A 113,964-nucleotide genomic window follows, 5' to 3' on the forward strand; every position below is an offset into this window, starting at 1 on the left:
GGGCCCGAACTCGGTCGCCCGCACGCCGCTCGTCAGCGCGCTGCCCGCCGCGCCGACCGGCGGTGTCGTCCAGGCGGGGTTCTATCCGAGGCTGACCGACGACGGCGCGCGCCACCCTGTGACCCGCGATCTGGAAGGCGCCGGCAGCGAGCCGCCGCAATGGGGCCGTTGGTTCCGCAATGTCGGCGTCACCGACATCGAGGGTACCACGGTGATGCAGGCCGGCGGCGACGCGCCGCTTCTGGTGCTCAACACTTACGAGGAAGGCCGCGTCGGGCTGATGCTGTCGGACCATGGCTGGCTGTGGGCGCGCGGCTTCGAGGGTGGCGGCCCCCATGTCGGCCTTTACCGGCGCCTCGCCCACTGGCTGATGAAGGAACCCGAACTGGAAGAGGAGGCGCTGACGGCGACCTCCGAGGGCGACCGCCTCTCCATCCGCCGCCAGACCATGGCCGAGACCGCCGGGCCGGTGACCGTGACCACGCCATCGGGCGATGTGCTGACGCTCGATCTGGTCGAGCGCGCACCGGGCCTGTTTGAAGCGGAACTGCAGACCGACGAGATCGGCCTTTTCAACCTGGAAGATGGCGACCTGACTGCGCTGGCCCATGTCGGCCGCACCGATGCGCCCGAGTTCCGCGACATGATCTCGACCGTCGAACCGCTGGCCGAAGCCGTGCGCGAATCGGGCGGAACTGTCCGGCGCCTTGGCAACGATATCGACGTGCCGTCCATCCTGCCCGTGCGCTCGACCGCCGATGCCAGCGGCCGCGACTTCATGGGGTTCAGGACCTCGGCGGAAACCGAACTGCGCGGCGTCGGCCGTCAGGCGCTGTTCGGCGGGTTTCTCGGGCTCGGGCTGATGATCCTCGTCATCGCCTCGATGTGGTACCGCGAAGGCCGGTAGGTTCTAGTTCGCCCTACTCGGCCGCCACCGGCAACGCGTCGCGGCCGGCAAAGGCGCGGATTTCGGCAATCACGCGGTCCTGATCGGCTTCGCTCAGATAAGGGTGCATCGGCAGGCACAGGATCGTCGCGGGCTTGGCCTCGGTGACCGGCAGCCCGCCCGGCGCAACCGGAAAACGGTCATAGGCGGCCTGCTGATGCAGCGGCTTGACGTAATAGACGACCGAGGGGATCTGCTTGTCGGCCAGATGCGCCTTAAGCGCATCGCGCTCGCTGCTCTCGATGGCATATTGCGCCCAGGCCGAGCGCATGCCGTCGGGATTGCGCGCGGTCTTCACCACATCCTTCAGCCCATCATGATAGCGCTGCGCCACGCGCTGGCGCGCTTCCATCTCGTCTTCGAGAATGTCCAGTTTGAGGTTCAGGATCGCCGCCTGGATCGTGTCCAGCCGCGAGGTCAGGCCGATCCGCACATTGTCGTACTGGTTTTCGCCCTTGCCGTGGAAGGCGACCGACCGCATCACCTCGGCCAGATCGTCATCGTCGGTCATCACCGCGCCGCCATCGCCGTAACAGCCCAGCGGCTTGGCCGGATAAAAGCTGGTGGTCGCCACATCGCCGAAGGCGCCGCAGAACGCGCCATCCTTCTTGGCGCCCGCCGCCTGGGCGGCATCGGAAATCACCTTGAGCCCGTGCGCCCGCGCAACCGGCATGATCGCGTCATAATCGGCCACCATGCCGAACAAATCGACCGGAATGACCGCGCGCGGCGTCAGCCGGCCTTCGGCCTCGATCATCGCGATCGCGCTTTCCAGCGACCGAACATCCATCAGGTAGGTTTCCGGATCGATGTCGACGAAGACAGGCTCGGCGCCCAGAAGCGCTACCACTTCGGCGGTCGACGCGAAGGTGAAGGAGGGCACGAACACCGCGTCGCCGGGACCCACACCCCACGCCATCAGCGGGATCTGCAGCGCGTCCGTGCCACTGGCGCAGCCGATCACATGCTTGACGCCCAGATAGTCGGCGAACCGTTTTTCGAACTCGGCGACCTGCGGCCCAAGAATGTAGGCGCCGCCATGCACCGCCGTGCTGACGGCCTCGTCCAGCGCCGAGCCCAAACGTGTGCGCTGCGCTGCCAAATCGATAAACTGCATCCGAACCCCATGCCCCCGGGACAATTGTTGTTGTGAACGCGCCCCGTTCAGCCCTAGCCTGACCTATCGCCACCGCCCATTGAAATAAAGTATACGTCCGGTCACACATGCGCCCGGCCTGTAACCGGCGGTGATCGCTTGGTTTTCCGGGCTCACGGCGCCGTCGAGAGGATGCGGACCACGTCGAGCCCCTGCATGCCTGACGAGAGCGGCGTCGCGCCGGTGCGCACGCAATCGAGGAAATGGACCAACTCGTCGGTCAGCGCCATGCCGGGCTCGACGGCGACAGGCTGCGCCTCGCCCTTGTCCTGCTGCCAGCGCCCATCGTCGCCGCGCCGCACCGTGTGGGGCACCAGATGCAGCTTGTCGGGCCAGTCGGCCAGATCGTCCCAGACCAGCGTACCGGTTTCCCCCGTCGCCGCAAAGCGCCGCTCGCCATAGGCGGAATGGCGCGAAACGAAGATGTGCGCCGTCGGTCCGCCGGCGAAATCGAGGTGCACATGGGCCATGTCCGTCTGACCGCCGGTGACCGACACGGGCCGCACATCGACCGACCGCGGCGCCCCCTCGGCCAGGCTGAGCACCAGCGACAGGTCGTGCGGCGCGAGATCCCACAGCGCGTCGAACCGGTCATAGAATTTGCCGAAGCCGAGCCGGTGGCTCTGAATGTGCCGGACCTTGCCGATCCGGCCGGCTTCGATTGCCCCGACCAGCGCACGGAACGCGTTGTGATAGCGCAGGACATGACCGACCATCAGCACCCGGCCGCAATCGCGCGCGGCGGCGACCATCTTCTCGGCATCGGCGACGGTCAGCGCGATCGGCTTTTCGACCAGCACATGCTTGCCCGCCTCCAGCGCCGCACAGGCAAGCGCGGCATTTTCTTCGGCCGGCAGCGCCAGAACCAGCGCTTTCACCGCCCTGTCGGCGACGAGCGCCTCGACCGGAGCCGCATGCGCGCCGTGCTCTTGGGCAAGCGCTGCCGCGCGCTCCGGATGCCGGTCGGCGACGGCGGCGAGCGCGCCCAGCCCGGCCAGCGTTCGCACATGGTTTCGGCCCCATTGGCCGCAGCCGATGACGGCGACGGATTGTTGGTCTGACACGAGTGGCGGAACTCCTGATCGCGAAACTGGCGCGGTGGTAGCGGCGCCGGTGCGCCGGCGCAAGCCGCATGATCTGCGAACCTGCGCGCAAGACGTCGGGCGGGGCCGGCGCCTCCGGTCGCCGATTGCGCCCCGTGACCGCCTTTGCGGCAAGCGATTGTGCGCCCCCCGAACGGCACCGGAAACCGGCACAAAAACCCAGGGCCTGCTCGCTTGACAGCGCAAAGGCCCGGCCCTTATATCCGCCACGCTTCAGATGGGCACAAGCGCCCCTTTGGCGGAGTAGCTCAGTCGGTTAGAGCAGTGGAATCATAATCCATGTGTCGGGGGTTCGAGTCCCTCCTCCGCTACCATCAATCCACACATCCGTTTGACACCGTCTGGATAGGCGCGTTCGCCAAGGATCGTGTGGCGCGCCCGCAGCTTCTGGAAATTTTGCCCTTGGCATTTGGACACCAACTCGAGGCGCCCGCTCCACACGCTGCATGGATAGCCCCACCTATTGACCGTCCTCGAACCGCTCGATGCGCTCAAACCGCGTCGTGAAGCCGGGGTCTCGGAGCGAGCCCGACAATGTCAGGCTCTGTTCTTCGAAACAGTCCGGCCCATCAGGGGTCCGGAACAGGGTCGCGTCGAACCTCACGCGATCGCCACGGGACAGCTGCGCAAGCCGATCGAACATGGGATTGGTTGGCTCGATGAGCGTCGCGTCGAACGTATCGGAGAACGCGTTGTTCCAGGTCTTCAAGACCGCATCGCCACCAATCGCGACGCCCAGCACACCCTTGCCCTCGCCGTTCGTCGTCAGCGTCCGGATCGTCCCGGTCCAGCCCCGAACCGCGGAGCCGGAAACCACCGCGCACATGGCCGCCTTTCGATCCCGGCGCGCAGCGCCCCTTTGGAGGTCGTTCTCGGCTTCACGTGCGGTCGCGGCGGCAGCCGTGACAGCCTCGACGAACCTGCGTTGATCGTCAGGCACCGAATAGAAGGCATCACGTTCAGCCGCCTGGGCCACTTCGATCTCGGCCTGGCGTGCGGCTTCTGCTTCCTGTTGGGCACGCGCGGCCGCTGCCGCCTCGGCCGCCTCGGCGGCCTCCTGATCCCGGCGTGCCTGGTCGGCGGCTTCGCTTTCGGCCCGACGCGCCGCCTCGGCCTGACGCTCGGCCAGAACGGCGGCCCATTGAGCCGGATCGTCAATGCCGGCATCTCGTGCCGCTCTGTAGCTTGCCGCATCTGCAAAACCGGCCTCCAGGGCCAGCTGACTGTCCTGGTTGCCGATCAAAAACCCGAACGCGCCGAACGACACGATCATTGCAAGAAGGGCGAGCAGAAACCGGGATCGGAACGCCTTCTTGCGCTCTTTCCTGACAAACAGCCAACGCAGCAAAAACCAAACCGTCGCAAGCAATGCGACCAGCACAATCAACGCCAAAGCAATATCCATGGTCGTCCCATCCCAAATCAGCCAAGTACATCAGACAGCAGCGCCCATCGAACGTCAATTGGTCCGACCAGGTCAGCTTCTACGTCCGATGTCACATCTGCGGCGTGCCGGCCGGAAGCAGCTGAATGCCGCAATTGACGCTGCCGCGGGACGTGCAACGAAGCTTGTGCGCCAGATCGCGGTGCATGCATCCGTGATTGCGGCCAAAACGGGTTATCATGGGCTCCAGATCGATCTCGGCGGAGTGATAGCAGGACGGATCGCGATAGACGGTCACGGTTTCGACCAGCACCGGTGTTTGCTTCTGCGCATTCCTGATCGCCTGAACGGATGCCTGCCGCCAATGCGCGCTGCAGGTTTTCGAGCAGCTCTTCATGACGTTTCAGGATGGCGGGATGCGGTGATACGACCTGCAAGGCGCGTCGGACCTTCTCCGGTTCTGCAAGAACCGCCTCGCGTTCATGAAAGAGATCCGTCGAGCGGAAACCGATCGCGTACGGATCGCCAATACCGTTGGCGAGGCGATCGATCAGCCGGTCGATCTCGCGCTTGAGCTGATCGGAAGGGCGTTCAAACCGCATTCGATTGGCACCGGCCTCGGCCGGCGGTGGCGGTGCATGGCGGAGATTGGCCGACGCGCAATTGCTCGCCGCCCCGGCAAGACATCATCGCCGCAAGGCGGCGCATTTCAGCCGATGTCTGGAAATCGCGAAACGGATGGGGCCCGCTCAGGTCCCATTGCCGCGACATGCGCTCGGCAACGGTGTCTTCCGACACAGTCGGCCGGTGATTGCTCCGCATTTTCGGGTGCCCGGAATGCGGCGATGGAGACATTGCCCGCGCCGTGGCGAATTGACATCCGTCAAGGAAGGCAGCGCGCCCTTGCTTTACCTTGCCATCATGTCACCCAGCCACCACGGCACCGAGCCTGTTTTTGACGTTACCGGGGTCACCAAGGTCTACACGTCGGGCGAGGTCGAGGTGCGTGCACTCGCCGGCATCGATCTCCAGCTCTTTGCGGGTGAGATCGCCGTCCTTCTGGGACCGTCCGGCAGCGGCAAGTCGACACTGCTGAACATAATCGGCGGTCTGGACCGCGCCACCTCGGGATCGGTTCTGTTCAACGGCCGCGACCTGACCGACTTCAGCGATCGCCAACTGACCCGCTTTCGCCGAGATCACATCGGCTTCGTGTTCCAGTTCTACAATCTCATCCCGAGCCTGACGGCCTGGGAGAACGTCTCTCTGGTCACCGAGGTCGCGCGTGATCCGATGACGCCCGACGAAGCGCTGGCCATGGTGAACTTGACAGATCGAATGTCGCATTTTCCCGCGCAGCTGTCGGGAGGAGAGCAGCAGCGCGTGGCAATAGCGCGCGCGATTGCCAAACGCCCCGAAGTGCTCCTTTGCGACGAGCCGACCGGCGCGCTGGATTCAAAGACCGGCGTGATCGTCCTCGAAGCGCTCACCCGGATCAACACCGAATTCGGCACGACCACCGCGATCATCACCCACAATGCCGGGATCCAGCAGATCGCCCACCGCGTCTTCCAGTTCCTCGACGGACGCATTGCATCAATGCATGTCAACGAAGCACGGATTGCGGCGACGGAGGTCGAATGGTGAAATGCTGAGCGCACTCGACCGCAAACTCGTCCGCGACCTGACGCGCCTCTGGGCGCAGGTGCTTGCGGTCGGGCTCGTCATTGCCTGCGGCGTCATGACGATTGTGCTGTTCGTCGGTGCGACCCGGTCACTCGATGAGACCCGGTCCGCCTTCTACGAACGCTACCGGTTCGCGAGCGTTTTCGCGTCGGCCAATCGCGCACCGGAGCGGCTCAAGCGTGATCTGGCCGCCATAGAAGGGGTAGCGGCCGTTGAAACGCGGATCGTCAAGGATCTGATTCTCGATATTGACGGCATGATAGAGCCGGCCGCCGGCATCGCCGTGTCGCTGCCGGACGCAGGCGAGGCACGCGTCAACAGGCTTTACCTGCGTCAGGGCAGGCTGCCGGAACCGGACCGGTCTGACGAAGTCGCGGTGGTCGAGACATTTGCATCCGCGCACGGCTTCCGCCCGGGTGACCGCTTCCGCGCCCAGATAAACGGCAAGAGCCGGGAGCTGACGATAACGGGCGTCGTTCTGTCGCCTGAGTTCATCTACGCGATCGGGCCCGGAGACATGGTTCCCGACCAGCGCCGATACGGAATCTTGTTCATGCCGCGCAAGACGCTTGCCGCCGCATTCGACATGACCGGATCGTTCAACAGCGCGGTCCTGACAACATTGCGCAATGCCGATGTCGAGGTCATCACGGAAGCCGTTGACGACCTGCTTCGGCACTATGGCGGCACCGGTGCGTATGGACGCGAAGACCAGACGTCGCATGCCTTTCTCGATGCCGAATTGACGCAGCTCGAGGCCATGGCGGGCGTCATTCCGCCGATTTTCCTGTTTGTTTCCGCCTTCCTGGTCAACATGATCCTGTCGCGCCTGATCGCCCTGGAACGCGAACAAATCGGCCTGCTCAAGGCAAGCGGCTACACAAGTGTCGGCGTTGCCTGGCACTACGCGAAGATGGTGCTCGCCATCGTCCTCGTCGGGCTCGTGATCGGCAGTGTCGCGGGCGCATGGCTGGGCGGATCGCTGGCGCGCCTCTACGCCCAGTTCTTCTCGTTTCCGTTCCTTGTCTTTGCCGGCAGCGCCGATCTCTATGTCATTGCGGCCGTCGTATCGGTGATCGCGGCGCTCGCCGGCGCTGCGAGCGCCATACGAACCGTTGTCGCCTTGCCGCCTGCAGTCGCAATGCGGCCGCCGGCGCCGGCGAACTACAGGAGCCTCGGTCTCGATCTTGGCATTCTGCATTCCGTTTTTTCACAGCTGACGACGATGGCGCTGCGCCACCTGTGGCGGAACCCGGTGCGCACCGGCCTCACCGCGTTGGGTACATCGTTCTCGGTGGCACTGCTTGTGACGGCGCTGTTTTCATTCGACTCCATTGACCACATGATCGACCAGATCTTCTTCCAGACCTCGCGCGAGGACGCGGTCATTGCTTTCGCCGGCGACCGGCACCCCGATGCCTTGCGTGCGGTGCGCCGCATGCCGGGCATTCTTGCCGCCGAGCCCTACCGGCAGGTACCCGTCACGATGTCCAACCGCCACATCGAAGAGCGGCTGGTCCTCGAGGGCCTGCCGTCGATGACGGATCTGACGCGTGTGCTGGACCGGGATCAGCTTCCGCTTGCCCTTCCGTCGAACGGAATCGTGCTCTCTGATCGCGTCGCCGAGCGGCTTGACCTGCGGGTGGGCGACCTCGCGTCCATCGAGGTCATGCAGCAAGATGACAGGATCGTCCACGTTCCCGTCGCCGGTACGATCCAGAGCCTCGTCGGTCTGACCGCATATATGGACCTCGAAGCCTTGAACAGGCTTGTGCGCGACGGCGACCGCATCAGCGGCGCCCGCGTCAAGCTCGATGCAGACCGGCTCGGCCAGACCTACGCGGCAGTCAAGGAAACACCCGGCATTTCCTCGATCGCACTGACCAACCTGTCGCGCGCGAATTTCCGCGCGACCATCGAAGAGAACATCGTCATCAGTATCACCATCTATACCGTGCTCGCGGTGATCATCACCTTCGGCGTGATCTACAACTCCGCACGTATCCAGCTTTCCGAACGCGGCAGGGAGCTTGCCAGCCTCAGGGTCTTTGGCTTCACGCGCGGCGAAGTCTCCTCGATTCTGATGATCGAACTGGGGGTCGTTGTCCTCTTTGCCCAGCCTCTCGGCTGGGCGCTCGGATACGGCTTCGCATGGTCGGTAGCGCAGGGATTTGAAAGCGATCTCTACAGGATTCCATTGGTGGTGGAGCAGTCGACCTATACGACCGCGAGCCTGGTCGTGACCGCAGCGGCCGTCGTCTCTGCGCTGGCCGTGCGCAGGCGCATCGATCGTCTCGACCTTATCGAAGTACTCAAGACACGGGAATAGTCTGATGAAAGGCACCTGGTCGAAATGGTTGTTTGGTCTTATCGTGATCGGCGTGATCGCTTACGGTGCGTTCCTTTCGCTGCGCGAGCGACCGGTGCTCGTCGATCTGGGGCAGGTCACCCGCGGACAGATGGTCGTCTTCGTTGACGAGGAAGGCGTAACCAGGGTGCGGGACGTTTATGCCGTCTCGTCCACGCTTGCCGGACATCTCGACCGCATCGATCTTGAGGAAGGCGATCTTGTCTCAAAGGGTGACGTCATCGCCACGATCCACCCGCTCGCTCCGCCGTTCATCGACGAGCGCACCAGAACCGAACTCGAGGCCGCGATCGAAGCCTCACGCGCCGCCGTGGCGCTGGCCAATGTCGAACATGCGCGCGCGCAGACCGCACTCCGGCTGGCGCAATCCGCATACGATCGTGCGTCACAACTCGCCAAGACGAGAATCGTCTCCGACAGCGATCTTGAGCGGGCCTATGGCGAACTCCAGATCAAGCAGGCCGAGGTTGAGAGCGCAATGGCGGGCATCAACCTGCGCCTGGCAGAGCTTGCCAGCGCCCAGGCCCGCCTCGCCCAGCCGGTCGACATGGCCGGAACCGGTGAAAACGGCCGATGCTGCGTCTCATTGCTCGCACCGATCGACGGCGTCACGCTTGCCATCAAGGTTCGCAGCGAACAGGCGGTCGCGGTTGGCACTGTCGTGGCCGAATTCGGGCGCCCCGACAATCTCGAGATCGCCGTCGATCTGCTGTCTTCAGATGCCGTTCGCATCGGTCCGGGCACCGAGGCCGTCATTTCGGACTGGGGTGGCGACCAGGACCTGCATGCCACCGTCCGGAAGATCGAGCCGGCCGCGTTCACGCAAGTGTCGGCGCTGGGCATTGAGGAACAGCGTGTCAATGCGGTTCTCGACATCGACGAGGTACCGGAAGGACTTGGCCATGGCTACCGCATCGTGGCGCGGCTTGCCCTCTGGCGGGGCGAAGACGTGCTTCAGGTTCCCATCAGCGCACTGTACCGTGACCAGGGCGAATGGGCGGTCTTCGTCGCCGAGAACGGGCGCGCGCGTATCAGGAGCGTTGAACTTGGACATCTGAACGATAGCGCTGCCCAGGTCTTGTCGGGACTGTCGGAGGGAGACGCGGTTATCCTGTTTCCGAGCGATGTATTGGCCGACGGCCGCGTGATTGCCGACCGGGCAAGCGAAGGCCGCTGACAACCGAGGGCGGCCTTGCGCGTTTGCTTGCCCGGTCTGTGTGCTTTTCCGGCAGCGAAACGGCTCTATCCGTGGCGCACGGCGTCGAAGACGGCTTCGTGCAATCGACGGTTTCGGAAACCGCTGGTTATACCGCTGGAGACTCCCCCGGGATATCGGAGGCACGGACTGAGCGGCCCGTTCAAAGCGGGAGACTTCGTTTTGCTCGCGTCGACAATCGCTCCTGACTGTCGGACATCGCCCGCCGCAATTTGGTCCGGTCGAGTTGATTGCCAGCATCTGCGAGGGCGGCAGTGCGATTCAAGATGATCTCTTCGGGTTCGTATCGCATCGCGCGCACGCCGTTTGTGCCTCGAACAAGCCAATCTGTCACTCGAGGTGGCTGCGTTCAAAAGGGTACGGGTCACGGCAGCGTGGCTTGGGACCGGATCAGAGCCCCCCGGCGTCCGGAGGCACTGCAACGGTTACGTCCGACGGCAGCCGCGCCGCGATGATCCGGCGCGCGTTTGCGAGGTCGTTGCCCTCGGCCCGGGCGCGTGCCGCCTCGGGCGTGTGATCATGCGCCAGCCAACGTTCGACGGTGCGCTTAAGCACCAGTTCCTCGGGTGTATCGATCCAGATCGACAGATCCCACAGCGGGGCAAGCGCATTCCATGGCGGTTCGTCGAACAGCAGATAGTTGCCTTCGACAATCGCCAGATCGCAGTCGGGCCCCACCCTGCCCGCTCCCGCCACCGCCAGATCCCGGCCACGGTCGAACAGCGGAAAGCAGGCCTCTTCCTCGGACTTCAGGCGGCGCATCATTGCGACGAACCCGCCCGCATCGAATGTCTCGGGCGCGCCCTTGCGGGCGCGCAGACCGGCCTCGTCCAATAGGCGGTTGTCGAGGTGAAAACCGTCCATCGGGACGTTCGCACTTGTGTGGCCGGCCTGCGCCAGGTGTTCCGTGAGTGCCGCGGCCAGGGTCGACTTGCCGCTTGCCGGCGCGCCGGCGATAGCCACCAGCCGACGCCGTCCCTTCAAGGGCAGGGCGGCGATGCGCTCCACAAGTTGCGCCGGCGGCTTGAGCGAATGTGACGCCAATAGCACGGTCATCGGCTATCCGCTCACGCCCGTGCCCGCGCGCCCCGAAGTCACGGAGGCGTGTCCGACGTAGCACTCAAGCGCCGCTTCACACCCGTCCGACCAGATCAGGCCGAGCCACCGGGCAAAGCTCTCGCGTAAGCCTTCATTGCCAGCCAGATCGCCGTAGAACTGCCGCTGTTCGAGCCATGCCGCCGGCCGGTCCCTGGCAGCCCTGGCGGCACCGACAAGTTCGTCCCAGAACGGATCGTTGGGCGCGATCGCCGAACCGTCCTCACGCGTGCCGTCACACATGCGGGCCCAGAGGGCCTCGACCAACGCCAAGCCCTCAATCGGCGCGCCTGCGGCGAGGGCATCGCGGACGATCGGCAGGACAAAGCCGGTGTGCCGCGACGACCCATCGAACGCGACACGCCGGGTCGTGTCGACGACGGCCGTGTTGCTGAAGCGCCGCTCGACCAAATCGATGTAGGCCGCGGGCGTCATGTTGGGAACGGCGGCCACGTGGGGCGCGATCTCCTCTCGCTGAACCTTGTGGAACAGCGACGAAACCAGGGGGTGGGCCATGCATTCGGCGATCGTTCCGATTGCCAGGATCTCGCCCGCGTTGGCGATCACCTGATGCCCCGCATTGAGAATGCGCAGTTTCATCGTCTCGTAGGCGTGCACATCGTCCGAAAAGGTCACCCCGACGCGATGCAGATCGGGCCGGCCGGCGCAGAAGTCGTCCTCCACCACCCACTGGCGGAAATCTTCGTGGGTCACCGGTGCGTCGTCCTCGATACCGAACGCTTGGACCAGCGCGATCTCCTGCGTTCCCGTTGCCGGGACAATGCAATCGACCATGGAGTTCGGGAATGTGCAGTGCGTGTCGATCCAGTCCGCCAGATCCGGGTCGGACAGGCGGGCCAATGACACGACGGTCCGGCGCAACACCCGGCCGTTTTCCTGAAGGTTGTCGCAGCTCAGTCCGGTGAACGGGCCGTCGCCCGCTGCCCGACGGCGCGCGAGGGCCGCGACCATCGCGCCAAAGGCGGTTCGGGGCCGATCCGGGTTGGCTGCGTCATGGCGGATGTCGGGATGGCCGGCATCGAAGCCCTGGCTGACCGGGTCGACGTAGTAGCCGCCTTCGGTGACGGTCAAAGCGACGATGCGGATGCCCGGATCGGCCAGTTGATCGATGAGCGGCCCGTTGCCGTCCTCGATCGGCAGATAATCGATCATCGGTCCGATGACTTCCGCCGATTTCCCCGACGGATCGAGCTCGATCAGCGTCGTCAGACAGTCCTGCGCCAGCAGTTTCTCGCGCATCTGCGCGTCATAGGGCCGAACCCCCGCGCCGATGATCGCCCAATCGAGCGCTTCGCCCTGCTGCATCAGCCGGTGCAGATACCAGGCCTGATGCGCCCGGTGAAAATTCCCGACGCCGATGTGGACGATGCCGGGGCGGAGCGCGCCCCGGTCGTAATGCGGGCGCGCGACGGAGGCCGGCAATTGGCCAAGTGTCGCCTGCGATAGCCGCATCAGTTCATCCAGTTCCCGCCATCGACATTGTAGGTCTGGGCGACGATGTAGTCGGCCTCGTCCGTGGCCAGAAAGATCGCCATCCCGGTCAGGTCGTCGGCCCGCCCCATCCGGCCAAAGGGAACCGCTTCGCCGACTTCCTTCTTCTTCTGGCCAAGCGGCTTGTTCTCATACCTGGAAAAAAACGCATCGACGCCATCCCAATGCTCGCCATCCACCACACCAGGCGCGATGGCGTTCACATTGATCCCGTGCCGGATCAGGTTGAGCCCGGCCGACTGGGTCAGGCTGATGACCGCGGCCTTCGTCGCGCAATAGACGGCGACGAGCGGCTCGCCCCGGCGGCCGGCCTGGCTGGCCATATTGATGATCTTGCCGCCTGCGCCGCCTTCGATCATGTGCCGTGCGACCGCCTGCAGCGTGAACAGCGTCCCGGCCACGTTGATGTCGAAGGCGCGCGCATAGTCCTCGCGGGTGATCTCGACGATCGGCGCGGCGGTGAAGATGGCCGCGTTGTTGATCAGGATGTCGATGCGGCCGAGTGCGGCCACGGTTTCGGCGACGGCCGTGTCGATGCTGTCCTGCCGCGTGACATCCATTTCGATTGCCACTGCCGCATCGCCCAATGCTTGAGCGGAGGAACGTGCGCGCCCGATGTCGATGTCGGCGATCGCCACCCGCGCCCCTTCGCGCGCATAGGCTTCGGCAAGTGCAAGACCGATCCCCCGCGCTGCGCCGGTGATCAGGGCAGTCTTCCCCTCAAGGCGCATCAGTCGATCCTCAGCCCTTGTGCGTCGAACCGGTGCATGTGCTCGCGTCGGGGCGTCAGATGCACGTCCGCCCCGTAACTCAGGGCCCGCTCGCCAGGCGCCCGCACCGTCAACGGCTCGGCCAAGCCGTCACACTGCACATGAAAAAACGTGTCGGATCCGAGGTGTTCCGACACGCCGATCGTGCCCTTCCACGCCCCATCGGTCTCCGAGATGTCGATGTGCTCGGGCCGGATGCCGATCGTGGTGGCGTCGTGCTTGGCCGCTTCCGGCCCGCAGATGAGGTTCATCTTCGGCGAGCCGATGAAGCCGGCGACAAACGTGTTGCGTGGACGCCGGTAGAGCTCGAGCGGCGATCCCACCTGTTCGATCACGCCGGCCTGCAGAACGACGATCTTGTCGGCCATGGTCATCGCCTCCACCTGATCGTGGGTGACATAGATCATCGTGGTCTTCAGGCGCTTGTGCAGTTCGGAGATTTCCAGCCGCATGCCAACGCGCAGCGCGGCATCGAGGTTCGACAGCGGCTCGTCAAACAGAAATGCGGACGGCTCCCGCACGATCGCGCGGCCGATCGCGACACGCTGGCGCTGACCGCCGGAGAGCTGGCCCGGCCGGCGGTCGAGATAGTCCGTCAGGTTGAGCACCTCGGCCGCCTGCTCCACGCGGCGCTTCTGTTCGGCGGGGGCGAGCCGGGCCATGCGCAGCGGGAATGCGATGTTCTTGCGCACGCTCATATGCGGATAAAGCGCATAGGACTGGAACACCATGGCCAAGCCCCGCCTGGCGGGCGGCACCTCGGTCGCGTCGGTGCCGTCGATGACGATCTTGCCGTCGGTCACGTCTTCGAGTCCGGCGATCAGGCGCAACAGGGTCGACTTGCCGCAGCCTGAAGGGCCGACAAAAACGACAAACTCCCCGTCCTCGATTTCGAGGTCCAGCTCCGGGATGACGGTGACATCACCGAACCTCTTCTTCACCTGGTCGAGCACAATGCGTCCCATGGTGGGTCCCCTTACTTCACCGCGCCGAATGTCAGGCCGCGGACGAGTTGTTTCTGGCTGAACCAGCCGAGCACCAGGATCGGCGCGATCGCCATGGTCGAGGCGGCGCTGAGCTTGGCGAAGAACAGACCCTCGGGGCTGGAATAGCTGGCGATGAAGGCCGTCAGCGGCCCGGCTTTGGCCGCGGTCAGGTTGAGGGTCCAAAAGGCCTCGTTCCAGGCGAGGATGAAGTTCAAAAGGATGGTCGAGGCGATGCCCGGAACGGCCATCGGCGTCAGGATGTAGAGGATCTCTTCGCGCAGCGACGCCCCGTCCATCCGCGCCGCCTCGAGGATCTCGACCGGGATTTCCTTGAAGTAGGTGTAAAGCATCCAGACGATGATCGGCAGGTTGATCAGCATCAGCACCACGACAAGGCCGATGCGCGTGTCGAGCAGGTTGAACTGCACGAAGATGAGGGAGATCGGATAGAGCACGCCGACTGCGGGCAGCATCTTGGTCGACAGCATCCAGAGCAGGATGTCCTTGGTGCGCTTGGACGGCACGAAGGCCATCGACCACGCCGCCGGCACCGCGACGAGAATGCCCAGAAGCGTGGACCCGCCGGCAAGGACTACCGAGTTCCACAAGAAGCGCATATAGTCCGACCGCTCCTGCACGATGGCGTAGTTTTCCAGCGTCCAGTCGAAGAAGAAGAACAGCGGCGGGTCGTTGATCGCCTGGGCTTCCGTCTTGAAGCTGGTCAGGATCGTCCAGTAGATCGGGAAGAAGATCAGCAGTCCGATCGCCCATGCGACGGCGGTTGTGATGACCTTGCGGCGTGTTGTGGTTGCCCGTGCCATGTCTTCGCCCTACCGATCGAGGTTCTTGCCGACGATGCGCATCAGGAAGATGGCGATGATGTTGGCGAGGATGATGGCGTAGACGCCGCCGGCCGAACCAAGGCCGATGTTCTGACTGTCGACGACGCGCTGGAAGATCAGATAGGTGAGCGTCCGTGTGCCGAAGGACCCGCCGGTCGTCACGAAGATTTCCGCGAAGATCGACAACAGGAAGATCGTCTGGATCAGGATCACGATGGTGATCGCCCGCGCCAGATGCGGCAGGATGATGAAACCGAACCGCGCGAACGCCGGCGCGCCATCCATCTCGGCCGCCTCGAGCTGTTCGCTGTCGAGCGATTGAACCGCGGTCAGGAGAATGAGCGTCGCGAACGGCAGCCACTGCCAGGACACGATCAGGATGATCGATTGCAGCGAGGCGTCCGAGAGCCACGACACCGGCTCGGCGCCGAAGAAGCGCCACAGATGTGCAAGAATCCCGTTGACCGGATCCATGAACATGTTCTTCCAGACCAGCGCGGACACGGTCGGCATCACGAAGAAAGGCGCGATCACCAGGATGCGGACGATCCCCTGACCCCAGAATGGCTGATCCAGCAGCAAAGCGAGCAGAACGCCGAGCACGACGGTAACCACGAGCACGCCGCCGACGATGACCAGCGTCGCCTGGACGCTGGGCCAGAAGGAACTCGAACTCAGGAACCGTGCATAGTTCTCGAAACCGACCCAGTCGAGACCCCGCTCGAGGGAGTCGCCGCGCAGCGGAAGATATCGCTTGAACGAGAAGAACAGTGTCATCGTCAGCGGCACCAGCATCCAGCCCAGAAGCAGGATCACGGCCGGTGCCATCATCAATCTGGCTGCGGAACGCGAATGCTGGGTTGCCATGGATGCATCTCCCCCGTTGACGGTCCAAGCCCGTCTCAGACGATGCGACGATTAAAGGTGTTTGAGCGCCGGGGGGCAACGTGCGGCCGCCCCCCGGGAAATGCGGCGGAAGGGCCTAGCGGTAGCCGGCGGCTTCCATCGCGTCGTTGGTGATTGCCTGCGCCTTTTCCAGCGCTTCCTCGACCGATTGCTGGCCGGCATAGACAGCCGAGAACTCCTGGCTGACCTCTGTGGCGATACCGGCAAACTCCGGAATGGCGACGAACTGGATGCCGACATAGGGCACGGGTTTGACGGTCGGGTTGGTCGGATCGGCCGCGTTGATGGAGTCAAGCGTCATCTGGGCGAACGGCACGGCCTGATATTCCGGATTCTCGTAGAGCGAGGTCCGGGCGCCGGGCGGCACGTTGGCCCAGCCCTCGTTCGCGGCCACGAGCTCGATGTACTCCTTCGAGGTCGCCCATTCGATGAACTGCTTGGCTTCGGCCTCCTTCTGCGTGCCCGCCGGGATTGCCAGCGCCCAGGCCCACAGCCAGTTGGAGCGTTTGCCCATGCCCGTGTCGGGCGCCAGCGCGAAACCGACCGAGTCGGCCACGGTGGAGTCATCGGGATTGGTCACGAAGGACGCCGCAACCGTGGCATCGATCCACATGCCGCATTTGCCCTGCTGGAACAGCGACAGGTTCTCGTTGAAGCCGTTGGTGGAGTATCCGGGAGGGCCGGCCTCGGCCATCAGGTCAACGAAGAAGTTGAGCGCGTTGGCCCACTCCGGCTGATCGAACTGGGCGTTCCAGTCCTCGTCGAACCAGCGCGCGCCGAACGAGTTCGCCGTGACCGTGATGAAGGCACCGCCCTCACCCCATCCGGCCTTGCCACGCAGGCAGATGCCGTTGATGTCGTTCTCGCGGTCGGTCATCGCAATCGCCGCTTCACGAATGAACTCCCAGGTCGGCGCCTCGGGCATTTCGAGCCCGGCGGCTTCCATCAGGTCGGTGCGGTACATGACCATGGAGCTTTCGCCATAGAACGGCGCGGCATAGAGCGTGCCATCGTGGGAAAGGCCACCGCGCATCGCCGGCAGGATATCGTCCACATCGTACTCGGCGGACAAATCGTCCAGCGGGATCAGCCAGCCGTTTGCGCCCCAGATCGGCGTCTCGTACATGCCGATGGTCATGATGTCGAACTGGCCGCCCTTGGTGGTGATGTCGGTCGTGACGCGCTGGCGCAGGACGTTCTCTTCCAGTGTCACCCACTCGACGCCGATGCCGGTCGCCTCGGTGAATTGATCCGTATAGCCCTGCATCCGGATCATGTCGCCATTGTTGACGGTGGCGACGGTGATGGTGGAGTGGTTATCAGCAAAGGCGCTGCCGGCCGCAAAGACCGAAAGCGCGGTTGCCGCACAAAGTGCGTTCTTTCTCAACATCCTCTTCCTCCCTGACATGGATGTGGTCGGGAGGTTAGCCATCAAAATTGTCTGGCGTCAAGAAAAGTTTTTCGCGCGTAAATTTTTGGATCGCGTCATGCGGAGGCTCTCAGCACGAGGCGCGCAGCAAAAAGCGTCTCCGTGCGCTTCTGGAACCGTCCGCCCGCCTCGATCAGATCGTTCAGTGTCCCGATCGCGCAATTGGCCACCGCATCATAATCGTGTGCGGCGGTTGTCAGCGACGGACAGGTGAAGCGCGAGAACGGATGATCGTCATGCGAGGCGACACGCAGCGCGCAGCCCTCGCCGCGTCCGACCCGGAAGCCCCGTTCGTAGCATGCCGACAGCAGCCCGATCGCCAGACGGTCGTTGCTGCACAGAACGATGTTCGTGGGGAAACCGCCGGCGTCGAGGATCCGCAGCGCACCCTGGCGCCCGATCTCTTCGAAGGCCCATCCTTCACCCTCGATCTTGATGACATGCGGTTCAAGCCCGAGGCGCTCCATCATTTCAAGATAGGCCAGACGCCGCTTGTTGGCGTTCGGATTTGCCGGTGTCATCATCTCGAAGAAGCAGGGCGGGTCGCCCGTGCGGGTCAGATACTCCACCGTCTGCGACACGAAGCTGAAATTGTCCGAACCGACAAAGGCTTCGCCGACACCTTCGATGTTGCTGTCGAACAGGACCGTCGGCACATCCGCACAAAAGCTCTCGACCGTCTTGCGGTCCGAGGCGCGGCCAAGCGGCGCCAAAAGGACGCCGGCGGGCTTGAGCGACCGGAGGCTGTCGAGAATGTCGTTTTCCAGGTCCTGCTGGCCATGGGCGCTGAAAAGGGTCGGCCGGAACCCGGCTTCGATGCAGCGCTGCTCCAGCTGACGCGCGATTTCGGCGAAGAACGGATCGGCCAGATAAGGAACCACGATGCCGACATTCTTGGTCAGCTTCCGGTTCTGGTTCATCGCGAAAATGTTTGGACGGTAATCGTACGTTTCGAGCGCCCGCTCAATTCGCTCGCGCGTCGATGGCCGGACACTGTCGGGATCATGGAAATATTTGGAGATCGTCGGACGCGAAATGCCGCTCACCGCGGCAAACTCCTCCATGTTCCGGATCTTCGTGTCTGACATGCTGCTCCGCCGAGCGCCCAACTCGGCACAGGATCGGTACCATTACAGAAACTTACCATTTCTTATCGCGCGCAAATTTTCAACCATTTCGTCCACCGGCAGCCGGCGGCAGTCCGTAGGCAACGCCCCGGTGCAGTTCCCAGGAGCCCGCAGGCCTTCCATTTCCATGCGGTATATCCGGACAGTCCTTCGGGATCGCGGAAGACCGGAGCGCGCGCCGCGATGGGACCTGCCGATGTTCTGGAAGCGCTCTGTCCGCTCCCGCTTCAGCGCGGGAGATCGCCGCGCCTATGGGACGAGCAGCCATGCAATCGGGCGGCGCGCACGCGGCATCCGGTCGAACTCGACGGTCCCGCCGCAAAGGCCGACATGCCGGACCTGACGGACGACGCCGGAATTGCAGCCGACAGAGCAAGAGGCCCGCACAAGGCGGGCCCTCCAAATTCCGGACCAGGCCGGCACGGATCAGCAAGCCGGCACGGATCAGAATGCCGGCACGGATCAGAATGCCGGCTCGACACTGTCGACATTCGCCTTCGTCACGACGGTGAGCGGGATCGGCAGGCGGGCGCCGACCTCCTGACCGTCGAGGATCCGGGCCATGGTCTCGATCGCAAGCTTGCCGTCTTCCACCGGCGACTGGACGATCGTCGAATACATCTCGCCGGACTTGATCGACTCGAAGGCATCCCTCTGGCCGTTGATCCCGACGATCGGCGGCATCGGCTCGCCGGGCCTGGCTTCCTTCCATGCGTCGATGAAACCGCGCGCCATCGTGTCGTCATTGGCGTAGACGCCGTCGATACCGTCGCCGAAGCGGGTGATCAGGTCGCGGCTGACGACGAGCGCCTTCTGCTGATCGAAGTCCGCGTTCACCGTATCGAGCACCTCGATCTTGCTGTCGATCTCGGCCAGCCGGTCGACGAAGCCGCCGACGCGGCCGATTGTGGTGCCATTGCCCGCCTGTCCGGCGATCACGACGACCGAGCCCTCGCCGCCCAAAACGTCGGTGAGCGAGTCGGCGGCCATCCCGCCTTGCTCGTAGACATCGGGGCCGGTGAAAGACAGGATGAACTGGTTGGCCTGCTCGTCCATCGGCGAGTTGATCAGGATGGCCGGGATCTCGGCCTGCTGGGCCCTTGCCAGGCCGGGGATGTAGGCCTGCGGGTCAAGCGGCCACAGGATGATGCCGTCGGCGTTGCGCGCGATGCAGGTGTTGAGCTGCTGCGTGCCGGTCTGCACGTCGAAATTCTGGCTCAGCGTGATGACTTCGATGCCGAGTTCCTCGGCGCGTGCCTCCAGAGCCTCGTTGGCCGGGGTGGCATAGGCGTGCGCGTCGGCAGCGGTAACGTAGCAGACCGTCCTTGCCTCCGCCCAGCCAACAGAGGCGAGCAGCGCCAGCGCGCTGACGATCGTTCCGGTTTTCGCTTTGGTCATGGTTTCCTCCTGGTGATTGTGGGATTTCAGCCCGGGACGCCTGCCGCCGCATGTGTGCGCGGGCCCGGCCGCACGGTACGGTCGAGAACGACAAGCAGAATGAGAATGAGGCCGACGACGACCTGCTGGATGTAGGCGGGCACCGACTGGAACTCCATCGCGGTCGTCAGCGCGGCGATCGTCAGCACGCCGCCCAGCGTGCCGAGCGCGGAGCCGCGCCCGCCCTCGATGCGCGTCCCGCCGACCACCACCGCCGCGATCACGGTGACGATCAGCTCGGCGCCGAAAACGGGCGAGCCCGTATTGGTCGTCAGGCTCTGGAGCACACCGGCCACGCCGGCCAGCGTTCCGGCGAAGACGAAGGCCAGGAACACGGTCCGGCCGGGCGCGATGCCGCTTGCCTCGGCCGCATCGGCATTGGAGCCGACCGCGAACAGGTTGCGTCCCGCCACCGTGCGCGTCAGCCAGAAATGAAGCAGCAGGATCGAGCCGACGAACAGCGCGCTGCGCAGCGTGAAAATCTCAAGATGGACCGTCGACAGAGCCAGCGACAGCATGATGTCGGTGCCGGGAACGGGCTGGCTGTCGGTCAGCCAGTGCGCGACCGAACGGAAGATCAGCATGGTGGCAAGCGTGGCCACCAGCGCATTGACCCTGAAGACAACCGAGAGCAGCCCGTTGAAGGCGCCCGCCGCCGCCCCTGCCAGCACGCCGGCAAGGGCGGCTGGCCAGATGCCGATGACGGGCTGAAGCATGATGGCGGTGATGCCGGCCAGCGCAAAGGTCGAGCCGACCGAAAGATCGATCTGGCGCGCGATGAGCAGCACCGTCATGCCGATCGCGATGATGCCGATCGTCGCGCTGCGGTCGAGCCCCAGGCCGAGCGTGGTGACGCTCGGAAATCCCGAAACCGTCAGCGAGGCGATCAGCAGCGTCAGGCCGAGAATGACGGCGACGCGATAGCGGACGAGCCGCACAAGCACTGTCATAACGCCCCTCCTGCCCGCCGGCGAAGGGCGACATCGAGGGCGACCGCGATCGCGATCAGCAGACCGAGCGCAAAGCCCTGCACCGGCGTGCGCACGCCCTGCAGCACCATCACATTGGTCAGCAGCTGAACGAACACCAGTCCGGCTATCGCGCGCGGCACCGAGCCGAAGCCGCCCATGATCGAAACCCCGCCGACCACAACCGCCGTGATGGCGCTGAACTCGTAGCCCGTGCCCACCAGCGGCCGGGCGCTTTGCAGCGTCAATCCCAACAGCGCACCGCTCAAGCCCGCGCAGAGCCCTGTGATCACGAAGGCGCCGGCCTTGACCGCGCGCACCGGCACCGCACTCGCTTCCGCGGCGGCGTAGTTGCCGCCGGTCGCGATGGTCCACCGGCCCCAGTAGGAACGCGACAGCGCGAAGTGGCCGACCACCGCCACCGCCATGAAAATCAGCACGATGGCGGGTATGCCGAAAAGGCGGCTCTTGACCAGCGCGGCCGTGTCCGGGTTCGTGCCGTAGACGATCACGCCGCCCACCGCCGCCTGCACGATGCCCAGCACGATCGTGCCGACGCCAAGCGTGGCGACAATCGGGTTGATGCCGACATAGCCGATCAAAAGGCCGCTCATCAGCCCGCAGAAACCGGCAAGTGCAATCGCCGCCGCGAAGGCCGGCACCGGGCCGATGACCGGTTGCAGGGCGAGCGAGAGAATCGCTCCGCACGCAATCGTCGCGGGCACCGACAGATCGGCAAGCCCGCCCACCACGAGCACGAAGGTCATGCCCACCACGACGATGCCGACGATCGCCATCGAGGTCAGCACGTTGACGAAGTTTCCCGCGGTAAAGAACACGGGGCTGGCCAGAGAGCCGTAGATCAGCACCGCCAGGATTGCGATCGCAAGCCCGCCGCGCGACAAAAGATCGAACAGCGGACCGCCGCTCCGGAAGCGTTCGTTCGCCGTGCCTTGCTGCATCTGTATCGGCACGTCCGTCACGCCGCCTCCTCCCCGGTGGCAAGCGCCATGATCCTCGCCTCGCTCAGCGCCGCGCGCTCGACCGGCGCGGAGGCATGACCGTCGCGCATCACGACGACGCGGTCGCACACGCCCAGCACCTCGGACAGTTCCGACGAAATCATCACCACCGCCATGCCGCCGGCGACCAGCTCGCCGATGATGCGGTGAATTTCCGCCTTCGCGCCGACGTCGACGCCTCGCGTCGGCTCATCGAGAATGAGCACCGACGGGTTGGTGGAAAGCCATTTGGAGATAACCGCCTTTTGCTGGTTTCCACCCGAAAGAAGGCTGATGCGCCGCTCCGGGTCCGGCGGAACGATGGAGAAATCCTTGGTGTAGCTTTCGGCCAGCTTGCGGTCCGCGCTCATGCTCACCCTGCCGAAGCGGGACAGCTTGCGCAGCACCGGCAGGCTGATGTTCTCCCTCACGCTCAAAGAGGGTACGATGCCGTCGTCCTTGCGGTCCTCGGGCACATAGGCGATGCCGGCGCGCACGGCAGCCGCTGGTGAATTGATCGCAACCGGCTTTCCGCCGATTTCGACCCGGCCTTCGGTGACGCGCGCCATGCCGAAGACCGCCCTGGCCAATTCGGTGCGCCCTGCCCCGACAAGCCCGGTGAGGCCGAGAATCTCGCCCGCCCGCACCTCGAAGCTCACATCGCGGAAGTTGTAGCCGTCGCCGAGGCCCGCGACCTTCAGCACCGGAGCGCCGATTTCCGACGGCGTCTTGGGAAAGACATTGGTGACCTCGCGCCCCACCATCAGGCGGATCATCTCGGCAGCCGTTATTCCGTCTGCCGGGCGCGTGTCGATCATGCTGCCGTCGCGCAGGATGGTCACGTCGTCGGCGATCTCCAGCACCTCCTTGAGGCGGTGGCTGATGTAGACGATCGCAATGCCTTCCTGCTTCATCTTGCGCAGGATGCGGAACAGGGCCGCGGTCTCGTGCTCGCTCAGGCTGGAGGTCGGCTCGTCCAGAACGATGATGCGGGGCCCGGCCGCATAGGCCTTTGCAATCTCGACGAGCTGCTGCTGGCTGATCGACAGGTCGCCGAGCCGTGCCTTCGGATCGATCGCGGCGCCAAGCTCGTCGAGGATGGCGGCGGCATCGCGGACCATTTTCGCCTTGTCGGCAAGACCCCACTTGCGCGGCATGCGGCCGAGATAGACGTTTTCGGCAACGGTGAGGTCCGGAACCAGATTGAGTTCCTGATGAACCATGCGGATGCCAAGTCTCTGCGCGTCGGCGGGCTTGCGCATGCGCACTTCGACACCGGCGATATCGGTCGTCCCCGTCGTCGGCAGATAGGTGCCGCTGAGCACCTTCATCAGCGTCGACTTGCCGGCGCCGTTTTCGCCGACGATCGCATGAACGCGACCGAAATCGACCGTCAGATTGACGTTCGAAAGCGCCTTCACGCCCGGAAAAGTCTTGCTGATCCCCCGCATGCGGAGAGCTGTTGCCACAGCCGACATACCCTTCCTCCCGACGGCACACCCCTGCCCCTCATTCCGGCATGGGATATGCATTGTTCTATTACACTAATATAATAGACGACGCAAGCGACGCCCTCCGGCTTTCTCGGCGGCCTACAGAGCAAGGTCGTAGAAGCGTAACGCGTTCAGGCCGTAGACCGCATCCCTTGCCGCTTCCGTGAGGCGCCCGTCGAGGATCGCCCGAAGCGCCTGCAGGGCCTCGGCATAGCTGCCCGCCTGAAGGCATACCGGCCAGTCGCTCCCGAACATCAGCCGGTCGGGGCCAAACAGCCCGACGACATGATCCAAATAAGGTTCCAGGTCCTTCGGCCTCCACAGCCGATGGTCGGCCTCGGTGATCATGCCCGAGAGCTTGCAATGCACATTCGGGAAGGAAGCGACGCTTGCCACGTTCACGGCCCATCCGTCGAACGCACCGGACGCGATGTCCGGCTTGGCGATATGATCGATGACGGCTTTCAGGCCCGGCACCGCTTCCAGCGCGCGAACGACATGCGGCAGGTGTCGGGGACAAGCCAGAATGTCGAAAGCGATGCCGCGCTCCGCCAGCAGCTTGAGATTGGCAAGCACCGCGGGTCGCACAATGTAGGCGTCGTCCGCCAGATCCTGCAGCATCGGCCGCAGGCCGACGAATTTGGGTTGCCGCGCCAGCAGATCGAGCTTGGCGCCGAAGCCGGCCTCGTCCATGTCGAGCCAGCCGACGACGCCGGCGACGAACGGCGTTTGCGCCGCCAGCTCCAGCAGGAATGCGGTCTCCGCCTCGGTTTGCGCCGCCTGCACGACCACCGTCGCGTCCACGCCGGCCTTGCGCAGCAGCGGGGCAAGGTCTTCCGGCATGAAGTCGCGATGGAGCGGCTCGCCCATCCCGGGCGCCATCCAGTGATAGTCGCCGCGCCGGACCTGCCAGAAGTGATGATGGGCGTCGATGACGGGCGCGGCTGCCATCTGCCTGTCCTACCCGTCCGCGTGGAACGTCTGCCTTTGGCTTCCCAGCCCTTCTATGCCGAGTTCGACGACATCGCCGTCTCTGAGATAGCGCGGCGGCTTCATGCCCATGCCGACGCCGGGCGGCGTGCCGGTCGAGATGATGTCGCCGGGCAGCAGCGACATGAACTGCGACAGGTAGGCGACCAGATGCGCCACGCCGTAGACCATCGTCCTCGTCGAACCGTCCTGCATGGTCTCGCCGTTCACCTTCAGCCACATGCCGAGGTTCTGCGGATCGGCGATCTCGTCTCGTGTGACCAGCCAGGGACCGACGGGACCGAACGTGTCGCAGCTCTTGCCCTTCGTCCACTGGCCTTGCCGTTCCGCCTGGAAGGCGCGCTCGGAAACGTCATGCGTCACGCAATAGCCGGCCACATGATCCATCGCATCGGCTTCGGCGACGTATTTCGCCGGCTTGCCGATCACCACGCCGAGTTCGACCTCCCAGTCGGTCTTTTCCGACCCGCGCGGGATCAGAACGTCGTCGTCCGGGCCGGCGATCGCCGAGGACGCCTTCATGAAGATCACCGGCTCGGAGGGCACCTCCATGCCCGACTCGGCGGCATGGTCGGCATAGTTGAGGCCGATACAGATGAACTTGCCCGTCCCTGCAACGCACGGGCCGATGCGCGGCTTGCCGGAGACAAGCGGCAGGCTTTGCGGATCGGTTCGCGACAGCGCCGTCAGGGCGTCGGGGTGCAGATGCTCGCCCGCAATGTCGGCGATGACGCCGGAAAGATCGCGGATCTCCCCGTCGGCATCGATCAGGCCCGGCTTCTCGGCACCGGCATCGCCAAAACGAACAAGCTTCATGACTATCTCCCGAATGAAACGATCAGTATGTGGCGCGGCCGCCGGAAAGGTCGAAGACCGACGCGGTGGTGAAGCTGTTTTCCTTTGTAACCAGCCAGGCCACCATGTTCGCCGCCTCATCCACCTCAAGGAAACGCGCGCGCGGAATCTTCGACAGCATGTAGTCGATATGCTCCTGCTTCATCTGGTCGAAGATCGGCGTGCGGGCGGCGGCCGGCGTAACGCAATTGACCGCGATGTCGAAGCCGGCCAATTCCTTGCCCAGCGATTTCGTCAGGCCGATCACCGCCGCCTTGGATGCGGAATAGGCCGAAGCGTTGGGGTTGCCTTCCTTGCCGGCGACCGAGGCGACGTTGACGATACGCCCATAGTTCCGCGCCTTCATCGAAGGCACAACGGCCCGGTTCACGTAGAACGTGCCGTTCAGGTTGATGTCGACCACGCGCCGCCAGTCGTCAAGCGGATAGTCCTCGAGCGTATGGTTGGGACCGGCAATGCCCGCCGAGTTGATCAGAATGGAAACCGGGCCGAGGCGCTCTTCGGTCTCCTTGCGGGCTGCCGCGACTGCCTCGGCGTCGGCGATATCCACGACCGCCATATCGGCGCCCGCACCGAGTTCCGCCTTTGCAGCCGCCAGCCGTTCGCCGCCAATGTCCCAAAGACAGACCCTTGCGCCGGAGGCCAGAACACGCCTGGCAAAGGCAAACCCCAGCCCCTGTGCGCCGCCGGTGATGACCGCAACCTGGCCTTCAAGATCCAACTTGTTGATTGCTCCATCCTCCCCGATCGATGTCCTGCGGGCCGTGCACAGCTCATTCCGCGCAACGGCATTTCCGGCATTGCCCTTGCATATTACACTAGTATAATGCAAGCCTCGTGAAGCCGGAAACGGCCTTCACACAGCCTGCCGGCACGGGGGTATCGCCCGTGCCCGACGTGACCGCAAACTGCCGTGAGGACGGGACAATGATTTCAAGATCACCCGACCAGACCAGCGAAGACCGCCTGTCGGCCTTTCTCGGCGGCGTTGCTCTCAACAGGGCGATCCCGCTGCGCGATCAGGTCTACTCGCTCGTCCGCAGGGCCATCGTCACCGGCAAGCTTGCGCCCGGCGCGCCCATCAATGAGATCGACATCGCGACCCGACTGGGCATCTCGCGCACCCCCGTGCGCGAAGCGGTCAAGAAGGTTAGCGACGAGGGCCTCGTCAGGGTCTTCGCGCAGCACGGCACCTTTGTCGCCGACATCAGGCGCGAGCAGGTCGAAGAATCATACATCATCCGCATCGCGCTCGAAATGGAAAGCATCAAGCGTGCTGCCCCGCGCATCACGCCTTCCCACGTCCAGGACCTCGAAGACATCGTCAATGCGCATGAGACCGCGGTGAAGCGCTCGCGATATGACGAGGCGATTGCGCGCGACGACGACTTTCACCGCTACATCGCCGAGGTCAACGGACTGCACATGCTGTGGAAGGTGGTCGACATATCCAAGGCCCAGATGGATCGCTGCCGGCTGCTGGCCCTGCCGAGCCCCGGCGCCGGCCAGGAGACGATCGCCCAGCACCGCGCCATCCTCGAAGCGCTGGCAAAACGCGATCAGGAGGCCTCGATGCGGGCCCTGGAAAACCATCTCCAGACGTCGCTCGACAACACGCTTGCCTATCTCGACGCGAACGCCGGCGAGCGCGAGCCCTGACCCGAGCGGCCCGGCGCTGCGTTGCGGGCCCACGCAAAACAAGGCAAATGACCGGAGGAACGCAGGTGAAGGTAGCGCAACGCAGGGCCGTGAAGCGGGCCGGTCTGGAGTTGACAGCGCTGGGACTGGGCTGCGCCGCGTTCGGCGGGCTCTACCGGTCCATCACCGCGAGCGACGCACTGGCTGCACTGCGGACGGCCTGGCAGGCGGGCATCCGCCATTTCGATACGGCGCCGATGTACGGGCTCGGGCGGGCCGAGCATCTTCTCGGGCACTTCCTGCGCGAAGGAAACATTGCCCCCGGGGAGGCTGTCATCAGCACCAAGGTCGGCCGGCTGATGGCCCTGCCCCGCCCGGGCCGCGAACTGCCGCCCGAACCACCGAAGAACCCGTTCGATACCGGCTGGAACAACGGCCTTCGGTTCCGCGAGGTCTTCGACTACAGCTATGACGGCCTGATGCGCAGTTTCGACGACAGCCAGCAGCGCCTCGGCCTGCCGGACATCGATTTGCTGTTCGTGCACGACATCGGCCGCGTCACCCACGGCGAACGGCACGATCGGACATGGAGGGATCTGACCGGCGGCGGCTTCCGGGCACTGCGCGAATTGAAGGCGGCGGGCCTGATCAAGGGCTTCGGCCTCGGGGTCAACGAGACCCGGGCGATCGACGAGGCGATGAACGAGACCGACATCGATTGCTGTCTTCTTGCCGGACGCTACACGCTGCTCGACCGGTCGGGCGAGGCGCTTCTGGCCAAGGCGAAGTCGCGCGATGTCGCGATCGTGGCGGGCGGCGTCTACAACTCCGGCATCCTCGCGGCAGGCAATGCGGGCGACCGCAAGTTCGACTATCGCGACGCCCCGCCGGAGATCGTCGGCAAGGTCGATCGTCTCGCCGCCACCTGCGCCCGCTTCGACGTGCCTTTGGGTGCTGCCGCACTCCAGTTTCCGATGCGCAACGAAGCCGTCACGTCGGTGCTTGTCGGCGCCAGAACCGCCGAAGATGTGGCGTCCAGCGTCGACTGGTTCGAGCGCGCGATACCCGATGCGTTGTGGAGCGAACTCGACGCTGCCGCCTGACGCGGCGGCGCGGCCCTACATGGTCGCCCCGACCGACCATGGAACGAATTCGCTGTCTCCGTAGCCGAGTTGTTCGGACTTGGTCCGCTCGCCCGACGCGACCGCCAGAACCCGCTGCAGGATTTCCTCACCCTTCTGCGCCAGCGAGACCCCATCGAGGACATCGCCGCAGTTGATGTCCATGTCCTCGTTCATCTGCTCGTAGATGTACGAGTTGGAAGCCAGCTTCAGCGAAGGCGTCGGCTTGCAACCGAAGGCCGAACCGCGCCCCGTGGTGAAGCAGAGCACGTTGGCGCCGCCGGCCACCTGCCCCGTCGCCGAGACCGGGTCGTAGCCGGGCGTGTCCATGAACACCAACCCCTTTGCCGTGACCGGATCGGCATAGTCGAAGACACCGTTGAGGTTGGTCGAGCCACCCTTCGCCGCCGCTCCCAGAGACTTTTCAAGGATCGTCGTCAGCCCGCCCGCCTTGTTGCCGGGCGACGGATTGTTGTTCATCTCCATGTTGTGGCGCGCGGTATAGTCCTCCCACCAGCGGATGCGCTCCGCCAGCTTCTCGCCCACCTGCGTGCTACCGGCACGGTGCATCAGAAGGTGTTCGGCACCGTAGATCTCCGGCGTCTCCGACAGGATTGCGGTGCCGCCTTCGGCCACCAGCAGATCGACCGCCACGCCCAGCGCAGGGTTGGCCGTGATGCCCGAATAGCCATCGGAGCCGCCGCACTGAAGCGCGAGCATCAGTTCCGAAGCCGGCGCCTCGCCGCGTGTCGCCTCGTTGACGATCGGCAGCATCTCTTCGACCGCGCGCACCCCCGCCTCCACCGTCTTGCGCGTGCCGCCCACTTCCTGGATCGTCAGCGTTCGAAAGGTCGCGTCCTCGCTGATGCCATAGGACCGCATCCAGCGCGGGATCTGGAACGCCTCGCACCCCAGGCCCACCATCAGCACGCCGCCGACGTTGGGATTTGTCGCAAAGCCCCACTGCGTGCGCTTGAGAAGCTCGTAGGCCTCGCCATGCGTGTCCAGCCCGCAGCCGGTGCCGTGCACCAGCGAAATGACACCGTCGACATTGGGATAGTCGGCAAGGATACCGGACCTCGTCACGTGGTCGGCGATGAAGCGCGCGGCACTCGCCGAGCAGTTCACCGACGTCAGCACGGCGACATAGTTGCGGGTGCCGTACTTGCCGTTGGCCCTGCGGAAGCCCTGGAATGTGCGCCTTCGTTCCGGCGTGACGAACGCGGTGGGCTTGGTTTCGGTGCCGAAAGCGTAATCGCGATCGAAGCTGTGAAGATAGACATTGTGCTCGTGCACCCAGCTTCCCGGCGCGATGTCTTCCCTGGCGAAGCCGATCACCTGCCCATACTTGACCACGGCCGCATCGCGCGCGATTGCCTCCACCGCCATCTTGTGGCCTCGCGGCACGCGTTGCGAAGCCGTGACGCCGGCGAACGTGTCGCCGGCGCTGAACGGCTCGATCGCCACGACGATGTTATCGGCATCGGTAAGTCTGAGTGCGCGCGCTGTCGGTGCCGTCAACATGGTCTGAAAATCGCCTGAAAAACGGTGTTGCAACTCGATGGGAATATAAGAATACTAATATAACAGTCGATACGGGTCAAGGCGGCACGCCGGCCGGCCGATGCGGGAAGGACACGAAAATGCAACGTATGGGTTTATGCATCGGCCTGAAGGCGGATCAGGTCGAACGGTATCGCGAACTGCACACCGACGTATGGCCGGACGTGCTGGCTGCCATTTCGGCAGCAAACATCCGCAACTATTCGATCTTCCTCAAGCAGCCCGAGAACCTGTTGTTCGCCTACTGGGAATATGTCGGTTCCGATTTCGGGCGCGACATGGCGATCATGCGCGACAAGCCTGCAATGCAGGAATGGTGGAAAATCTGCGACCCGCTGCAACAGCCCTTCGAAACGCGTCGCGACGGTGAATGGTGGGCGTCGATGGAACGCGTGTTCTGGCTTCCGTGAAATGAACGGCCAGGGCAGCAAACCGTCCCGGCCCATGGCAGCCGCGAGCGACGTGCACAAAGGGTCGGCGAAGGTCCCTGCCGTTGGAGACAAATCAGGCCAGATGCGCCGTCGCTTCGATCTCGATCAGCGCATCGTCCTCGATCAGCCCGCTGACGACGACCACCGACATCGCCGGGAAGTGCTTGCCGAACACAGCGCGGTAGGCAGCGCCCACCTCCTTCTGCCGGGCGACATAGGCCCGTTTGTCGGTGATGAACCAGGTCAGCCTGGTAATGTCCGTCACCTTGCCGCCGGCGGCCTCGACAATCGCGGCGATGTTGCGCAGCGTCTGCTCCAACTGCCCGACAAAATCGTGCGTCTCGAACACCTGGTCCTTGTTCCAGCCGATCTGCCCGCCGATCTGCAGCGTGCCGTCCGGCGTCAGCATGCCATTGGCATATCCCCGGGCGGGCGCCCAATCGTCCGGCTGTATCGTCTTGGTGGTCATGATCGTTGGTCCATAATCTGTTCGGCCTTCAGCGGTCATCTGCCGGGCAGGTGCCCCGGTGGATAACCGCATCAGACCCCCACATATTTCTCGGTCACGTCGTTGGTCAGCGCCGCCATCTCACCCCGCCAGACGGTTCGGCCGCGCTCGATGATCGTCGCCCGGTCGCAGATCGCCCGCAATTCCTTCAGCGACTTGTCGATCATCAGGATCGACAGACCCGCTTCGGTCTTCAGCCGGGCGATCGCCGCCCAGATCTCCTGCTTGATGATCGGCGCCAGGCCCTCGGTCGCCTCGTCCAGGATCAGCAGCTTCGGGTTGGTCATCAGCGCCCGGCCGATCGCCAGCATCTGCTGCTCGCCGCCCGAAAGCGAGGCCGATATCTGGTTGCGCCGCTCGCCCAGCCGCGGAAACAGTTCGACGACACGCTCATGGGTCCAATAGCCCGGCCGCGCCGCAGCAATCAGGTTCTCGTATACGGTCAGACCGGCAAAGCAGCGCCGGCCCTCCGGCACGAGCCCCAGCCCCAGACGGGCAGCCTTGTGGCTTGGCAGCCGGCCCAGATCATGGCCGCTGAAGGTGATCGAGCCTTTGAAGGGCAGCATGCCGCAGATGCATTTGACGGTGGTCGTCTTGCCCATGCCGTTACGGCCCATCAGCGCGACGACTTCGCCCTCGGCAATCTGAAGATCGACGCCGAACAGGGCCTGGCTGGCACCATAGGTGGCCGAGATGTTGGAAACCGACAGAAGGCTCACGCGTCTTCTCCAAGATAGGCTTCCCGGACCTGCCTGTCCGACTGGATCTCATCGATGCTGCCGCTGGCGATCACCTTGCCGTAGACAAGAACGCTGATCCGGTCGGCGAGCGTGAACACCGCGTCCATGTCATGCTCGACCAAAAGGATCGGCGCCTCATGACGCAATTCGTCGAGAAACCCCGTCAGCCGTTTCGATCCTTCCGAACCCAGACCCGCCATGGGCTCGTCCATGACGAAAACGCTGGGCTCCAGCGTCAGCGCGACGGCCACTTCCAGTTGCCGCCGCTGGCCGTGGCTGAGTTCGGCGGTTCGCGTCGCCGCATGGTCCTGAAGGCCGACGCGCTCCAGCGCCGCCTCGGCGCGGGCGCGCAGATCTGCGTCCTCGAGCGCCGGAGACAGGAAGCGCCATGGCCGGCCAGATGCGCCCAGCGCGCCAAGAACCGCGTTCTGAAGCACGGTGTCCTGCATCGCCAGCGCCGATATCTGGAAGGTGCGGCCAAGCCCCGCCTTGGCGCGCGCGCGCGTGCTTTGCTGCGTGACGTCGCGACCGAGCAGATGCACGCTGCCGGCGTCCGGCATCAGCGTGCCGCAAATCTGCGCGATCAGCGTCGACTTTCCAGCGCCATTGGGCCCGATAATGGCATGGATCTCGCCCGGCCGAAGGTCGATCGAAACGTCGTCGCTGGCTTTCAGGGCGCCGAAGCTCTTGGAAATGCCATGTGTCGCGAGCACGGGATCAGCCATGCGCTTTCTCCCGGCCGGACACGATGCCGATCAACCCGCCGCGGCCGAACAGGACGATCAGCAGCAGCAACGCGCCAAGATAGACCAGCCAGTAATCGCTCAGGCCGCCGAGGAAATGCTCGAGCGCCACGAAGACCAGCGCGCCGGCGACCGGCCCGAACAACCGCGCCACGCCTCCGATGATGATGAACACCATGATCTCGCCGCTCATCTGCCAGGAAAACATGGTCGGGCTGACGAACCGGTTGAGATCGGCGAACAGCGCGCCGGCCAGTCCCGTGATCGCGCCGGAGATCACGAAGGCGACCAGCTTGAGCCGCGTCGCATTCAGCCCCACGGTTTCGACCCGCTGCGGCACCTGGCGCGCCGCGTTGAGCGCCAGCCCGAACGGCGATCTGGCCAGCCGGCTGGTGAACCAAAGCACCGCGCACAGGATCGCCAGGCACAAGCCGTAGAACTGGATCGGTTGCAGCGTGTTCAGCCCGGGAAAGTCGTTGCGCACCCAGATCGACAGCCCGTCCTCGCCGCCATAAGCCGACCAGCTGATCGAGAAGAAGAAGAACATCTGGCCGAACGCCAGCGTGATCATGATGAAATAGACGCCCGACGTGCGCAGCGACAAATGCCCGATCACCAGCGCCGCCAGCGCCGACAGGACGATCGCGGTCAGCCAGATGACGGGCATCGATTTGGTGCCCTCGATGACAAACGGCCATTCCATCACCGGCGTGACGGTCTGGGCATGAAAAGCGAGGATACCCATGGCGTAGCCGCCAATGCCGAAGAATGCCGCATGGCCCAGGCTCACCAGCCCGCCCAGTCCGAGCGCGACGTTCAGGCCGACCGCCGCCAGTGCGAAGATCGCCGCCCGCGTCATCAGCGTGATCGTGAACGGCTCATTGGCCCACCAGGCCCATGCCGGCACGACGAAGAAGATCGCCAGGATCGCGGCGTTCAGATAGCGCTCGGCGATCATGACTTCGCTCCGAACAGGCCGGTCGGCCGCCAGATCAGGATCGCACCCATCAGGATGTAGATCGCCATCGACGCCAGCGACGAACCGACCGAGGTGGCGGTCGCCGGATCGGTGAAAAGCTTGAGCAGTTCGGGCAGGAAGATGCCGCCGAGCGTGTCGGTGAGCCCGACGAGGATGGCGCCGATCAGCGCACCCTTCATCGAGCCGATCCCGCCAATGACGATGACCACGAAGGCGAGGATCAGCACCGGCTCGCCCATGCCGACCTGCACCGACTGGATCGCGCCCACCAGCGCGCCGGCGATGCCGGCGAGCCCCGCGCCCAATGCGAAGACCAGCGTGTAAAGGCGCGAAATGTCGATGCCGAGCGCGGCGATCATCTCGCGATCGTTCTCGCCGGCACGGATCTGGATGCCGATCCGTGTTTTCGTGATCAGGGCGCCGAGACCAAGCGCGATCAGAAGGCCAACCACGATCAGGAACAGCCTGTAGAGCGGATATTGGATGCCGCCGGGCAGCGTCACCGGTCCCGACAGATAGTCCGGAATGTCGAGAAACAGCGGAAACGAGCCGAACAGCCAGCGCGTGCCTTCCGAAAAGATCAGGATCAGCGCAAAGGTCGCCAGCACCTGATCGAGATGATCCTTGTCGTAGAGCCTTCGGATCACGACCAGCTCGACGATGGCGCCGACGATCGCGGCCGCAGCAAGCGCCGCCGCGAGCGCCAGCACGAACGATCCGGTGTAGCCGGCCACCGTTGCGGCGGCGAAGGCGCCGATCATGTAGAGCGATCCATGCGCCAGATTGATCAGCCCCATGACGCCGAAGATCAGCGTCAGGCCAGCCGCCATCAGGAACAGCATGATGCCGAACTGCAGACCGTTAAGGATCTGCTCGACAAGGAGGATGAAGGACATGGGAAAGGGTTCCAATGGCCGGCTCCATGGGAAGGAGCCGGCCGAACGGGTTACATCTGGCAGTCGCCCGCATAAGCGTCGGCATGGTTCTCGAGCGCCGGGCCGATCAGCTTGTTGGTGTACACATCGCCTTCCTTGATGACCTCGCGCGCGTAGATCGTCTGGATCGGGTGATGGTTCGGGCCGAATTCGAAATCGCCGCGCGTGCTGTCGAAATCGGCGGCCCGCAGCGCGTCGCGGAATGCGTCGGCATTGGAGACGTCGGCCTTCTCAAGCGCCGAGATCAAGAGGTTGGCGGTATCGAAACCCTGGCTGGCATAGAGCGAGGGCAGACGGCCATATTCGGCCTGAAAGCTCTCGACAAAGGCCGCATTGGTCGGGTTGTCGATATCCTTGCTCCATTGCGAGGTGTTGACCACGCCGAGCGCCGCATCGCCGACCGCCTGCAAGATGCCCTGATCGAACGAGAAGGCCGGACCGACGACGGGGATGTCGATGCCCGAATCCCGATACTGTTTCAGGAAGGCGATGCCCATGCCGCCGGGCAGGAAGAAGAACACGCTGTCGGCATCCGAAGCGCGGATCTGCGCGATTTCGGCCGCATAGTCGGTCTGGCCGAGCGTCGTGTAGATCTCGCCCGCCAATTCGCCCTCGAAGAAGCGCTTGTAGCCGGTCAGCGCATCCTGTCCGGCCGGATAATTGGGCGCCAGGATGAACGATTTGCTGTAGCCTGCGCTGTTGGCATACGCGCCGGCCGCCTCGTGCAGATTGTCGTTCTGCCAGGCGACGTTGAAATAGTTGGGATGGCAGCCCGCGCCCGCGAGTGCCGAAGGTCCCGCGTTGGGCGACAGGTAGAACTTGCCCTGCGCGGTTACCGACGGCACCACGGCCATCGCCAAGTTGGACCAGATGATACCGGTCAGCACGTCGACCTGTTCGGCCTGGACCATCTTGTCGGCCAGTTGAACCGCGACGTCCGGCTTGCGCTGATCGTCCTCGACAATGACCTCTATGTCGTCACGGCCGGACTGCTTGATCGCCAAAAGGAATCCGTCGCGCACGTCGATGCCAAGACCCGCGCCGCCGCCGGACAGCGTGGTGATCATGCCGACCTTGGTTTCCGCGATTGCGCTGGCCGGCAGGACCACCGCGGCGGCCATGGCCGCCATCATAAGGCTTTTCAGTTTCATGTTTCTCTCCCTGTTTGATGGTTCTTGCAAACGTCAGAACGCCCTGAATGTCAGCGTCGTCAGCGACCGTTCAATCCCGTCAATGTCCAGCAGCCTGTCATTGATGAAACGGCCGATATCCTCCTCCTCGGGGATGTAGAGCTTGGCCAGAAGGTCGTACTCGCCACTCGTCGAATAGAGCTCGGAATGGATCTCCCGCCGCGCGATCTCATCGGCCACATCGTAGGTGGTGCCTGGACGACATCTGAACTGAACGAAAACACACTTCATGACGACCTCTTCAGTGACGGGGTGACGGCTTCAGCCGGAATCGCTGCACCTTGCCGGTCTGCGTCTTCGGCAGGGCGTCCACGAAGACGATGCTGCGCGGATATTTGTACGGCGCAATCGTCGCCTTGACGTGGTCCTGAAGCGTCTTGACCAGTGCCTCGTCGGGCGATGCGTCCGGACCGACAACGACATGGGCCTGGACGATCGCCCCACGCTCTTCATCCGGTGCGCCGATGACGGCGCATTCGGCCACATCGGGGTGAGCAAGCAGTGCCGCCTCCACTTCCGGCCCGGCGATGTTGTAGCCGGCCGACACGATGATGTCGTCATTGCGCGCGGCGAAATGGAAATAACCGTCGTCATCGACCCGGAACGTGTCGCCCGTGATGTTCCATCCGTCCATGACGTATTTGGCCTGGTTCTCGCCACGCAGATATCGGCAGCCGGTCGGCCCGCGCACGGCCAGCCGTCCCATCTCTCCGGCCGCGACGATGTCGCCCTTTTCGTCCACCACTTTCGCCTCGTATCCGGTCACCGGCTTGCCCGTACAGGCGGGCTTGTGATCATCAAACCGGTTGGAGATGAAAATGTGAAGCAATTCCGTCGCCCCGATACCGTCGAGCATCGGTTTGCCGGTTTTTTCCCGCCACTCCTCATAGACCGGCGCCGGCAGGGTTTCGCCCGCCGAGACCGCCGCACGCAGCGAAGACAGGTCGGCACCCTCCTCCATGCCGCGCAGCATGGCGCGATAGGCGGTGGGCGCGGTGAAGCAGACGGTCGCTTTGTACTTCTCGATGATCTCGATCATGTTGGGCGGGCTGGCATTTTCCAGCAGCGTCGCGGTCGCGCCGAAACGCAGCGGAAAGATGGCCAGTCCGCCCAGCCCGAACGTGAAGGCAAGCGGCGGCGAGCCGACGAAGACATCGTCGGGCGTCACGCCCAACACCTCGGCTGCATAGCCGTCGGCGATGATCATCAGATCGCGGTGGAAATGCATCGTCGCCTTGGGTTCGCCCGTCGATCCCGACGTGAAGCCGAGCAGCGCGACATCGTCCTGCGCAGTCTGGACGGCATCGAACCGGACCGGCTTTTCAAGCGCCAGCTGGTCCAGTTCCGCGTCATGGTTGGAGGTGCCGTCAAAGCCGACGACACGTTTGAGGAACGCGTTTGTAGCGGCACAGGCCGCCATTTCGTCCATCAGCCGCGTGTCGCACAGCGCAAAGGCGATCTCGGCCTTGTCGATATATTTGGACAGCTCCGCCGCGCGCAGCATCGGCATCGAATTGACGACGACGGCGCCGGCCTTGGTCGCCGCCAGCCAGCAGGCGACCATCGCCGGATTGTTGGCCGAGCGGATCAGCACCCGGTTGCCCGGCTTGACGCCGATATCGTCGACCAGCGCATGCGCCAGCCGGTTGGTCCAGTCGGTCAGTTCCTTGTAGGTCCGCCGCCGGCCATTGCCGATAAGCGCAGTGTGGTCGCCAAAACCCTTGCCGACCATCGCATCGGTCAGTTCGACCGCCGCGTTCAACCGTTCGGGATAGTCGAAGCCGTCCAGCAGCAGATCCGGCCACTGGTCGAGCGGCGGCAGGTTGTCACGCGTAAAGGTATCGGTATGGGCGGAGGGAGCGGGCATGGCTCACTCATTGGCTTCCGGTGGCAGGAAATCGACATCGTGCTCGGCCGAGACTTTCACGACGGCCTCGACATCGGTCATGTTGTGCAGTTCTTCGAAGAGCTCTTTCAGCTTGCCCGCCGGCGAGACCCAGAACAGCGCCCGGCACGGCTTGTCCGACTTGTTGAAATAGCCATGCGGAATGCCGCGGGGCATGCGCACCAGATCGCCTTCACGCGCCTTGGTCCATTTGCCGTCGAGCTTGAGGTCCAGTTCGCCTTCCTGCACGAGAATGAACTCGTCCTGCGTCGGGTGGATGTGCACGGGCACGGCATCGCCGGGAGCCGAGTTCGTTTCAAAGGCGAATGTGCTCTCGCAAACCGCCTTCGGATAATAGGTCTGGCCGAGAATGTTCCAGGTCGTTTCCTTGTAGCCGACACCGTTTTCGGTGATGCCCTTTTCCAGCTCTTTCATTGCAGTTCTCCTCCTTTTTCAGCCGCCGAGCGTCTGGCGGGCTATGACGACTTTCTGAACGTCCGATGCACCCTCGTAAATGCGCAGTGCCCGGATTTCGCGGTAGAGCGTCTCGACGGCATGGCCCGACCGGACGCCGTCGGCGCCATGAAGCTGGACGGCCTTGTCGATCACCTCTTGCGCCCGGTCGGTGGCGAAAAGCTTGGCCATCGCCGCCTCGCGGGTGATGCGCGGCGCACCCATGTCCTTGGTCCACGCGGCGCGGTAGATCAGAAGCGCCGCCGCATCCACATCGAGCGCCATGTCGGCGATATGGCCCTGGACCATCTGCAGATCGGACAGCGGCGCGCCCTGCACATGACGTTTTGCAACCCGGCCGATCGACTCATCGAGCGCCCGGCGCGCGAAGCCGAGCGCGGCTGCGCCGACGGTCGGGCGGAAGATGTCGAGCACCGACATGGCGATCCTGAACCCCTCGCCGGGATTGCCGATCATCGACGAAGCCGGGATCTTGCAGGCGGAAAAACGCAACGTCGCCAGCGGATGGGGCGCGATCGTCTCCAGCCGTTCGGTGACCTCGAAACCGTCGATGCCGGCGGGAACGATGAACGCCGAAAGGCCCTTGGCGCCCGGCGCTTCGCCGGTCCGCGCAAAGACCGTGTAGACGTCGGCGATGCCGCCATTGGAGATCCAGGTCTTTTCGCCATCGAGCACGAAGGCGTCGCCATCGCGTGTGGCGGTCATCGTGCTGTTGGCGACATCGGAGCCCGATTGCGGCTCGGTGAGCGCGAAGGCGGCAATCGCCTTGCCCGAGCGGGAAAGCGGCAGCCATTGCGCTTTCTGGTCGGACGACCCGAACAGCGAGATGGCGCCGGTACCGAGCCCCTGCATGGCAAACGCGAAATCGGCCAGCCCCTCATGGCGCGCCAGCGTTTCACGGATCAGGCACAGCGTCCTCACATCGAGCTTGCCGTCCTCTGCGCCGGTGTGCTCCAGGAACCCCGCCGCGCCGAGATCCGAGACCAGTGTGCGGCAGGCCGCATCCACGTCCGCATGATCGACGCCGCCCAGATGCCCGGCCGCCCACCCATCGATTTCGTCCGCAAGCGCGCGATGCCGATCGTCGAAAAAGGGCCAGTCGAGGAAGCTCCGGTCCGCCATCAATCGCCCTCGAAGACCGGTTTCTTCTTCGCCGCGAACGCCTCATAGGCGCGGCGGAAGTCGTTGCCCTGCATGCAGATGGCCTGCGCCTGCGCTTCGGCTTCGATCGCCTGATCGAGGGACATCGACCATTCCTGCGCCAGCATCGTCTTGGTCATGGCATTGGCGAATGTCGGCCCCGCACAGATGCGTTCGGCCAGTTCCATGGCCACCGATTCCAGTTCGGCCGCGTCCGACAGGCGATTGAAAAACCCCCAGGCATGGCCCTCTTCGGCACTCATGGACCGGCCCAGATACAGAAGCTCATTGGCCCGGCCCTGCCCGATGATGCGCGGCAGCATGGCGCAGGCGCCCATGTCGCAGCCGGCAAGGCCGACCCGGTTGAATAGGAAGGCAACCTTGGCGTCCGGCGTTGCAACCCGCAGGTCCGACGCCATGGCGATGATCGCGCCGGCGCCCGCGCAAATCCCTTCGACGGCGGCGATGATCGGCTTGCCGCAATGGATCATCGCCTTGACCAGATCGCCCGTCATCCGGGTGAAGGCCAGAAGCTCCTTCATGCTCATCTGCGTCAGCGGCCCGATAATGTCGTGCACGTCACCGCCGGAACTGAAATTGCCGCCATTAGGCAGGAAAACCACGGCGTGCACCTCATCATCATAGTGAAGGTCGCGGAACCAGTCGCGCAGTTCCGCATAGCTCTCGAAGGTCAGCGGGTTCTTGCGTTCGGGACGGTTCAGCGCGATGCGTGCCACCGGCCCGTCGATCGTGCACTTGAAATGCTGTGTGTCGCTGCGCATGGCCCTAGTCTCCGCCTTCGCCAAGATGTTCGGACACGCCGTCGAGCAATTCGCCAAAGCCGTCCAGTTCGTCCGGACCGAGGCCGCCGAGCATCTCGTCGAGCCAGGCCTCATGGGCTTGCGCCAGTTCGGCGAAGGCCGACTGGCCCGCCGGCGTCAGCCGCACCAGTTGCGCCCGGCGGTCGCCGGGCACCGCAACCCGAAGCGCCAGCCCGTCCTGCGTCAGACGGTCGACGATGCCGGTGACATTGCCGTTGGACACTTTCAGAAGGCCGGAGATTTCGCTCATCTTCAGACCGTCGGGAAACCGGGCCAGCGCCGACATGACATCGAAACGCGGCAGGGTGGACCCGTATTGGTCGCGCAGCCGCCGCCGGATCTCGGCTTCGATCGAGCTTTGCGCCTTCAAAAACCGCAGCCACAGACGCAGCCTCTGCTTGGAGAGCGGTTCGCTGGTCGGGTGGGTCTTGGGCATCATATCTCGCCCCCGGATATGCTCAGCGCGTGGCCGTTGACGGACCGGGCGGCGTCGCTGGCCAGCCACAGCGCGGTCTGCGCCACCTCGTCGGGCTGGATGAAACGTCCCTGCGGGTTGCCGGCACGCAGCGATTTTGCGGCCTCTTCGGCGCTCTTGCCGGTTTTCGCCACGATCGTTTCGATGGACCGATCCAGAAGCGGTGTCTCGATGAAGCCGGGGCAGATGGCATTCACGGTGATGCCGGTGCGCGCCAGTTCGATCGCCAGCGCCCGCGTCAGCCCGACGACGCCGTGCTTGGCGGCGCAATAGCCCGACACATAGCCATAACCCTTCAGCCCGGCTGTCGAGGCGGTGGCGATCATGCGTCCCCAGCCAAGCGCCTGCATGTCGGCAAGCGCGGCCTTGTAGGCGTTGAAGACGCCCGTGACGTTGACCGCAAGCATGACATCGAGATCGATCGCCTGCATCGCCGCGAACGGTTTGGACGCGGCGTCGCCGGCATTGGCGACAACGATCGACACCGGCCCGCAGGCGTCCCGCGCAGCCTCGAAGGCCTTTGTCACCGCGTCGGCGTCGGTGACATCGCATAGCTGGTAGCCGATCCTTTCATGTTCGGCCTGCGCGCGTAGCGGCTCTTCGCGCCGGCCCATCACGGTGACCACCGCGCCGGCATCGGCGAAGGCGCGCGCGGTCGCCGCCCCGACGCCAGAGCCACCGCCCGTTATCACCGCATGCCGGCCATCGAGCGTCATACGCGCACCGCCATGTCCGCCTCGCGGTCGGCCAGCCGCCAAAGCTGGTCGCGGCCGGCGAGATAGGGATCGGGCCATTTCTCGTGGCGGTCGCCGATCGCGGCGCCGGCGTGAACGGTCCAGTAGGGATCGGCCAGATGCGGCCGTGCCAGGCAGACCAGATCGGCGCGTCCCGCCATCAGGATCGAATTGACGTGATCGGCTTCGTAGATGTTGCCGACCGCCATGGTGGCGACCCCGGTCTCGTTGCGGATGCGGTCGGAGAACGGCGTCTGGAACATGCGGCCATAGACCGGCCGGGCATCGGTCGAGGTCTGGCCGGCCGAAACATCGATGATATCGGCGCCGGCCTGCTCGAACATGCGCGCGATCTCGACCGCTTCATCCGGCGTCACGCCTTCCTCGCCGACCCAGTCGTGCGCGGAAATCCGCACCGACATCGGCTTGTCGGCGGGCCATGCCGCGCGCATCGCCGCGAACAGTTCCAGCGGCCAGCGCATCCGGTTTTCGAGGCTGCCGCCATACGCGTCGCTGCGCCGGTTGGACAATGGCGAGATGAAGGACGAGACCAGATAGCCGTGCGCCGCGTGCAGCTCGATCATGTCGAAGCCGGCCCGGTCCGCCATTTCGGCCGCGGCGACGAACTGGTCGCGCACCATGTCCATGTCGGCCCGGCTCATCTCGCGCGGCGCCGGGTTGCGGTCCGACCACGGGATCGGTGACGCCGAGACGGTTTCCCAATTGCCGTCGGGCAACGGCGCGTCCATTTCCTCCCACCCAAGCTGGGTCGAGCCCTTGCGGCCCGAATGGCCGATCTGGCAGCAGATTTTCGCGTCGGTCTCGGCGTGAACGAACTCGGTCAGCCGGCGCCAGGCGGCTTCATGGTCGGGCGCGTAAAGTCCCGGGCAGCCGGGCGTGATCCGCCCTTCGGGAGAGACGCAGGTCATCTCGGTATAGACGAGCCCCGCCCCGCCCTTGGCGCGCTCCGCGTAATGGACGAAATGCCAGTCGGTCGGACAACCGTCGACGGCCTTATACTGGGCCATGGGCGAAACGACGACGCGGTTCTTGAGGTCCATGCGGCGCAGCCTGAACGGCGCGAACATCGGCGCGCGCACCGGCGCGTTGGCGCCAACGCCCGCCTTTTCCTGAAACCATTTCTCCGCCGAGCGCAGCCAGTCGGGATCGCGCAGGCGCAGATTTTCATGGCTGATCCGCTGCGACCGGGTCAGCATCGAATAGTAGAACTGCACCGGATCGAGATGCAGATAGCGATCGACATGCTCGAACCATTCCAGCGAGTTGCGCGCCGCCGATTGCAGCCGCAGCACTTCCAGCCGCCGTTCGTCCTCATATTTGGCGAACGCCGCCGTCATATCGGCCTCGGTGTGCAGATATTCGGCGAGCGCGATGGCGGATTCGAACGCCAGCTTGGTGCCCGACCCGATGGAGAAATGCGCGGTCGCCGCCGCATCGCCCAGCAGAACGACGTTCTCGTGGCTCCACTTTTCGCACAGCACCCGGGGAAAACGCAGCCAGGCCGAACCGCGAATGTGGTTGGCGTTGGTCATCAGACTGTGACCGCCCAGATGATCCTTGAAGATCGCCTCGCAGACGGCGATGCTCTCTTCTTGGCTCATCTGCCCGAAGCCGAACGCGTCGAACGTGTCCTGCGCGCACTCGACGATGAACGTCGCGGTGTCGTCATCGAACTGGTAGGCGTGGGCCCAGACCCAGCCATGTTCGGTCTGCTCGAATATGAAGGTGAAGGCGTCGGCGAAGGTCTGGCGCGTGCCGAGCCAGACGAACTGGCACAGCCGCTGCTCGATGTCCGGCTTGAACGTGTCGGCGTAGAGCGTCCGCGTCTTGGAGTTCAGCCCGTCGCTGGCGACGACAAGATCGAAGTCGCGCCGGTAATCCTCGGCGCTCTCGATCTCGGTCTCAAAGCGCATCTCGATGCCCAGTTCGCGGGCGCGATCCTGCAGCAGCTCCAGCAGCTTCATGCGGCCGATGCCGCAAAAGCCGTGCCCGGTGGAGACCAGCCGCTGCCCCTGGAAATGAAGCGCGATATCGTCCCAATAGGCGAAGTTCGCGCCGATTGCCCTGGCGCTGGCCGGGTCGTTGTCCGCCAGATTCTCCAGCGTCTCGTCGGACAGAACCACGCCCCATCCGAACGTGTCGTCCGGCCGGTTGCGCTCGATGACGACGATGTCGTGCGACGGATCCCGAAGCTTCATCGAGATCGCGAAATACAGGCCTGCCGGCCCTCCTCCCAGGCATGCGATGCGCATCTGCCTCTCCCTGCCTCTGGGATCGAAGCGTGGCACGAGGTTCAATCTATTTCAAGCATAAAATTTCTTGCTTGAAACATATCGCTCGGAACGATAGCCTCCGCGCACCGCAGCAAAGGGAGATCGCCGATGGCCGATGCAGCGACGCATGTGGGGCAGACGCCCGAAACCGCCCGCGCCCGCCCGGCACGGCTGAACTGGGAGGACCCGTTTCTCATCGACGACCAGTTGACCGACGAGGAACGGATGATCCGCGACAGCGCCGCGGCCTATTGTCAGGATCGGCTGTCGTCGCGCGTCGTCGAAGCCAACCGGCACGAAGTGTTCCATCGCGAAATCATGAATGAAATGGGCGAGTTGGGCCTGCTCGGCTCGACCATCCCCGAGGAGTATGGCGGCGTCGGCGCCAACTATGTCGGCTACGGCCTGGTCGCCCGCGAGGTCGAGCGCATCGATTCGGGTTACCGCTCGGCCCTGTCGGTCCAGTCCAGCCTCGTCATGCACCCGATCTTCGCTTATGGCACCGATTCCCAGCGGTCGAAATTTCTGCCCAGGCTGGCAAGCGGCGAATGGGTCGGCTGCTTCGGCCTGACCGAGCCCGATCACGGCTCCGACCCCGGCGGCATGACCACCCGCGCCAAACCGGTCGATGGCGGTTACCGGCTGTCGGGCGCCAAGAACTGGATCACCAACAGCCCGATCGCAGATGTCTTCATCGTGTGGGCCAAGTCCGATGCACATGACAACGCCATCAAGGGGTTCATTCTTGAGCGCGGAATGGACGGGCTGGAAACACCGAAGATCGAGGGCAAGTTCAGCCTGCGCGCCTCGACCACCGGCATGATCCAGATGGACGAGGTCTTCGTGCCCCAGGACAATCTGCTGCCGCACGCCGAGGGCCTGGCCGGCCCGTTCGGCTGCCTCAACCGCGCCCGCTACGGCATCGCCTGGGGCGCGATGGGCGCCGCCGAAGCCTGCTGGTTTGCGGCGCGCGACTATACGATGGACCGCAAGCAGTTCGGCAAGCCGCTTGCGGCCACCCAGCTGATCCAGAAGAAGCTGGCCGACATGCAGACCGATATCAGCCTGGGCCTTCTGGGCGCGCTCAGGCTGGGCCGGATGATCGACGATCACACGGCTTCAGCCGAACTGATCAGCCTGATGAAGCGGAACAATTGCGGCAGGGCGCTGGCGATCGCGCGCGAGGCGCGCGACATGCATGGCGGCAACGGCATTTCGGACGAATATGGCGTCATCCGGCACGTGATGAACCTCGAGGCGGTCAACACCTATGAGGGCACGCACGACGTGCACGCGCTGATCCTCGGCCGCGGCCAGACCGGCCTGCAGGCGTTCCAGTAAGCCATGGCCGTCACGCTTGAACGGGACGGCGATTGCGCCGTCGTCACGATCGACAACCCGCCGGTGAATGCGGCGTCACACGCCGTCCGCCAGGGGTTGATGGAAGCCGTTGCTACCTGCGACGCCGACCCGGCCGTCCGCACCGTCATCCTGCGCTGCACGGGCCGGACATTCGTCGCCGGCGCCGATATTCGCGAGTTCGGCCAGCCGCCGAAGGAACCGCATCTGCCCGACGTGGTCGCGGCGATCGAGACAGCCGACACGCCATGGATCGCCGCGATCCACGGCACCGCGCTTGGAGGCGGGCTCGAACTGGCCATGGCATGCCGCGCGCGGATTGCCGCCGACGACGCAAAATTGGGTCTGCCGGAAGTCAATCTCGGCCTGATCCCCGGTGCCGGCGGCACAGTGCGGTTGCCGCGTCTGGTGCCGGCAGAGACCGCGCTGACGATGGTCGCCGGCGGAAAGCCGGTCGGCGCGGCGCAGGCGCATCGCGCCGGGCTGGTTGATGAAGTCGCCGAAGGCGACCTTCTGGCCGCCGCACGGGACATGGCGCGATCGACGACCGGCGACGAGCCGCGAACGCTTGAACGTCCGGTCCGGCACCCGGCGGATGCGGACTCCTTCGCCGCCCAGAAGGCCAAGCTGATTGCCAAGGCGCGCGGGCAGCAATCGATCGAAGCGGCCGTGCACGCCGTCGCACGCGCTCTCGAATTGCCGGCCGACGAGGCTCTGGCCGCCGAGCGCGATGCTTTCCTTGAATTGAAAGCCTCCGATCAGTCGGCGGCGCTGCGGCACATCTTCATGGCGGAACGGGCGACGCTGTCCGATCCGCGCTGCAAGGGCAGACCGCACCCGTTCGGCACTGTCGGCGTGATCGGCGGCGGCACCATGGGCGCAGGCATCGCTGCGGCCTGCCTTCTGTCCGGTCTGACCGTGATCCTCGTCGAGCGCGACGGCGAAGCCGCGCAGGCCGCACACGAACGCGTGTCGTCGATCCTCGATCAAAGCGCCAGGCGCGGCATCGTCGATGAGACGATGCGCGCCGCTATCGGCAACCGCTTTTCGGCCCATGACGGCTATGCCCCGCTGTCGCGGGCCGATCTGGTCATCGAGGCGATCTTCGAGGAGATGGACGTCAAGAAAGCCGTTTTCGCCACCCTCGACACTGTCACAAAGGCCGATGCGATCCTGGCGACCAACACTTCCTATCTCGACGTCAACGCCATCGCGTCCACTGTCGCCGATCCCTCGCGTGTCATCGGTCTGCACTTCTTTTCGCCGGCCCACATCATGAAGCTTCTGGAAATCGTCGTGCCGGACCGCGTCGCCGACGATGTCGTGGCCACCGCCGCGGCATTCGCAAAGCGCCTGAGAAAAACCGCGGTCCTGTCCGGTGTGTGCGACGGTTTTATCGCAAACCGCATCATGTCCGCCTATCGGCGGGAGGCCGATTACCTGATCGAGGACGGCGCACTGCCCGCAGATGTCGACCGCGCCATGCGCGACTTCGGCTTTCCCATGGGCGTCTTCGAGATGCAGGATCTGGCCGGCCTCGACATCGCCTGGGCGATGCGCAAGCGGCGCGCCGCCACCCGCGATCCAAACGAACGCTATGTGGCGATCGCCGACAAGCTCTGCGAACAGGGCCGCTTCGGCCGCAAGACCGGCGCCGGCTGGTATCGCTACGAAGACGCAAAGCCGGTTGCCGATCCCGAGGTGACCGCGCTGATCGACGCCGAACGCGCACGCAAGGGCATCGAGCCCGCCAGTCTGCCGGACGACGCGATCATGGACCGCATCGTGTCGGCCATGCAGAGCGAGGCGCAAAAGGTTCTCGACGAAGGCATTGCGTCCGGGCCGGGCGATATCGATGTCGTCATGACCAGCGGCTACGGGTTTCCGCGCTGGCGCGGCGGGCCGATGTTCATGAAGGCGCGGCAGGACGCCGGGGAGCGCGCCTAGCGCAGGTCAGGTCACCCGCCCGCGCGCCCGATAGGCCGGATCGTCCCACAGACTCCGATCCAGAACGTCGGCCAGAACATCGACGGCACCGCGCACATCGTCCTCGTCGATATAGAGCGGCGTGAAGCCGAAACGCATGATGTCCGGCGACCGGAAGTCGCCGATCACGTTGCGCGCGATCAGCGCCTGCATCGCCGCATAGCCGTGTTCGAACGCAAACGAGACCTGGCTGCCGCGCATGGCGGCGTCGCGCGGGCTGGCGAGCGTCAGGTCCGGGCAGCGCGCCTCGACCTCGGCGATGAACGTCTCGCACAACGCGATGCTCGCCGCGCGCACATCGTTGATGTCGATATCGTCCCAGACCTTGAGCGCTTCGTCGAGCGCGGCGATCTGTATGATCGGCGGCGTGCCCACCCGCATCCGCTCGATGCCCGATGCCGGCCGATAGTGCGGCTCGAAGGCGAACGGCGCGTCATGGCCCAGCCAGCCGCTCAACGCCGGCTCGACATCGTCGACAATGTCCGGATGCACCTGAATGAAGGCCGGCGCGCCGGGCCCGCCATTGAGATATTTGTAGGTGCAACCGACGGCAAATTCAGCCCCGCAGGCCGTCACGTCGACCGGCACGGCGCCGGCACTGTGAGCGAGATCCCAGATCATCACCGCGCCGGCCTCATGGGCAAGCCGGGTGATCGCATCCATGTCGTGCATGCGCCCGGTGCGGTAATCGACATGGGTGAGCATCACCGCCGCCACCTCTTCGGTGATGGCACCAGCGACCGCCTCGGGATCGACAACGCGCAGTTCGTGCCCCTTGTCCAGCTGCCGGATCAGGCCCTCGGCCATATAGAGATCGGTCGGGAAATTGCCGCTGTCGGACAGGATCACACGACGGCCGGGCCGCATCGCAAGGGCCGCCGACAAGGCCTGATGGACCTTGATCGACAGCGTGTCGCCGAGCACCACCGTGCCTTCCGGCGCACCGATCAGACGGCCGATCCGGTCGGCGACCGCGACCGGCTGCGCCATCCAGTCATCGACGTTCCAGCCCTTGATCAGGTGTTCGCCCCATTCGTGCCCGACCATCGATGCAAGACGATCGGGAACCGTGCGCGGCAGCGGGCCGAGCGAATTGCCGTCAAGATAGATCATCCCGTCGGGCAGGTTGAACCGCTGCTTGACGGGAAGCGCTGTCATCGCGCTTTGCACGCTCGTCGCTCCGCTCACAATTGCCCCCTCACGTTCCACAGTTCGGGAAACAGTTCGACCTCCAGCATCCGGCGCAGGTACTTCACGCCGGACGTGCCGCCGGTGCCGCGCTTGAAGCCGATGATCCGCTCGACCGTTGTGACATGGTTGAACCGCCAGCGCCGGAAATAGTCTTCCAGATCGACCAGCTTTTCCGCCAGTTCGTAAAGCGACCAGTGGCGGCGCGGATCGGTGTAGATCTCGGCCCACGCCGCCATCACGGCATCATCGGCCCGGTGCGGCGCGTCCATGCGATAGATGCCTGGCGGCAAATCCCGCTCCAGATGGGCGGAGAGTTGGTCGAGCGCGACATGATAGAGCGACTTTTGCGCCAGTTCCGCGGTCAGCCTGGCATGCAGTTCGGGCCGGTGTTCATGCACCTTCATCATCGCCGGATTGCGGTTGCCGAGCACGAATTCGATCAGGCGGTATTGATGCGACTGGAACCCGGACGATGCGCCGAGGTCCTCGCGGAACGCGGTGTACTCGCTCGGCGTCATCGTGCGCAAAACGTCCCAGGCGCCGTTCAACTGCTCGAAGATGCGGGCAACGCGCGTCAGCATCTTGAAGACGGGCTGGAAGTCGCCCTTGGCCAGCGCATCGCGCGCCGCGTTCAATTCGTGCAGCGCCAGCCGCATCCAGAGTTCCGAGGTCTGATGCTGAATGATGAACAGCATCTCGTCATGGGCATCGGACAGCGGGCTTTGCGCGGTCAGGATCGGATCGAGCGACAGATAATCGCCATAGCTCATATCCGCGGCAAACGACGTCTTGGCGCCTTCATCGGTCGGATCGTAGGCCTCGGTCAAAATGCGACCTCCCCATCTCTTGGTGCCAAGCGCAACATGCCGGTGCCCGGCACCAACCAGGCAAATGCGGTGCCGTCGAACCCTATATGAACCGGCCTAGCCGACAAACTACCCGACAAACATGCGCGTGATCGCGCTGTCGGGGGCTCGCAGCCCTTCGATCACGGTGAAATGATTGTGATCGCCATCGACCAGACACGCTGTATGCGCATCGAGCCCTTCCCAGACAGTGGCCAGAATGCGCGCCTGACGGATGAATTCCGGGCGCTCGCCACCGCCGACCCATGCGGTGACGCGCGGCTCGCCGGCCGGCAGGTGCAGAACGGCGCTTTCCGCCGCCGCTTCCGCCGCGTCCAGTTGCAGCGTGTCGTTCATGGCCGTGTGCATCAACGGCCGCAGATCGTGCAGCCCGCTGATCGACAGCGTGTGTTCGATGCGCGCCAGAACGTCCGGCGGCAAGGGCGTGTCGTCGCAGATCATGCGGGTGACCAGATGTCCGCCCGCCGAATGGCCCGACAGGCGGATGGGGCCGGCGACACGGTCGGCGGCGACCGCCAGCGCGCGGCCGATCTGCGCGGTGATCGCGGCGATGCGCGCCTCCGGCGTCAGCGTGTAGCTGGGCAGCGCCACCGCCCATCCCCTGGCGCGTGCGCCTTCGGCATAGTGCGTCCAGTCCGATTTCGACAACCGCATCCAGTAGCCGCCATGCACGAAGACGGCCAGCCCTTTCGGCGTTTCGTCCGGCCAGACAATGTCCAGACGTTCACGTGGGGCATCGCCATAGGCGATGTCGGCCTCCACCTTCACCCCGCCGGCGCGATAGGCGGCGGCATCGGCCGCCCACCGGCCCGGAAGTTCGCCGGAGCCCGGCACGTGGGCCATGTTGGCGAACGCATCGTCCCAGTCTTTCATGTCGGCATCACCCCGCCTGATAATCCGGTGTCGTTGACAGGAATGTGCCGTAGGCGCGCGCGTCGGGATAGCTGAAATTTTCGACCAGCGGATTGGACCGCTTCCACTGCCGCGCGCCCATGTCCTGCATCAGCTCGTCGAAATGCTTGAAATGGAACGGCGCCGAGCAGAGCCCGCCATAGATTTTCGCTGCCGGCCGCTCATTGCGCTTCCAGTCGAGCATGTCGCCGATATTGGCCTCCATCTCGGCGCGGCTGGGCTGGTTGGCAAGCTTGCCGTCGGCATAGCGCACCAGCCAGTTGGCGATGATCTCGGCCGAAAGCACGGTGCAGAAGCTGGAGTTGAAGCCGACAAACCCCATGTCGGGCAGGTCCGGGTTCACCGCCAGGCGATAAACGCGATACTGGCCGTCCTGCTCGATCAGCTTGTCGCGGTATTCCTGCGGCAGATAGGGCACGCCCAGCTTCCAGCCGACGGCCAGGATCGCAACGTCGCAATCGACGGTTTCGCCATTGGTCAGATGCAGCCGGCTGCCCTCATAGCGGTCGAAGGTGCCGATCACTGGCTTGATCTTGCCCTCGTTCAGATATTCGAACAGCCCCGGCGTGACGATCGGGATCGAACAGGAAATGTCCTTTTCGATAGGAACGTCGGGGACCATGTTGTGCTTCTTCAGGCCCAGCTGCAGCTTGAGCAGCGTTTCCAGTGCGCGGAAATTGGCCCAGACAAGCGGCTTTGTGATCGCCGCAAGGGTGCGCGCGACAGCACCCCTGCCCCATGCGTTGAACTGCATTTCCTGCGCCCGCATGTAGAGCAGCCGCTTGAAGTTGATGCCGCCGACGAAATATGGGATCCGCCAGGCATTTTCGAGATAGACGAGCGCGACCGATTTGGCGCCGCTTTTCACCGCATTGACCGCGATATCGGTCGCCGATTTCGAGCCGCCCAGAATGACCACGTTCTTGCCCGCACAGACGGCGGGATCGGTATATTCGGACGAATGCAACACCTGCCCGCCCTGGGCGATGAAATCCTCCTGCCCCGGATGGCTGATGATGTTCTTTTCCGAGAACTGGCCGGTGCAGATGGCGACGAAGTCGAAATCCTCGGTCCAGCGCTGATTGCCGGCCTCAAGTGTCAGTGTCCAGCCGGGCTCGCCATCCGCACGGCGATCCATCGAGGCGACCGCCGTGTTGAGACAGAACAGCCGGCCGAGCCGGTGCTTGTCGGCATAGGAATGCAGATAGGCGTGCACCTGCGGGCCCTTCGGCCATTCGGGATAATCATCCGGCATGGGATGATCGGTGAAACAGTAGAGGTCCTTTGGCGATTGGGTCTGCACGTCCGGATAGGAGCGCGACAGTTCCCACACACCGCCGAAATCGTGGCTGCGTTCGAACCCGCAGACCCGGTGACCCTTTTCGTCGAATGCCTTGGCGGCTGCAAGACCACTGACCCCGCCGCCAATGACGGCAACCTTCTTCCGCTTGACCATGATGTGTCCTCGCCGCTCAGGCCGCATCCGGCGGCGGCAGGAAGTCGACCTCGTGCAGCGCCGAAAGCCGCACCAGTTCCTCAGGATCGGTCACGCCGTCGAGCGCGACGAAAAGATCGAACAGCTTGCGCGCCGGCGCCACGCCGAAAACGCAGGTGGCGGCGGCACCCGAGCGGTTGAAAATGCCGTGCGCGACGCCTTTTGGCATGCGGATCGTGTCGCCGGGGCCCGCCTTGTGGACATCGCCGCCGAACTCCACCTCGAGCGCACCCTCGAGCATGATGATCCACTCGTCCTGCGTCGGATGGACATGCGGCGGAACGAACGTGCCTTCGGGAATGGCGGCGTGCCACAAAAACGCATTTGGGCTGTGCAGCTTGGGCGTATAGGTGTGGCCGACGACGTTCCAGCTCGTGCCGTCAAGGCCGTCCGACGCCGGTGTGATGCCCTGTTCCATGGTTTCCTCCCTCGAACATGTCGCATTGGCATCGATCACCATGCACCGGTTCGGCGCGTCGGCTTATCCAGATTGCGAATCCAATTCGTGTATCGATATTTTGAGCTTGAAATAAATCGGCCCCACGCTAGTCTCGGTCCATGGAGCAAACGACCGGGTCGGACGGACTGTTGGCTGCGCACGGGGTTTTGCGCACCAACGATCTTGACGCCGCCCGCCATGCCGTGGCCGGCCGATTCTGCGATCACCGGCTGACATTGACCGCGGGCCACAGCGTGTCGGTGCGCCACAATCATGTCGGCGGCCAGCACATCTCGCTGAACGTGCTCGGCTATGGCGGCGACGTTGCGATCGATCCCGGCATGCTGGGTGACTTCTACCTGCTGCAGATTCCGCTGACCGGCGAGGCACTGATCGCCCATCGGGGCGAAGAGGTCTGCGCCAGCCCGGAAAGGGCATCCATTCTCAACCCGGACCGCCCGACGCGGATGCGATGGCGTGCCGATTGCCGCAAGCTGCTGGTTCAGATCGAAGAGCGGTTTCTGCACAGCGTGGCGGAAGACGCCGCCGGCGCCGCCCTGCCCGGCCCGGTCCGGTTCGACCCGGCGGTCGATCTGCGCGGCAGACCGGGACGCAGGCTCCGGGCGCTGGCGCTGACCATGGCTCAGGCCGTCGATGCGGGCCGGCTCTATACCGGAAAACCCGGACTGCGCGAGATGGCGGCCGAGCGCGAACTGGCGCGCCAACTCCTGGCGCTGCAGCCCAGCAACGTGTCGCACATGGTGCGGGCCGATACCGGCGCGGCCCGGCCGGTGCATCTGCGCCGGGCGGTCGAGTTCATCCACAGCCACTATGCCGAGCCGATCGGCCTTGACGATATCGCGGCCAGGGCCGGCGTGCACCCGCGCAACCTTCAGATCGGTTTCAAAAGGGCATTCGGCCGGTCGCCGATCTCCTACCTGCGCGACGTCCGGCTCGATGCGGCACGGTATCACCTGTCGGCCCGTCAGAACCGCGACAGCGTCACTGAAACCGCTTTCGCCTGCGGCTTTTCCCATCTGGGGCGCTTTTCGCGCGACTACCGCGCCCGTTTCGGCCAATTGCCCAGCCAGGGCTGACTGATCGCATCGGCGTTCTTGACCGCACGCCATGGTCCGGCCCTGTTAGGTCTGCGCTGTCGGCGCCGGTTTCCGGCGCCGGCCCTGCCCGCAAAGGTCACGATCCGGCCGCCAGCGGCAAAGTCCGGCCGAATTCGTGGCTCTCGACTGTGCCGGTGACGAAAATCCGGGCGCGGCCAAGCGCTCGGCATGCAGGCGTAACACGCAGGCCGCCTGCCTCGGCAACCGGTCATGGCGCTCGGGCACGAACACCGCCCCCTTCGGCCCGACCCGGTTGAAGCGTCCGGTCCGTGGTGGCCCGGGGCACCACTTCAAAACCCAGATCGACGACCGGCTGGCTTGTCTCTTCGCCGCGCAAGGCCGCACCCAGCAATGACATTGCCTGCCGCCCCATCTCGTGGCGAAAGGTGAGCACGCTGGTAATCGAAGGATGTGCGGCTGCCATCATCTCAAGATCGTTGAAGCCGCAAATCCCCATCTGTCCGGGCACGGCGATGCGCCGTCGCTGGCATTCGAACAGCGCCCCGACGGCCAAATCGTCATTGTTGCAGAAAACGGCATCGGTGTCGGGCGCGGTGGACAGCAGATCGGCCATCAGGTGTCCGCCAAGCGTGACCGATGAAGGCTGCGGGGTGGTCACGATGCGGGCCTCATCCAGCAGTCCGGCGGGCGACAGACACACCCTGAAGCCTTCCAGGCGGCGCTGCGTCCTGGGATCGAGCCGGGCGCCCAGAAAGCCGATCCTGCGATAGCCCGCGTCCAACAGGTGTCGCGTGGCGGCCCCGGCGGCCTCGCGGTGTGAAAAACCGACCATCATGTCGAACGGGTCCGGCCCGGTTTCCATGATCTGCACGATGCGGCATGGCGCCGAACGCAGCAGTCCGGCCGTCGCCTCGGACTGGTCTATGCCCGATATGATCAGGCCGGCCGGCTTCTGGCTGAGGAACGTCCGCACGAGGTCTTCCTCGGCGATCGGCGAATAGCGCGAATTGCCCAGTTGCACCTGCCAGGGCGTGCCTTCCGCCGCATCGTAGATGCCGCGCATGACATCGGCGAAGACGTTGTTGGTCACCGAAGGCACGATCACGCCGATCACGTTGGTGCGCCCGGCGGCAAGCGCGCGCGCCGCCGGATCGGGCACATAGCCCAGCCGTTCGATGACGGCCTGGATGGCATCGCGGGACCTGGCCGACACGCGGTCGGGATTGCGTAGGGCCCGGGAGACGGTCATAGCGCTAACACCAGCTTCGCGTGCAACGTCGGCGAGCGTGACGCCGCTTCTGCCCCTGTTTTTCATCGGTTTTCCCTTGATGGACGCCCATCGTGACGATAACGGAATTTTCCAAGTTGACAAATGTTAGCGCTATCATTCACATTGATGGCATGGAGGATTTCGATATTGCAAGTGGCGACGACCAACCTGGTAGCGGTGGTGATGGGTCCGTGCGGTGTCGGCAAAAGCGCCGTTGCGGCCGAAGCGGCGCGCCGAATGGGAGGCGGTTTCGTCGAGGCGGACGACCACCACACGGCACATGCCAAGGCACGCATGGCCGCCGGCGACGCCTTGACGGACGATGCAAGAATGCCGTGGCTGGACCGTGTCGGCGAGGCCGCGCGGCAGGCCGAACGGCCAACCATCGTCGCCTGCTCGGCGCTCAAGCGCCAATATCGCGACCGGCTGCGGCATGTGTTGGGATCGGTCCTGTTCGTCCACCTGACCGCACCGCGCCAGGTGATCGCCGAGCGGCTGGCCGCGCGCCGGGGCCATTTCGCGGGTGCCGAACTTCTGGACAGCCAGCTTGCGACGCTCGAACCGCTCGGCCCCGACGAGGCCGGGATCACGCTTGACGTCCGGGCGCCGCTCGCCTCTGTTTGCGAGACGGTGCTGGACTTCATGGCCGCCCAAGCGGTGGCAAACTTCAAACAGGATGACGGCGGCGCAACGTCGAACGTCATCCGCCAGCACATGCAAGGGAGGTAATCCGCATGTTCAAGACACTCACCAAATTGGCCCTCGCCTCATTGGTCGGCGCCGCGCTCGGCATCTCGGCCCATGCCCAGGAGATGACGCTGAAGTTCCAGTCGTCCGATCCGGCCGGCAACCCCAACTTCATCCTGCAGCAGGGCTGGGCCGAGAGCGTCAGCGAAAAGACCGGCGGCCGGCTGGCGATCGAGCTTCTGCCCGTGGAATCCATCGTCGCGCACAATGAAACCCAGGACGCCATCGCTGCCGGCATTCTCGACGGCCACGTGACCGATACGTCCTATTTCGCCGGCAAGGATCCGGCCTTCGGTCTGATCGCCAACCCCGTGGGCGCATGGTCGGCGCCGCAGGAAATGTTCGACTTCATGAGCGATGGCGGCGGCAAGGAGCTGATGAACGAGTTGCTCGAGCCCTACGGACTGCGCTTCATCGGAGCGACCACGCCGGGTCTTGAGGCGTTCGTCTCGAAGGTGCCGCTCACCGGCGTCGACGACCTTCAGGGCCTGAAGATGCGTGCGCCCGAAGGGCTCGTGCAGCAGGTGTTCGCCGCAGCCGGTGCCGCACCGGTGAACCTGCCCGGTTCGGAAGTGTTCACCTCGCTGGACAAGGGCGTGATCGATGCCGCCGACTATTCGGTGTTTTCCACCAACCAGGCCCAGGGCATGCACGACGTTGCGCCCAACCCGGTCTATCCCGGCTTCCACTCCATGCCGCTCGTCGAAATCTCGATGAACAAGGCCAAGTGGGATGCTCTGCCCGAAGACATGCAAGCTGCGCTTGAGGAGAGCGTCGCCGAGTTCGCCCTGTCGCAGGTCGCCGCTCTCGCCGCCAAGGATGAGGAAGCTGTCGCGGCGGCAAAGGCCGGCGGCGAGGTGACCGTTCATGACTGGCCGGCCGAGGAGCGCGCCAAGTTCCGCACGATCGCGACCGGCGAGTGGGCCAAGGTGGCCGAGCGCTCCGAGAACGCCCAGCGGGTCTACGAAGTCCTGACCGGATACCTCAAAGAAAACGGCATGATGAACTGAGGCGAGAGCCGTCATGTGCATGACCGGGCGGCTTGCCGCCCGGTTTTCTCTGGGAGGGGATCACCATGGAAACACCTGAGCACACGCCGGTCGAGCGGCCCGCCGGATCGATCCCCGAGGCTGGCTGGCTCGGGCGCTGGATCGACCGGGGCGGACTGGTCTTCGCCACGGGCATCGTCCTGTCGGTGCTCATCCTCATGAATGAGGTGATCCTGCGCTATGTCTTCAACGCGCCGACCATCTGGGCGCACGAGACCGTCATCTTCCTGTGCGGCATCGCCTTCGTCTATGGGGGGCTATACTGCTGCGCCCAGGACCGGCACATCCGCGTCGTGCTGATCTACGACGCTATTCCGCGCCGCATCAAACGCATCTTCGACACGATCATCTCGATCATCTGCGCCGCCGCCAGCGCCATGTTCGCCTGGGCCGCCTGGCTGATGGTCCAGCGCGCCGCGTTCCGGCCGGACGGCACGTTCCGGCTCGAACGCACCGGCAGCGCCTGGGACCCGGTCTATCCCGGTCTGCTGAAGGTCTTCCTTCTGATCGTCCTCACGGTGATGGCGGTGCAGTTCATCATCCTCGCATGGAACTATGCTCGGGGCCGGAAGTGATGGAATTGTTCGGTTCCTTCCAGGCCCTGGGCATCGAGGGTGGCACGCTCCTGATGTTCGCCATGTTGCTGGGGCTTCTCGTCACCGGCATCCCGCTGGCCTATGTGACATTGCTGGTCGCGCTGATCTTCGCGCTGGGCTGGTTCGGCCCGATGGCCGTCCCGCTGATCACCAGCCGCGTCTATTCGTTCGTCTCGTCCTTCGTGTTCGTCTCGGTGCCGATGTTCGTTCTGATGGCGGCGATCCTCGACCGCTCGGGCATCGCACGCGATCTGTTCGACGCGATGAAGCTCGTCGGCGGCCGGCTGCGCGGCGGCGTGGCGATCCAGACCATCTTCGTCGCGGTGATCCTTGCGGCGATGAGCGGCATCATCGGCGGCGAGGTGGTGCTGCTGGGGCTTGTCGCGCTGCCGCAGATGCTGCGGCTTGGCTATGACAAGCATCTGGCGATCGGCGTCGTCTGCGCCGGCGGCGCCCTCGGCACCATGGTGCCCCCTTCGATTGTCCTGATCATCTATGGTCTGACGGCGAACGTCTCGGTGGGCGATCTGTTCACGGCCGCCTTCATCCCGGGCCTGATGCTTGCCGGCTTCTACATCGCCTATATCCTGATCCGCGCCTATCTGAACCCCGAGATCGCGCCGATCCCCGAAGGCCCGGACGTGCCGATGAGCGAAAAACTGCGCCTGCTCAAGGGGCTGATCCTGCCGCTGCTGGTCGTCGCCGGCGTCCTGGGCTCGATCTATGGCGGCATCGCCAGCGTGACCGAGGCGTCGGCGGTTGGCGTGGCGGGCGTCCTGCTGTCCACCGTCATCCGCGGCGAGTTCACGCTAGAACTGCTCAAGGGCGCCGCCCTCCAGACCCTGCGCACCGTCGGCATGATCGTCTGGATCGGCATCGGTGCTTCGGCCCTGGTCGGTGTGTTCAACCTGATGGGCGGCATCAATTTCGTCTCCCAGCTGATCACCGGCATCTCCGAGAACCCGCTGATCATCCTGCTGTTCATGATGCTGATCCTGTTCGTCCTGGGCATGTTCCTCGACTGGGTCGGCATCGCGCTTCTGACCATGCCGATCTTCGTGCCGATCATCACGCAGCTCGGCTATGATCCGGTCTGGTTCGGCGTCCTGTTCTGCATGAACATGCAGGTCTCCTTCCTGTCGCCGCCATTCGGACCGGCCGCCTTCTATCTCAAGAGCGTTGCGCCGCCGGACATCTCGCTGGCGACGATCTTCCGCTCGCTGCTGCCGTTCATCTGCCTGCAAGTGCTGGCGCTTGCCGTGCTGATCGCCTTCCCCGGCATCACCGGGCGGTAGCATGAAGATCACCGAAGTAAGGACGCTGCGGCTCGACGAATTTCCGAACCTGGTCTGGGTGCAGATCGGGACCGACGAAGGTCTCAGCGGGCTGGGAGAGACCTTCTTCGGCGCCTCGGCGGTCGAGGCATACATCCATGACTGGTGCGCGCCGCGCCTGATCGGCAAGAACCCGCTGCACCTGCAGGCCCGCGTCAATGAGCTGTCCGACTATATCGGCTGGCGCGGCGCAGGCGTTGAAACGCGGGCCTATTCGGCGCTGGACATCGCGCTGTGGGATCTGTTCGCCAAGGCGCGTGCCATGCCGCTCGCGGACGCGCTCGGCGGGCGGTCGCGGGACCGCATCCGCACCTACAACACCTGCGCGGGCTACAAATATGTGCGCGACCGGCGCGGTCAGACTGTCGACAACTGGCATACCGGCGATGCGGAAGGCCCCTACGAGGATCTGGACGCCTTTCTCACCGATGCGGGCGCGCTGGCCCGATCGCTTCTGGCGCAGGGCATCACGGCGATGAAGATCTGGCCGTTCGACATCGCCGCAGAGCGCTCGGGCGGGCTCGATATCACGCCCGACGAACTGCGCACCGCGCTCCGTCCGTTCGAGCAGATCCGCGAAGCGGTCGGCGATGCGATGGACATCATGGTCGAGTTCCACTCGCTCTGGTCGCTGCCCATGGCGAAAAGGCTCGCGCGCGAACTCGCACCCTTCAACACCTACTGGCATGAAGACCCGTTTCGGCTCGACACGCCGTCGGACCTCAAACACTATGCCGAGGCGTGCGAAACATGGATCTGCGCCTCCGAGACGCTCAACGGAACGCCCGCGTTCCGCGCCTATCTTCAGACGGGCGTCGCAGGCGTCGTCATGCTCGACCTGTCATGGTGCGGCGGCGTCACCGAGGCGCGCAAGATCGCCGGCATGGCCGAGGCCTTCAAGGTGCCGGTGGCACCGCATGATTGCACCGGGCCGGTCGTCTACGGCGCATCCTGTCACCTCTCCATGCATCTGAAGAACGCGCTGATCCAGGAAAGCGTGCGCGCCTTCTACACTGGCTGGTACCGGGAGCTTGCCCAAGGGCTGCCAGACGTCACCGATGGCATGATCGAACTGAAAGATGCACCCGGCCACGGCATCACACTCGATGAAGGGCTGTGGCGCCGCGCCGACGCGACGGTGCGCATCAGCAGCCGGTCCGACATTTGAAGCCGCGCATGGCCTCGGTGTTTCGGCGTCGGGCAGGATCGGCACGGCACACCGGCGGTATGCGGGTCGCCGCTGGCGCTTCGACCCGGCGTCTCGGCAATGCCATCGCTGTCGGTGTCATCGCTGTCGGTGCACTTGGCTTCAGGTTCGTGCCCTTCCCTTACCGAAAGCCGCTTTGGCACGATCGCCATGGTCTTCCCGACCATCATCGGGATCGGCCGTGAGCGCCAGGCGATGACGGTGCAGGAGATCTGTCACCTCCCGATCGTCGACCTGGCCGAAGTCGCGATAATGGCTGCCCACGGACAAGAACGGTTCGGGTTGATGGAGGCAGACAATGGCGTCGGCCTCTGCGCCCAGTTCGGCGAGGCTGGATGCGGGGGCAACAGGCAAGGCGACAATGATCTGTTTGGGCCGCCGCTGCCGGACCAGGCGAAGCGCCGCGCGGGCGGTCGCCCCGGTTGCCACCCCGTCATCGACCACGATGGCCGTCCGGCCCGCCAGAGGTTCGGGCGCAAGATCACCGAAATATAGGTTCCGGCGACGCTCGAGCTCCGGCAGTTCCCGCCTGGCCAGCGCAACGATATCCTCGTGCGACAGTTTCAGATTGTCGGCAATGTCTTGGTTGACGGTGATCTGCATGTCCTGGCCGTCCGAGACAGCGCCCACGGCGAGTTCGCGTTGACCCGGCACCCCGACCTTGCGGATCAGCAGCACATCGATCGGAAGGCGGAAACGCGCGGCAATCGGAGCGGCGACGGGCAAGCCGCCGCGCGGCAGCGCTACGACCACCGCATCGCCGAGGTCGAACGCAGCCAGACGCTGCGCCAACTGCTGACCCGCATCCTGCCGATCTTCGAACAACCACATGGCAAGACCATGCCCGGACGCGGGCATCGGCGCCTTAACTTCGATCAACGCCACCGCGCGTGGCATTCGCTAGGCTTTCATCACGCAATCGAGGACATCGGGAGGACAGTCCAATGGAGTCGATCATCCGCAAGGATGATGCGGATCGGGCGGCTGCCGCCTTGGCAGATCCCGACGCGGCGCGGGCATGCTTCGACTGGCAGGAGGCGCGGGCGCTGCTGACGGGGCTGCCGGGCGGCGCGCTGAACATCGGCTATGAGGCGGTCGACCGGCATGTCGCGCAAGGCCATGGCAGCGAAGTCGCCGTCCGCTGGATCGGCAAGGACGACACCCGCCGCGAACTGACCTATGCGGACATGGCAGACCTGTCGTCGCGCTTCGCCAATGTGCTGGCGGCCCATGGGCTGACGCAGGGCGACAGGCTGTTCGCACTCATGGGCCGGACGCCGGAGCTCTATGGCGCCGCCATCGGCACGCTCAAGGCCGGTCTTGTCTTCACACCGCTGTTTTCCGCGTTCGGCCCGGAGCCGATCCGGACCCGAATGGAGATCGGCGAGGCAAACGTCCTGCTGACGACGGCATCGATCTACCGGCGCAAGATCGCTGCCTGGCGCGACGAAATCCCCTCGCTGAAGCTCGTGCTCATCGCAGGCGACGAGGCGCCCGAGAGGTGCGTCGCGCTGGCGCCGGCACTGGCCGCCGCATCGGAGACGTTCGAGGTCGCTCAAACGGAGCCCGAAGACAGGGCGCTGATCCACTTCACCTCCGGCACCACGGGCAAGCCCAAGGGCGCCGTCCATGTGCACCAGGCGGTGCTCTATCACGCCTATTCGGGGCGCAACGCGCTCGAATTGACGCCGGGCACGATCTACTGGTGCACGGCCGATCCGGGCTGGGTGACCGGGACGTCCTACGGCATCATCGCGCCATTGGTGAATCGCGTCACGATGATCGTCGACGAGGCCGAATTCGACGTCGAACGCTGGTATGGGATCATCGAACGGGAAAAGGTCGAGGTCTGGTACTCGGCGCCGACCGCGATCCGCATGATGATGCGTGCCGGTGCCGGGGCGGCGGCGGCGTTCGACTTTTCATCGCTGAAGTTCCTCGCCAGTGTCGGCGAGCCGCTCAACCCCGAAGCGGTCACCTGGAGCCATCAGGTCTTCGGCCGGCCGTTCCACGACAATTGGTGGCAGACCGAGACCGGCGGCATCATGATCGCCAACACCAGGGCGATGGACGTGCATCCCGGCTCGATGGGCAAGCCGCTGCCGGGGATCGAAGCGGCCATTGTCGAGCGCGAGGACGGCACGCTGCGCCAGTGCAAGGCCGGCAAGATCGGCGAACTGGCGCTCAGACCCGGCTGGCCGTCGATGATGCGGACCTATCTTCATGAGCAGGCGCGCTACGACAAGTGTTTCGTCGGCGGCTGGTATCTGTCCGGCGACCTCGCCATGCAGGACGCCGATGGCTATTTCTGGTTCGTCGGCCGCGCCGACGATCTGATCAAGTCGTCCGGCCATCTGATCGGTCCGTTCGAGGTCGAAAGCGCCCTGATCGAACATGACGCGATCGCCGAAGCGGGCGTCATCGGCATTCCCGACGAGACCGCCGGCGAGATCGTCAAGGCGTACGTGACGCTCAATGCGGGGTACGAGGCGTCGGAAGACCTCGAACGCGACGTGCGCGGCCATGCACGCAAGAGGCTGGGCCCGGCCGTCGCGCCACGCCAGATCGTCTTCCGCAAGACCCTTCCCAAGACGCGCTCCGGCAAGATCATGCGCCGCCTGCTCAAGGCGCGCGAACTGGGCCTGCCGGACGGCGACATTTCCACACTGGAGACCGACGAGACATGAGTGTGATCGACAAGCCGCGCCTCGACCATGCGCACATGCTCTCGCTGCTCGAAAGCATGATCCGTATCCGCCGCTTCGAGGACAAGTGCGCCGAACTCTACACGCAGCAGAAGATCCGCGGCTTCCTGCACCTTTATGACGGCGAGGAGGCGATCGCATCGGGCGTCATTCCGGTGCTCACGCCCGACGACCGGATCGTCGCCACATATCGCGAGCACGGGCATGCGCTGGTGCGCGGCGTCCCGATGACCGCCGTCATGGCCGAGATGTACGGCAAGGCCGAGGGCTGTTCGGGGGGCCGCGGCGGCTCGATGCACCTGTTCGATTCGGCGACCAACTTCTATGGAGGCAACGCGATCGTCGGCGGCGGTCTGCCGCTCGCCGGCGGGTTGGCGCTGGCCGACAGGATGCAGGGCACCGACAGCGTCTCCGCCTGCTTCTTCGGTGAGGGCGCGGTGGCCGAGGGCGAATTCCACGAAACGCTGAACCTGTGCAAACTCTGGAGCCTGCCCGTCCTTTTCGTGTGCGAGAACAACGGTTACGCGATGGGTTCGGCGCTGGCCCGCACGGAGGCGGAGACTGACATCCACAAGAAGGCCGCCGTCTACGGCATGCATGCCGAGGTGGTCGACGGAATGGATGTCGTCGCCGTCGAGGCAGCGGCGCGGCGTGGCATTCAGAGGATTCGCGAGACGGGCGGGCCGGTCTTCCTTGAATGCCGGACCTACCGCTTCCGCGCCCATTCCATGTTCGATGCCCAGCTCTATCGGGACAAGGACGAGGTGGAGCAATGGCGCGGCAAGGGACCGATCGTCCGCTTCAAGGGCTGGCTGTTGGAGAACGGTCTTGTCGATGAAGCCGACGTGGCCGCCATCGAGACCCGGGCCGACGCGGAGATCGCCGAAGCGGTGGCCTTCGCGGAAGCCGGGACGTGGGAGCCGGTCGAGGATCTGGAAAAGCATGTGCTCGGCGAACAGCCGCCACCGCCCGCGCCCGCCAAGCCGTCAGGCGAGACCGAGGAGATCAGCTACAGGGAGGCGGTCAAACGGGCGATCCGGGAAGCGATCGAGCGCGACGATCGCGTGTTCCTGATGGGTGAGGATGTCGGCGCCTATGGCGGCTGCTACGCCGTGACAAAGGGGCTGATGGCGGAACTGGGCGAGGACCGCATCCGCGACACGCCGCTTTCCGAATCCGGTTTCACCGGCGCCGGCATCGGCGCGGCAGCCGCCGGCATGCGGCCGATCGTCGAACTGATGACCGTCAATTTCAGCCTGTTGGCGCTCGACCAGATCCTCAACACGGCGGCGACCATGCGCCACATGTCGGGCAATGCGTTCGGCGTGCCGCTGGTAATCCGCATGGCGACCGGTGCCGGCAAGCAGCTTGCCGCCCAGCACTCTCATTCGCTCGAGGGCTGGTATGCCCACATTCCCGGCCTCAAGGTGCTCGCGCCGGCAACGATTGAGGACGCGCGCGGCATGCTCTGGACGGCGCTCGAAGACCCCGACCCGGTGCTGATCTTCGAAAACGTCATGCTCTACAACCAAACCGGCACGATCGACATCAATGCGGGCGCGGTGCCGATCACCGGCGCTGCGGTCCGGCGTCCCGGCACCGATATCTCGCTGATCACCTATGGCGGCTCGCTGTACAAGGTGATGGAGGCGGCAGACCAACTGGCTGGCGAGGGAATCGAGGCCGAGGTCGTCGATCTGCGCGCGTTGCGGCCACTGGACGACGAGACGATCATGGCGTCCGTTGCGCGCACGCGGCGCGCATTGATCGTCGACGAGGGCTGGCGGACCGGGTCGCTGGCGGCCGAAGTGTCGGCGCGGATCATGGAACAGGGATTCTGGAACCTCGATGCACCGGTCGGCCGCGTCTGCTCTGCCGAAGTCCCGATCCCCTATCCCAAGCACCTCGAGGACGCCGCGATCCCGCATGTCGAGAGCATCGTCGCCGGCGCCAGGGCCGTGATGGGGCGCTGAGATGGGCATTTTCTCCATGCCATCGCTGGGCGCCGACATGGAAGACGGCACGCTTGTCGAGTGGATGATCAAGCCCGGCGACACGGTCAAGCGCGGCGATGTGGCCGCGGTGGTCGAAACCCAAAAGGGCGCCATCGAAATCGAAGTGTTCGAAGAAGGCACGGTGCATCAATTGACCGCGGAACTCGGCCAGAAGCTGCCCGTCGGGGCGCCGCTTGCGCTGATCCTGGGTCAAGGAGAGGCCGCACCGGACACGCCGCCGGCGCCACCGGAGCCAGTGCCCGCGCCGCCTTCGGCTCCGTCATCGCCGGCCCCGACGGTCGAGCCAACGGTCGCCGAAGCCCCGCCACGACCGGCGGCGGCGCCAACGCCCGTCGCCCGACCGCCTCAAGATGTTGCGGCGTCACCGGCGGCGCGGCGGCGTGCCGCCGAGCTGGGCGTCGATCTGGCAACCGTCGCCGGCACCGGGCTGGGCGGGGCGATCCAACTGGCCGATGTCGAAGGCGCGGTCGGTGCCGCACCGGCCAAGACCGGAACCGCCGCCGTGCCGGCACATGAGGCCGTCAAACCGTCGCCCATGGCCGAAATGCGAAAGGCGATCGCCGCGGCAATGAGCCGGTCCAAACGCGAAATCCCGCATTTCTACGTAAGCCAGACGATCGACCTGACGCCGGCCGCCCAATGGCTGGAAGCCGCCAATGCGGATCGCCGTCCATCCGAGCGGCTGCTGATGGGTGCGCTGTTCGTGCGCGCTTCGGCGCTGGCGGCGGCCAGGATCAAAGCCGTCAACGGACATTACACAAATGACGCCCACGTTTCATCGGACACCGTACATGCCGGTGTCGCTGTCGCGCTGCGCGGCGGCGGCCTCGTGGCCCCGCCCGTGTTCGATGCCCAGGACAAAACAGTGGATGAGACCATGGCGGCAATGCGCGATCTGGTCACCCGTGCGCGGGCCGGCCGACTGCGCGGTTCGGAGCTGACCATGGGCACCATCACGATTTCGGCGCTGGGCGACACTGGTGCCGAGGCGATGAGCGGCGTCATCTTTCCGCCGCAGGTGGCGCTGGTCGGGATCGGCGCCCCGCAAAAACGGCCTTGGGTGACAGGCGATCGGGTGGTGCCGCGCAAGACCGTGACCGTGACGCTTTCGGTGGACCATCGGGTCTGTGACGGGCGGCAGGCGGCGAGATTTCTGGCCGCGTTCGATGATCTCATGCAATCCCCGGAGGCGCTATGACACCGCAGGAACTCAAGGCCGCATTCATCGAGGAACTGATCAAGGTGGCGCCTGACATCGAGGCCGACATGGTGGGCGATGACGATCACATCCAGGACGATCTCGAACTGGATTCGATGGACGTGCTCAATCTGGTCACCGCGCTGCACGCGCGCTTTGGTGTCGACATCCCCGAAAGCGACTATCCGCAGATCGCCACCCCGGCCTTGGCGGTCGCTTACCTGGCTAAGTCAGGCTGAACCAGCCCTGCCCCGCGCCGCCTGGCGCAGGCAGGCGATCGTCTCTCATGAGCTCGCGTCGGCTGCTTTCGTCAGCCGGGCACCTGCCGGAATGGCGAGCAGAAGCTGGCCGAAGGCAAGCGGAACAAAGCTCATCGCCGCCGACAATGCGAGCCCTTGCAGGCCGGGCCATGGAAGGCCCAGCAGGTTCGACAGCCAGGGCAGCCCGAGCGCTGCGCCGATCAGGCAGAGGCACAGCGCCAGTGCGCCCCAGACATAGCCGTTGCCGGTGACATCGTTGAGCAGGAGACTGCTGCCCCGTGTCCGCATGTTGAACACGTTCCAGAGCTGGGCCAACGCAAGCGTCAGGAACGCGACCGTGACGGCCGGGCCCGGCTCGAGCCGCATCCAGAACAGGGCGAGCGCGAACGATGCCAACGTGGCACATGTGATCGCCCCGCCCAGCAGGCCGATCAGGGTCCAGCGCGGCCGATCGACGATCGGCTCCTTGGGATCACGCGGCGGCTGTCGCATGATGTCTTCGTCGCCACGGCCGAACCCGAGGGCAAAGGCCGGGAAGACGTCGGTGATCAGATTGAGGAACAGGATCTGCAGCGGCAGGAGCGGGACCGGCAAGCCGGCGCCCACGGCAAGACCGACGACCAGCACTTCGCTGACATTGCAGCTCAGCAGATAGACGACGAACTTGCGGATGTTGTCGAAGATCACTCTGCCCTGGTGCATTGCCGCGATGATCGTCTCGAACGCGTCGTCCTTCAGCACCATGTCCGCGGCTTCGCGGGCAACGTCGGTTCCTCTCCGGCCCATGGCGATGCCGATGTCGGCCTTTTTTAGGGCCGGCGCGTCGTTGACACCGTCGCCGGTCATCGCGACCACGTGACCCGCGTCCTGATAGAGCGCGGCCAGCTTCAGCTTCGCCTCCGGCGACACGCGCGCGAAGACGTCGCCGGTGAGCAGCCGCTGTTTTTCCCTGCTGGAGGCGGTTTCAGGATCGAAAAGCTCCAGTTCGCGCCCATCTATGACGATCATCCGTTCGTCCGCAATGCGCGCATCGAGCGCGATCTTGCTGGCGGTTCCCGCATGGTCGCCGGTCAGCATCACCACGCGCACGCCGGCCGCAAGACTGCTTTCGATCGCGCTCGGCACGTCGGCGCGCAGCGGATCGATGAAACAAACCATGCCGACAAGCATCAGCTCGCCGAACGGGTCGGCAAACGGCGTATCGCCCTGGCCCTTGGCAAGCGCCAGAAGGCGGAGACCGTCGGCCGCGGCCGCCGAGTTGCGGTCGGTCCACACGCGCCGGCCCTCATCGTCGAGCGCCTGGGCCCCATCGGCGGTCAGGACCGTGTTGCAGGCGGCGATCACCGCTTCCGGTGCGCCCTTGACCGCGAAAAGATAGCCGGTGCCGTCACGATGGACCGTTGTCATCGATTTGCGGTCGGAGTCGAAGGGATGCTGATGGACGCGCTCGTAGCGGTCGCGCAGGGACGCCCGGTCGCCGGTTGCTTCGGCGACAGCCAGCAGCGCCGTTTCCATGGGATCGCCCGAGACGCTGTCGTCCGACCCGTCGCCAAGTTCGGCATTGTTGCACAGCGCGCCGATAGTGACCGCGCACGCAAGAGCACCGTGCTCGCCGGGATCGAGGCGCCTTTGATCCAGCATGAACACTGCCTGATCGTCCTGCCTCTCGATCTCGATATCGCCTTCCGCCAAAAGATACCGGACCGCCGTCATGCGGTTTTCGGTCAAGGTGCCGGTCTTGTCGGTCAGAACGATGGTGGTCGCGCCGAGCGTCTCGACCGAGGAAAGCTGCGTGATCAGTGCGTTGCGCGCCGCCATGCGCCACATGCCGCGGGCAAGGCAGAGCGTTGCAACCACCGGCAAACCCTCGGGCACGGCGGCAACCGCCAGCGCGACGCCGGTCTGGATCATCTCGGTCAGGTCATGCCCCCTGAGCACGCCGGCGCCAATCGTCAGCGCCGCCAACAGGAGCGCCAGCCAGACCATCCGCTGACCCAGCCGATTGAGGCGACGCTCGAGCGGCGAGGCTTCGCCTTCCGCCGCCTGGGCCATCGCACTGATCAGTCCGATTTCAGTGTGCATTCCGGTCGCAACGACGATTCCCTCGCCGGCACCCCTTGTTATGGCGGTGCCCTTGAAGGCCATGTTGGTGCGATCACCGACCGGCATGGGATCGCTACCCAGCGTCTCGGTCTGTTTGGCGACGGGCACGGATTCGCCCGTCAGGATGGACTCGTCGCTTTGCAGGTTGAACGCCTTGCACAGACGCAGATCGGCAGTGACGATGTCACCGGCTTCCAGGACAACGATATCGCCAGGAACCAGATCGTGCGCATCGACCGAACGCACGATGCCCGAGCGCCGCACGCGCGTGCGCACATCGGCGATGCGCAGCAGCGCTTCCATGGAGCGTGCGGCACGCAGCTCGGTGAAGAAGCCGATCGCCCCGTTGATGATCAGCACCGCGAAGATCGCCGCGCCCTCGGCGACATCGCCGATCACGATCGAGAATACCGCAGCCGCGCCCAGCAGCCATACGATGATCGATCGAAACTGGCCAAGCAGTATGGACAGCGCGCTTCGTGTCGCCTGGCGGTGCAGCTGATTGGGTCCCCAGATCCGCAGCCGCCGCGCAGCTTCTGCGTCGTCCAGCCCGCGATCGATGTCGGTGTCCAGACGCTCGGCGACCGAACGTTCCGATCGGGCAAAGGCGCTCTCGATCCTTTGCTCGGTCATGGCCATCCCCTCGTTCGCCTTCCGCTTGCACCTGCGGCCGGTGCAGGCGAGGAAATCGCGGTCCGGGCAATCGTGCACCCGCGCCTTGGCATGCGGACGCGCCCGGCCGCCTTAACGCCCGTCAATCGGAACGCGGCGCCCGATGGCGATGCCGCCCGGTCGCGGTGGGCTGTGGTCATTGTCGACGGCTCCAGTGAGATTGAAACCAAATTGCACGGACCGACCCGGTCGGGCGGCTGCCGCATTCCCATAAAGGCCGGCTCTTCTTGACCGGTGTTAATGCGGCGCGGGCATCCGTACGGCAAGCCGGTAGCGAACCCAAATCCTGTTTTGATTGCCAACCGGCCAGGAGGAGAGCCGATGATTGAGAAAACCGATACCGCTCCCGAAAAAACCGATGGCGATGAAGCTCGTGCTGTGACCGAACGTTCGTCTGCGCCGCTGTGGACCCTGCGGGAGGAGATCGATGACCTGTTCGAGGACTTTTTCGCCGGAAACCGCTTCGGTCCGTTTCGCGGCCGGCGGTTCGGCTGGCCGCGCCAGCGTGCCGGAAGCGGGTTTTCCTGGGGCATGCCGACCGTCGATGTCATAGACAAGCAAGACGCCGTCAAGATTTGCGCGGAACTTCCCGGAATGGCCGAGGATGATATCGATGTCCATGTCACCGACAGCGCGCTGGTGCTGAGCGGCGAAAAAAAGGAGGAGCGCGAAGAAGGTGACAAGGAAGGCGAGCGATATCTTGCCGAACGCCGCTACGGCTCTTTCAGCCGGACCATTGCCATTCCCGAAGGCATCGATCACGACAAGATCGAAGCCAAATTCAAAAATGGTGTGCTGACCGTGCATCTTCCGAAAAGGCCTGAGGCTCAAAAACCGAGCAAGAAGATCAAGGTCCGAGCCGACGCATGAGCGCTTCCCGGGACTGGTTCGGCAGCACGCGCAGATCGAATGAATTTCGATCCGATGGCGCGGCGTTTGCCGCGCTGACCATACTCCCTGTTCCGTGTTCCACTGTCGCAAAGACCAATCCAGAAAACCGGGGGCCGCGATGACACCGAAGACGATCCTTTTTCCGCTGCGGATCGAGCAGCCGGTCGCCGAGCTTGAAGCGGCCGTCGATTTCTGTCGAAACAACGACGCCCATTTGAGCGTTTTGCTCATCGGCCTTGCGCCGCCGCCGCCGGTCGCAACCGACACGGTTGTCATATCGGACAATTGGGCGGCGCAATCCGAAGCCGCCAAGCAGGAACTGCACGAGCGCGGCAGCGAGATCGAGCAACATCTGGCCAAGGCCGGGATCTCGGCGGAAATCAAGCGATGGCTGATGATGGAGCATTCCATTGAGGCGGGTACGGCCGAGCACGCCTTGTTTGCCGACGTGACGTTCCTGTCGCGGACATTTCCGCAGGAGCGCGGTTTTGCGCGCCAGGTCGTTTCGGGCGTCGTGTTCGGAGCCGGCAGACCGATCATCGTTGCCGATCCCGCACAGTTCGGCACGCTTTCGTGGGGAACGATCCTGATAGGCTGGGACAATGAAAAGCCGGCCGCCCGGGCTGTTGCCGAAGCGTTGCCTTTGCTGGCGGCGGCCGACAACGTGCACATTCTCTGCGTCGATCCCGATGCCGTGCCGCAACGCGATGGCGAAGCTCCGGGCTGGGATCTGGCGACCTACCTTGCCCGGCACGGCGTCCAGACCACGGTCCACACCCAGCCAAGCGGCGGTCACCCGGTGGCGACGGTTCTCGCCGATTTCGCCGAGGATCTGGGTGCCGACGGCCTGGTGATGGGCGCCTATGGCCATTCGCGGCTGCGCCAGAGACTGCTCGGCGGCACGACGCGCAGCCTGATCGAAACCGGCAAACTGCCGATCCTGATGGCCCATTGAAGTCGATGGCAATGAAGGCGCACTTTGCCTGCGGTTAATGCAGCGCGCGCCCGGCGTCCTAGCATTGAAACCAAAGAAGAGCGCCTGTTCGGCTGTGGAAGCGGGCTGGCCGGCGTTGGCCGGTTGCGGCATTGGCCGGACAATCGGAGCGGTTTCATGAGGCGGCCTTGCTGCCCGGAAGGCATCTGGCAGGCGCTTTTGCAAGATCGGAGCATCAGACATGCAGGTCCACCAGATCATGTCCAGCCCCGCACAGACCATCGGATCCGACCAGACGATCGGTGCCGCCACCTTGCTCATGAAGCAGTTCGACATCGGTTCACTGCCGGTCCTGCAATCGGGCGGCAGGGTCGTCGGCATGATCACGGACCGCGACATCGTCCTGGGGCTGGCGAAGAACGCCTCGGCGCAGCTGTCGATGGAAGTCGGCCAGATGATGACCCGCAGCGTCCTGCGCTGCTATGCCGATCAGTCCATTGAGACGATCGCCGTCATCATGAGCGACAATCAGGTGCGGCGATTGCCGGTCATGGATCGTTTCGAGCGGCTGGTCGGCGTCGTTTCGGTTGGCGACATAGCCGAAGATGCCTCGGAACGGCTTGCGGGAGAAATCCTCGGCGAAATCGTGGAAACGCGATGAGCGTCAGCCAGGGCCGGTCATGACACGAGGGGTCTGGGCAAAATCTCCGCCCGAAGACAGTCAATATCGACCTTTGCGATTTCCGCCAGCTGGACGGCGTCTCTGACGCGAACGTCCATGTGATCGGCCACATCGATGATGCCGTTTCGCTCCAGCCGCCGCATTGTCCGGCAGACATGAACGGATGACAGGCCCATGAACTCACCCAGCTGCTGCTGGGTCAGCGGAATATGGAATGCTTGGTCGGTTCCTTCTCCCAGAGCGCGAAGCCGGATGCACAACTCCAGCAGCGCATAGGCAATCCGCATTTGTGCGGTTCCCTTTCCCAATCGGAGCATCCGTTCGGCGATCCGGGCCCGGGTCGCGCCGGACAGAACCGTCCGGACCGACTCCATCTCGGGCACCTGGGCGATCAGTTGTTTCCATTGAGTATGGGAATGGCGTGCAAGCAGCGTGTCCGTCAGCGCCTGGACCTCCAGCGCGGCCATCGACGCATCCGCCGATGCAGCGAATATGAACTCGCCGGGCAATGCGAAATCGATGATCTGTCGGTCGCCATTGCGCAGCGACTTCGACAGCGCGATCCAGCCATCCACCAAGGCAATGAGATACGGAACCTTATCGCCCTCATGGACGACGAGCGTACCGGCGCTGACCGCCGTCACCCGTGGCCGCAGGGCTTCCACCAGACGCTGGCTCTGAACGATGCCGTGTCGCGACGCTTGGGTCGCGACGTGCCTGACAAACCTGTCACTGGTGTTCCCGGCGGTCATCAGATCGGCGTGCATGGCGTTCTCCGAAGCAGAGCCGCACAGCCGACGAGAGCATTTCGGCCAATCGATCGGCGTTCCGTGTCTTGTCAGGACACCGCCGCCGTTGGCCACCTCTTCGCCGGCCTCGCCCCCGGCAGGATTGAATTTCCTTTCAGACGTTATCACGCACCGCTCGACTTGACCAATGTTAATGCGCGGTTGTCGCGGCCGTCGGACCCTGGAGAGACCGTGCAGACAAGCATCCGCTCTCTCGGACGCCCTCTCGCCACGCTGCCAAGCGCCTCGGATGAACGTGTCTTTGCTTTTGCCCGGTTGACGATCAATGGAGGAGATGATGAGCCCCACGATCCGGACTTTGAAATATGCAGCCATTGCAACAGCATTGGTACTGGGGTCGGCCACTTCGGCACTGGCATTCAGCGCCTGCCAGGTGACCGACACCGGCGGCATTGACGACAACAGCTTCAACCAGACGGCCTGGAAAGGCATCCAGGACGCGCAGGAACAACTCGGCATCGAGCCGCGCTTTCTGGAATCGCAGGCCGAAACGGACTACATGCCGAACATCAATTCGCTGCTTGGCGGGCAGTGCGATCTGATCATAACCGTCGGGTTCCTTTTGGGCGACGCCACGCAGGAAGCCGCCGAGGCCAATCCCGGCCAGAAGTTCTCGATCGTCGATTTCGCCTACGACCCGGCCATTCCGAACGTGGTCGGCCAGGTGTTTGCGACCGACCAGGCCGCCTTTCTCGCCGGCTATCTGGCGGCGGGCATGACCGAGACCGGCATCATCGGCACGTTCGGCGGCATCAATATTCCGCCGGTGACGATCTTCATGGACGGCTTCGTGCGCGGGGCCGACTACCACAACGCGCAGAAGGGCACCGAGGTCACGGTTCTGGGTTGGGACCTGGACAGCCGCGAGGGCCTGTTCACCAACAATTTCGAATCCCTGGACGACGGCCGTGCCTTCGCCCAGAACCTCTACGATGAGGGCGCGGACATCGTGCTGCCGGTGGCCGGCCCGGTCGGCCTCGGTTCGGCCGCGCTGGCCGACGAGTTGGGCACGGATGCGCTGAAGATCATCGGCGTGGATGCCGATCTGTACGTCACCGACCCCGAAAAGCGCCATGTCTATCTCACCTCGATCCTCAAGCGCATGGATTCGACCGTCTTCCAGGTCATCGAAGCGGCGATGAACGACACCTTCGAGGGCGGTGTCACGGTCGGCACGCTCGAAAATGGCGGCGTCGGCCTTGCGCCATTCCATGACATGGATGCGCTGGTCCCCGACGAACTCAAGGCGGAGATCGAAGCGATCCGCCAGGGGATCATCGACGGCTCAATCGACGTTTCCGGCTAGCATCGCACCGGCCTTCCCGAACCGGCTCCGGTCGGCGAGGAATGCCTGATCGGAGACCGCATCGCCATGGACATAGAGCTGCGCGGCATCACCAAACGGTTCGGACCGGTGGTCGCCAATGCCGGGGTCGATCTACATGTCCGCGCCGGCGAGGTTCTGGGCCTTCTGGGCGAGAACGGTGCGGGCAAGTCGACACTGATGAACGTGTTGTGCGGCCTTTATGCGCCCGACGAAGGCGAGATCGTCATCGACGGCCGGCCCGTCACGTTCGACGGGCCAAGCGATGCGATCGCGGCCGGCATCGGAATGGTCCATCAGCATTTCATGCTGGTACCGGTCTTCACGGTTGCCGAAAACGTCATCCTCGGCATCGAGCCGACCGGCCAGCTGGACTTTCTCGATCGAGCGGCGGCCCGCCGGCAGGTGCGCGAGATCGGCGACCAGTACGGCCTGCGCGTCGACCCCGACGCGCTGATAGAGGAACTGCCGGTCGGGGTGCAGCAGCGGGTCGAGATCATCAAGGTGCTTTTCCGGTCCGCCGACGTCCTCATCCTCGACGAGCCGACCGCCGTGCTCACACCGCAGGAGGTCGAGGAATTCTTCGGCATCGTCAGGGCACTGCGCGATGCCGGCAAGGCCATCATCTTCATCACCCACAAACTCGATGAGATTCTGGAGATATCCGATCGCATCACGGTTCTTCGCGGAGGCCGCGTTGCCGGACAGGGCGATCCCGAAACGCTCACCACCCGGCAGCTGGCAGAGATGATGGTCGGCCGGCCGGTCAGCTTCGACGTCGAAAAGGCCGCCTACGCGCCTGGCGATGTTCTGCTGGAGGTGCGGGAACTGACGGTCTTGCGCAACAATGACGAGATTGCCGTCGACGATGTGTCACTGGCCGTTCGCAGCGGAGAGATCGTCGGCATCGCGGGCGTCCAGGGCAACGGCCAGACGGCGCTCATCGAGGCCATCACCGGTCTGCGCCACCCCGCCGGCGGCTCGATAATCTACGATGGTCGGGACATAACCCACAGCTCGGTCCGCGCCCGCCACGCCATGGGGATCGCCCACATTCCCGAGGACCGGCAACGCACCGGCATCATCGGCGATTTCACGATCGCCGAGAACATGGTTCTCAACAGCTACTATGACGACCGCTATGCATCGGGGCCATCGATCCGGTGGCCCGAGGTCATGCAGCATGCGGCCCGCTACGCCGCCGATTTCGACGTTCGGACACCGTCGGTGCACGCCAAGGCGTTTCAGCTGTCGGGCGGCAATCAGCAGAAGCTCGTCGTCGCCCGCGAACTGACACGCGACACCAAGCTCCTGATCGCCGCCCAGCCCACGCGCGGCCTCGATGTCGGCTCGGTCGAATACATCCACAAGCGCATCGTCGAGGCCCGCGACGAGGGTGACGGCGTGTTGATCATGTCGTCCGAGCTCGATGAGATCGTGGCGCTTTCCGATCGGATTGTCGTCATGTTCAAAGGCCGGATCGTCGCCGAATTCGACGCTTTCAGGGGCCCTGTCGACCGCAACGCGGTCGGACTGGCAATGGCCGGATCGGTATCGGAGGCCGCCGCATGACCGATCAAACGGCGTCCGACCCGCTCACCCAGAAATTGCTGGAACGCGCCGCCCCAAGCCGGGCGGAGTTCGAAGACTTGGTCATCGTGCCGATCTTCGCCGTGATCGTGGCGCTTGCCGTCGGTGCGCTGGTGATGCTTGCGACCGCGGTCGACCTGCCGACGATCGGACAATCCTATGTGGCGCTCGTCCGGGGTTCCGTCGGTTCACTCAATGCGCTGTCGGAAACCCTGACCGCCGCGGCTCCCCTGGTGCTGGCCGGTCTCGGTCTGGCGCTCGGCTTCCGCGCCGGCCTGTTCAATATCGGCGCCGAAGGCCAGATCGTCATTGGCGGTCTTGTCGCCGTGATTGTCGGCTTCTCCTTTGCCGGGCTGCCCTGGGCGATCCATTTGCCGCTGGCCCTGTTCGCCGGGGCGCTCGCCGGCGCGCTTTATGCCTCGATCGCCGGCTGGCTGCGCGCCGCAACCGGCGCGCATGAGGTGATCACGACCATCATGCTCAACCTGATCTCCTATCGCATCCTCGATTATGTCTTGCGTCAGCCCTTCGTGCAGCGCGAGGGGCGCGCCGATCCGATTTCGCGCTCGGTGCTCGACAGTGCCCAGTTGCCGGGACTGCTCACCTGGATCGACCCCAATCTGCGTGTCCATGCCGGCGTCTTCCTCGTCGTCTTGGCGGTCATCGTCGTCTACTGGCTGCTGTTTCGGACCAAGGTCGGCTTCGAATTCCGGGCGAGCGGCAAGAACCCCGATGCCGCCCGCTACGCGGGCATCCGCGCCTCGTTCATCATCGTCGCGGCCATGGCCTGTGCCGGTGCGCTCGCCGGACTTGCCGGCGCAAACCAGGTGCTGGGTGTGCTCGACCGCGCGTCCCCGGGCTTTTCGGCCGGCATCGGGTTCGACGCAATCTCGGTTGCTCTTCTCGGCCGGTCGCACCCGGTCGGCGTTCTGTTCGCCGGCCTCCTGTTCGGCGCGCTGGAAGCCGGCGGGCGGCAGATGCAGGTCGATGCCGGTGTGTCCGTCGATCTGATCGGCATCATCCAGGCGTTGATCATCGTGTTCATCGCCGCGCCATTGCTGGTGCGGGCCATTTTTCCATGGGGCTTCCGCAAGTCCGAAGCGGGACGCAATGAGTGAGCGGCCATGGTAGCGGCGCAGGACATCTCCCATTCGCAGCGGATCGGAACCCCGGCCGACCGGCGGGCCCGCATCACCGGAGTGGTGCTGATCGGGCTTGCCTTGTTCGTCGCGGGCGTCTTCAGCATCGGCGTGACGGGCGACGCGACGTTCCGGCTGTCACGGCCAAACGATGTCTGGGCCATACCCAACCTTGTGCTGCCCGCGGCACCCTTCAACTACATCATCGCCGCGGTGCTGGCTTTTCTCGGCGCCCGCCAGTTCCTGCGCGGCGGCGGCCGCTGGACGACGCTGTCGCTGGGCATCGGTCTGGCGCTCGCTGTCGCTGCGTTTCTCGTCTGGGCGACCGCCGGCAAGGCGTTTTCCCTCACCGGCATGCTGCAGGCGACGATGGTGCGCGCGGTGCCGCTGGTGCTCGGCGCCATAACCGGCATGATGTGCGAGCGCGTCGGCGTCGTGAACATCGCGATCGAAGGCATGCTGCTGGCCGGCGCGTTCACCGGCGCCCTGATGGGGTCCCTGCTGGGCGGGGTCGGCGGATTGATCGCCGCGATCGGGATCGGCGGCCTTTTCGGCTTCATTCTGGCGGCGCTCGTCGTCACCTACCGCATGGACCAGATCATCGCCGGCGTCGTGATCAACCTGTTTGTGCTCGGCCTGACATCCTACGTGTCCAGCCAGGTCTTCGCCGAGCACCGGTTTTTGAACAATGCGCCCGTGTTCCGCGCCTACAAGGTGCCCATCCTTGGCGACATACCGGTCATCGGTCCGATGTTCTTCAATCAGAACCTGTTCGTTTACGGCGCGCTGGTGATGGTGGGTGTGGCCACCTACTACCTGTTCTACACGCGCATGGGCCTGCGCGCCCGGTCGGTCGGTGAGCATCCGCGCGCCGCCGACACGCTGGGCATCAACGTCTACCGGACCCGCTACATCAACGTGACCGTGGCCGGCATGATCGCCGGATTTGGCGGCGCCTGGTTCACGCTTGGTTCGGTCGGCCGTTTCGATGAAAACATGACCGGCGGCCGGGGGTTCATCGCGCTCGCGGCCATGCTGTTCGGCCGCTATCATCCGGTCGGCGCGCTGATGGCCGCGCTGGTCTTCGGCTTTGCCGATTCCATGCAGCAGAAACTGGCTTTGCTGCAGACGCCGATCCCGTCCGAGTTCCTTTCGATGGCCCCCTACATCGCGACGATCATCGTGGTCGCCGGCGTGGTCGGCCGAACGCGCACGCCGGCTGCCGGCGGCAAGCCATACATCAAGGAGTAGGCCGATGAAGGTTACCGGGATAACGACGCTCGATCACGCTCCCCATGACGTCAACGCCTGGCTCAAACATGTGTGCGACGCGCTTGGCTGGCAGGAGAAGGGGCGCGCCTACCTGCTGCTGCGAACGGTCCTGCACGCGGTGCGCGACTGGCTGACGGCCGACGAAGCCGCCCAGCTCGCCGCGCAACTGCCGATCCTGTTGCGGGGCATTTACTATGAGGGCTGGGACCCGTCCGACACGCCGGTGCACCCGCGCGCCAGGTCCGACTTCGTCGCCCGCGTCGATCACATGTTCACCAAGGAGCCACTGGACGACACCGAAGCGGCGATCACGGCTGTGCTCGGCGTTCTCGAGCAACATGTCTCATCGGGCGAGATCGAACAGGTCAAGCACGCCATGCGCGCCAGCATTCGCGACCTTTGGCCCTGAGCCGATCGGGGCCGCAGATCACGCCGCCGGTACCGGACCCGACAACATCGCCGTCGGTCCGCCTCGGCGCCCTTGTCGCCGGTCTCGCCTATCTCCTGATGACCGTGCTCGCGATTGCGACCGCCTTCGATACCGACGCGCTGTCGCGTCTCGCCCGGTCGTGGATCGATGGCGAGGCATGGCCGGCGGATGTCACGAGCCGCCTGTTGATCATGGTGATCGGGTTCGCTGTCATCGCCCTGCTCGATGTTGCGATTGCCTGGGGTCTGTATCGTCTGTTCAAGCACCGCCGGCGGCGTCTCGCGCTTGCCATGTCGGGAATGCGGATCATTTACGCCGTCCTTTTCCTCCACGCATTGACCCATGTTGCCGGCGCGCTGGAAATCACGCGGTCCGCGCCATTTGACGCGGGCACGCTGGCAGTCGCCATGGGCGGACTTGAGCGCTTCGAACGCGCCTGGGACATCGCGTTTTTCTTCTTCAGCACCCATCTCATCCTTCTGGGCTATCTCGTCTACGCACGCACCCTTGTGCACCGAACCCTTTCGGTCATGCTGGTCATCGCAGGTCTGGGCTATCTCGCCGACAGCACGATCGGTTTGGCCATGAACAAGGCACCGTTCGTGTTCGCGCCCTTCACCTTTGTTGGCGAGATGGCGCTGATGATCTGGCTTCTTGCCGTGGCCGCCAGGCCCGGTGTTGCAGGAGACGATCGACAGCATTCCGCACGGTCCGCTGTACGGCCATGAGAATTGCCGATGGACCGGGCTTCGAAACCCGCCGAAAGGCTGCAGCCTTTGGCCCTGGTGCGTCTTCCGGGGCCCGGCGTTGACCGGTGTTAAGGCGGCCTCGTGCGGCCGCGTTAGGGTCGATTGCATCGCGGATGGCACGCGGCGTGAAACAAGGAGGCACTCATGGGTTTGGTTGATGGTAAGGTGGCCATGGTAACGGGCGCGGCGGCTGGCATCGGTCGGGCCACCGCACTGAAGTTCGCCGGGGAAGGCGCCCGGGTGGTCGTCTCCGACATCGATATCGAGGGCGGCGAAGAAACCGCCAGGATGATCGCCGATGCGGGCGGTCAGGCCTTGTTCGTCGCGTGCGACACGTCCGACGCGGACCAGATCGACGCGCTGGTCGCCAAGACCGTCGACACCTATGGTCAACTCGACTGCGCCTGCAACAATGCCGGTATCGAGGGCAAGATCATGCCGCTCGTCGATCAGACCATGGACAATTACGATCGGATCATGGCGGTCAATGCGCGCGGCACGTTTCTGTGCATGAAGGCCGAGATCGCCCAGATGCTGAAGACCGGCGGCGGCGCCATCGTCAATCTCGCCTCCGTCGCCGGACTGATCGGATTTCCGGGGCTTTCGCCCTATGTCGCCTCAAAGCACGCGGTCAACGGCATGACCAAGAACGCGGCGCTGGAATATGGAAAGGCAGGCATCCGCATCAACTCGGTCTGCCCGGGCGGCATCGATACCCGGATGCTCGATTCGCTCGCCGAACAGGCTACGCAAGGCGCCCAGGACTCGCACGAGATGCTCGATCCGTTGCACCCGATCGGCCGCATCGGCGTACCCGACGAGGTGGCCGGGGCGATCGTCTGGCTTTCTTCGCCGGCAGCGTCCTTCGTCACCGGAATCAACATGCCCGTCGATGGCGGCTTCGTCGCGCAATGATGCGCCGTGGGAGCGATGCCGTCGAGAACCGCGCCTGACCAATGGCCTGACGGTCGGGACAACGCGCTGAAGAACATCGAACGCCGGACGTCGGTTCCAGGCACTGCCGCACCCGATTGCGCGGGGCGCCGACCATTTCAGGCCGCTGTGGGCGCCGGGCGTGGCGTCGCCGTTGAAACGGACCGCAAAGAGATGACGAAACAACAGCAATGCACGGATGCCAGGTCCGTTTCGCCTCGAATTGCGACGGAGAACGGTTCATCGCCGGTTGCCGACCCGCATCCGCATCGCATGCTCGACCGCACCGCGCGGGCGACGCTGGCAAGGATGACGGGCGGGGTTTCGCCCCATTCGATCTTCGCGGCCTGGAGCGACTGGGCGCTGCATCTGGGCCGATCGCCCGGCCGTCAGCTGGAGCTGATGGAGCGGGCGCAGACCAATGCCGTCAGGCTTGTTGCGGAGATCCTTGCGGAAGGGCCGGAACCGTTCAGGCCGAGAGTTCACGACCACCGCTTCTCACACCCGTCTTGGAACAAGCCTCCCTTCAATGCGTGGGCGCAGTGTTTTCTGGCGATCCAGGACTGGTGGGATGCGGCGACCGATGAGATGCCCGGCCTCGCCAAAGGCGACGCCGACCGCACACGGTTCCAGGCCCGCCAGGCGCTCGACATGATATCGCCATCGAATTTTCCCTGGTCGAATCCCGAAATCATCGAAGAAACCGTCACGCAAAAAGGGCAAAACCTGATCGACGGCGCGCGCCACCTCACCGAGGATGTGATCCAAACGCTCACGCAGGCGCATAAGCCCGCCCCGCCCGGGTTCGAGGTCGGCGAGCACCTGGCCTGCACGCCGGGTGAGGTCGTGTTTCGCAACGACCTTTTCGAGCTCATTCAATATGCGCCGCAGACCGGTCGGGTTCATCCCGAACCGGTTCTTTTCGTCCCGGCCTGGATCATGAAGTACTACGTGCTCGATCTGTCGCCGGATAACTCGATGGTCGCATTTCTGGTGCGCCAGGGTTTCACGGTCTTCATGATCTCCTGGTGCAATCCGACGGCCGATCAGTCGGAACTGTCGCTGGAGGACTATCGCCGGCGCGGCGTGATGGCAGCCCTCGATGTGGTCGACGACATCGTGCCCGGCGCAAAGGTCCATGCCAACGGCTATTGCCTTGGCGGCACGCTTCTGGCGATTGCCGCTGCCGTCATGGCGCGGGACGGCGACGATCGCCTCGCCTCCATCACCTTGATGGCTGCGCAGGTCGACTTTGCCGAGGCCGGGGAATTGCTGATGTTCGTCGACGAGAGCCAGGTCGCCTTCATCGAGGACCTGATGTGGATCCAGGGCTATCTGGACCGGCCTCAGATGGCCCGGACCTTCGCATCGATCCGGGCCGAGGACCTGATCTATACCCGCGCCGTGAACCGCTATTTTCTCGCTCGCGAGGACCTGCCCTCGGACCTTCTGGTGTGGAACGGCGACACCACGCGGATGCCGGCGCGAATGCACTCGGAGTATCTGCGCGGGCTGTTTCTGGAAAACCGGTTGAGTGCGGGGCGGTTCGCGGTCGAGGGCCGGGTGATCGCGCTAAAGGACATAGAAGTGCCGATCTTCGTCGTCGGCACCGAAACCGACCACATCGCGCCATGGCGGTCGGTCTACAAGACCCAACTGTTTACCGACAGCGAGTTGACATTCGTCCTGACCAGGGGCGGGCACAATGGCGGGATCCTGAGCGAACCGGGCCACAAGGGTCGCCACTACAGGATCGGGCACCGGCCTGCGGGCGCGCTGTATGCGGGCCCCGATGCGTGGCTCGCCCGGCACGAGCCGACCGAGGGCTCCTGGTGGCCGGAAATGGCGGACTGGCTGACTTGTCGATCCGGAGAGCCGGGGCCGCCGCCTTCGATGGGCCGGTCCGGTGGCGATGGGCCGACACTGGGCCCGGCGCCCGGCTCCTACGTGCATCAGATTTGATATCGCAGCGTTCGCAGCCGGTCTCCGGCCCGTGCCGCGAGCCATCAGGACCGCTTCGGATTGATCATGCACATGAACGGCTGGGCGCCGTCCTTCTCGAAATGCAGCTGGCCGAGAACCGTGACAACCTCGGCGCTCTCGTTCTTGAGCGCCGCATTGGCTTCATACCGGATATGGCCGATATGCGCATGCTCCTCGACATGATCCATCAGCGCACGCATGACATCGAGCGGTGTTCGATCGAAAAGGTCGGGCGGGCCCGAGAACTCGTACCGGCCTTCGCCGCCGCGCGTTCCATGCATGATTACCGCCTGATATGTCGCCATAGCTCGTCCTCCTGGCCTTGCCATCAGGATTAAGCCTCGTTGATGACAGTTTTGCTGTGGCTGACCTCGAAGCGGGCCGCTCCGGCAAAGACTTGGCCATTCAGTGCCCGGACGCCTCGTCATCGGCCCCGTCCGAGTAGCGCGGCACGTCGAAAACCGTCCGCCGGGAGCCGACAAGCCGGACGTTCTGGCGAAAAGCGACGCGCGGCGCGGCGCGCTCATGCTCCGTCCGGTCTGTCGTTGCCTTCGGTTTCCGAAAGTGCCGTCGGCAGCACGACCAGACCCTGCGCGCTGTCGGCCCGGTGGATTTCGACGCCATAGACCGTCCGCATCAACTCATCGGTCAACACCGTGGCCGGCGGTCCGTCGGCGACGATCCGGCCCTCGTTGAGAACGACGATACGATCGCACCAGCGCGCCGCCAAGGAAATCTCGTGAAGACAGGCGACGACGCTGCGCCCTTCGCGCGCCAGATCGGAAAACGTCGCCATCAGCGCGATCTGGTGCGACGGATCGAGCCCGGCGGTCGGCTCGTCCGCAAGCAGCAGCGGCGTGTCCTGCGCCAGCGCCCGGGCGATCAGCACCCGCGCCCGTTCTCCGCCGGACAATTCGGTCGCGCGGCGGTGGCGCAGCCCGGTCACGGCCATGCGTTCCATCGCCGCCTCGATCAGGGCCTGGTCCTTCGCCGACGGCGCCGCCACGGCGCTTCGGCCAAAGGCCCGGCCCAGCCCGACAAGCACTTCGACGCTCACCGGCCAGTGCACCTCGCGTTCCTGCGGCAGATAGGCGGCGATCCGCGCCCGTTCGAGAGCGCTCATGGTCCGGCTTTCAGCATCGCCAAGCCTTATGTCTCCCGCACCCGGGGCCTGGCCGAGGATGGCTTTGAGAAAGGTCGACTTGCCCGCGCCGTTGGGCCCGATCAGGCCGACGCATTCGCCCGACTCGACGGTCAGATCGATTCCGTTCAGCACGGCCCGCTTGCCGAGAGCCACCGAAAGGTCCCGGACCGCAAGAAGGCTCATACCAATGTCCTCCGGTAGCGGAAGACGAGCCAGAGAAAGAACGGCGCGCCGATCAGCGCGGTCAGGACGCCGATCTTCAGGTCCCGGGCCGGCGCGACGATCCGCACTGCAATGTCGGCGGCCAGCAGCAGCGCCGCGCCGCCCAGCGCGCTCGCCGGCAAAAGGCGCGAGGGCCGCGCGCCGACCAGCGGGCGCAGGACGTGCGGCACGATCAGGCCGACAAAGCCGATTGCGCCTGCAACGGCGGTTGCTGCACCGACCGACGCCGCCGTTCCGAACACCGCCAGAAAACGCACGCGGCCCATGTCGACACCCATGGATTGGGCCGCCTGTTCACCGAGCGTCAGAACGTCGAGCGGTCGGGCCAGCGCGGCCAGCATCGCCCAGCCCACGATCATGACGGGCAGCGACAGCCAGACATGGGTCATCGACCGGTCGTTGAGCGAGCCCAGCATCCAGAAGACGATCTCGAGCGCAGCGAAGGGATTGGGCGACAAGTTGAGCGCCAGCGACGTCATCGCGCCGGCAAAGCTGGAGACGGCGACACCTGCCAGGATGATCGTCAGCACGTTGCCCGACAGGCCCGCCAGCGCCTGCACGATGAGCACAGCGACCACCGCGCCGGCAAGCGCGGCAAGCGGCAGACCGAGCGGAAACGCGGCGGCAAAGCCCGTATAGAGCGCCAGAACCGCGCCAAGCGAAGCCGAAGCGCTGATGCCGAGCAAACCCGGCTCGGCGAGCGGATTGCGCAGATAGCCCTGCAGCGCCGCGCCCGAAAGGCCCAGCGTCGCGCCGATCGCCGCCGCCAGAATCGCCCGCGGCAGCCGGATTTCCTGCATGATCAGGGCGAGCGTTCCGCGATCGTCTGAAAAAAGGCCGGCGAACGCATCGAAAAAGCCGGTCGCCGCGGGACCGGTCAAAAGCGACAGGCCGAACAGCAAAAGGACGACAAGCGCCAAAACGCCAATCAGGAGATGAAAGCGCGTCCTCTCACTCATCGGCCGCGGCAAGGTCGGCATGGGCAGCCAGGCGCCGTGCCGCTTCCAGTGTCAGGGGTGTGCCACAGAGCCAGTATGTGCTGTCCATGACGATGCCGCGCCCGGCGCCGGCAACGGCGCGATAGGCCGGGTGACGGAACGCTTCCTGTGCCCGCGCCGGCCGGCCGAAATCGCGCCCGCCGCCGGCGACCAGTTCGGGCTCGGCGTTGACGAGCATTTCCAGCGGCAACTTCACCGTGCCCTCATAGCCCATCTCCCGGCCCAGATTTTTCAGCCCGGAGGCTTCGACAACGGCGTCGGCGAGCGTTCCGCCGCCGGACGTATAGCTGTTGGCAAAATAGAGCGCGAGCATCTGGTCGCTTGGCGGAGAGGCCCTTAGCGCAGCGAGATCCGCATCGAAACGCGCGACCAGCGCTCCGGCACGCGACGGATTGCCGAGCAGGTCCCCCATGCGGACGATGTTGGCACGAATGTCCGCAAGGGAGGCAGCCGGCGCGAACTGCTCGACCCGGAAGCCGAGACGCTGAAGCAAGGTCACTGTGGCACGTGTGGAGAACGTACCGGCGATGACGAGATCGGGCTTCATCAGGAAGATCTCCTCGGCCAGGCCGCGATTCAGCCGCAGCCCTTCAGCCTCGTTGGCCAGAACCGACATGGCGGGATCGGCGGCCAGCCATGACACCGAATGAAGCTGGCCCGGCCTGGCGACCAGCAAGGCAAGCTGGTCGGTGCACACGTTCATCGACACGACACGCGCCGGCGGCTCTGCGGCCGGCACGGCCAATGCCCCACCGAGCCACACCAGGGCGCCGAGCAACAGCGATCGCGACGCCCGCCACATGGTCAGAACCGCGCCTTGACGCCGGCAAAGGCGGCGCGCCCCTGCGTGTTGTAGCCGAACACCTCCTCATAGCGCTCGTCCAACAGGTTCTCGACGCGGCCGTAAACCTCCACCGTCTCGTTGACCTTGAAGCTGCCGCCGATATTGACCAGCACATAGTCGGTCAGCGTCACGCGGGTCTGCGGCGTCGCATTGATGAATTCCAGATCGTCCATCGCCCCATTGTAGATGACTTCGCCGAAAAGCTGCGCCCGACCTTGATAAAACGTGTAGGCCGCCGAAAGCGATGCGCTGTGCATCGGCCGGCGCACCTCACGCATGCCGTTGGGGTCTGTGGCGTCGGTATAGGTGTACATCGCCGTCGTCGAAAAACCGTCGAACAGTTCGGCCGTCGCGGACAATTCGACGCCCTGCCTGTGCGATGTCCCGTTGAGGTTGCGCACCGTCTGCCCGAAGCCCTGGATCTCGTTTTCCAGATTTTGGTCGAACCATGTGACGTCGACGACGACCAGCCCGTCCCAGAGGCTTTGCTCGATGCCGATATCCCAGCCAAGGCTTTCCTCGGGCCGCAAATCGGGATTGCCCCGGAAGCTGCCCGGCACGAAGCCGAACTGCTCGAAGAAGGTCGGGTTCTTGACGCCGGTTCCGACCGAGGCGTGAAGGCGCGTGCCGGTGCCAGGCACGGCCCAGGCGCCGGCCACGCTGTAGGTCGTCGCATCCTTGAACGGGTCGTTCATATCGTGGCGCACGGCGGCGTTCAGATAGAATTGGCCGGCGAACTCGCCGCGATATTCGGCGACGAAGGATTGCGTCACGCGCTCCTGCGTCGCGGTCTGCCAGAACCGCTCCTGCTCCCATTCATAAGCGCCGGTGACCGTATGGACGGCATCGAGCAGCGCAGGCGTTTCGAACATATAGCTCGACTGAACCTCCGCCTTCAGGCGATTGCCCTTGTTGGTCGAGGTAACGACACCGCCGCGTGCGCTGTCGCGCTCGTCGCCGCTCCCCGAAAACCGGGCGCCGTGCGTCCACGCACCATCGAGCGAGGTCCATGTGGCGCCGATCGCGCCGGAAAGCTCCTGCACATCCGACGTGTCGTCGCTGTCGATGACGAGCCCTTGCGTCGGCGTTGCGGGAAAGGCGAAATCCTGTCGGTCGGTCTCGACGAACCGGTCGACCATGCGGCCATTGGCGTCGATCACCAGATTGTCGTTGACGTCGAGCGTGAAGCGCCCGGTCAGTGTCAGGTTCTCGTCACCGTCCTTCTCGGTCCCGAAGTCCGAAAGGTTGAACCCGTCCGTGCGACGGAACCGCGCGGACACGGCCGCATCGAACCACTCCGTCCCGCCGCGCACGGCGACGCCGCCCAGAAACGTGCCATCGGTTCCGGTCTCGCTTTGAAGCAGCGCTTCGAACCCGTCGCGCGGCCCCCTTTTGGTGATGACGTTGATGACGCCGGCAAGCGCGTCCGATCCGTAAAGCGCGCTCTGCGGGCCGCGCAGCACCTCGATGCGGTCGACATCGCCGACCTGCAGGCCGCCAAAGTCGAACTCGCCCTGGCTGACCGACGACACTTCGACGCCGTCGATCAGAACCAGCACATGATTGCCCTCGGAGCCGCGCACGCGCACCTGGGTCGGCGCGCCGAACGAACCGGCACGCGAGACATGAAAGCCGGGCACCCGGCGCAGGGCGTCTGCGAGATAGCGTGTCTGGCTGCGCTCGAGCTCTTCCCCGGTAATCACCGTGAAGGCACGCCCGGACGCTTCCTGCTCGACCGGCGTCCGACCGGCGGTGATCAGAAGGGTCGGCAGGACCGTCGCGCCGTCGTCAGTGCCCTCTTGGGCTTGAACGGGCTGCGGCAGCGACAACGCCGCCCAGGCGGCTGTGGCAAGAAGAATGGTTCGGATCACGGTAGTCCCCCAAATGTCCGTGTGGCCCGCACAAGGACCACGTGTTTGAACCCGGCGTTTGCCGGACCGGCCATTCTGATGGAGGAAAGCCACCCGACGGACGCTCCGCGCAAAGACGCATCTTTCGATGTCACCTCTGCGGAACAGACCGTGCCTTGCCACACCCCGTGGCCCGGCTGGGTGACCGTTCAAGGCAGGTTTCCTGGCTTCCGTTTCAGCGCCGCGCCTTGCCTTCCCATCCGTGCGGACAGTGGCGTGATCAGGCGGGCTCCACGGTTACAGTTGCGGGGGCAGCCATGGTCTTGGTCCCTTGCGGGTACGCCGCACCATGTTCCCTTTTAACGACCCGTCGGGTCGCACCTTGAAGCGGGCGAAACAAAACGTGGCGGGCGCCAAGAGTCAATCCTGAAACCGGAAAGACGGGCTTTGCCGCCTTGGCGCCTGCGCGGCTTCATTCCTCGAGTACGGCCTCAAAGCCCTCGAACTGCGGATGGCCCGCATACATGCCCTTGGTGTCGCCGGCATTGGCGTGGGCCTGGCGGAAATGGTCGGATCTGGTCCAGGCGACGAAATCGTCCCGGCTGCCCCAGATCGTGTGCGACGCATAGAGTGTGGTGCGGCTGTCTTGGTCGAAATCGCCCTTGAGCAGATGAAAGGTGTGAAATCCGGGCACCTGCTTGAGGCGCGAATCGCGGTTGCGCCAGACCTCCTCGAAAGCCGCCTCATGGCCTTCATTGATCTTGAAACGGTTCATCGCGACGAACATGGCTGGATCTCCTGTGGGGTTCTGGAATGGCGGCTTCCGGTTTGTGCAGATGCGTGCGCGACAGGCGTGTGAAGAACCGAACGCCGGCTGGCCCGGCCCGATCACCGGCGTATCTCGATCGGGATGACGAAGCGTCGCTGCGCGCCGGGCGGCGGCGCCGGAAACGGCGCGGCCCGTCGGATGTGGTCGACGGCCGCGCGGTCGACGGCGGCCGAGCCGGAACTGGCGGCGACGGAGACGCCGGCAAGCCCGCCGCCGCCTCCGATCGAGAAGCTGACGCGCACCGTTCCGCTCCCGCCGGCGGCACGCTGCCGGGTGCGGCGTATCTTGGCGTACACCTTGCCGGGATAGTTCGAAGCCGCCGCATTGCCGGCCTCCCGCGCCGGCTGATCGCCCTGGCTTGTATTGGCGCTACGGCCCTGCGCCTGCCCGTCGGCGCGTCCGGCCCGCGCGTTGCGATCGGCCCGCCCCTGCTCTGTGCCGCGCGCCTGCTGGCGCGTCGCACGCTGCTGCTCGGCACGCCGTTGCCGCTCCGCCTGGCGCTGGCGTTCGGCGGCACGGGCGGCACGCCGCTGCTCCTCGGCCCGCGCGCGATCCACATCGATCTGCCGGAACGGACGGGCCAGCGGGACCGGCAGGACCGGTTCGTCCGGCCGCGCCTCGACCACATCGCTCGTCTCCACCGGTGCCACGGCGGCGATTTCGGGCGCTTGCGCCACCGGCAACGGTTCGGCCGAATCGCTGGGCGGCGAAACCGGCGCGACGACCGATCGGGTGCTCGCCGGCGCCGGTCCGGCGCTGGCATTGTCCGTGGGCGCAATGGCCTCGGTTTCCGCATCCACCGGGCTCAGCCGGTTGCCCGCCGCGACCAGTGATTCGAAGCCCGAGCCCAGCGCGGCGGCTTGGATGACCTCGCCGCCGGCCTCGATTTCCGGTTGCGTCGACGTATCGATGGATGCGCCGCCAAGGTGAACCCCGACCGAGGCGGTGAGCGCAAGCATGGCCGCGCCGGCAAAGGCAAGCCCGCGCCCGCTCATGGCCCCGCCAGGCTCCGCTCGGTGACGATGAAGACGCGTTCGACCCCGAGCGCCCTGAGTTCATCGCCGATTTCGATCAGCCGCGTTGCGGACAGATAGCGGTCGGGCACCAGACGTAATTCTGCGAGCGCCGGCGCACCCACTCGCTTGAGCGCCACATACTGCGCCGGCGTCAGTGTCGCACCGCGATAGGACAGTTGCCCGTCGGCAGCGATCACCAGCGCGTCCGGCGGTTCGCGGCTGTCGAGATCGCGCGTCGAGACGAGAGCGACATCGCCATCCAGCGGCGGCGCGACCTGCGCGGCGACAAGAAAGAAGATCAGCATCAGGAAGACGATGTTGATCAGCGCGATGGCCGGCTCGGACCGCCGGCCCGCCGCATCGTGATGGTCTGTCGCCTCAATGCGCATCGCAATCGGCCCTCAACGCACGATCTGCAGCGGCGGGCCGCCCGAAGCGCCCACCGCCGCGATCACATCGACCAGTTGCTGCGATGTCGCCCCGTCGCGGACCGACAGGATGACGACATCGGCGCGTCCCGCTTCGCGCAGCACAAGGAGCCGCTCGCCCAGCTGTGACACGTCCAGCGGCTCGGCATTCAGTGACAGCCCGTCTGCATGCAATTGCAGAAAGACCGGCGTCTGGTCGGCAAGCTGCGACGCCCCTCCGCCGGTCGACAGCTCGACATCGGCGAACCGCGAAAAGGTCGCCGTCAGCATGAAAAAGAGCAGCAGCAGGAAGATGACGTCGATCAGCGACGTCAGCGAGATGCGCCGCACGCGGCCATATGCACCCGCCTCAATGCGCATTGGCGGCACTGGCCCCGATCGGCCGCTCGCCGGCCCGTTCGGCTGCGGCAGAACCGGTCCGAACCGGGTTGAAGACGGCCGTCAGCGCCTCCTCGATGGCCAGTCGGTGGCGCGCGACCCGGCTTTCGAAAAAGCTCAGGCAGATCGCCGTCGGCATCGCCACCGCAAGGCCGACGGCGGTCGTCAGCAGGGCCACCCAGATGCCGCCGGCCAGAAGCGACGGATCGACCGCATTGCCCGCGCCCTGCAATTGCCGGAACGCCTCGATCATCCCCAGGACGGTGCCGAACAGGCCGATCAGCGGCGCGATCTGGGCAATCGATTCCAGCGCGCGGAAGCCGCTCTGCAACCGCTGCAACTGCCGCGCCGCGACGATCGCGAAATGATCCTCGAGATCGCTTCGCGCGACATGGCCGCCGGTCTGCCCGGCCTGGCCCATCGCCTCGCGGACCAGTTCGGCGAGCGCCGTCTTCCGATCGGCAAGATGTGATCGCGCCGCCGCCCGATCGCCGGCCCGCCACAGGCGTACCGCCTCGTCCACATGCCGGTCGGTGCCCGTGCCCCGCCGCACATATTGCGCCATCTTGTAGATCACGATGGCCAGCGCGATCACCGACAGGACCAGCAAAAGTGCGACCACCGGGCCGCCCAGAGCGATCAGACCGGCGGCGCGGTCGATCGGGTTGGCAAGGCCGAAAATCATCCCGCAATCTCCATGCCGATGCGGCTGGTTGCGTCGAGGTGTTCGATGCACTCGCCGCCGGTCAGCCCTTCGCCCTTGCATGCCGATGCCCCGTTGATCAGCACCTTGCCGATATCGGAACATTGCGTGTCGGGCAGATCGAACTGCCGCACCCGCATCTTGCCGGCCGGCACCTCGCGAAAGTCGAACAGGGTGAACCGGTCGACACCGCCTTCGGTGTCGAACAGGACGGTCTCCAGCGACAGTTCCGCCAGATCGGCCCCCAGCCCGTTATGCGTCATGAAGACCAGCCGGCATGTCGCTTCGAGCTGCTCGGCCTTGTTGATCTCGATCGCAAGGGACCGGACCGGCGTCTGCCCTTCGGCCGACACCGGACCCGTCGCCGCGAGCACGAACGCGTGCAGGAGGATCAGCTTCGTCGAGAGGGCGTTGCGCATCGCCGGGGCCAGCATCTGTCTCTCCCAGAAAGTGAGTGTTCTTGCGACCGACGTTTGAAGGTCCGGCCCTTGACGGGTCCCGCCGTCCGCAGGTTTTCTTGGTACCTTTCGCCGGCACCGTTATCAACGAGGCTGACGACTTCGAAGCCGAAAAGCGGACACTGTGCTCCGGTATCTTGCCACCGATCATCAGAAGCGCCTCGTCGGATGCGATCGATGTCGGCGGCCGGTTGCGGAAGTACGCGGCGCGGCGTGACCACACCGGGCCGGAAGAGCGCCGTGCCCGCCGGTGCCGGCTTGCGCCTGTCCGCGCCCAATCCGCCGATGATGGTCAGCGGGTCCGCACAGATGAATTCGTTCTGCACCAATGCGCCGAACCGCATCGTCGCGGAGTCGAGGCCCGGCCATGAGACCGGCGCCCGGCGGGATTCGTGGCACGACCTCGTGCCGCAAGCCCGCGGCGGCCGCCCTTGACATCCAAAAGGGAATACAACATCATTCGTAATTGCGAAATATATTCCATTATAAGGGAGGTCTAGAATGTCGATTTCGCGCACTTGGATGACTTCGGCGGCGGCAATCGCTATCGGACTGTCCGCTTATTCCGTGCCCGCCTGGGCCGACAACACGCTGGACGTGGCAATCATCGGCGAAGCGGACACGCTGGACCCGATGCTGTCGACCAAGGATGTGGTCTCGATCGTCACCCAGCATTTCGTCGAAACGCTCTACACGTTCGACGCCAACTGGAACGTCGCGCCGCTGCTGGCGGTCGATCTTCCCGAAATCTCCGACGACGGCCGGACGTACCGGATCGCATTGCGCCAGGGCATCACCTTCCATGACGGCTCGTCGATGGATTCGGCCGACGTGGTCGCCTCGCTGCAGCGCTGGACCGAAATGGCCTCGCGCGGAAAGGCCGTCGCCGACCGCATCGAGGCCATCGAGGCGGTCGACGCCAACACCGTCGAAATCCGGATGACGGAGCCCTATTCGCCGCTTCTGTCGCTGCTCGCCTTCTCCAACTCGGCCGCCGCGATCTATCCCGAAGAGGTGCTGGGCGAAGCGCTCAGCGCCATCGTGGGCACCGGCCCCTACAAGATCATCGAACATGTGCCGGATCAGTATCTGCAACTGGGGCGGTTCGAGGGCTACCAAGCCCGCGACGAGGAGCCGAACGGCCCCGCCGGCGGCCGTCTGCAGCTTGCCGACGAGATCCGCTTCATCCCCGTGCCCGATCCGAACACGCGCGTGGAGGGTCTCCTGTCCGGCCAGTATGACTTCGCCGACGGCCTGCCCGCCGAATCCTATGCCCGCATCGCCGAAAGCGAGGCGGCAGAACCGGTTCTGCTGCGCCCGTTCGGCTGGCCGATTTTCGCCATCAACCACAAGGACGGGCTTCTGACCGATCTCAATGTGCGCAAGGCATTGCAGGCCGCCCTGCCCCACGACGACATGATGTTCGCCGCCTTCGGCGACGACAATTTCTTCATCGTCGACGCGCCCATGTATCCGGAGGGATGGACGTGGCGCAACGATGCCGGCACCGAGCTCTACAACCAGAACGACCAGGCCCGGGCGGCCGAACTGCTCGATGCCGCCGGTTATGAAGGCACCCCGCTGCGCATCCTGACCTCGCGCCAGTACGAGTTCCATTTCAAGATGGCCGAGGTTGCCAAGATGGCGCTCGAAGCGGCCGGCTTTGCCGTTCAGATGGATGTCGTCGACTGGGCAACGCTCGGCCAGCGCCGCAACGATCCGGCGCTCTGGGACATCTACATCACCCACTCGCCGTTCCTCCCCGAGCCGGCTCTGACCAGCCTCTATTCCGCCACCTCGCGGCTGGGCTGGGCAGAGCCGGACAAGGAGGCGACGCTGGCGGCCTTCACCACGGCCACCGACCAGGCCGAGCGCGAGGCGCTGTTCGCCGATCTCCAGAAGGCGGTGTTCGAGGATGTCGGCTTCATCAAGATCGGCGGCTTCAACGCGCTGCAGGGCCAGCGTGCAGGCATGACCGGCGTCAATCCCTCGCCCTGGCCCTATTTCTGGAACGCCAAGGCCGAGTAGGATCGCATCCGTGGGAGGCGGCCTGCTGCGGGCCTCGATGGTCCGCAGCTTACAGAGTGTGATGCAGTGACCCGGTACATCGTTCAACGCATGGTCGGCATGCTGGTGGTCGTCCTTCTGGTCCTGACCATCGCATTCGTCATCGTCCGGCTGGCGCCCGGCGATCCGGCGGCGCTCATGCTCGGTCCCGAAGCGACCCCGGCCGAAGCGGCCGAACTGCGCGAGCGGCTGGGTCTGAACGAACCGATCCCCATCCAGTATCTGAGCTTTGTCGGCAACGCCTTGCGCGGCGATCTGGGCACGTCGATCTTCTTCAACCAGCCGGTCACCCGGGTGCTGCTCGCCCGTGCGGAGCCCACTGTCTATCTGGCGCTTTTCTCGCTGATCATCGCGCTGATCATCGCCGTGCCGATCGGCATCTATGCCGCCTACCGGCGCGGGTCCTGGCTGGACCAAACCGCCATTTCGACGGCCATGCTCGCCGCCTCGGTGCCCAGCTTCTGGACCGGCCTGATGTTCCAGCGTTATCTGGCGACCGAACTGGGCTGGTTTCCGGCGGCCGGCTATGGCGGCCCCGATGCCGACTTCTGGGTCCGCATGGGCCATCTCGTGCTGCCGTCGATCGTTCTGGGGATCGTCAATTCCGCGCTGATCCTGCGCTTCACGCGTGCCTCCATGCTCGACGTTCTGGGCGAGGACTATGTGCGCACGGCCCGGTCCAAGGGCATGACGGAATGGCGCGTCGTTCTGCGGCACGCGCTCAAGAACGCGGCCATACCGATCATCACCGTCATCGGTCTGACATTCGCCCTTCTGGTATCCGGCGCGGTCGTCACCGAACGTGTGTTCAACATTCCCGGAATGGGCAATCTGGTGGTCAGCGCCGTGCTGCGGCGCGACTATCCGGTCATCCAGGGCACACTGATCGTCGTGGCGACGCTCTATGTGTTCATCAATCTTCTGACGGACCTGCTCTATCTGCTCGTCGACAAGCGGGTGAGGTACTGATCGATGTCCGCATCCGCGCTTGCCGACGAACCCGGTTTCCTCGAAGCGCTGTTTGCGCGGCGCGCCGTGCTCGTCTCGCTGATCGTGTTTCTTGTCATCCTCGCCGCCGTGATCCTGGCACCGCTGATCGCGCCGGCCGACCCGTCCGCGATGAGCGTACGCAACCGGCTGGCCGCGCCCGGCGGTGACTACTGGCTCGGCGCCGACGCGTTCGGCCGCGATGTCCTGTCGCGCCTTCTCTATGCCGGCCAGGTCTCGCTGACGATCGGCTGCGGCGTGGCGCTTGTCGCCTCGGTCGTCGGCATCGTCTTCGGGCTGGTCGCCGGCTTCTTCCGGCGGCTGGACGGTCCGGTCTCGCGCATCGTCGACGCGATGATGGCGTTTCCCGACATTCTGCTGGCGATCGCGCTGGTGGCGATTCTGGGCGGATCGATGATCAACGTCATCATCGCCCTTTCGATCGTCTATGCGCCGCGGATCGCGCGCATCGTCCGCGCATCGACCCTGGTCATCCGGGAGTTGCCCTTTGTCGAGGCCGCGCAGGCGCTCGGCAGTTCCACCGGCTTCATCATGATCAACCATGTGCTGCGCAACATCGTCTCGCCGATCATCGTCCAGGCGACCTTCATCTTCGCCTATGCGATGCTGGCCGAAGCCGGCCTGTCCTTCCTGGGCGTCGGTGTCGATCCCTCGACCCCGACATGGGGCACCATGATCAATGAGGGGCGGCAATATATCGACCAGGCCGCTTTCCTGATCTTCTTTCCCGGCATTGCGATTTCCGTCTCGGTCCTGTGCCTGCAACTGATCGGCGACGGCCTGCGCGATGCGCTCGATCCCCGGATCGCAAAGGAACTCTGAAATGGCGCTTACCCTGACCAATTTCGAGGCCGTCGGCTTTGACGGCACCGCGCCTCGAACGATCGCGATATCGGACGATGGCACGATCGCCCGCGATGCGCTGCCCGGCGCCGAAACGATCGATTGCAAGGGTGCCCGCCTGTCGCCGGGATGGACCGATCTTCACGTCCATGTCTGGCATGGCGGGACCGATATCTCCGTGCGGGCCAGCCAGGCCGGCCGCGCAACGGGCGTCACCGCCATGGCCGATGCGGGTTCGGCGGGCGAAGCCAATTTCCACGGCTTGCGCGAATATGTCATCGAACCGCATACCGAGACGATCAAGGCGTTCCTGAACATCGGCTCGATCGGGCTTGTCGCCTGCAACCGCGTCTCCGAACTGATCGACATGCGCTCGATCGACATCGACCGGACGCTTGAGGTCATCGAGGCCAACCGCGACGTGGTCTGCGGCATCAAGGTGCGCGCCAGCGGCGTCATCGTCGGCACCTGGGGCATCACGCCGGCCAGGATAGCAAAGCGCGTCGCCGAGATCGCCGGCCTTCCCGTCATGGTCCATATCGGCGAGCCGCCGCCGCTGATCGACGAGATTTTCGACATCTTGACCCCCGGCGACATCGTCACCCACTGCTTCAACGGCAAGAAGGCCGGTTCCGTGCTCGACACGCCGCAGGTCTATGCCAAAGCCAGGGATCTGGCCCGGCGCGGCGTTCTGATGGACATCGGCCATGGCGTCGCCTCGTTCGACTTCGGCGTCGCGCGACAGGCGGTCGCCGACGGCTTCCTGCCATTTTCGATTTCCACCGATCTGCACCTGCGCAACATTGGCGGGCCGGTGCACGACATGGCGACGACGCTCTCCAAGATGCTGGCCATCGGCCTGCCGCTCGAAGCATGCATCGACGCCGTCGCCGCCAGCCCGCGCGGCTTTCTGGGCCTTTCCGCCGGCGACGGACTGGCCCCCGGAACCAAGGCCGATTTCACGATCTTCGACATTGTCGACGGCGACCTCGACGCCGTCGACAGCCAGGGCAATCACCTGACCATCGATCGCGTCTTCGAACCGCGATGGACCGTCCTTGGCGCGTCGATCGAACCGGCCGCGCGACGCGTGCCGCATGAGGAGAGCCCCGAATGAGCGGCGACACCATCCTCAAGGTCAGCGATCTGCGCGTCGAGTTTGCCGGCCGGCGCAGCAGCACCGCGGCGGTCCGAGATGTCAGCTTTTCGCTCGGCACCGGCAAGACGCTTGCCCTTGTCGGCGAGTCGGGCTCGGGCAAGTCGGTCACGTCGCTGGCCATCATGGGGCTGTTGCCGCGCGCGGGGCGGATCGCCAGGGGCACCGTCCGCTATCGCGGCCGCGATCGCGAAGCGGTCGATCTGGCCAGGCTTTCCGAAAAAGCGATGCGCCGCATGCGCGGCGCCGAAATCGCCATGATCTTCCAGGAGCCGATGTCCTCGCTCAATCCGCTGTTCACCATCGGCGACCAGATCGGAGAGATGCTGAAGCTGCACGGCGATCCGGGCCCGGCCGAGCGGCGAAAGCGCGTTCTGGAGATGCTCGAACTGGTGGAGATTCCGGCCGCCGCCCGACGCATCGACAACTATCCGCACGAACTGTCGGGCGGCATGCGCCAGCGCGTGATGATCGCGCTGGCCATGATCTGCAAGCCGGCGCTTCTGATTGCCGACGAGCCCACCACCGCGCTCGATGTCACCATCCAGGCACAGATTCTGGACTTGATGCGCCGGCTGCAGGGCGAGCTGGGCATGTCCATCCTGTTCATCACCCACGATATGGGCGTCGTTGCCGAGATGGCCGACGATGTGGCCGTGATGTATTCGGGCGAGATCGTTGAACAATCGGCCACCCGCCCGCTTTTCGCACGTCCTTCACATCCCTATACGCAGGGTCTCCTCGTCTCGATCCCGCAGCCCGGCCGGCCAGAAGGCGAACGGCTGGTGCCGATCCCCGGCACGGTGCCGCCGCCGCATTCCATGCCGCCCGGTTGTGCCTTTTCCCCGCGCTGCCGCTACGCAAGCCAGCGATGCGACGTCCCGGTCGCGCTGGTCGAGGCCCGCGCGGGGCACATGGTGCGCTGCATCAAGACAGCGGAGATCGCCGCCCATGCATGAGACCGCCGCCGCACCGCCGCTGATCTCCATCCGGAACCTGTCCAAGCGGTTCGAGACGCCGCGCGGCACGGTTCATGCGGTGCGCGATGTCAGCTTCGACATTCCGCGCGGTTCGATCACCGGGCTGGTCGGCGAGTCCGGCTCGGGCAAGACGACGCTCGGCCGCGCCCTGCTCCGGCTGATCGAGCCGTCGGACGGACAGACCTTTTTCGACGGCATCGATCTGAACACGCTCGGTGCCGGCGCCATGCGCGCCATGCGGCGCCGCATGCAGATCATCTTTCAGGACCCCGTCTCCTCGCTCAATCCGCGCATGCGCGTGCACGAGATCATCGGCGAGGGCCTGCGGGCGCACGGGCTGGGCGATCGCCGCAAGCGGCGCGACATGGTCGCCGGCCTTTTGGCGGAAGTGGGCCTGCAGCCCGATCACATGTCGCGCTATCCACACGAGTTCTCCGGCGGCCAGCGCCAACGGATCGGCATCGCGCGTGCGCTCGCGCTGGAACCGGAATTCATCGTCGCCGACGAAAGCGTGTCGGCGCTGGATGTGTCGATCCAGGCCCAGGTGCTCAACCTGCTTCTCGAAATCCGCGACAAGCGCAATCTGACGATGCTGTTCATCGCGCACGATCTGTCGGTGGTGGAATATCTGTGCGACAAGATCGTGGTCATGTATCTGGGCCGCGCCGTCGAAATCGGCGATGCCGGACCGGTCTATCGCGCCCCCGCACACCCTTACACACGCGCGCTGCTGTCGGCCATTCCCATTCCGGACCCCGAACGACAGGCGAACCGCGAGATACTGGCCGGCGACATTCCCAGTCCGCTGTCACCGCCATCGGGCTGCGTCTTCCGCACACGATGCGCGCACGCGCTGGAGACCTGCGCACGGGGCGAGCCCGGCGCCCATGCCGTCTCGGCCAACCATACCGCCTTCTGCAAGAGAATAGAGGAGCTTGCATGACCCAGACCCGGCTCATTGAAACGCCCCAGACGCGGCTTGCCATGCTTGGCCATGCATTGCCGGTGCGGGCGCCCGCGCCGGTGGGCGCGTTCGACAATGCCCGGCGCCATGGCGATCTGCTTTTTGTTTCCGGCCAGGGACCGGTGCGCGAGGACGGTTCGCTCGCACACGGCAAGGTCGGTCTCGACGTATCGGCCGAAGAGGCGCGCGCGCATGCCGAACTGGTGACGCTGAACCTTCTGGCCGTCGTCAACGACAAGCTGGGCGGGCTCGACGGTGTCGGCGCCGTCGTCAAGCTGGTCGGCCTTGTCAACGCCACGCCGGATTTCGAACGGCATCCGTTCGTCATCGACGGCGCTTCGGAACTGCTGCATGCGGTCTTCGGTGCCGACGGCGTGCATGCGCGCACATCCTACGGCGTTGCGTCATTGCCCAACAAGATCACCGTGGAGATCGACGCGATCTTCGCGGTGCGACCGGAATGGGGTTGACCTCTTCCCAGCCTGACGTTTTCGGCGCGGCGCCCTCAGGCCGCCTTCTGGCCCAGCGCGCGCTCCACGGCAAGGGCCGCGTCCTGGACGGCATGCGCCAGTTCGGCGCCCCGTGCCCGCGCCTGACGCTCCGACAGGACGACCGAGATCGTCGCCGTGCAGGCACCGGTTTCATCGCGGATCGGCGCGGCAATGCAGGCGACCGAAAACTCCGAGCTGCTCATCTGGATCGAAAGCCGGTTGACGAAGTCGGCGCGCGATTGTGCAGCCAGCTTGTCCGGATCGGTTTCCGCCGTGCCCGTGTGGGAGGGCTTGGCACAATCGGCAAAGGCCGCGCGCCGTTCATCGTCGGGCAGGTGGCCCAGCAGCAGGCGGCCGGACGCGGTCCAGTTCAGCGGCACGCGGGTGCCGACATTGGAGGCGACGCGGAAATGGCCCTCGCCTTCGGCCATGCCGATGACGACCATCATGCCCTCGTCGCGGGCGCAGATCTGGACCGTCTCCCCCGTCGCCTGCGACAGGCGCTGCATTTCGCGCTTGGCCTCGGCAAACATGTCCATGCGGGCGCGATAGACAAGCCCGTAGCGCATCAGTCGCGGCCCGAGCCAGACCCGGCTTTCGTCCGACCGGGACAGCACGTCCCGTTCGACCAGTTCGTCGACGATCCGGTAGATGGTCGAGGCGGGCGCGCCGGCCGACTTCGCCAGATCGTAGGCGCTCATGGGCTCCTGGCGTTCGGTCAGGATATCCATCACCTGAAGCGCACGGTCGATGCCGCTGGTGCGCTTGCGTTTTTCGTCGGACATGGGCTGTTGCTCCGGCTTCGCTTTTTCTTCCACTATTATGGAAACCGTTCCCAAAGCACAAGGCACGCGACATGACGACACCGACTGCGCAGGACCCCGATCGGGCCTTCTACACAAGCCGCGGGCTCACCCCCGTGATCAACGTGTCCGGGACGATGACCGCGCTCGGTGCCTCGATCGCCGGCAAGCCCGTGCGCGACGCGACCGCCGAAATCATGGCCCATTTCGTCAACATGCACCAGTTGCAGGCGCGCGCCAGCCGCACCATCGCTATGGCGACCGGCGCGGAGGCCGGCTGCATGACCGCATCGGCCAGCGCCGGCATCACCCTGTCGGTCGCCGCATGCATGACGGGGGTCGATCCGGCGCGCGCCGAGGCGCTGCCGAAGCGTCCGGGAGAAAAGAACGAGGTCGTCATCCAGCTGGGGCACATGTGCGGCTATGGCGCGCCGGTCTCGCAGGCCATCGAACTGGCCGGCGCCACCGTCTGCCCGGTCGGCCAGTCGACGCTGGTCATGGATCATCAGCTCGAGGGCGCTTTGACCGAGAAGACGGCGGCGGCGGTCTATGTGGTCTCCCATCACGTCGTCCACTACGGCCAGATGCCGCTCGAGCCTTTTGTCCGGATCTGCGCGGCCAGGGGCGTGCCGGTGATCGTCGATGCGGCGTCCGAATACGACCTGCGCGGCTTTCTGGCGGCCGGCGCCGACATGGCGGTCTATTCGGGCCACAAGTTTCTGGGCGGGCCGACCTCGGGCATCATCGCCGGCCGCCGCGATCTTGTCCGCGCCGCCTATCTTCAGAACATCGGCATCGGACGCGGCATGAAGATCGGCAAGGAGAGCATTGCCGGCGCGATCGCAGCCCTGGAGGCATGGCAGACGCGCGATCATGCCGGCATCCGCGCCGGCGAGCGCGCCGCGCTCGACCTGTGGCATTCGACGCTCACCGGTTTCGACGGCGTCGATCCGAAGATCGTCCCCGATCCGACCGGCAATCCGCTGGACCGGCTTCAGGTGGAGATCGACGCGAGGCGGCTCGGCGCGAGCGCGGCGACGCTGGCACGCGTGCTCGCCGAACGGAACCCGGCGATCGTCGTCCGCAATCACGAGGTCGAACTGGGTTACTTCCAGCTCGATCCGTGCAATCTGAAGCTCGGCCAGGCCGAACAGGTGGCCGCCGCGCTGACCGATGTTTTTGCACGTGCCGCGCAATGGGAAGCCCGGCCCGGCGATTTCGATGCGGCGCGCAATGGCGGCGTCGACGGTTACTTGAACTGGCCGGCCGAATAGCGGCGATTGCGCGACAATGACTGGCGCAAGATGGCCGGCCGGCGGTCGCGTCGGCTTGCAGGCGGGCCTTTGGGCCATGTGGCGCGAGCCATCCGCCTTAATGGAAGTCCCGGCTCTTGGGGATGATGCGCACATCGCGCGGATGACGGTCGCGGCCGGGCGCCGGGCCGCCCTTGACGCTGTCGCCCCTGGCAAATTGCGGGCGGATCACCTCGTCGGCGGGCGAAAGCGCGATGGTCGGCGTATGCGCATCCGACAGCCTGTTGAGTTCAAGGGTGCGGTCCAGAATGGATGTGGCGATCAGATGGATGACGCCTTCCTTGCTCTTTTGAACATGACCGCACGCGACCGCCAGCTTGGCGCCCATGATGGCCCGGCGGAAACGCTCGAACCGGCGCGCCCAGACCAGCACGTTGACGATGCCGGTCTCGTCCTCGAGCGTCATGAAGATGGCATTGCCCTTGCCCGGCCGCTGCCGGATCAGCACGACGCCGGCGGTCCTGATCCATTTGCCGTCCGGCATGTCTGCGACCTGCTGCGATGACAGGATCCTGTCGGCCGCAAAGACCGGCCTGAGCAGCGCCATCGGATGGCTTTTCAGGGAAAGCCGGGTGGTCTGGTAATCGGCCACCACATGTTCGGCCAGCTTCATCGCAGGCAGGGCGGCGTCCGGCTCGGCGGACAGTTCGTCGCGCCGCGCCGCCTCGAACAGCGGCAGCGGCACATCGTCCGGTAGCCGCCGCACCGCCCACAGCGCATCGCGGCGGTCGAGCCCGATCGAGCGGAACGCATCGGCATCGGCGAGGATTTTCAGCGCCCGCTTTTCGAGCCGTGCGCGCCGCCAGACCATTTCGGCGCTGTCGAAACCCGCGCCGCGCACGGCGGCGATCCGGTCGGCCCAGTCCTCGTGGAACCCGTCGATCTGGCGAAAGCCGAGCCGCAGCGCCAGCGCGCCGTCTTGCGCCCTTTCGAGCGTGTTGTCCCATTGGCTGCGATTGATGTCGGCGGCGCGAACCTCAATGCCGTTCTCCTGCGCGTCGCGCACGATCTGGGCCGGCGCGTAAAAGCCCATGGGCTGGGCGTTGAGCAGGCCGCAGGCGAACACCGCCGGCTCGTGATGCTTGATCCAGGACGAGATGTAGACGAGCTTGGCGAACGAAGCGGCATGGCTTTCGGGAAAGCCATATTCGCCGAACCCCTTGATCTGGTTGAAGCAGCGTTCGGCGAACTCGCGCTCATAGCCGCGCTCCACCATCCGCTCGACCATCAGATCCTCGAAATTCTGGATCGTGCCGACATGGCGGAAGGTGGCCATGGCCCGGCGCAGCCCATTGGCCTCTTCGGGCGAAAAGCGCGCCGCGACCATGGCGATCTTCATCGCCTGCTCCTGGAACAGCGGCACGCCCTTGGTCCGGTCGAGCACCTTGCGCAACTCATCGGGCGGGCCGTGCTCCGGAGACGGCGCGGGATAGACGACGTCTTCCTCGCCATTGCGGCGGCGCAGATAGGNTCGGCTTCAGCCGCGGCAGCATGTTGATCTGCGCCCGGCTTTCCACCTGGAAGACGCCGATGGACTCGCCCCTTTGCAGCATGGCGTAGACATCCTGGTCATCGGGCGGAAAATCGGCGAGGGAAAGATCCCGGCCGCAATGATCACGCATCAGGTCCATGCATTTGCGGATGCAGGTCAGCATGCCCAGGCCCAGCACGTCGACCTTCATCAGGCCGAGTGCGTCGATATCGTCCTTGTCCCATTCGATAAAGGTGCGCTCGTCCATCGCCGCATTGCCGATCGGCACGATGTCGTCGAGCCGGTCGCGCGTCAGGACGAACCCGCCCACATGCTGGGACAGGTGCCGCGGAAAGCCGAGCAGTTGCGTGGCAAGATCGATGGCGCGTCCGATGACGGGATTGTCCGGATCAATGCCGGCTTCGCGCACATGCTTCTTGGCGATCTCGGTGCCCCAGCTGCCCCAGATCGTGCTTGCAAGGCGCGCCGTCACATCCTCGGTCAGGCCCAGCGCCTTGCCCACCTCGCGAATGGCGCTGCGCGGCCGGTAGCTGATGACGGTGGCGGCAATGCCCGCCCGCTCGCGGCCATAACGCTGATAGATGTGCTGGATCACCTCCTCGCGCCGCTCATGCTCGAAATCGACATCGATGTCGGGTGGTTCCTTGCGCTCGGACGAGATGAAACGGGCAAACAGGAGATCATGCTCGGCCGGATCGACCGCGGTGATGCCGAGCACGTAGCAGACCGCCGAATTGGCCGCCGAGCCGCGCCCCTGGCACAAAATGCCCTGATCGTCGGCAAAGCGCACAATGTCATGGATGGTCAGGAAATATTGCGCGTAATCGAGCTCGGCGATCAGCGCCAGCTCCTGTTCGAGCAGGCCGGCGACCTTGTCCGGTATGCCGTCCGGATAGCAAAAGGGCGCGCGCCGCCAGACCAGTTCCTCGAGCCATTGCTGCGGCGATTTGCCGGGCGGGATCGGCTCTTCGGGATACTGGTAGGTCAGCTGGTCGAGCGAGAAATCGATGCGCGCCAGAAAATCGACCGTCTCTGCAACCGCCTCGGGCACATCGCGGAACAGCCGGGCCACTTCGTCCGGTGTCTTCAGATGGCGTTCGGCATTGGCCTGCAGCCGATAGCCGGCATTGTCCAGCGTACAGCCCTCGCGGATGCAGGTGACGACATCCTGCAGCGGGCGCTGACCCGGATCGTGATAGAGCGCATCGCCCACCGCGATCAGCGGGATGCCGCTCCGGCCGGCGATCGCCTTGAGACACAAAAGCCGCCTGCGATCGTCGCCGCGACAGGCCATGGATGCGGCCAGCCAGACCGCGCCGGGCGCGTGCGCGGAAATCCTTGAGAGGCGTCGAACCAGATCATCGGTGCGGTCGGGCGGCATGACGATCAAAAGAAGGTCGCCGCAATGGCGCAGAAGATCGGCCTCGTGGATCAGGCAGCCGCCCTTTTCGGCACGGCGCTTGCCGAGCGTCAGAAGCCGGCACAGCCGGCCCCATCCGGCACGGTTTTCCGGATAGGCGATGATGTCGGGCGTATCATCGGCGAAGACCAGCCGCGCGCCCACCACATAGCGCAGCGGCAATTGCGCATCCTCGCCATGCACGTCCCGCCATGCCTTGCACGCGTCCCTGTAGGTGCTGTGGCCGCGCACGACGCCGGCCACCGTGTTGCGGTCGGCGATGCCGATGCCCGCAAGGCCCAGTTCGAGCGCGCGCATCACGAAATCGCCCGGATGCGACGCGCCCCGCAAAAACGAGAAATTGGTCGATACCGCCAGTTCCGCATATCGGTTCATGCGAACAGCCCGTGCATGAACCAGCGGGGATGGTGCGGCAATTCCTCGTAAAGACCGTGACGGAAAATCCAGAAGCGGCGGCCATGGCTGTCCTCGACGCAATAATAATCGCGCGTCCTGCTGCCTTCGTCGCCGCGCCACCATTCTGGCGCGATCCGCTCCGGCCCTTCGGCGCGCGCGATCTCGTGCAGCACGCGCCGCCAACGGAACCTGAGCGGCGGCCCGTCCGGGATCTCGGCCAGCGCCTCGATCGGCTGGGGCTGGGCGAACAGATGCACCGGACGCATGGGACGCGCATCGGCCGGAGCCATTTGCCAGTGCGTGGCTTGGGCGGCCGCATGCCCGGCAGGCATGGCACGCACGGCCTCTTCGGGGATATGGGTTTCGGCGGGAACAAACTGCGTCACCGCATGCCGGCCGAACCGGGTGCTCAGCCGGTCGATCAGCGCCGTTACGTCCTCATCCTCGACCTGACGGCCGTCCAGCGTGTGCTGGGCCGTTTCCAGAGCCGCCGACACCGGCACCGACAGCCGGATCAGATCATAGCCGTAGCCGGGATCGAGGGGATCGCCGAGCGTGTCGATCCGTTCCCGGAAAAGCCGCGTGACGACCTCGGGCGCCCGGACCGGTCGCGCCGTCTCGATCGTCAGCCGGCTGACCGTGCCATCGGTACGGAACAGCGCCGCATCGAAGCGCCGCCCGCCATGCCCGCGCTTTTCCAGACTGTCGGCGGCGTGGCCCGCGAGCGCTTCGAGCGTCGCCAGCACATCGCCTGTCTGTGTCAGCGGTTCGGCGAAGCGGCGCTCGGCGCTGCAGACCGGCACAGGCCGGCGCGGCGCGATCGCAATGTTCTCGCCGCCCTGAAGCCTGACGAGGCGTGCCGCCAGCGCCGCGCCGAAACGCGCGACCAGCGGTTTGTGCGGCCGGCATGCCAGATCGCCGACCGTCTTCAGCCCGGCGCGCAGCAATGCCGTCATGGTCTCGGCGCCCGCCTCGAGCGCGGCCACGGGCAATGGCGCGACGGCCGCGGCCTCCCCGCCCGGTGCGACGATCACATGTGGCTGGCCGAAGCGCGCCAGCGCACGCGCCGCCTGCGGCGTGCCGGCAAGGGCCGTGCGCACCTGCGTTGTCCCGTGCGACAGGCGCGCGACGAGATCGTCGAGCAAGCCCTTTTCGCCGCCGAACAGATGGGCGCAGCCGGTGATGTCCAGAACCAGCCCGTCGGGCGCATCGAGTGCCGTCATCGGCGTGTAGCGGTCGCAGAAATCGGCGATCCGTTCGAGCCACGCCGCATCGGCCGCATGGTCCATTTCGACGGCGGCAAGCTGCGGCACCCGCGCCCGCGCATCGGCCAGGGTGAGCCCCGGCGTCAAACCGATGTCCATGGCTTTCCGGTCGACCCGCACGACGCGCAGCGCATTGTTGTGCTTTTCGGTGAAGCACAGCGGCGCGTCAGCCTGTGCGTGCGAGCCGTTCGACTGGCGCCGGAACCGGTCGCTTGTCAGGAACGGCAGCCACACTGCCAGATACCGTCGCGGCATGCCGGAAACGCTTTCGTTCATGATCCCACTCCAGATGCCAGCGCTGGCCGGATGCGCCGGCGCGGTTGCGCAACAAGGTGATGTCGAAGGCCGGCCTGCCTGGCGCATTGGCGGCCAGCGCACGGGACGGCGCCGCCGCAACCTGCCAGCGTGTCTGCGCAACGCTCGGACCCGGCTCGGCGGCCAGCCGCATGAGGAGCGGCGTCGTGCCCGATGCTTCGGCGGCAAGCGCAAGCCGGCGCGTCGCCGTCAGATCGAGGCTCCTGGGCATGCCCCAGAGTTCGATCAGGACCGCGCCCAGCGCCGCGCAGCGCACCGCCTCCAGCGCGGCGCGCAACCCGTCCTCGGGCCGCCGCGCCCGCACATGGATGATATGGGCCGGATCGAGCCCCAGCGCCGCGAGCCCCGGCATGAACAAAGGGCCGGCCTCGGTTTCCGAAAAACCCTGGCGGATCCAGACGATCCTGCCCGCATCGCCTGAAATGCATTGCGCCAGGCCGGCGCAAAAACCCGTCAGCGCCGCCGCATCCGCCGCTTGCGCCGCAAACATTTCGTGCAGGGCGCCGCGCGCCAGCGCGCTGCCCAGCGCCGCGTCGGCCCTTTCCGCCCCCAGCGTCACAAAGCCTTGCTGGTCCGTCGGCTTCTGCATGGGCGCCAGGGCCGTGATCTGACGCTGCAATTCGATCAGTGTCGGTTGCATGAAAATCCACAATGTTCACTTTTTGTTCTTATTACATGACAACCCTTCGCCAGAGTCAATTCACAAGGCGGATCGTCGATGCTCGGACATCCGGCCAGCCCGTCCGTACACGGATGCCCGGTGCCGGACGGAGATGCTCCGGACCATGCCTCCATCAATTCAGAGCACGGCCGATTGGACGCCGGACACCCTGCGACAATCGCGCCGGAACCGGACCGGCTTCTTGTTCGTTGGCGGCCTGACGCAGCATTCGGGAGCACACTCATGGCGGACATCAAGGTCGGCGACACGGTCACATGGTCCTGGGGCGACGGCACGGCCAAAGGCTCCGTGACCGAACGGTTCACCGACAAGGTGACGCGGACGCTGAAAGGCACCGAGGTCACACGAAATGCCGGCGACGAGGATCCGGCGTTCCTGATCGAACAGGACGATGGCGACCAGGTGCTCAAATCGGGCAGCGAACTCGACCATGCCGACGGCTGACGACGCGCCGCCGCCCGGCCTCGTCTATTATCCCGACAGCCGGCCCGGCATTCGCCGCAAGCGGCACGGGCGCGGCTTCACCTATCTGGCGGCCGACGGCACGCGGATCGACTGCGCGCGCGAACGGGCGCGCCTGAAGGCCCTCGCGGTTCCGCCCGCCTATGAGGATGTTTGGATGTCGCCGCTCGCCAACGGCCATCTGCAGGCGACCGGCCGCGACGCGCGCCGCCGCAAGCAGTATCGCTATCATCCCGACTGGACCAAAGCCCGCTCCGACGGCAAGTTCGACCAACTGGCAACGTTCGGAGCAACCCTGCCCGCGCTGCGCCGCTGGATCGCCGACCGCCTGACCGGCGAGGTCGGCGACCTTGAAACGGCGGTCGCCGCTGTCCTGGCGCTGATCGACCGCGGCGCCCTGCGCGTCGGCGATCCCGGCTACACCGCCGACAATGGCAGCTTCGGCGCAACGACGCTGCGCAACCGGCATGTCCGGTTCGACGGCACGCGTGTGCATCTCGACTTCGTCGCCAAGGGCGGCAAGCGCGTGCACCAGACGGTGGTCGGCGCGCAATTGCAGCGCGTCCTTCAGCGCAGCCGCGACCTGCCCGGCAGCGAACTGGTCACATGGCTCGCCGACGACGGCACGCCGCGCATTGTCCGCTCGGAGCATCTGGGCGACGTGCTTGCGCGCATCTGCGGCGATGGCACCACCGCCAAGAGCTTGCGCACCTGGCACGGCACCCATGCCGCCTTCATGGCCGCCACGAAACCCGAACCGCTGACCATCCGGATCATGAGCGAAGCGGCGGCCGAACGGCTGAACAACACGCCGTCCATCGCGCGAACGAGCTACATCCATCCGGCGATCATCGCGCTCGCCGAATTGTCCGACGACGAACGCGCGACGCGGCTGGATGCTCTGGGCGACGACACGCGCGACGGCCTGCGCCGGGGCGAGGCTGCGCTGCTCGCCTGTCTGCGAGAGGCGGCCTGACAGGCCGCGTCAGACACAAAACCCTTCGAGCACGTTGATCGTGTTGATGCCGACCTCCTCGACCGCATAGCCGCCCTCCATCAGGAACAATGTCGGCAGCCCGAGCGCGGCGATGTCGGCCCCCATCGTCGAAAAGTCATTCGATGTCAGCTTGAAGAAGCTGATCGGGTCCTTTTCGAACGTATCGACGCCCAGCGAGACGATGACGAGGCCGGGATCGAAACGCGCGATGCGCTCCATCGCCTTGCCGAGCGCGGCGCGCCAGACATCGAACCCGGTTCCCGGCGGCATGGGCAGGTTGAGGTTGAAGCCCTCGCCGGCGCCGCTGCCCGTCTCGTCGGCAAAGCCAAGGAAATGCGGAAACGCCTGATCGGGGTCGCCATGCAGCGAAATGAACAGCACATCGTCGCGGTCGTAGAAGATCTCCTGCGTGCCGTTGCCATGGTGAAAGTCGACATCGAGGATCGCAACCCGTTCGATGCCCTTGTCGCGCGCATGCTGCGCCGCGATCGCCGCATTGTTGAAGAAGCAGTAACCGCCATACTGGTCGGTCGCCGCATGGTGGCCCGGCGGACGGCACAGGCCGAACGCCGTGCGTGCGCCGCCGATCACAAGGTCGGCCGACGTCAGCGCCACGTCCTTGGACGCCAGCGCCGCCTCCCATGTGCCGTCCGAGATCGAGGTCTCCGACGCAAGGCAATAATAGCCGAGCTGCGCTTCGAAATGGGCCGGGATGCGATCCGGGCGCATGGTGCGCGCCGGCCAGACCGTCACGATCGCCTCTCCCTGATGGCCGAGCGCGCTCCAGTTGGCCCAAGCGTTTTCCAGAAACGCCGCATAACCCGCATCGTGCACCGCGAGCACCGGCGCCATGCCGTGCGCGCGCGGCGGTACGATGGCGCCGAAGCCGCGCTTTTCCGCTTCGGCCAGAATGAAGTCGATCCGCTCGGGACATTCGAACGGCGGCACCAGCTGGCCGCCATAGAGTTCGGTCCTGGCGCTGCGTTTGCGGTGCTCTTCGGTGTAGACGATCTTCATTGATGGGTGTCCGTTGCGGTGGTTGATCGGTTCTGGCCCGCCGGCCGGGAGATGATGGCGCGCAGCCCGCCGACCCCGCCGGCGATGCCTTTGGGCAGGAAGACGACGAACAGGACGATCGAAAGACCCAGGACGATCGACCGCGCGTCGCCCAGTTCCTTGGCGAATTCGACGACGATCATCATCACGCCGGCGCCGACCAGCGGTCCCCATGTCGATCCCAGCCCGCCGACGATCACCATGGCGAGCACGAACATCAGCGTCGAGAACTCGAACAGGGAGGGACCGGCGAAGCGGAAATGGCCGGCATAGACGGCACCGGCGAGGCCGGTCAGAAGCGCCGAACTGGCAAAGGCGATCAACTGGTAGCGCTGCCGGTCGATGCCGCGGCTCGACGCGTAGCCGACATTGTCGCGGATGGCGCGGAACGCCAGACCCAGCCGTCCGTGAATGATGACGACGAGCGCGACAAGGCTCAGCACGAAGACGGCCCAGACGACATAGTAATGGCCGACGATCCAGTCGCCGCGCAGGATCGGCCGGAACCCGAAATCGGAAAAGCGCGAAAAGCCGGTCGATCCGCCGAACAATTGCTGGCAATTGTTCTGGATCAGCGCGAAGCAGTGCGTGTCGGTGACGATCAGGATGCGCACCATCTCGGCGATGGCGAAGGTCAACAGCGCGACATAGGCGCCGGTCAGCCGCAGGCAGGCCAACCCGATCAACAGCGCCAGCACCATGGCGGCAAAGGCAGCCAGCGGGATCGCCAGCCAGATCGACAGGCCCGCCAGTTGCGTGCCCATCGCCACGCCATAGGCGCCGCACGCGAAGAACAGCAGTTGCGCCAGTGAGAAGACGCCCGCATGGCCCATCAAAAGATTCCAGTTCATCGCCACCATCGCCCAGATGAAGAAGACGATGACCTCGCCCAGAAGATAGCGCTCGCCGACGAACAGCGGCACGGCGGCAAAGCCCACGGCAATCACCAGCGCAATCGCCAGATGCTTGTTCAATTCGCCCGCAAGCATCACAGCCGCACCACCTTTTCCGTGCCGAACAGGCCTTGCGGACGCCAGATGAGGATGGCGATCACCAGCAAAAGCATGACCGGAAAGCCGAACCGCACGCCGACATAATACTGGATCGCCGCTTCCAGCAGCCCCAGCGCGAACGCGGCAACGCCGGCGCCCCACGCATTGCCGAGGCCTGCCACCACGCAGATCACGAACGCCTTGAGCAGCGGATCGCCGCCCATCGACGGCGACAGCGTCGACAGGGACGAGATCATCACGCCGGCGACGCCGGCGAGCGCGCCGGCCAGCGCCATCACCTGCAGATAGACGCTGTTGGTGCGCACGCCCATCAACTGCGCCGCCTCGCGGTTGATCGCGGTGGCGCGGATGGCCATGCCGAAGCGCGTCTTCAAAAGCAGCCAGGCAACCGCGCCGATCAAGACCAGCGCAACCGCGACGATCACCAGCGACTGCCGTGCGACGGCCACATCGAACAGGCGCACGACGCCCTCGACGCGCACCGGCTGCGGATAGGGATAGCCGCCGAACAGTTTCAGGACAAAGTCCTGCAACAGGATGGCAAGACCGGCCGTCGCGACGATGACATTGGTCTCGAACGCCTTGGAGCGCAGCATGAATCGCACCATCGCAAGGTGCGTTGCGACACCCATCGCCGCGCCGGCCGCCATTGCCGCAACAACCGCGGCGACCAGCGGCAGGCCGAGCTGCCCGGCGGCGGCGTAGGCCGCATAGGCGCCGATCGTCATAAACAGGCCGTGCGCCATGTTGAACATGCCCAGCGTGCCGAAGATCAGCGACAGGCCGACAGCAGCAAGCGCGTACATCGCGCCAAGCGTCGTGCCGGTCACGACGATCTGGATGACGATATCCATGCTCAATGCCCGCCCAGATAGGTTTCAAGAATGTCGCGCGATCCGGCCACCTCGGCGGCCGTTCCCGACCATTCGATCCGGCCCGCATCCATGAGGCAGATGCGGTCGGCGATGCCGATCAGGCGGCTTGGATTTTCCTCGACCACCAGGAAGGCGCGGTCGGCGCGCGAAAGGCCGCGCAGCCCTTCGTAGATCTGCTCGATGATCAGCGGCGCAAGGCCGAGCGACGGCTCGTCGATCATCATCACCTTGCCGCCGGCCATCAGACCGCGCCCTATGCCGACCATGCGCCGTTCGCCGCCCGAAAGGCTGCTGGCCGACTGGCCGCGCCGCTCGGCAAGGCGCGGAAAGAAGGCGTAGACCTCCTCGAGCGCGCCCGGGACCTCGGAGGCACTGCGCAGATAGGCACCCATGCGCAAATTCTCCTCGACGCTCATCTCGCCGAAAAGCTGGTCGCCCTGCGGCACGTGCACAAGGCCCGCCGCGACCCGCTCGTGGACCATCGCCGTCTCGATCGCCTGGCCGAAGATACGGATGGCGCCCGACCGGGCCGGCACCAGTCCGGAAACGGTTTTAAGCAATGTGGTCTTTCCGTGCCCGTTCGGCCCGATCAGCGCCGCCATGGTGCCCGGTTCGATGTCCAGCGACACGCCGTGCAGCACCGGCCGGTTGTGATAGCCCGCCACAAGATCGCTGACCGAGAGCGCCGCCATCACGCCGTCTCCGCCATGCCGGGCAGTTCGGTGGTGCCCAGATAGACCTCGCGGACGGTCTGGTCCGCCGAGAGCCCGTTGGGCGTGCCGTCATAGATGATCCGGCCCTGATGCATGATCAGCGCGCGGTCGGCGACGCTGGTCAGAAAGCGCATGACATGCTCGATGAAGACCAGCGTCACGCCCTCGGCCTTCAGGCCCAGCATCAGCGCGATGAAATCGTCGATCTCCGGCGGGGTCAGCCCGCCGACCGGCTCGTCCAGCAGCAGAAGGTCGGGCTCGTTCACCAATGCGGTCGCCACCATCAGCTTCTTGCGCGCCAGAACCGGCACATTCTCCACCAGATCGTCGGCAATGTCGGTCAGGCCGAACTTTTCGAGCATCGCCCGGGCCTTGGCCCGGTCGTCGCGCGCGGTCAGGAGCCAGCCGCCCGCCGAACGCCGCCCGAAGGCGACCGCGGCGAGCACATTGTCCATGACGCTCAGCCCGTCAAAGCCGGAGTTGAGCTGGAAGGTGCGCGCCATGCCCATCTGGCAGATGCGGTGCGGCGGCGTGCCGGCCAGCGGCCGTCCACGCAACGCCACGCTGCCCGCGCTCATCGTGTTCAGACCCGAAATCAGGTCGAAGAAGGTCGTCTTGCCGGCACCGTTCGGCCCGCCAATGCCCACGGTCTCGCCGCGGCGGACATCGAAATCGACGCCATCGACGGCGACCAGGGCGCCGAAGCGCCTGGTCACGCCCCTGCATGACAAAAGGGGCTGTTCGTGGGGCGACAGCTCCGGCAACGGCTTCAGCCCTGCATCCAGGAAGGCAGCCTGAAGCTTTCGACATTGTAGGGCGGCGGCGCCACCAGCACGCCATCGGCGGCCGCATCCTGGATCTGGCTGAAGATGTGCGGCATGCCCAGCGACGGGTCTTTGGTCTGGCTGGGATAGCAGTAGGCCGACTGCGTTTCGGGGACGATGCGCATCGTGCCCACCGGGCCGCGATAGATCAGATGGCGCAGCCGGTCGGCAACCAGCCGGTTCTGATCCTCCTCATAGGGCGCGCCGGGACCGCCGGCGAGGGCTGCGGCAACCGCATAGGCGTGCATCGCCATATAGGTCTGGCCGCCGCCATTGGGCGAGGCGTTCTCGCCGAACCTGGCCTTGTAGGCCTCGGCGAACGCCTTGCCTATCTCGTCCTGAAGGGCGCCGATCACGGTCGCATAGAGCACGCCCTCCGAATTCTGGCCGGCGATCTCGCGGAACGCGGCGAGCGAGGCGCCATATTGCATGTAGACCAGGCTGTTGGTCGGCTCGTTCATGAACTGGTTCATGAACTGCGCCTGGTCCTGCGCATAGAAGTGGGTCACCGCGATCAGCGCCGGCGGATCGGCGCGCAGCTTGGCCAGCGTCGGGCCCCATTCGGAGATCGGCACGTTAACGGTCTCGAACAGCGACACCTCGAACCCGTATTCGGCCGCCTTCTCGTTCAGCGCGTTGGCGATGTTGATCGAATAGACACCCGGCCCCGTGACGATCGCCAGCTTGTTGTTGGGCCGCGTGAACTCGCCGCGCTCCTCAAGCCCCTTGACGAAATCCAGAAGGCCGACGCCGTAGAAGGTCTCGGGCGGGTCGTACTGGAACGTGCCCCAGAACCGGTCGGGATCGGATTTGACCAGTTCGTCATGGACGACGACAGTATTGGCATGCATGGCGATGATGCCCGCATCGGCGGCAACATCGTGCAGTGCGGTGCCCGTCTCCAGATTGTAGCCGGTGATCAGCGCGCTGGCGCCGTCGCGGTCGATCAGCCGCTGGGCGGCCTGGATCACCGCATCGTCGCCCTTGCTTTCGGTATCGACGAACACCGCCTCGACCGGACGGCCCAGAATGCCGCCCATGCCGTTGATTTCCTCGACGGCCATTTCCAGCCCGCGCCGGAACTCGATGCCGTCGGCTGCGACGATGCCGGTCAGCGGCGCCGGGCAACCGATGATCACCGGCTCGCCGCCCTGTGCCGCAGCGGTCCGGTTCAACCCGGCCAGCAGCGCCGGCGAGCCCGTCGTCGCGCCCGCAAGGCGCAGAAAGTCGCGCCGCGATGTGGGCGCCGTCCTGGTCGTGTCATTCATCGAAGTGCCTCCCGTTCTGGATTCCTGTTCAGTGTCCGCCGGCATACGCCTTGCGCGCCGCGGCAACGGCCTCGGCCTGGTGCGGCTGCAGGTCCTGCCCGCCATAGCCTGTGATGTGCGCGTCATAGGGATCGGTCACACCGCTGGACGCGCCGCTCAGCGCCTCGAGCACCGCAACACCGCAGAAGGGAACGTGCACGGCCGAATAGCCGCCCTCATGGGTCGCAAGAATGCGGCCGCCGCACAGATCGTCGGCAAGCGCCGCCATGCGCCCCGCCATCCAGCCGAAATCGGAGGAGGACAGCATCATCGTGCCGAGCGGGTCGAGCGCGGACGCATCGAACCCGCAGGGCAGCACGATCATGTCCGGCCTGAACGCTTCGATGGCCGGCGCGACCAGTTCGTCGATCGCGTACCGGTAGGCGCCGCCGCCGCTGCCGGGAGGAAGCGGGATGTTCAGATTGGCGCCCTGCCCGGCACCCGTGCCGGTGTCGCCGATGCCGCCGCGTCCGGGCGGAAACAGATTGTCCTGGTGCAGCGAGATCGTCAGCACGTCCGCATCGTCGTAGAAGATCGTCTCGGTGCCGTTGCCGTGATGCACGTCCCAGTCGACGGTCACGATCCGCTCGAGGCCGCGCTTCTGGGCGTGACGCACGCCGATCGCCGCATTGGCGTAAAAGCAGAACCCCATCGCCGTTTCCGGTTCGGCATGATGGCCCGGCGGGCGGCAAAGCACATAGGCGTTGTCGACCGTCCCGTCGACGATCGCATCGACCGCCGCGATCACGCCGCCGGCGGCGAGCCGCGCAATGTCGGCGGTCGACCGGCCCATCGGCGTCAGTTCGCTGGCATCGCCGCCGCCCGAAGCGGCAACCTTTTCGATGTGTTCGATGTGGGACTTGGGATGAACGCGCATCAGCGTTTCGTCGTCGGCGGGCGCTGCCCGGACCGGAACCAGATGGCGCCCGAACCCGGATGCCTCGACCAGATTGCGGAACCGCCGTTTCGTCTCGGCATTTTCGAAATGCTCGCCTGGCTGCACGGAAAGACCCGGCTCGAACAGGCCCGCCCAATTCTGCGTGTGGTGCCAGAAATAGAGTTCCTCGGCGACCCATCCCGTGCGCTTTTTGCCCGACTTGGCCATGCAACCTCCCTTGATCGTGCGACTGTGCCGGAACCGGCATTGACCGGAAATACCCCGGCATTGGTATTAGCGGCGGCCGATTGCGTGAAGTAGTACCACCCATGGTGCAAGTCCCATGGTGCAAGTCGGGCGGGGCAAGTCGGGAGGCGCCGATGAAACACGACACATACGATCTTCTCGGCCGGATCGCCGTGGCCGGCAAACTCAAGGATGCGGAGCCGCATCTTGTGGCCATGTCCGTCCACGAGTTCACGCCGCAAAGCGTCCTTGCCATCGTCTATCGCGAGGGCCGGCGGCCGGAGATCGGCTTTCGCTGGATCCCAGACGACCATCTGCGCAAGACGTTCGACACCTATTACTGCGAAGTCGGCCATCTGCTGGACCCGTTCGCCCAGCGCGCCCGGAGCGAACAGGGCGCTTCGGCGTTCCGGCTCGCCGAGATCGCGCCCGACCGGTTCGAGGCAAGCGACTATTTCGCCAACTATTTCCAGTCGACGGGCATGGTCGATGAGCTGGGCGCCCTGCGCCGGCTGACGCCGCGCTCCGTCGTCCATTTCTCGATCGGCCGCAATGCCGGCTATCCGAAATTCACCGCGCGGGACGTGCGGCGTTTCAAGCAGTTGCACGTCGCCTTCATGCCGAAACTCGCCGAACTGATGGTGGCAAAACAGGCCGATGGCGACGAGCCACAGCGCACGCCGGACCTTGTCGAGATCTTCTCCCGGCTGCGCACCGATGAAGGCCAGGCGCTCAGTCACCGCGAAGCGCAGGTTGCCGCGCTGATCACGCAAGGGCATTCGAGCCGGTCGATCGCATACAACCTCGAAATCTCGGTGCATACGGTCAAGGTGCACCGCCGCAACCTCTACCGGAAACTGGAGATATCGGCGCAGAACGAACTGTTCGGCCTGATCATCGACGCGCTCTAGCACGATTTCCGCGCCAGCGCGGCCATGCCGTACCGGGCAGCAGGGGTCATCCCAGATGCACCTGCCCTTCGGGATAGCGCACGCGCGGAATGGTGCGCGTTGCCAGGAAAAATCCCAGCGTCAGCGGTCCGACCCGGCCCAGAAACATGATCGCCATGATCATCAGCCGCCCCGGCTCGTTCAGTTCGCCGGTGAAGCCGCGCGACAGGCCGACCGTGCCGAACGCGCTCGCCACCTCGAAGGCGATGTCGAGAAAATCGCCCTCATGGGCGGCGGTGATCGCGAAGACACCGACGAACACCAGGATGACGCTGATGGCCGTCAGCGCCATCACCTTGAGCACCTGTTCAAGCCCGATCGACCGGCCGAACGCGGTCAGTTCCCTGCGGCGGCGGAAGAAGGCGATGGTGGCGAGAATCATGATGACGAAGGTCGTTACCTTGATACCGCCAGCGGTC

General features: G+C 65.1%; 106 protein-coding genes, 1 tRNA gene, 1 pseudogene and 1 riboswitch (2 of these 109 only partly in view). Of the genes and pseudogenes, 42 read left to right on the forward strand and 66 right to left on the reverse strand.

Going from position 1 to position 113,964, the window contains the following annotated elements; all coding sequences use genetic code 11:
• On the forward strand, positions 1-907 hold the final stretch of the coding sequence (locus DEM25_RS15120; protein ID WP_109768264.1) for a hypothetical protein. The gene continues 1,175 nt to the left of window position 1, outside the view; 907 of the gene's 2,082 nt are visible here — the last part of the coding sequence; its start codon lies beyond the left edge, outside the window; its stop codon occupies positions 905-907.
• A 13-nt stretch (positions 908-920) separates the two neighbouring features.
• Here DEM25_RS15120 and DEM25_RS15125 read toward each other — a convergent pair whose 3' ends face one another.
• Both DEM25_RS15125 and DEM25_RS15130 read right to left on the reverse strand, forming a co-directional pair.
• Positions 921-2,063 carry a DegT/DnrJ/EryC1/StrS family aminotransferase gene (locus DEM25_RS15125; RefSeq protein ID WP_109768265.1) on the reverse strand — a complete coding sequence of 381 codons (1,143 nt, stop codon included), beginning with the start codon at positions 2,061-2,063 and terminating at the stop codon, positions 921-923.
• A gap of 152 nt (positions 2,064-2,215) precedes the next feature.
• The gene (locus tag DEM25_RS15130; protein WP_109768266.1) at positions 2,216-3,166 is read right to left on the reverse strand and encodes a Gfo/Idh/MocA family protein; all 951 of its coding nucleotides are present in this window, start codon (positions 3,164-3,166) and stop codon (positions 2,216-2,218) included.
• A 276-nt stretch (positions 3,167-3,442) separates the two neighbouring features.
• Between DEM25_RS15130 and DEM25_RS15135 the strand changes: the two genes are divergently transcribed.
• A tRNA-Met gene (locus tag DEM25_RS15135) sits at positions 3,443-3,519 on the forward strand.
• Between the two features lie 146 nt (positions 3,520-3,665).
• Here DEM25_RS15135 and DEM25_RS15140 read toward each other — a convergent pair.
• Positions 3,666-4,610 (reverse strand): hypothetical protein, encoded by a 945-nt coding sequence (locus DEM25_RS15140; RefSeq protein WP_120222785.1) that lies wholly within the window; start codon positions 4,608-4,610, stop codon positions 3,666-3,668.
• A gap of 17 nt (positions 4,611-4,627) precedes the next feature.
• Complete coding sequence (locus DEM25_RS17650) at positions 4,628-5,191, reverse strand: hypothetical protein (RefSeq protein WP_147393337.1); 564 nt, start codon at positions 5,189-5,191, stop codon at positions 4,628-4,630.
• Between the two features lie 319 nt (positions 5,192-5,510).
• Here DEM25_RS17650 and DEM25_RS15150 point away from each other — a divergent pair, with 319 nt between their 5' ends.
• The 3 genes from DEM25_RS15150 to DEM25_RS15160 are packed head-to-tail and all read left to right on the forward strand — an operon-like array spanning position 5,511 to position 9,820.
• Positions 5,511-6,236: an ABC transporter ATP-binding protein gene (locus DEM25_RS15150; RefSeq protein WP_109768299.1), complete on the forward strand. Its 726-nt coding sequence runs from the start codon at positions 5,511-5,513 to the stop codon at positions 6,234-6,236.
• A gap of 1 nt (position 6,237) precedes the next feature.
• Positions 6,238-8,604 carry an ABC transporter permease gene (locus DEM25_RS15155; RefSeq protein WP_109768271.1) on the forward strand — a complete coding sequence of 789 codons (2,367 nt, stop codon included), beginning with the start codon at positions 6,238-6,240 and terminating at the stop codon, positions 8,602-8,604.
• A gap of 4 nt (positions 8,605-8,608) precedes the next feature.
• The gene (locus DEM25_RS15160) at positions 8,609-9,820 is read left to right on the forward strand and encodes an efflux RND transporter periplasmic adaptor subunit (protein ID WP_109768272.1); all 1,212 of its coding nucleotides are present in this window, start codon (positions 8,609-8,611) and stop codon (positions 9,818-9,820) included.
• Positions 9,821-10,249: 429 nt separating this feature from the next.
• Here the strand turns inward: DEM25_RS15160 and DEM25_RS15165 are convergent, their stop codons facing one another.
• The 15 genes from DEM25_RS15165 to DEM25_RS15235 all read right to left on the reverse strand — a co-directional run bounded on the left by DEM25_RS15165 (position 10,250) and on the right by DEM25_RS15235 (position 26,000).
• Complete coding sequence (locus DEM25_RS15165) at positions 10,250-10,867, reverse strand: nucleoside/nucleotide kinase family protein (RefSeq protein WP_245412931.1); 618 nt, start codon at positions 10,865-10,867, stop codon at positions 10,250-10,252.
• A gap of 51 nt (positions 10,868-10,918) precedes the next feature.
• Complete coding sequence (locus tag DEM25_RS15170; RefSeq protein WP_109768274.1) at positions 10,919-12,427, reverse strand: mannitol dehydrogenase family protein; 1,509 nt, start codon at positions 12,425-12,427, stop codon at positions 10,919-10,921.
• Positions 12,427-13,200: an L-iditol 2-dehydrogenase gene (locus tag DEM25_RS15175; protein WP_109768275.1), complete on the reverse strand. Its 774-nt coding sequence runs from the start codon at positions 13,198-13,200 to the stop codon at positions 12,427-12,429. The genes DEM25_RS15170 and DEM25_RS15175 overlap by 1 nt, the downstream gene beginning before the upstream one ends.
• Entirely contained in the window at positions 13,197-14,201 is a 1,005-nt protein-coding gene (locus DEM25_RS15180; RefSeq protein WP_109768276.1) for an ABC transporter ATP-binding protein, read from the reverse strand. The genes DEM25_RS15175 and DEM25_RS15180 overlap by 4 nt, the downstream gene beginning before the upstream one ends.
• Positions 14,202-14,212: 11 nt before the next feature.
• On the reverse strand, positions 14,213-15,043 hold the full coding sequence (locus DEM25_RS15185) for a carbohydrate ABC transporter permease (protein WP_109768277.1): 831 nt from the start codon (positions 15,041-15,043) through the stop codon (positions 14,213-14,215).
• Between the two features lie 9 nt (positions 15,044-15,052).
• Positions 15,053-15,931: a carbohydrate ABC transporter permease gene (locus tag DEM25_RS15190; protein ID WP_109768278.1), complete on the reverse strand. Its 879-nt coding sequence runs from the start codon at positions 15,929-15,931 to the stop codon at positions 15,053-15,055.
• A gap of 115 nt (positions 15,932-16,046) precedes the next feature.
• The gene (locus DEM25_RS15195; protein ID WP_375565840.1) at positions 16,047-17,357 is read right to left on the reverse strand and encodes an ABC transporter substrate-binding protein; all 1,311 of its coding nucleotides are present in this window, start codon (positions 17,355-17,357) and stop codon (positions 16,047-16,049) included.
• Positions 17,358-17,455: 98 nt separating this feature from the next.
• Positions 17,456-18,487, reverse strand: coding sequence for a LacI family DNA-binding transcriptional regulator (locus tag DEM25_RS15200; RefSeq protein ID WP_109768280.1), 1,032 nt, complete (start codon positions 18,485-18,487; stop codon positions 17,456-17,458).
• Between the two features lie 501 nt (positions 18,488-18,988).
• Positions 18,989-19,924, reverse strand: a complete 936-nt coding sequence (locus DEM25_RS15205; RefSeq protein ID WP_109768281.1) for a sugar ABC transporter substrate-binding protein — start codon at positions 19,922-19,924, stop codon at positions 18,989-18,991.
• Positions 19,925-19,950: 26 nt separating this feature from the next.
• Positions 19,951-20,913: an ABC transporter permease gene (locus DEM25_RS15210; protein ID WP_109768282.1), complete on the reverse strand. Its 963-nt coding sequence runs from the start codon at positions 20,911-20,913 to the stop codon at positions 19,951-19,953.
• Positions 20,910-21,914, reverse strand: coding sequence for an ABC transporter permease (locus DEM25_RS15215; protein ID WP_245412932.1), 1,005 nt, complete (start codon positions 21,912-21,914; stop codon positions 20,910-20,912). The genes DEM25_RS15210 and DEM25_RS15215 overlap by 4 nt, the downstream gene beginning before the upstream one ends.
• The gene (locus DEM25_RS15220; RefSeq protein ID WP_109768283.1) at positions 21,911-23,410 is read right to left on the reverse strand and encodes a sugar ABC transporter ATP-binding protein; all 1,500 of its coding nucleotides are present in this window, start codon (positions 23,408-23,410) and stop codon (positions 21,911-21,913) included. The genes DEM25_RS15215 and DEM25_RS15220 overlap by 4 nt, the downstream gene beginning before the upstream one ends.
• Positions 23,411-23,524: 114 nt before the next feature.
• The gene (locus tag DEM25_RS15225; protein WP_109768284.1) at positions 23,525-24,376 is read right to left on the reverse strand and encodes an amidohydrolase family protein; all 852 of its coding nucleotides are present in this window, start codon (positions 24,374-24,376) and stop codon (positions 23,525-23,527) included.
• A 9-nt stretch (positions 24,377-24,385) separates the two neighbouring features.
• A complete protein-coding gene (locus tag DEM25_RS15230; protein ID WP_109768285.1) occupies positions 24,386-25,231 on the reverse strand; it encodes a fumarylacetoacetate hydrolase family protein in 846 nt (281 codons plus the stop codon).
• 22 nt (positions 25,232-25,253) lie between these two features.
• On the reverse strand, positions 25,254-26,000 hold the full coding sequence (locus DEM25_RS15235; protein ID WP_109768301.1) for an SDR family NAD(P)-dependent oxidoreductase: 747 nt from the start codon (positions 25,998-26,000) through the stop codon (positions 25,254-25,256).
• A gap of 197 nt (positions 26,001-26,197) precedes the next feature.
• On the opposite strand from DEM25_RS15235, the gene DEM25_RS15240 reads away from it, so the two are divergent.
• On the forward strand, positions 26,198-26,929 hold the full coding sequence (locus DEM25_RS15240) for a GntR family transcriptional regulator (RefSeq protein ID WP_120222789.1): 732 nt from the start codon (positions 26,198-26,200) through the stop codon (positions 26,927-26,929).
• Positions 26,930-26,976: 47 nt separating this feature from the next.
• Complete coding sequence (locus tag DEM25_RS15245; RefSeq protein ID WP_109767445.1) at positions 26,977-28,011, forward strand: aldo/keto reductase; 1,035 nt, start codon at positions 26,977-26,979, stop codon at positions 28,009-28,011.
• 15 nt (positions 28,012-28,026) lie between these two features.
• On the opposite strand, the gene DEM25_RS15250 is transcribed toward DEM25_RS15245, so the two are convergent.
• A complete protein-coding gene (locus DEM25_RS15250; RefSeq protein WP_109767446.1) occupies positions 28,027-29,553 on the reverse strand; it encodes a UxaA family hydrolase in 1,527 nt (508 codons plus the stop codon).
• Between the two features lie 119 nt (positions 29,554-29,672).
• Here DEM25_RS15250 and DEM25_RS15255 point away from each other — a divergent pair, with 119 nt between their 5' ends.
• Positions 29,673-30,002 carry an L-rhamnose mutarotase gene (locus DEM25_RS15255; protein ID WP_109767447.1) on the forward strand — a complete coding sequence of 110 codons (330 nt, stop codon included), beginning with the start codon at positions 29,673-29,675 and terminating at the stop codon, positions 30,000-30,002.
• A 94-nt stretch (positions 30,003-30,096) separates the two neighbouring features.
• Here DEM25_RS15255 and DEM25_RS15260 read toward each other — a convergent pair whose 3' ends face one another.
• The 14 genes from DEM25_RS15260 to DEM25_RS15325 form a co-directional block, all read right to left on the reverse strand.
• Positions 30,097-30,492, reverse strand: a complete 396-nt coding sequence (locus DEM25_RS15260; RefSeq protein ID WP_109767448.1) for a RidA family protein — start codon at positions 30,490-30,492, stop codon at positions 30,097-30,099.
• Positions 30,493-30,563: 71 nt separating this feature from the next.
• Positions 30,564-31,250, reverse strand: coding sequence for an ABC transporter ATP-binding protein (locus tag DEM25_RS15265; protein ID WP_109767449.1), 687 nt, complete (start codon positions 31,248-31,250; stop codon positions 30,564-30,566).
• Positions 31,247-31,996 carry an ABC transporter ATP-binding protein gene (locus DEM25_RS15270; protein ID WP_109767450.1) on the reverse strand — a complete coding sequence of 250 codons (750 nt, stop codon included), beginning with the start codon at positions 31,994-31,996 and terminating at the stop codon, positions 31,247-31,249. Before DEM25_RS15270 ends, DEM25_RS15265 begins: the two co-directional genes overlap by 4 nt.
• Positions 31,989-32,972, reverse strand: coding sequence for a branched-chain amino acid ABC transporter permease (locus DEM25_RS15275; protein WP_109767451.1), 984 nt, complete (start codon positions 32,970-32,972; stop codon positions 31,989-31,991). The genes DEM25_RS15270 and DEM25_RS15275 overlap by 8 nt, the downstream gene beginning before the upstream one ends.
• The gene (locus DEM25_RS15280; RefSeq protein ID WP_109767452.1) at positions 32,969-33,889 is read right to left on the reverse strand and encodes a branched-chain amino acid ABC transporter permease; all 921 of its coding nucleotides are present in this window, start codon (positions 33,887-33,889) and stop codon (positions 32,969-32,971) included. Before DEM25_RS15280 ends, DEM25_RS15275 begins: the two co-directional genes overlap by 4 nt.
• 50 nt (positions 33,890-33,939) lie before the next feature.
• Positions 33,940-35,079 carry an ABC transporter substrate-binding protein gene (locus DEM25_RS15285; protein WP_109767453.1) on the reverse strand — a complete coding sequence of 380 codons (1,140 nt, stop codon included), beginning with the start codon at positions 35,077-35,079 and terminating at the stop codon, positions 33,940-33,942.
• Positions 35,080-35,112: 33 nt separating this feature from the next.
• Entirely contained in the window at positions 35,113-35,349 is a 237-nt protein-coding gene (locus DEM25_RS15290; protein ID WP_109767454.1) for an Lrp/AsnC ligand binding domain-containing protein, read from the reverse strand.
• A gap of 10 nt (positions 35,350-35,359) precedes the next feature.
• Positions 35,360-36,985: an AMP-binding protein gene (locus DEM25_RS15295; protein WP_109767455.1), complete on the reverse strand. Its 1,626-nt coding sequence runs from the start codon at positions 36,983-36,985 to the stop codon at positions 35,360-35,362.
• A 3-nt stretch (positions 36,986-36,988) separates the two neighbouring features.
• Positions 36,989-37,438: a cupin domain-containing protein gene (locus DEM25_RS15300; protein WP_109767456.1), complete on the reverse strand. Its 450-nt coding sequence runs from the start codon at positions 37,436-37,438 to the stop codon at positions 36,989-36,991.
• Positions 37,439-37,456: 18 nt separating this feature from the next.
• Positions 37,457-38,599, reverse strand: a complete 1,143-nt coding sequence (locus DEM25_RS15305) for an acyl-CoA dehydrogenase family protein (RefSeq protein WP_109767457.1) — start codon at positions 38,597-38,599, stop codon at positions 37,457-37,459.
• Positions 38,599-39,399 carry an enoyl-CoA hydratase family protein gene (locus tag DEM25_RS15310; RefSeq protein ID WP_109767458.1) on the reverse strand — a complete coding sequence of 267 codons (801 nt, stop codon included), beginning with the start codon at positions 39,397-39,399 and terminating at the stop codon, positions 38,599-38,601. The genes DEM25_RS15305 and DEM25_RS15310 overlap by 1 nt, the downstream gene beginning before the upstream one ends.
• Before the next feature lie 4 nt (positions 39,400-39,403).
• Positions 39,404-39,874: a MarR family winged helix-turn-helix transcriptional regulator gene (locus DEM25_RS15315; protein ID WP_245412933.1), complete on the reverse strand. Its 471-nt coding sequence runs from the start codon at positions 39,872-39,874 to the stop codon at positions 39,404-39,406.
• Entirely contained in the window at positions 39,874-40,629 is a 756-nt protein-coding gene (locus DEM25_RS15320) for an SDR family NAD(P)-dependent oxidoreductase (RefSeq protein ID WP_109767460.1), read from the reverse strand. The genes DEM25_RS15315 and DEM25_RS15320 overlap by 1 nt, the downstream gene beginning before the upstream one ends.
• On the reverse strand, positions 40,626-42,920 hold the full coding sequence (locus DEM25_RS15325; protein WP_109767461.1) for a bifunctional salicylyl-CoA 5-hydroxylase/oxidoreductase: 2,295 nt from the start codon (positions 42,918-42,920) through the stop codon (positions 40,626-40,628). Before DEM25_RS15325 ends, DEM25_RS15320 begins: the two co-directional genes overlap by 4 nt.
• A gap of 129 nt (positions 42,921-43,049) precedes the next feature.
• Between DEM25_RS15325 and DEM25_RS15330 the strand changes: the two genes are divergently transcribed.
• Positions 43,050-44,282: an acyl-CoA dehydrogenase gene (locus DEM25_RS15330; RefSeq protein WP_109767462.1), complete on the forward strand. Its 1,233-nt coding sequence runs from the start codon at positions 43,050-43,052 to the stop codon at positions 44,280-44,282.
• Positions 44,283-44,285: 3 nt separating this feature from the next.
• Positions 44,286-46,247, forward strand: coding sequence for a 3-hydroxyacyl-CoA dehydrogenase NAD-binding domain-containing protein (locus tag DEM25_RS15335; RefSeq protein ID WP_109767463.1), 1,962 nt, complete (start codon positions 44,286-44,288; stop codon positions 46,245-46,247).
• Between the two features lie 6 nt (positions 46,248-46,253).
• Here the strand turns inward: DEM25_RS15335 and kynU are convergent, their stop codons facing one another.
• The 5 genes from kynU to DEM25_RS15360 form a co-directional block, all read right to left on the reverse strand.
• Complete coding sequence (gene kynU / locus DEM25_RS15340) at positions 46,254-47,444, reverse strand: kynureninase (RefSeq protein ID WP_109767572.1); 1,191 nt, start codon at positions 47,442-47,444, stop codon at positions 46,254-46,256.
• A 26-nt stretch (positions 47,445-47,470) separates the two neighbouring features.
• Positions 47,471-48,247: a tryptophan 2,3-dioxygenase gene (locus DEM25_RS15345; protein ID WP_420578878.1), complete on the reverse strand. Its 777-nt coding sequence runs from the start codon at positions 48,245-48,247 to the stop codon at positions 47,471-47,473.
• Positions 48,248-48,412: 165 nt separating this feature from the next.
• The gene (locus DEM25_RS15350) at positions 48,413-49,216 is read right to left on the reverse strand and encodes a hormone-sensitive lipase (RefSeq protein ID WP_109767465.1); all 804 of its coding nucleotides are present in this window, start codon (positions 49,214-49,216) and stop codon (positions 48,413-48,415) included.
• 7 nt (positions 49,217-49,223) lie between these two features.
• Positions 49,224-50,711 (reverse strand): flavin-containing monooxygenase, encoded by a 1,488-nt coding sequence (locus DEM25_RS15355; protein ID WP_109767466.1) that lies wholly within the window; start codon positions 50,709-50,711, stop codon positions 49,224-49,226.
• Positions 50,712-50,727: 16 nt separating this feature from the next.
• Positions 50,728-51,168, reverse strand: a complete 441-nt coding sequence (locus DEM25_RS15360; RefSeq protein WP_109767573.1) for a cupin domain-containing protein — start codon at positions 51,166-51,168, stop codon at positions 50,728-50,730.
• Positions 51,169-51,338: 170 nt separating this feature from the next.
• On the opposite strand from DEM25_RS15360, the gene DEM25_RS15365 reads away from it, so the two are divergent.
• Positions 51,339-52,286, forward strand: a complete 948-nt coding sequence (locus DEM25_RS15365) for an AraC family transcriptional regulator (protein ID WP_196780402.1) — start codon at positions 51,339-51,341, stop codon at positions 52,284-52,286.
• Positions 52,287-52,515: 229 nt separating this feature from the next.
• On the opposite strand, the gene gntR is transcribed toward DEM25_RS15365, so the two are convergent.
• Positions 52,516-53,583, reverse strand: coding sequence for an HTH-type transcriptional regulator GntR (gene gntR / locus DEM25_RS15370; RefSeq protein ID WP_109767469.1), 1,068 nt, complete (start codon positions 53,581-53,583; stop codon positions 52,516-52,518).
• 108 nt (positions 53,584-53,691) lie between these two features.
• Between gntR and DEM25_RS15375 the strand changes: the two genes are divergently transcribed.
• The 5 genes from DEM25_RS15375 to DEM25_RS15395 all read left to right on the forward strand — a co-directional run bounded on the left by DEM25_RS15375 (position 53,692) and on the right by DEM25_RS15395 (position 58,432).
• Entirely contained in the window at positions 53,692-54,267 is a 576-nt protein-coding gene (locus DEM25_RS15375; protein ID WP_245412934.1) for a gluconokinase, read from the forward strand.
• A gap of 5 nt (positions 54,268-54,272) precedes the next feature.
• Positions 54,273-55,295: a TRAP transporter substrate-binding protein gene (locus DEM25_RS15380; RefSeq protein ID WP_109767471.1), complete on the forward strand. Its 1,023-nt coding sequence runs from the start codon at positions 54,273-54,275 to the stop codon at positions 55,293-55,295.
• A 65-nt stretch (positions 55,296-55,360) separates the two neighbouring features.
• Positions 55,361-55,909 (forward strand): TRAP transporter small permease subunit, encoded by a 549-nt coding sequence (locus DEM25_RS15385; RefSeq protein WP_109767574.1) that lies wholly within the window; start codon positions 55,361-55,363, stop codon positions 55,907-55,909.
• A complete protein-coding gene (locus tag DEM25_RS15390) occupies positions 55,909-57,225 on the forward strand; it encodes a TRAP transporter large permease (protein WP_109767472.1) in 1,317 nt (438 codons plus the stop codon). Before DEM25_RS15385 ends, DEM25_RS15390 begins: the two co-directional genes overlap by 1 nt.
• A gap of 1 nt (position 57,226) precedes the next feature.
• Entirely contained in the window at positions 57,227-58,432 is a 1,206-nt protein-coding gene (locus DEM25_RS15395; protein WP_109767473.1) for a mandelate racemase/muconate lactonizing enzyme family protein, read from the forward strand.
• Between the two features lie 141 nt (positions 58,433-58,573).
• Here the strand turns inward: DEM25_RS15395 and DEM25_RS15400 are convergent, their stop codons facing one another.
• Positions 58,574-59,368 (reverse strand): phosphoribosyltransferase, encoded by a 795-nt coding sequence (locus DEM25_RS15400; RefSeq protein ID WP_245412935.1) that lies wholly within the window; start codon positions 59,366-59,368, stop codon positions 58,574-58,576.
• A 47-nt stretch (positions 59,369-59,415) separates the two neighbouring features.
• Here DEM25_RS15400 and acsA point away from each other — a divergent pair, with 47 nt between their 5' ends.
• From acsA to DEM25_RS15420, 4 genes are read left to right on the forward strand one after another with little or no spacing between them, the layout of a single operon-like run.
• Positions 59,416-61,158, forward strand: coding sequence for an acetate--CoA ligase (gene acsA, locus DEM25_RS15405; protein WP_109767474.1), 1,743 nt, complete (start codon positions 59,416-59,418; stop codon positions 61,156-61,158).
• The gene (gene pdhA, locus DEM25_RS18235; protein WP_109767475.1) at positions 61,155-63,149 is read left to right on the forward strand and encodes a pyruvate dehydrogenase (acetyl-transferring) E1 component subunit alpha; all 1,995 of its coding nucleotides are present in this window, start codon (positions 61,155-61,157) and stop codon (positions 63,147-63,149) included. The genes acsA and pdhA overlap by 4 nt, the downstream gene beginning before the upstream one ends.
• 1 nt (position 63,150) lies before the next feature.
• Complete coding sequence (locus DEM25_RS15415; RefSeq protein WP_109767476.1) at positions 63,151-64,389, forward strand: dihydrolipoamide acetyltransferase family protein; 1,239 nt, start codon at positions 63,151-63,153, stop codon at positions 64,387-64,389.
• On the forward strand, positions 64,386-64,628 hold the full coding sequence (locus tag DEM25_RS15420; RefSeq protein WP_109767477.1) for an acyl carrier protein: 243 nt from the start codon (positions 64,386-64,388) through the stop codon (positions 64,626-64,628). Before DEM25_RS15415 ends, DEM25_RS15420 begins: the two co-directional genes overlap by 4 nt.
• A gap of 45 nt (positions 64,629-64,673) precedes the next feature.
• Here DEM25_RS15420 and DEM25_RS15425 read toward each other — a convergent pair whose 3' ends face one another.
• On the reverse strand, positions 64,674-67,385 hold the full coding sequence (locus tag DEM25_RS15425) for a cation-translocating P-type ATPase (protein WP_147393339.1): 2,712 nt from the start codon (positions 67,383-67,385) through the stop codon (positions 64,674-64,676).
• A 360-nt stretch (positions 67,386-67,745) separates the two neighbouring features.
• On the opposite strand from DEM25_RS15425, the gene DEM25_RS15430 reads away from it, so the two are divergent.
• The 3 genes from DEM25_RS15430 (at position 67,746) to DEM25_RS15440 (ending at position 69,910) form a co-directional block, all read left to right on the forward strand.
• Positions 67,746-68,294: an Hsp20/alpha crystallin family protein gene (locus tag DEM25_RS15430; protein ID WP_158585287.1), complete on the forward strand. Its 549-nt coding sequence runs from the start codon at positions 67,746-67,748 to the stop codon at positions 68,292-68,294.
• A gap of 139 nt (positions 68,295-68,433) precedes the next feature.
• Positions 68,434-69,270: a universal stress protein gene (locus tag DEM25_RS15435; RefSeq protein ID WP_109767480.1), complete on the forward strand. Its 837-nt coding sequence runs from the start codon at positions 68,434-68,436 to the stop codon at positions 69,268-69,270.
• Between the two features lie 220 nt (positions 69,271-69,490).
• Positions 69,491-69,910: a CBS domain-containing protein gene (locus DEM25_RS15440; RefSeq protein ID WP_109767481.1), complete on the forward strand. Its 420-nt coding sequence runs from the start codon at positions 69,491-69,493 to the stop codon at positions 69,908-69,910.
• A 17-nt stretch (positions 69,911-69,927) separates the two neighbouring features.
• Here DEM25_RS15440 and DEM25_RS17835 read toward each other — a convergent pair whose 3' ends face one another.
• Positions 69,928-70,698: a Crp/Fnr family transcriptional regulator gene (locus tag DEM25_RS17835; RefSeq protein WP_158585288.1), complete on the reverse strand. Its 771-nt coding sequence runs from the start codon at positions 70,696-70,698 to the stop codon at positions 69,928-69,930.
• A gap of 319 nt (positions 70,699-71,017) precedes the next feature.
• Here DEM25_RS17835 and DEM25_RS15450 point away from each other — a divergent pair, with 319 nt between their 5' ends.
• The 8 genes from DEM25_RS15450 to DEM25_RS15485 all read left to right on the forward strand — a co-directional run bounded on the left by DEM25_RS15450 (position 71,018) and on the right by DEM25_RS15485 (position 80,139).
• On the forward strand, positions 71,018-72,046 hold the full coding sequence (locus DEM25_RS15450) for a BMP family lipoprotein (RefSeq protein WP_109767578.1): 1,029 nt from the start codon (positions 71,018-71,020) through the stop codon (positions 72,044-72,046).
• 66 nt (positions 72,047-72,112) lie between these two features.
• Positions 72,113-73,636 (forward strand): ABC transporter ATP-binding protein, encoded by a 1,524-nt coding sequence (locus DEM25_RS15455; RefSeq protein WP_109767483.1) that lies wholly within the window; start codon positions 72,113-72,115, stop codon positions 73,634-73,636.
• Positions 73,633-74,772: an ABC transporter permease gene (locus DEM25_RS15460; protein ID WP_109767484.1), complete on the forward strand. Its 1,140-nt coding sequence runs from the start codon at positions 73,633-73,635 to the stop codon at positions 74,770-74,772. The genes DEM25_RS15455 and DEM25_RS15460 overlap by 4 nt, the downstream gene beginning before the upstream one ends.
• A 6-nt stretch (positions 74,773-74,778) precedes the next feature.
• Entirely contained in the window at positions 74,779-76,044 is a 1,266-nt protein-coding gene (locus tag DEM25_RS15465) for an ABC transporter permease (protein WP_109767485.1), read from the forward strand.
• 4 nt (positions 76,045-76,048) lie between these two features.
• On the forward strand, positions 76,049-76,474 hold the full coding sequence (locus DEM25_RS15470; RefSeq protein ID WP_109767486.1) for a DUF2267 domain-containing protein: 426 nt from the start codon (positions 76,049-76,051) through the stop codon (positions 76,472-76,474).
• A complete protein-coding gene (locus DEM25_RS15475; RefSeq protein WP_109767487.1) occupies positions 76,465-77,223 on the forward strand; it encodes a DUF4386 domain-containing protein in 759 nt (252 codons plus the stop codon). The genes DEM25_RS15470 and DEM25_RS15475 overlap by 10 nt, the downstream gene beginning before the upstream one ends.
• Before the next feature lie 165 nt (positions 77,224-77,388).
• Positions 77,389-78,159 (forward strand): SDR family oxidoreductase, encoded by a 771-nt coding sequence (locus DEM25_RS15480; RefSeq protein WP_109767488.1) that lies wholly within the window; start codon positions 77,389-77,391, stop codon positions 78,157-78,159.
• A 291-nt stretch (positions 78,160-78,450) separates the two neighbouring features.
• Positions 78,451-80,139 (forward strand): PHA/PHB synthase family protein, encoded by a 1,689-nt coding sequence (locus DEM25_RS15485; protein WP_196780421.1) that lies wholly within the window; start codon positions 78,451-78,453, stop codon positions 80,137-80,139.
• 44 nt (positions 80,140-80,183) lie between these two features.
• Here the strand turns inward: DEM25_RS15485 and DEM25_RS15490 are convergent, their stop codons facing one another.
• The 11 genes from DEM25_RS15490 to DEM25_RS15540 form a co-directional block, all read right to left on the reverse strand.
• A complete protein-coding gene (locus DEM25_RS15490) occupies positions 80,184-80,465 on the reverse strand; it encodes a hypothetical protein (protein ID WP_109767489.1) in 282 nt (93 codons plus the stop codon).
• A gap of 218 nt (positions 80,466-80,683) precedes the next feature.
• Positions 80,684-81,487 (reverse strand): ABC transporter ATP-binding protein, encoded by an 804-nt coding sequence (locus DEM25_RS15495; protein ID WP_109767490.1) that lies wholly within the window; start codon positions 81,485-81,487, stop codon positions 80,684-80,686.
• Complete coding sequence (locus DEM25_RS15500) at positions 81,484-82,485, reverse strand: FecCD family ABC transporter permease (protein WP_109767580.1); 1,002 nt, start codon at positions 82,483-82,485, stop codon at positions 81,484-81,486. The genes DEM25_RS15495 and DEM25_RS15500 overlap by 4 nt, the downstream gene beginning before the upstream one ends.
• A complete protein-coding gene (locus tag DEM25_RS15505; RefSeq protein ID WP_109767491.1) occupies positions 82,478-83,326 on the reverse strand; it encodes an ABC transporter substrate-binding protein in 849 nt (282 codons plus the stop codon). Before DEM25_RS15505 ends, DEM25_RS15500 begins: the two co-directional genes overlap by 8 nt.
• A 2-nt stretch (positions 83,327-83,328) precedes the next feature.
• Positions 83,329-85,239, reverse strand: a complete 1,911-nt coding sequence (locus DEM25_RS15510; RefSeq protein ID WP_158585289.1) for a TonB-dependent receptor plug domain-containing protein — start codon at positions 85,237-85,239, stop codon at positions 83,329-83,331.
• A 175-nt stretch (positions 85,240-85,414) separates the two neighbouring features.
• Positions 85,415-85,618, reverse strand: a riboswitch (cobalamin riboswitch).
• Between the two features lie 72 nt (positions 85,619-85,690).
• Positions 85,691-86,005, reverse strand: a complete 315-nt coding sequence (hmuQ, locus tag DEM25_RS15515; RefSeq protein WP_109767493.1) for a heme-degrading protein HmuQ — start codon at positions 86,003-86,005, stop codon at positions 85,691-85,693.
• A 101-nt stretch (positions 86,006-86,106) separates the two neighbouring features.
• On the reverse strand, positions 86,107-87,042 hold the full coding sequence (locus tag DEM25_RS15520) for a TonB family protein (RefSeq protein ID WP_109767494.1): 936 nt from the start codon (positions 87,040-87,042) through the stop codon (positions 86,107-86,109).
• Entirely contained in the window at positions 87,039-87,452 is a 414-nt protein-coding gene (locus DEM25_RS15525) for an ExbD/TolR family protein (protein ID WP_109767495.1), read from the reverse strand. Before DEM25_RS15525 ends, DEM25_RS15520 begins: the two co-directional genes overlap by 4 nt.
• A gap of 12 nt (positions 87,453-87,464) precedes the next feature.
• Entirely contained in the window at positions 87,465-87,851 is a 387-nt protein-coding gene (locus DEM25_RS15530) for an ExbD/TolR family protein (protein WP_109767496.1), read from the reverse strand.
• Positions 87,841-88,554, reverse strand: coding sequence for a MotA/TolQ/ExbB proton channel family protein (locus DEM25_RS15535; protein WP_109767497.1), 714 nt, complete (start codon positions 88,552-88,554; stop codon positions 87,841-87,843). Before DEM25_RS15535 ends, DEM25_RS15530 begins: the two co-directional genes overlap by 11 nt.
• On the reverse strand, positions 88,551-89,006 hold the full coding sequence (locus tag DEM25_RS15540; RefSeq protein WP_109767498.1) for a hypothetical protein: 456 nt from the start codon (positions 89,004-89,006) through the stop codon (positions 88,551-88,553). The genes DEM25_RS15535 and DEM25_RS15540 overlap by 4 nt, the downstream gene beginning before the upstream one ends.
• A gap of 546 nt (positions 89,007-89,552) precedes the next feature.
• Here DEM25_RS15540 and DEM25_RS15550 point away from each other — a divergent pair.
• The 7 genes from DEM25_RS15550 to DEM25_RS15580 all read left to right on the forward strand — a co-directional run bounded on the left by DEM25_RS15550 (position 89,553) and on the right by DEM25_RS15580 (position 96,518).
• Positions 89,553-91,058: an ABC transporter substrate-binding protein gene (locus DEM25_RS15550; RefSeq protein WP_109767581.1), complete on the forward strand. Its 1,506-nt coding sequence runs from the start codon at positions 89,553-89,555 to the stop codon at positions 91,056-91,058.
• A gap of 66 nt (positions 91,059-91,124) precedes the next feature.
• The gene (locus DEM25_RS15555; RefSeq protein WP_109767500.1) at positions 91,125-92,066 is read left to right on the forward strand and encodes an ABC transporter permease; all 942 of its coding nucleotides are present in this window, start codon (positions 91,125-91,127) and stop codon (positions 92,064-92,066) included.
• A 3-nt stretch (positions 92,067-92,069) separates the two neighbouring features.
• Complete coding sequence (locus DEM25_RS15560) at positions 92,070-92,927, forward strand: ABC transporter permease (RefSeq protein WP_109767501.1); 858 nt, start codon at positions 92,070-92,072, stop codon at positions 92,925-92,927.
• On the forward strand, positions 92,893-94,065 hold the full coding sequence (locus DEM25_RS15565; RefSeq protein WP_196780404.1) for an amidohydrolase/deacetylase family metallohydrolase: 1,173 nt from the start codon (positions 92,893-92,895) through the stop codon (positions 94,063-94,065). The genes DEM25_RS15560 and DEM25_RS15565 overlap by 35 nt, the downstream gene beginning before the upstream one ends.
• Entirely contained in the window at positions 94,062-95,063 is a 1,002-nt protein-coding gene (locus DEM25_RS15570) for an ABC transporter ATP-binding protein (RefSeq protein WP_109767503.1), read from the forward strand. The genes DEM25_RS15565 and DEM25_RS15570 overlap by 4 nt, the downstream gene beginning before the upstream one ends.
• Positions 95,056-96,027: an ABC transporter ATP-binding protein gene (locus DEM25_RS15575; protein ID WP_109767504.1), complete on the forward strand. Its 972-nt coding sequence runs from the start codon at positions 95,056-95,058 to the stop codon at positions 96,025-96,027. The genes DEM25_RS15570 and DEM25_RS15575 overlap by 8 nt, the downstream gene beginning before the upstream one ends.
• On the forward strand, positions 96,024-96,518 hold the full coding sequence (locus DEM25_RS15580; protein ID WP_109767505.1) for a RidA family protein: 495 nt from the start codon (positions 96,024-96,026) through the stop codon (positions 96,516-96,518). Before DEM25_RS15575 ends, DEM25_RS15580 begins: the two co-directional genes overlap by 4 nt.
• 35 nt (positions 96,519-96,553) lie before the next feature.
• Here DEM25_RS15580 and DEM25_RS15585 read toward each other — a convergent pair whose 3' ends face one another.
• Positions 96,554-97,324 carry an IclR family transcriptional regulator gene (locus DEM25_RS15585; protein ID WP_109767506.1) on the reverse strand — a complete coding sequence of 257 codons (771 nt, stop codon included), beginning with the start codon at positions 97,322-97,324 and terminating at the stop codon, positions 96,554-96,556.
• Positions 97,325-97,395: 71 nt separating this feature from the next.
• Here DEM25_RS15585 and DEM25_RS15590 point away from each other — a divergent pair, with 71 nt between their 5' ends.
• Positions 97,396-98,616 carry an aminotransferase class V-fold PLP-dependent enzyme gene (locus tag DEM25_RS15590; RefSeq protein WP_109767507.1) on the forward strand — a complete coding sequence of 407 codons (1,221 nt, stop codon included), beginning with the start codon at positions 97,396-97,398 and terminating at the stop codon, positions 98,614-98,616.
• A gap of 97 nt (positions 98,617-98,713) precedes the next feature.
• Here the strand turns inward: DEM25_RS15590 and DEM25_RS15595 are convergent.
• From DEM25_RS15595 to DEM25_RS15605, 3 genes and pseudogenes are all read right to left on the reverse strand, one after another.
• A pseudogene (locus DEM25_RS15595) lies at positions 98,714-101,942 on the reverse strand (helix-hairpin-helix domain-containing protein).
• Positions 101,939-103,504, reverse strand: coding sequence for a Y-family DNA polymerase (locus tag DEM25_RS15600; RefSeq protein ID WP_245412937.1), 1,566 nt, complete (start codon positions 103,502-103,504; stop codon positions 101,939-101,941). Before DEM25_RS15600 ends, DEM25_RS15595 begins: the two are co-directional and overlap by 4 nt.
• Positions 103,395-104,183 (reverse strand): ImuA family protein, encoded by a 789-nt coding sequence (locus tag DEM25_RS15605; RefSeq protein ID WP_120222786.1) that lies wholly within the window; start codon positions 104,181-104,183, stop codon positions 103,395-103,397. The genes DEM25_RS15600 and DEM25_RS15605 overlap by 110 nt, the downstream gene beginning before the upstream one ends.
• 264 nt (positions 104,184-104,447) lie before the next feature.
• Here DEM25_RS15605 and DEM25_RS15610 point away from each other — a divergent pair, with 264 nt between their 5' ends.
• Positions 104,448-104,669 carry a hypervirulence associated TUDOR domain-containing protein gene (locus tag DEM25_RS15610; protein ID WP_109767583.1) on the forward strand — a complete coding sequence of 74 codons (222 nt, stop codon included), beginning with the start codon at positions 104,448-104,450 and terminating at the stop codon, positions 104,667-104,669.
• Positions 104,656-105,663, forward strand: coding sequence for a DNA topoisomerase IB (locus tag DEM25_RS15615; RefSeq protein WP_109767510.1), 1,008 nt, complete (start codon positions 104,656-104,658; stop codon positions 105,661-105,663). The genes DEM25_RS15610 and DEM25_RS15615 overlap by 14 nt, the downstream gene beginning before the upstream one ends.
• 9 nt (positions 105,664-105,672) lie before the next feature.
• Here the strand turns inward: DEM25_RS15615 and DEM25_RS15620 are convergent, their stop codons facing one another.
• From DEM25_RS15620 to DEM25_RS15650, 7 genes are read right to left on the reverse strand one after another with little or no spacing between them, the layout of a single operon-like run.
• Positions 105,673-106,701 carry a histone deacetylase family protein gene (locus tag DEM25_RS15620; protein ID WP_109767511.1) on the reverse strand — a complete coding sequence of 343 codons (1,029 nt, stop codon included), beginning with the start codon at positions 106,699-106,701 and terminating at the stop codon, positions 105,673-105,675.
• A complete protein-coding gene (locus DEM25_RS15625) occupies positions 106,698-107,729 on the reverse strand; it encodes a branched-chain amino acid ABC transporter permease (protein WP_109767512.1) in 1,032 nt (343 codons plus the stop codon). The genes DEM25_RS15620 and DEM25_RS15625 overlap by 4 nt, the downstream gene beginning before the upstream one ends.
• Positions 107,729-108,607 (reverse strand): branched-chain amino acid ABC transporter permease, encoded by an 879-nt coding sequence (locus DEM25_RS15630; RefSeq protein WP_109767513.1) that lies wholly within the window; start codon positions 108,605-108,607, stop codon positions 107,729-107,731. Before DEM25_RS15630 ends, DEM25_RS15625 begins: the two co-directional genes overlap by 1 nt.
• A 2-nt stretch (positions 108,608-108,609) precedes the next feature.
• Positions 108,610-109,320, reverse strand: a complete 711-nt coding sequence (locus DEM25_RS15635) for an ABC transporter ATP-binding protein (RefSeq protein ID WP_196780405.1) — start codon at positions 109,318-109,320, stop codon at positions 108,610-108,612.
• Entirely contained in the window at positions 109,320-110,057 is a 738-nt protein-coding gene (locus tag DEM25_RS15640; protein ID WP_196780406.1) for an ABC transporter ATP-binding protein, read from the reverse strand. The genes DEM25_RS15635 and DEM25_RS15640 overlap by 1 nt, the downstream gene beginning before the upstream one ends.
• 53 nt (positions 110,058-110,110) lie before the next feature.
• Positions 110,111-111,433 (reverse strand): ABC transporter substrate-binding protein, encoded by a 1,323-nt coding sequence (locus DEM25_RS15645; RefSeq protein WP_109767515.1) that lies wholly within the window; start codon positions 111,431-111,433, stop codon positions 110,111-110,113.
• Between the two features lie 28 nt (positions 111,434-111,461).
• On the reverse strand, positions 111,462-112,577 hold the full coding sequence (locus tag DEM25_RS15650; RefSeq protein WP_109767516.1) for a class II histone deacetylase: 1,116 nt from the start codon (positions 112,575-112,577) through the stop codon (positions 111,462-111,464).
• Positions 112,578-112,729: 152 nt separating this feature from the next.
• Between DEM25_RS15650 and DEM25_RS15655 the strand changes: the two genes are divergently transcribed.
• Positions 112,730-113,506: a helix-turn-helix transcriptional regulator gene (locus DEM25_RS15655; protein WP_158585290.1), complete on the forward strand. Its 777-nt coding sequence runs from the start codon at positions 112,730-112,732 to the stop codon at positions 113,504-113,506.
• Positions 113,507-113,552: 46 nt separating this feature from the next.
• Here DEM25_RS15655 and DEM25_RS15660 read toward each other — a convergent pair whose 3' ends face one another.
• Positions 113,553-113,964, reverse strand: the 3' end of a protein-coding gene (locus tag DEM25_RS15660) for a TrkH family potassium uptake protein (protein ID WP_196780407.1). Its footprint extends 935 nt past the window's final position; the window shows 412 of its 1,347 coding nt (coding positions 936-1,347); the start codon falls outside the window, past its right edge; its stop codon occupies positions 113,553-113,555.

The organism is Oceaniradius stylonematis (assembly GCF_003149475.2).
In the GTDB taxonomy this organism is placed as follows: Bacteria; Pseudomonadota; Alphaproteobacteria; order Rhizobiales; family Rhizobiaceae; genus Roseitalea; species Roseitalea stylonematis.

Bases quoted from the DNA above. Each gene is read 5' to 3' on its own strand.
- DEM25_RS15570 (WP_109767503.1), top strand. From the start codon at position 94,062: ATGAGCGGCGACACCATCCTCAAGGTCAGCGATCTGCGCGTCGAGTTT.
- DEM25_RS15620 (WP_109767511.1), bottom strand. From the start codon at position 106,701: ATGAAGATCGTCTACACCGAAGAGCACCGCAAACGCAGCGCCAGGACC.
- DEM25_RS15190 (WP_109768278.1), bottom strand. From the start codon at position 15,931: ATGGCAACCCAGCATTCGCGTTCCGCAGCCAGATTGATGATGGCACCG.
- DEM25_RS15465 (WP_109767485.1), top strand. From the start codon at position 74,779: ATGGTAGCGGCGCAGGACATCTCCCATTCGCAGCGGATCGGAACCCCG.
- DEM25_RS15605 (WP_120222786.1), bottom strand. From the start codon at position 104,183: ATGCAACCGACACTGATCGAATTGCAGCGTCAGATCACGGCCCTGGCG.
- DEM25_RS15270 (WP_109767450.1), bottom strand. From the start codon at position 31,996: ATGGCTGATCCCGTGCTCGCGACACATGGCATTTCCAAGAGCTTCGGC.
- DEM25_RS15230 (WP_109768285.1), bottom strand. From the start codon at position 25,231: ATGAAGCTTGTTCGTTTTGGCGATGCCGGTGCCGAGAAGCCGGGCCTG.
- DEM25_RS15540 (WP_109767498.1), bottom strand. From the start codon at position 89,006: ATGCTGGCCCCGGCGATGCGCAACGCCCTCTCGACGAAGCTGATCCTC.
- DEM25_RS15330 (WP_109767462.1), top strand. From the start codon at position 43,050: ATGGCCGATGCAGCGACGCATGTGGGGCAGACGCCCGAAACCGCCCGC.
- DEM25_RS17835 (WP_158585288.1), bottom strand. From the start codon at position 70,698: ATGCACGCCGATCTGATGACCGCCGGGAACACCAGTGACAGGTTTGTC.
- DEM25_RS15350 (WP_109767465.1), bottom strand. From the start codon at position 49,216: ATGAAAGACTGGGACGATGCGTTCGCCAACATGGCCCACGTGCCGGGC.
- pdhA (WP_109767475.1), top strand. From the start codon at position 61,155: ATGAGTGTGATCGACAAGCCGCGCCTCGACCATGCGCACATGCTCTCG.
- DEM25_RS15495 (WP_109767490.1), bottom strand. From the start codon at position 81,487: ATGAGCCTTCTTGCGGTCCGGGACCTTTCGGTGGCTCTCGGCAAGCGG.
- DEM25_RS15440 (WP_109767481.1), top strand. From the start codon at position 69,491: ATGCAGGTCCACCAGATCATGTCCAGCCCCGCACAGACCATCGGATCC.
- DEM25_RS15290 (WP_109767454.1), bottom strand. From the start codon at position 35,349: ATGAAGTGTGTTTTCGTTCAGTTCAGATGTCGTCCAGGCACCACCTAC.
- DEM25_RS15140 (WP_120222785.1), bottom strand. From the start codon at position 4,610: ATGGATATTGCTTTGGCGTTGATTGTGCTGGTCGCATTGCTTGCGACG.
- DEM25_RS15610 (WP_109767583.1), top strand. From the start codon at position 104,448: ATGGCGGACATCAAGGTCGGCGACACGGTCACATGGTCCTGGGGCGAC.
- kynU (WP_109767572.1), bottom strand. From the start codon at position 47,444: ATGACAGCGCTTCCCGTCAAGCAGCGGTTCAACCTGCCCGACGGGATG.
- DEM25_RS15455 (WP_109767483.1), top strand. From the start codon at position 72,113: ATGGACATAGAGCTGCGCGGCATCACCAAACGGTTCGGACCGGTGGTC.
- DEM25_RS15280 (WP_109767452.1), bottom strand. From the start codon at position 33,889: ATGTCCTTCATCCTCCTTGTCGAGCAGATCCTTAACGGTCTGCAGTTC.
- DEM25_RS15615 (WP_109767510.1), top strand. From the start codon at position 104,656: ATGCCGACGGCTGACGACGCGCCGCCGCCCGGCCTCGTCTATTATCCC.
- DEM25_RS15585 (WP_109767506.1), bottom strand. From the start codon at position 97,324: ATGTCCGACGAAAAACGCAAGCGCACCAGCGGCATCGACCGTGCGCTT.
- DEM25_RS15160 (WP_109768272.1), top strand. From the start codon at position 8,609: ATGAAAGGCACCTGGTCGAAATGGTTGTTTGGTCTTATCGTGATCGGC.
- DEM25_RS15425 (WP_147393339.1), bottom strand. From the start codon at position 67,385: ATGACCGAGCAAAGGATCGAGAGCGCCTTTGCCCGATCGGAACGTTCG.
- DEM25_RS15625 (WP_109767512.1), bottom strand. From the start codon at position 107,729: ATGCTTGCGGGCGAATTGAACAAGCATCTGGCGATTGCGCTGGTGATT.
- DEM25_RS15390 (WP_109767472.1), top strand. From the start codon at position 55,909: ATGGAATTGTTCGGTTCCTTCCAGGCCCTGGGCATCGAGGGTGGCACG.
- DEM25_RS15565 (WP_196780404.1), top strand. From the start codon at position 92,893: ATGCGCTCGATCCCCGGATCGCAAAGGAACTCTGAAATGGCGCTTACC.
- DEM25_RS15180 (WP_109768276.1), bottom strand. From the start codon at position 14,201: ATGGGACGCATTGTGCTCGACCAGGTGAAGAAGAGGTTCGGTGATGTC.
- DEM25_RS15480 (WP_109767488.1), top strand. From the start codon at position 77,389: ATGGGTTTGGTTGATGGTAAGGTGGCCATGGTAACGGGCGCGGCGGCT.
- DEM25_RS15245 (WP_109767445.1), top strand. From the start codon at position 26,977: ATGACCGGAGGAACGCAGGTGAAGGTAGCGCAACGCAGGGCCGTGAAG.
- DEM25_RS15225 (WP_109768284.1), bottom strand. From the start codon at position 24,376: ATGGCAGCCGCGCCCGTCATCGACGCCCATCATCACTTCTGGCAGGTC.
- DEM25_RS15580 (WP_109767505.1), top strand. From the start codon at position 96,024: ATGACCCAGACCCGGCTCATTGAAACGCCCCAGACGCGGCTTGCCATG.
- DEM25_RS15470 (WP_109767486.1), top strand. From the start codon at position 76,049: ATGAAGGTTACCGGGATAACGACGCTCGATCACGCTCCCCATGACGTC.
- DEM25_RS15435 (WP_109767480.1), top strand. From the start codon at position 68,434: ATGACACCGAAGACGATCCTTTTTCCGCTGCGGATCGAGCAGCCGGTC.
- DEM25_RS15320 (WP_109767460.1), bottom strand. From the start codon at position 40,629: ATGACGCTCGATGGCCGGCATGCGGTGATAACGGGCGGTGGCTCTGGC.
- DEM25_RS15220 (WP_109768283.1), bottom strand. From the start codon at position 23,410: ATGTCGGCTGTGGCAACAGCTCTCCGCATGCGGGGGATCAGCAAGACT.
- acsA (WP_109767474.1), top strand. From the start codon at position 59,416: ATGGAGTCGATCATCCGCAAGGATGATGCGGATCGGGCGGCTGCCGCC.
- DEM25_RS15520 (WP_109767494.1), bottom strand. From the start codon at position 87,042: ATGAGCGGGCGCGGGCTTGCCTTTGCCGGCGCGGCCATGCTTGCGCTC.
- DEM25_RS15125 (WP_109768265.1), bottom strand. From the start codon at position 2,063: ATGCAGTTTATCGATTTGGCAGCGCAGCGCACACGTTTGGGCTCGGCG.
- DEM25_RS15310 (WP_109767458.1), bottom strand. From the start codon at position 39,399: ATGCGCAGCGACACACAGCATTTCAAGTGCACGATCGACGGGCCGGTG.
- DEM25_RS15560 (WP_109767501.1), top strand. From the start codon at position 92,070: ATGTCCGCATCCGCGCTTGCCGACGAACCCGGTTTCCTCGAAGCGCTG.
- DEM25_RS15535 (WP_109767497.1), bottom strand. From the start codon at position 88,554: ATGATTTTCGGCCTTGCCAACCCGATCGACCGCGCCGCCGGTCTGATC.
- DEM25_RS15575 (WP_109767504.1), top strand. From the start codon at position 95,056: ATGCATGAGACCGCCGCCGCACCGCCGCTGATCTCCATCCGGAACCTG.
- DEM25_RS15380 (WP_109767471.1), top strand. From the start codon at position 54,273: ATGTTCAAGACACTCACCAAATTGGCCCTCGCCTCATTGGTCGGCGCC.
- DEM25_RS15415 (WP_109767476.1), top strand. From the start codon at position 63,151: ATGGGCATTTTCTCCATGCCATCGCTGGGCGCCGACATGGAAGACGGC.
- DEM25_RS15305 (WP_109767457.1), bottom strand. From the start codon at position 38,599: ATGGCGGACCGGAGCTTCCTCGACTGGCCCTTTTTCGACGATCGGCAT.
- DEM25_RS15285 (WP_109767453.1), bottom strand. From the start codon at position 35,079: ATGAAACTGAAAAGCCTTATGATGGCGGCCATGGCCGCCGCGGTGGTC.
- DEM25_RS15300 (WP_109767456.1), bottom strand. From the start codon at position 37,438: ATGAAAGAGCTGGAAAAGGGCATCACCGAAAACGGTGTCGGCTACAAG.
- DEM25_RS15355 (WP_109767466.1), bottom strand. From the start codon at position 50,711: ATGGTCAAGCGGAAGAAGGTTGCCGTCATTGGCGGCGGGGTCAGTGGT.
- DEM25_RS15530 (WP_109767496.1), bottom strand. From the start codon at position 87,851: ATGCGCATTGAGGCGGGTGCATATGGCCGCGTGCGGCGCATCTCGCTG.
- DEM25_RS15420 (WP_109767477.1), top strand. From the start codon at position 64,386: ATGACACCGCAGGAACTCAAGGCCGCATTCATCGAGGAACTGATCAAG.
- DEM25_RS15525 (WP_109767495.1), bottom strand. From the start codon at position 87,452: ATGCGCATTGAGGCGACAGACCATCACGATGCGGCGGGCCGGCGGTCC.
- DEM25_RS15345 (WP_420578878.1), bottom strand. From the start codon at position 48,247: ATGAGCTATGGCGATTATCTGTCGCTCGATCCGATCCTGACCGCGCAA.
- DEM25_RS15210 (WP_109768282.1), bottom strand. From the start codon at position 20,913: ATGACAGTGCTTGTGCGGCTCGTCCGCTATCGCGTCGCCGTCATTCTC.
- DEM25_RS15250 (WP_109767446.1), bottom strand. From the start codon at position 29,553: ATGTTGACGGCACCGACAGCGCGCGCACTCAGACTTACCGATGCCGAT.
- DEM25_RS15240 (WP_120222789.1), top strand. From the start codon at position 26,198: ATGATTTCAAGATCACCCGACCAGACCAGCGAAGACCGCCTGTCGGCC.
- DEM25_RS15170 (WP_109768274.1), bottom strand. From the start codon at position 12,427: ATGCGGCTATCGCAGGCGACACTTGGCCAATTGCCGGCCTCCGTCGCG.
- DEM25_RS15655 (WP_158585290.1), top strand. From the start codon at position 112,730: ATGAAACACGACACATACGATCTTCTCGGCCGGATCGCCGTGGCCGGC.
- DEM25_RS15630 (WP_109767513.1), bottom strand. From the start codon at position 108,607: ATGGATATCGTCATCCAGATCGTCGTGACCGGCACGACGCTTGGCGCG.
- DEM25_RS15490 (WP_109767489.1), bottom strand. From the start codon at position 80,465: ATGGCGACATATCAGGCGGTAATCATGCATGGAACGCGCGGCGGCGAA.
- DEM25_RS15205 (WP_109768281.1), bottom strand. From the start codon at position 19,924: ATGACCAAAGCGAAAACCGGAACGATCGTCAGCGCGCTGGCGCTGCTC.
- DEM25_RS15505 (WP_109767491.1), bottom strand. From the start codon at position 83,326: ATGTGGCGGGCGTCGCGATCGCTGTTGCTCGGCGCCCTGGTGTGGCTC.
- DEM25_RS15430 (WP_158585287.1), top strand. From the start codon at position 67,746: ATGATTGAGAAAACCGATACCGCTCCCGAAAAAACCGATGGCGATGAA.
- DEM25_RS15155 (WP_109768271.1), top strand. From the start codon at position 6,238: ATGCTGAGCGCACTCGACCGCAAACTCGTCCGCGACCTGACGCGCCTC.
- DEM25_RS15335 (WP_109767463.1), top strand. From the start codon at position 44,286: ATGGCCGTCACGCTTGAACGGGACGGCGATTGCGCCGTCGTCACGATC.
- DEM25_RS17650 (WP_147393337.1), bottom strand. From the start codon at position 5,191: ATGCGGTTTGAACGCCCTTCCGATCAGCTCAAGCGCGAGATCGACCGG.
- DEM25_RS15635 (WP_196780405.1), bottom strand. From the start codon at position 109,320: ATGGCGGCGCTCTCGGTCAGCGATCTTGTGGCGGGCTATCACAACCGG.
- gntR (WP_109767469.1), bottom strand. From the start codon at position 53,583: ATGAAAAACAGGGGCAGAAGCGGCGTCACGCTCGCCGACGTTGCACGC.
- hmuQ (WP_109767493.1), bottom strand. From the start codon at position 86,005: ATGTTCGTCGCGATGAACCGTTTCAAGATCAATGAAGGCCATGAGGCG.
- DEM25_RS15650 (WP_109767516.1), bottom strand. From the start codon at position 112,577: ATGGCCAAGTCGGGCAAAAAGCGCACGGGATGGGTCGCCGAGGAACTC.
- DEM25_RS15645 (WP_109767515.1), bottom strand. From the start codon at position 111,433: ATGAATGACACGACCAGGACGGCGCCCACATCGCGGCGCGACTTTCTG.
- DEM25_RS15485 (WP_196780421.1), top strand. From the start codon at position 78,451: ATGCTCGACCGCACCGCGCGGGCGACGCTGGCAAGGATGACGGGCGGG.
- DEM25_RS15600 (WP_245412937.1), bottom strand. From the start codon at position 103,504: ATGAACGAAAGCGTTTCCGGCATGCCGCGACGGTATCTGGCAGTGTGG.
- DEM25_RS15385 (WP_109767574.1), top strand. From the start codon at position 55,361: ATGGAAACACCTGAGCACACGCCGGTCGAGCGGCCCGCCGGATCGATC.
- DEM25_RS15295 (WP_109767455.1), bottom strand. From the start codon at position 36,985: ATGCCCGCTCCCTCCGCCCATACCGATACCTTTACGCGTGACAACCTG.
- DEM25_RS15315 (WP_245412933.1), bottom strand. From the start codon at position 39,874: ATGCCCAAGACCCACCCGACCAGCGAACCGCTCTCCAAGCAGAGGCTG.
- DEM25_RS15360 (WP_109767573.1), bottom strand. From the start codon at position 51,168: ATGGAACAGGGCATCACACCGGCGTCGGACGGCCTTGACGGCACGAGC.
- DEM25_RS15150 (WP_109768299.1), top strand. From the start codon at position 5,511: ATGTCACCCAGCCACCACGGCACCGAGCCTGTTTTTGACGTTACCGGG.
- DEM25_RS15185 (WP_109768277.1), bottom strand. From the start codon at position 15,043: ATGGCACGGGCAACCACAACACGCCGCAAGGTCATCACAACCGCCGTC.
- DEM25_RS15325 (WP_109767461.1), bottom strand. From the start codon at position 42,920: ATGCGCATCGCATGCCTGGGAGGAGGGCCGGCAGGCCTGTATTTCGCG.
- DEM25_RS15450 (WP_109767578.1), top strand. From the start codon at position 71,018: ATGAGCCCCACGATCCGGACTTTGAAATATGCAGCCATTGCAACAGCA.
- DEM25_RS15590 (WP_109767507.1), top strand. From the start codon at position 97,396: ATGACGACACCGACTGCGCAGGACCCCGATCGGGCCTTCTACACAAGC.
- DEM25_RS15255 (WP_109767447.1), top strand. From the start codon at position 29,673: ATGCAACGTATGGGTTTATGCATCGGCCTGAAGGCGGATCAGGTCGAA.
- DEM25_RS15275 (WP_109767451.1), bottom strand. From the start codon at position 32,972: ATGATCGCCGAGCGCTATCTGAACGCCGCGATCCTGGCGATCTTCTTC.
- DEM25_RS15500 (WP_109767580.1), bottom strand. From the start codon at position 82,485: ATGAGTGAGAGGACGCGCTTTCATCTCCTGATTGGCGTTTTGGCGCTT.
- DEM25_RS15395 (WP_109767473.1), top strand. From the start codon at position 57,227: ATGAAGATCACCGAAGTAAGGACGCTGCGGCTCGACGAATTTCCGAAC.
- DEM25_RS15200 (WP_109768280.1), bottom strand. From the start codon at position 18,487: ATGTCAGACACGAAGATCCGGAACATGGAGGAGTTTGCCGCGGTGAGC.
- DEM25_RS15550 (WP_109767581.1), top strand. From the start codon at position 89,553: ATGACTTCGGCGGCGGCAATCGCTATCGGACTGTCCGCTTATTCCGTG.
- DEM25_RS15400 (WP_245412935.1), bottom strand. From the start codon at position 59,368: ATGCCACGCGCGGTGGCGTTGATCGAAGTTAAGGCGCCGATGCCCGCG.
- DEM25_RS15260 (WP_109767448.1), bottom strand. From the start codon at position 30,492: ATGACCACCAAGACGATACAGCCGGACGATTGGGCGCCCGCCCGGGGA.
- DEM25_RS15460 (WP_109767484.1), top strand. From the start codon at position 73,633: ATGACCGATCAAACGGCGTCCGACCCGCTCACCCAGAAATTGCTGGAA.